This window comes from Moritella dasanensis ArB 0140 (assembly GCF_000276805.1).
In the GTDB taxonomy this organism is placed as follows: Bacteria; Pseudomonadota; Gammaproteobacteria; order Enterobacterales; family Moritellaceae; genus Moritella; species Moritella dasanensis.
The window spans coordinates 1-89306 of sequence record NZ_AKXQ01000018.1; the positions used below are offsets into that span (position 1 = coordinate 1).

67 protein-coding genes, 4 tRNA genes and 1 riboswitch are annotated in these 89306 nt (G+C 41.3%); of the genes, 49 read left to right on the forward strand and 22 right to left on the reverse strand.

All coding sequences use genetic code 11. The features are described 5' to 3' along the window. Positions 1-361 precede the first annotated feature (361 nt). The 4 genes from recC to A923_RS0114830 all read left to right on the forward strand — a co-directional run bounded on the left by recC (position 362) and on the right by A923_RS0114830 (position 10772). Positions 362-3754, forward strand: coding sequence for an exodeoxyribonuclease V subunit gamma (recC, locus tag A923_RS0114815; RefSeq protein ID WP_017222465.1), 3393 nt, complete (start codon positions 362-364; stop codon positions 3752-3754). Further along, the gene (recB, locus tag A923_RS0114820) at positions 3754-7323 is read left to right on the forward strand and encodes an exodeoxyribonuclease V subunit beta (RefSeq protein ID WP_017222466.1); all 3570 of its coding nucleotides are present in this window, start codon (positions 3754-3756) and stop codon (positions 7321-7323) included. Before recC ends, recB begins: the two co-directional genes overlap by 1 nt. Further along, complete coding sequence (gene recD / locus A923_RS0114825; RefSeq protein ID WP_017222467.1) at positions 7323-9350, forward strand: exodeoxyribonuclease V subunit alpha; 2028 nt, start codon at positions 7323-7325, stop codon at positions 9348-9350. Before recB ends, recD begins: the two co-directional genes overlap by 1 nt. A gap of 186 nt (positions 9351-9536) precedes the next feature. Next, entirely contained in the window at positions 9537-10772 is a 1236-nt protein-coding gene (locus tag A923_RS0114830) for a dicarboxylate/amino acid:cation symporter (RefSeq protein ID WP_017222468.1), read from the forward strand. 110 nt (positions 10773-10882) lie between these two features. On the opposite strand, the gene miaA is transcribed toward A923_RS0114830, so the two are convergent. Then, entirely contained in the window at positions 10883-11806 is a 924-nt protein-coding gene (miaA, locus tag A923_RS0114835) for a tRNA (adenosine(37)-N6)-dimethylallyltransferase MiaA (protein ID WP_017222469.1), read from the reverse strand. Between the two features lie 270 nt (positions 11807-12076). On the opposite strand from miaA, the gene asnC reads away from it, so the two are divergent. Both asnC and A923_RS0114845 read left to right on the forward strand, forming a co-directional pair. Beyond that, positions 12077-12538 (forward strand): transcriptional regulator AsnC, encoded by a 462-nt coding sequence (asnC, locus tag A923_RS0114840; RefSeq protein ID WP_017222470.1) that lies wholly within the window; start codon positions 12077-12079, stop codon positions 12536-12538. Positions 12539-12635: 97 nt separating this feature from the next. Continuing rightward, on the forward strand, positions 12636-13871 hold the full coding sequence (locus A923_RS0114845) for a cystathionine gamma-synthase family protein (protein ID WP_017222471.1): 1236 nt from the start codon (positions 12636-12638) through the stop codon (positions 13869-13871). A 91-nt stretch (positions 13872-13962) separates the two neighbouring features. Here the strand turns inward: A923_RS0114845 and A923_RS0114850 are convergent, their stop codons facing one another. Continuing rightward, positions 13963-15648, reverse strand: a complete 1686-nt coding sequence (locus A923_RS0114850) for a DUF342 domain-containing protein (protein WP_017222472.1) — start codon at positions 15646-15648, stop codon at positions 13963-13965. 483 nt (positions 15649-16131) lie between these two features. On the opposite strand from A923_RS0114850, the gene rplY reads away from it, so the two are divergent. Further along, positions 16132-16422: a 50S ribosomal protein L25 gene (rplY, locus tag A923_RS0114855; protein WP_017222473.1), complete on the forward strand. Its 291-nt coding sequence runs from the start codon at positions 16132-16134 to the stop codon at positions 16420-16422. A gap of 53 nt (positions 16423-16475) precedes the next feature. Here rplY and A923_RS0114860 read toward each other — a convergent pair whose 3' ends face one another. Together A923_RS0114860 and A923_RS0114865 are read right to left on the reverse strand one after the other, a co-directional pair. Continuing rightward, entirely contained in the window at positions 16476-16985 is a 510-nt protein-coding gene (locus A923_RS0114860; RefSeq protein WP_017222474.1) for a class I SAM-dependent methyltransferase, read from the reverse strand. Positions 16986-16995: 10 nt separating this feature from the next. Next, positions 16996-17385 (reverse strand): SirB2 family protein, encoded by a 390-nt coding sequence (locus A923_RS0114865; RefSeq protein WP_017222475.1) that lies wholly within the window; start codon positions 17383-17385, stop codon positions 16996-16998. Between the two features lie 219 nt (positions 17386-17604). Between A923_RS0114865 and A923_RS0114870 the strand changes: the two genes are divergently transcribed. After that, entirely contained in the window at positions 17605-19656 is a 2052-nt protein-coding gene (locus A923_RS0114870) for a protein-disulfide reductase DsbD family protein (RefSeq protein WP_017222476.1), read from the forward strand. 203 nt (positions 19657-19859) lie between these two features. Beyond that, positions 19860-20225, forward strand: coding sequence for a nitrous oxide-stimulated promoter family protein (locus A923_RS0114875; protein ID WP_017222477.1), 366 nt, complete (start codon positions 19860-19862; stop codon positions 20223-20225). Here A923_RS0114875 and A923_RS0114880 read toward each other — a convergent pair. Beyond that, on the reverse strand, positions 20206-21036 hold the full coding sequence (locus A923_RS0114880; RefSeq protein ID WP_017222478.1) for an NAD(P)H-binding protein: 831 nt from the start codon (positions 21034-21036) through the stop codon (positions 20206-20208). The genes A923_RS0114875 and A923_RS0114880 overlap by 20 nt on opposite strands. A 96-nt stretch (positions 21037-21132) precedes the next feature. Between A923_RS0114880 and A923_RS0114885 the strand changes: the two genes are divergently transcribed. The 8 genes from A923_RS0114885 to A923_RS0114920 all read left to right on the forward strand — a co-directional run bounded on the left by A923_RS0114885 (position 21133) and on the right by A923_RS0114920 (position 30616). Further along, complete coding sequence (locus A923_RS0114885; RefSeq protein WP_017222479.1) at positions 21133-21603, forward strand: hypothetical protein; 471 nt, start codon at positions 21133-21135, stop codon at positions 21601-21603. A 155-nt stretch (positions 21604-21758) separates the two neighbouring features. Next, the gene (locus A923_RS0114890; RefSeq protein ID WP_017222480.1) at positions 21759-23708 is read left to right on the forward strand and encodes a DNA topoisomerase III; all 1950 of its coding nucleotides are present in this window, start codon (positions 21759-21761) and stop codon (positions 23706-23708) included. A gap of 126 nt (positions 23709-23834) precedes the next feature. Then, positions 23835-24857 carry a protein-methionine-sulfoxide reductase catalytic subunit MsrP gene (msrP, locus tag A923_RS0114895; protein WP_017222481.1) on the forward strand — a complete coding sequence of 341 codons (1023 nt, stop codon included), beginning with the start codon at positions 23835-23837 and terminating at the stop codon, positions 24855-24857. Positions 24858-24859: 2 nt separating this feature from the next. Next, a complete protein-coding gene (msrQ, locus tag A923_RS0114900; RefSeq protein ID WP_017222482.1) occupies positions 24860-25441 on the forward strand; it encodes a protein-methionine-sulfoxide reductase heme-binding subunit MsrQ in 582 nt (193 codons plus the stop codon). Positions 25442-25993: 552 nt separating this feature from the next. Continuing rightward, entirely contained in the window at positions 25994-26158 is a 165-nt protein-coding gene (locus tag A923_RS0114905) for a periplasmic nitrate reductase, NapE protein (protein WP_017222483.1), read from the forward strand. Positions 26159-26197: 39 nt separating this feature from the next. Then, positions 26198-27391, forward strand: coding sequence for a pentaheme c-type cytochrome TorC (torC, locus tag A923_RS0114910; RefSeq protein WP_017222484.1), 1194 nt, complete (start codon positions 26198-26200; stop codon positions 27389-27391). Between the two features lie 13 nt (positions 27392-27404). Then, entirely contained in the window at positions 27405-29918 is a 2514-nt protein-coding gene (gene torA, locus A923_RS0114915) for a trimethylamine-N-oxide reductase TorA (protein ID WP_017222485.1), read from the forward strand. Between the two features lie 161 nt (positions 29919-30079). Further along, positions 30080-30616, forward strand: coding sequence for a YaeQ family protein (locus tag A923_RS0114920; RefSeq protein ID WP_017222486.1), 537 nt, complete (start codon positions 30080-30082; stop codon positions 30614-30616). A gap of 104 nt (positions 30617-30720) precedes the next feature. On the opposite strand, the gene A923_RS0114925 is transcribed toward A923_RS0114920, so the two are convergent. Together A923_RS0114925 and A923_RS0114930 are read right to left on the reverse strand one after the other, a co-directional pair. Next, entirely contained in the window at positions 30721-31632 is a 912-nt protein-coding gene (locus A923_RS0114925) for a DUF808 domain-containing protein (RefSeq protein WP_017222487.1), read from the reverse strand. A gap of 74 nt (positions 31633-31706) precedes the next feature. Then, positions 31707-33089: a DEAD/DEAH box helicase gene (locus A923_RS0114930; protein ID WP_017222488.1), complete on the reverse strand. Its 1383-nt coding sequence runs from the start codon at positions 33087-33089 to the stop codon at positions 31707-31709. Between the two features lie 284 nt (positions 33090-33373). Here A923_RS0114930 and A923_RS0114935 point away from each other — a divergent pair, with 284 nt between their 5' ends. Next, the gene (locus tag A923_RS0114935) at positions 33374-35026 is read left to right on the forward strand and encodes an ATP-binding response regulator (RefSeq protein ID WP_017222489.1); all 1653 of its coding nucleotides are present in this window, start codon (positions 33374-33376) and stop codon (positions 35024-35026) included. 34 nt (positions 35027-35060) lie between these two features. Here the strand turns inward: A923_RS0114935 and A923_RS23120 are convergent, their stop codons facing one another. Next, on the reverse strand, positions 35061-35207 hold the full coding sequence (locus A923_RS23120; protein WP_017222490.1) for a hypothetical protein: 147 nt from the start codon (positions 35205-35207) through the stop codon (positions 35061-35063). A gap of 210 nt (positions 35208-35417) precedes the next feature. On the opposite strand from A923_RS23120, the gene A923_RS0114945 reads away from it, so the two are divergent. The 3 genes from A923_RS0114945 to glpX all read left to right on the forward strand — a co-directional run bounded on the left by A923_RS0114945 (position 35418) and on the right by glpX (position 39165). Beyond that, a complete protein-coding gene (locus A923_RS0114945) occupies positions 35418-36062 on the forward strand; it encodes a lysoplasmalogenase (RefSeq protein ID WP_017222491.1) in 645 nt (214 codons plus the stop codon). A 59-nt stretch (positions 36063-36121) separates the two neighbouring features. Beyond that, complete coding sequence (locus A923_RS0114950; protein WP_017222492.1) at positions 36122-38041, forward strand: hybrid-cluster NAD(P)-dependent oxidoreductase; 1920 nt, start codon at positions 36122-36124, stop codon at positions 38039-38041. Between the two features lie 107 nt (positions 38042-38148). Then, a complete protein-coding gene (glpX, locus tag A923_RS0114955; RefSeq protein WP_017222493.1) occupies positions 38149-39165 on the forward strand; it encodes a class II fructose-bisphosphatase in 1017 nt (338 codons plus the stop codon). A gap of 124 nt (positions 39166-39289) precedes the next feature. On the opposite strand, the gene A923_RS0114960 is transcribed toward glpX, so the two are convergent. Continuing rightward, entirely contained in the window at positions 39290-40351 is a 1062-nt protein-coding gene (locus A923_RS0114960) for a 3-deoxy-7-phosphoheptulonate synthase (protein WP_017222494.1), read from the reverse strand. Positions 40352-40417: 66 nt separating this feature from the next. Next, positions 40418-40861 carry a GNAT family N-acetyltransferase gene (locus A923_RS0114965; RefSeq protein ID WP_017222495.1) on the reverse strand — a complete coding sequence of 148 codons (444 nt, stop codon included), beginning with the start codon at positions 40859-40861 and terminating at the stop codon, positions 40418-40420. Between the two features lie 94 nt (positions 40862-40955). Between A923_RS0114965 and murB the strand changes: the two genes are divergently transcribed. The 20 genes from murB to thiH all read left to right on the forward strand — a co-directional run bounded on the left by murB (position 40956) and on the right by thiH (position 62976). Then, the gene (gene murB / locus A923_RS0114970; protein WP_017222496.1) at positions 40956-41987 is read left to right on the forward strand and encodes a UDP-N-acetylmuramate dehydrogenase; all 1032 of its coding nucleotides are present in this window, start codon (positions 40956-40958) and stop codon (positions 41985-41987) included. A 1-nt stretch (position 41988) separates the two neighbouring features. Continuing rightward, on the forward strand, positions 41989-42948 hold the full coding sequence (gene birA, locus A923_RS0114975; RefSeq protein ID WP_192810694.1) for a bifunctional biotin--[acetyl-CoA-carboxylase] ligase/biotin operon repressor BirA: 960 nt from the start codon (positions 41989-41991) through the stop codon (positions 42946-42948). 150 nt (positions 42949-43098) lie between these two features. Then, positions 43099-43174: transfer RNA gene (locus A923_RS0114980), tRNA-Thr, on the forward strand. A gap of 28 nt (positions 43175-43202) precedes the next feature. Further along, a tRNA-Tyr gene (locus A923_RS0114985) sits at positions 43203-43287 on the forward strand. A 19-nt stretch (positions 43288-43306) separates the two neighbouring features. Further along, positions 43307-43381: transfer RNA gene (locus tag A923_RS0114990), tRNA-Gly, on the forward strand. 5 nt (positions 43382-43386) lie between these two features. Further along, positions 43387-43462, forward strand: a tRNA-Thr gene (locus A923_RS0114995). Between the two features lie 361 nt (positions 43463-43823). Beyond that, positions 43824-44201, forward strand: coding sequence for a preprotein translocase subunit SecE (gene secE / locus A923_RS0115000; protein WP_017222498.1), 378 nt, complete (start codon positions 43824-43826; stop codon positions 44199-44201). Between the two features lie 4 nt (positions 44202-44205). Beyond that, the gene (gene nusG, locus A923_RS0115005) at positions 44206-44748 is read left to right on the forward strand and encodes a transcription termination/antitermination protein NusG (protein ID WP_017222499.1); all 543 of its coding nucleotides are present in this window, start codon (positions 44206-44208) and stop codon (positions 44746-44748) included. Positions 44749-44934: 186 nt separating this feature from the next. Continuing rightward, a complete protein-coding gene (gene rplK / locus A923_RS0115010; RefSeq protein ID WP_017222500.1) occupies positions 44935-45363 on the forward strand; it encodes a 50S ribosomal protein L11 in 429 nt (142 codons plus the stop codon). An 8-nt stretch (positions 45364-45371) separates the two neighbouring features. Next, positions 45372-46070 (forward strand): 50S ribosomal protein L1, encoded by a 699-nt coding sequence (rplA, locus tag A923_RS0115015; protein ID WP_017222501.1) that lies wholly within the window; start codon positions 45372-45374, stop codon positions 46068-46070. A gap of 371 nt (positions 46071-46441) precedes the next feature. Next, positions 46442-46945: a 50S ribosomal protein L10 gene (gene rplJ, locus A923_RS0115020; RefSeq protein WP_017222502.1), complete on the forward strand. Its 504-nt coding sequence runs from the start codon at positions 46442-46444 to the stop codon at positions 46943-46945. Between the two features lie 47 nt (positions 46946-46992). Next, the gene (gene rplL / locus A923_RS0115025) at positions 46993-47358 is read left to right on the forward strand and encodes a 50S ribosomal protein L7/L12 (protein ID WP_017222503.1); all 366 of its coding nucleotides are present in this window, start codon (positions 46993-46995) and stop codon (positions 47356-47358) included. A gap of 233 nt (positions 47359-47591) precedes the next feature. Then, positions 47592-51629: a DNA-directed RNA polymerase subunit beta gene (gene rpoB / locus A923_RS0115030; RefSeq protein ID WP_017222504.1), complete on the forward strand. Its 4038-nt coding sequence runs from the start codon at positions 47592-47594 to the stop codon at positions 51627-51629. Positions 51630-51726: 97 nt separating this feature from the next. Next, complete coding sequence (gene rpoC, locus A923_RS0115035) at positions 51727-56010, forward strand: DNA-directed RNA polymerase subunit beta' (protein ID WP_017222505.1); 4284 nt, start codon at positions 51727-51729, stop codon at positions 56008-56010. 145 nt (positions 56011-56155) lie between these two features. Further along, a riboswitch (TPP riboswitch) is annotated at positions 56156-56257 on the forward strand. Between the two features lie 138 nt (positions 56258-56395). Next, positions 56396-58465, forward strand: a complete 2070-nt coding sequence (thiC, locus tag A923_RS0115040) for a phosphomethylpyrimidine synthase ThiC (protein WP_017222506.1) — start codon at positions 56396-56398, stop codon at positions 58463-58465. Positions 58466-58472: 7 nt separating this feature from the next. Continuing rightward, positions 58473-59993, forward strand: coding sequence for a thiamine phosphate synthase (gene thiE / locus A923_RS0115045; protein WP_017222507.1), 1521 nt, complete (start codon positions 58473-58475; stop codon positions 59991-59993). Between the two features lies 1 nt (position 59994). Then, positions 59995-60768: a HesA/MoeB/ThiF family protein gene (locus A923_RS0115050; RefSeq protein ID WP_017222508.1), complete on the forward strand. Its 774-nt coding sequence runs from the start codon at positions 59995-59997 to the stop codon at positions 60766-60768. 55 nt (positions 60769-60823) lie between these two features. Further along, positions 60824-61021, forward strand: coding sequence for a sulfur carrier protein ThiS (gene thiS, locus A923_RS0115055; RefSeq protein ID WP_017222509.1), 198 nt, complete (start codon positions 60824-60826; stop codon positions 61019-61021). Beyond that, positions 61022-61831 (forward strand): thiazole synthase, encoded by an 810-nt coding sequence (locus tag A923_RS0115060; RefSeq protein WP_017222510.1) that lies wholly within the window; start codon positions 61022-61024, stop codon positions 61829-61831. A 23-nt stretch (positions 61832-61854) separates the two neighbouring features. Next, positions 61855-62976, forward strand: coding sequence for a 2-iminoacetate synthase ThiH (gene thiH, locus A923_RS0115065; RefSeq protein ID WP_017222511.1), 1122 nt, complete (start codon positions 61855-61857; stop codon positions 62974-62976). 124 nt (positions 62977-63100) lie between these two features. On the opposite strand, the gene A923_RS0115070 is transcribed toward thiH, so the two are convergent. Continuing rightward, complete coding sequence (locus A923_RS0115070) at positions 63101-64021, reverse strand: DMT family transporter (RefSeq protein ID WP_017222512.1); 921 nt, start codon at positions 64019-64021, stop codon at positions 63101-63103. 464 nt (positions 64022-64485) lie between these two features. Here A923_RS0115070 and A923_RS0115075 point away from each other — a divergent pair, with 464 nt between their 5' ends. Genes A923_RS0115075 through A923_RS0115085 form a run of 3 tightly spaced genes read left to right on the forward strand, consistent with a single transcriptional unit; the run spans position 64486 to position 67536 of the window. Continuing rightward, the gene (locus A923_RS0115075) at positions 64486-65493 is read left to right on the forward strand and encodes a DctP family TRAP transporter solute-binding subunit (protein ID WP_017222513.1); all 1008 of its coding nucleotides are present in this window, start codon (positions 64486-64488) and stop codon (positions 65491-65493) included. 54 nt (positions 65494-65547) lie between these two features. Further along, the gene (locus A923_RS0115080) at positions 65548-66171 is read left to right on the forward strand and encodes a TRAP transporter small permease (protein WP_017222514.1); all 624 of its coding nucleotides are present in this window, start codon (positions 65548-65550) and stop codon (positions 66169-66171) included. 3 nt (positions 66172-66174) lie between these two features. Then, complete coding sequence (locus A923_RS0115085) at positions 66175-67536, forward strand: TRAP transporter large permease (protein ID WP_017222515.1); 1362 nt, start codon at positions 66175-66177, stop codon at positions 67534-67536. Between the two features lie 123 nt (positions 67537-67659). On the opposite strand, the gene A923_RS0115090 is transcribed toward A923_RS0115085, so the two are convergent. Together A923_RS0115090 and A923_RS0115095 are read right to left on the reverse strand one after the other, a co-directional pair. Then, positions 67660-69012: a sigma-54-dependent transcriptional regulator gene (locus A923_RS0115090; protein WP_017222516.1), complete on the reverse strand. Its 1353-nt coding sequence runs from the start codon at positions 69010-69012 to the stop codon at positions 67660-67662. A 95-nt stretch (positions 69013-69107) separates the two neighbouring features. After that, positions 69108-70883 (reverse strand): sensor histidine kinase, encoded by a 1776-nt coding sequence (locus tag A923_RS0115095; RefSeq protein ID WP_017222517.1) that lies wholly within the window; start codon positions 70881-70883, stop codon positions 69108-69110. A gap of 265 nt (positions 70884-71148) precedes the next feature. Here A923_RS0115095 and A923_RS0115100 point away from each other — a divergent pair, with 265 nt between their 5' ends. Next, entirely contained in the window at positions 71149-71607 is a 459-nt protein-coding gene (locus tag A923_RS0115100; RefSeq protein WP_017222518.1) for an Lrp/AsnC family transcriptional regulator, read from the forward strand. A 13-nt stretch (positions 71608-71620) separates the two neighbouring features. Here the strand turns inward: A923_RS0115100 and A923_RS0115105 are convergent, their stop codons facing one another. The 9 genes from A923_RS0115105 to gorA form a co-directional block, all read right to left on the reverse strand. Next, positions 71621-72271, reverse strand: coding sequence for an SCO family protein (locus tag A923_RS0115105; RefSeq protein ID WP_017222519.1), 651 nt, complete (start codon positions 72269-72271; stop codon positions 71621-71623). Between the two features lie 20 nt (positions 72272-72291). Next, complete coding sequence (locus A923_RS0115110; RefSeq protein WP_017222520.1) at positions 72292-72801, reverse strand: copper chaperone PCu(A)C; 510 nt, start codon at positions 72799-72801, stop codon at positions 72292-72294. 14 nt (positions 72802-72815) lie between these two features. Continuing rightward, positions 72816-73271, reverse strand: a complete 456-nt coding sequence (locus A923_RS0115115) for a hypothetical protein (RefSeq protein WP_017222521.1) — start codon at positions 73269-73271, stop codon at positions 72816-72818. A gap of 212 nt (positions 73272-73483) precedes the next feature. Then, positions 73484-74020, reverse strand: a complete 537-nt coding sequence (locus A923_RS0115120; protein ID WP_017222522.1) for a dihydrofolate reductase family protein — start codon at positions 74018-74020, stop codon at positions 73484-73486. A gap of 26 nt (positions 74021-74046) precedes the next feature. Continuing rightward, entirely contained in the window at positions 74047-74928 is an 882-nt protein-coding gene (locus tag A923_RS0115125; protein ID WP_017222523.1) for a Dyp-type peroxidase, read from the reverse strand. A 60-nt stretch (positions 74929-74988) separates the two neighbouring features. Then, positions 74989-76779 (reverse strand): aminopeptidase P family protein, encoded by a 1791-nt coding sequence (locus A923_RS0115130; RefSeq protein WP_017222524.1) that lies wholly within the window; start codon positions 76777-76779, stop codon positions 74989-74991. 271 nt (positions 76780-77050) lie between these two features. Further along, positions 77051-77956 carry a DMT family transporter gene (locus A923_RS0115135; protein WP_017222525.1) on the reverse strand — a complete coding sequence of 302 codons (906 nt, stop codon included), beginning with the start codon at positions 77954-77956 and terminating at the stop codon, positions 77051-77053. Between the two features lie 177 nt (positions 77957-78133). Then, on the reverse strand, positions 78134-80158 hold the full coding sequence (locus A923_RS0115140) for a methyl-accepting chemotaxis protein (RefSeq protein WP_017222526.1): 2025 nt from the start codon (positions 80156-80158) through the stop codon (positions 78134-78136). Between the two features lie 240 nt (positions 80159-80398). After that, positions 80399-81754: a glutathione-disulfide reductase gene (gene gorA / locus A923_RS0115145; protein ID WP_017222527.1), complete on the reverse strand. Its 1356-nt coding sequence runs from the start codon at positions 81752-81754 to the stop codon at positions 80399-80401. 257 nt (positions 81755-82011) lie between these two features. Between gorA and prlC the strand changes: the two genes are divergently transcribed. From prlC to A923_RS0115165, 4 genes are all read left to right on the forward strand, one after another. Then, positions 82012-84051, forward strand: coding sequence for an oligopeptidase A (gene prlC / locus A923_RS0115150; protein WP_017222528.1), 2040 nt, complete (start codon positions 82012-82014; stop codon positions 84049-84051). A 214-nt stretch (positions 84052-84265) separates the two neighbouring features. Continuing rightward, entirely contained in the window at positions 84266-87250 is a 2985-nt protein-coding gene (locus A923_RS0115155; RefSeq protein WP_017222529.1) for a sensor domain-containing protein, read from the forward strand. Positions 87251-87361: 111 nt separating this feature from the next. Continuing rightward, the gene (locus A923_RS0115160) at positions 87362-88126 is read left to right on the forward strand and encodes a class I SAM-dependent methyltransferase (protein ID WP_017222530.1); all 765 of its coding nucleotides are present in this window, start codon (positions 87362-87364) and stop codon (positions 88124-88126) included. Between the two features lie 143 nt (positions 88127-88269). Continuing rightward, positions 88270-88980 (forward strand): helix-turn-helix transcriptional regulator, encoded by a 711-nt coding sequence (locus tag A923_RS0115165; RefSeq protein WP_017222531.1) that lies wholly within the window; start codon positions 88270-88272, stop codon positions 88978-88980. Positions 88981-89306 lie beyond the last annotated feature (326 nt).

Sequence of the window (89306 nt, forward strand, 5' to 3'; positions counted from 1 at the left end):
AATTAGAATTAGCCGATATCGTGATGATATCGGCTTTTTTGTGTCTGAAATTTAGGAAGCGGTATGATGATGGGCGGTTTAGATGAGAGTTATCATTAAAAATAGAGCGTTAAGTCGTGATTAACGCTCGCGTTACCGACGTGACAGCCAATAAAAAACCAGCCTACGGCTGGTTTTTTGGTATTTGGGGCATGCCTTTTTTCGTTTAAATTATACTGGCCGTTAATATCGACGCTTTTAGTTTCATCTTCGGCATCGGTTTTCATATTTCTGTCGCAAAAACCAACATGTGGTTTTTTCTACATTGCATAGTTAGTTCCTATGCTCCACAATTCCAATAGGTTATTAGTCTGGAGTTACCGTGTTTAATCTTTATCATTCGAATCAGTTAGATATTTTAAAAGAGTTAATGGCTCACTTTATTGCTAAAGATCCACTTGCCGATCCTTTTGTCGAGGAGCAAGTTCTAGTACAAAGTCCAGGTATGGCGCAATGGGTGAAAATGGAATTGGCGAAGTCGATGGGGATATCAGCTAATATAACGTTTCCATTACCTGCTTCTTTTATTTGGAAAATGTTCCAAAAGGTATTACCTAATATTCCAGATCAAAGTGCCTTTAATAAAGAGGCTATGTCTTGGAAGTTAATGTTAATACTGCCTGAGTTATTAGCGCTTCCTGAATTTGAATCATTAAAGCATTATCTAGCGGATGATCAAGATGACTACCGTCTATTTCAACTTTGCCAAAAAATATCAGATACCTTTGATCAATACCTCGTTTATCGACCAAAATGGATTGCAGGATGGGAAAGTGGCGACAATGAATATGCAGATACGCATCCTTGGCAGCCTCTGCTATGGCGTGAGTTAGTCGCTAAAACAGCAGAGCTGGGTCAGTCTCACTATCACCGTGCTAATTTATATAATGAATTTATAACATGCCTTAATAGTCCGAGTTTTGATGCGAAACTGCTACCAGAACGTATCTTTGTATTTGGGGTATCGGCATTACCACCACGTTATTTAGATGCGTTACAAGCTCTGGGTATGCACACCGAAATACACTTTATGTTATCAAACCCTTGTCGATTATATTGGGGTGACCTGATCGACCCTAAATGGTTGTTAAAACAACGTACTATGGTTAACCATAATAATGAAACACTGGGCATGAGTGATAAGGTCAGCGCTAACGATGAGCAAACAGTTCGCGCACTCTTTGATGAAGATGACGCATTTAAAGTCGGTAATCCACTATTAGCGTCTATGGGTAAACTTGGTCGCGATAATTTAGCCCTGTTGACGGGTTTTGGCTGTCAAGAATTGGATGTTTTTATTGAACCGACTGACGATGGTTTACTAGCAAGTATTCAGCGCGATATTTTAGATTTAGCGGATCGTAGTATGGCCGAGTTTAATGTTTCGCAACAAGATATTGATAGCCGCGATAGCAGTTATAAACTCACGATTAACCCTTCTGATTCGTCACTTGAGTTACATAGCTGCCACAGCCCAATGCGGGAAGTGGAAGTACTGCACAATAACTTACTCACTATGTTTTCGGACAATCCAGATCTCAATCCTCGAGATGTGGTTATCATGATGCCTGATGTAAATGGCTATAGTCCTTATATTCAAGCGGTGTTTGGCGCGATGGACCGTTATGATGAACGCTATATTCCATTTTCTATCTCCGATAGTGGTGCCCAGTATGATAATCCAATCTTACTGAGTTTTTTACAATTACTGGCACTGCCTTTATCTCGTTGCAATGTATCTGAGTTGTTGTCTCTACTTGAGGTTCCTGCAGTACTGGCACGTTTTGCTATTACGCCTGATGAGTTTAACCGTTTACGTCAGTGGATTGACGAGTCTGGTATTCGTTGGGGCTTAGATGAAAACGATGCAACCCGTTTTGACTTACCTGGAATGAAACAGAATACCTGGTTATTTGGCTTACATCGTATGTTGTTGGGTTACGCTTATGGCGGTGATGATATTTATCAAGGCATATTACCCTATCAAGAAGTACAGGGGATTGAAGCTGAGTTACTGGGAAAATTAGCCCAGTTTATTGAATCGTTATTAGATAGCCTAGCATCATTGCAAGATCCGAAATTAATTACTGATTGGATAAAGTTAGGTAATACTCTCATTGATAGCTTCTACAAAATCGATGTGGATGATGAACAATCAATAAAAATGATCCGAGATGCTTTTTCGCATTTAGATGAGCAATTGAAAAGTGCCAGTTACGATAAAGTCATTACGCCGTTAGTATTACGTGATTATTTAAATAATGTGCTTTCACAAATTGGTTCTAGTCAAAAATTCCTGGCTGGGCAAGTTAACTTCTGTACCTTAATGCCAATGCGATCAATACCGTTTAAAGTGATTTGTTTACTGGGCATGAATGATGGTGTTTATCCACGTTCAATTCCGCCGATGGGCTTTGATTTAATGGCGAATGATCATAAACAAGGCGATCGTAGCCGCCGTGATGATGACCGTTATTTATTTTTGGAAGCGCTGATTTCAGCTCAAACTAAGCTATATATCAGTTATATAGGCAGTAGCATTCGTGATAAGAGCGAGCGTTTACCATCTGTATTGATCACTGAATTGTTGCAGTATTGCCAACAAAGTTTTTGTCTTACCAATGACGAGGGTTTGTCACCAGATGAATCGGCAGCACGCTTACTCACACATTTAATTCAGCATCATGCATTACAGCCTTTTGATGCTCGCTATTTTAACCCTGAAGCGCCTTGTTCTTTTGCCAGAGAATGGTTGCCTGCGTTAGCGCCTGCTGAAGAGATCAGACAATTTCTTACAGAGCCTTTACCTGCGTTAATTTCCAATGATGATATGCAAGAGATCGAGTTGGCGGAACTGTCACGTTTTTACCGCCACCCGACCAAATATTTCTTTAATCGCCGCTTAAAAGTTTATTTTAATCAGGCAAGTCTTGATGTGCTTGATGACGAACCATTCGATGTTGATAATTTAGAGAAATATCATCTTAAAGCGCAACTATTAGAAACTGAACTTATGGGCGGTGATATTAATCAGGTTACTGACCGTTTGGTTGCCTCTGGTAGTTTACCGCTAGGTCGATTTGGACAGATATCGTTGGACAAAGAAGTCAGTACGGTTAATCAATTAGCCCAAGTCTTAATGCCGTTATTAACCAACAGCAACGAGGATATCGAGGTTGACATACCTTTGGTTTCAGGGCGTTTAGTGGGTTGGTTAAAGCAAATATATAACGGTGGTTTAGTTCGACATAAGCCAAGTGGATTTAATGGTAAAGATTATCTACAAGTTTGGTTAGAGCATTTATGTTTCTGTATTAGCGTTAAACAGCCGATGGCCACAACGCTTGTGCACTTAACGGCGGGTAAACCTGTTGTACAACGACTTAAAGTGATAGAGCAATCTCGTGCGAGAGAATTACTGTTCCAATTACTTGAAGTCTATAACGACGGCTGCTGTCAGCCTTTAGCGTTATTCCCTAAAACAGGTTGGGTTTGGGCAAAAACTAAATGTACAAACGCAGACCCCGATGATTATAAATTAAGAGCTGAAGCATTGTTGAATTTTGAAGGAGGTTATAACCGCATGGGTGAAAATGCCGATGATTATCTGCAGCGCAGCTTTCCACGCTTAAATGATGAGGTATATCAGTTAATGTCTGGATTCTCTGAATCGGTGTTATTTCCAATATTTGAATACCTAGAGGATGTTGAATAATGGCTGACGTAAATATCCTTAATGCGATGACGTTTCCGCTCTATGGAGAACGTCTAATTGAAGCATCTGCTGGTACAGGTAAAACATTTACCATTGCCAGTTTATATTTACGTTTGTTATTAGGGCATGGCGGTGACAATGCTTATCAAAAAGACGAACAAATCCAAGCGTTAAGTGTAGACCAAATATTGGTAGTCACATTTACCGAGGCGGCAACGGCAGAGTTACGCGATCGTATTCGCGCGCGTATTCACCAAGCTCGGATAGCTTTTAGTATTGGTTACAGTGTAGACCCGGTGATCAGCTTATTATTGGCTGATACGAATGAGCGGGATTACGGGCGTTGTGCTAAATCATTATTAGCCGCCGAACGACAGATGGACGAAGCCGCTATTTATACCATTCATGGTTTCTGCCAGCGTATGTTGAAGCAAAATGCATTTGAGTCAGGTACATTATTTGAAAGTGAATTTATTACTGACGAATCGCAATTAAAGTTTAACGCAGTTGCCGATTTCTGGCGTAGCCATTTTTATCGTTATAAAGATGGCATGATCGATATGGTTCATAGCTTTTGGTCGTCGCCACAAGCGTTGTTGCGAGAGATTTCTGGGTACTTATCGAATACTGATATTGAGTTTATTGCCAAAACAGGTTGTGATGATATTGAGGGCAATTACGATAAATTAACCTTATCTATCCAGCAGGTTAAAGACGCCTGGTTTGAAAACGTTAACGACCTGTGTGAATTAATTCAAGCCGGTAATTTAAACGGTAATAGTTATCGTCCGGCGAGTGTATCTAAGTGGTTGAACGAAATGCTGACTTGGTCGCAATCTACAACCAAGCAAAATGATTTACCTGATAGTATCGTCAAATTTGCGCAACATGCTTTAACTGCTAAAACGAAAAAGGGAAAACAATCGCCAGAGCATTCCGTGTTCAGTGATATTGAAGCCTTATTAGAACAGCCATTATCACTTAAAGATGGCTTTATTGTTAAAGCGGTAGAGTACGTTCGTGCCCGTGTGATGAAAACCAAAAATCAATCACAGCTATTATCTTTTGATGATTTGTTATCTGGATTATCAGACGCTTTAGTAGGCGAGCAAGCATTGAATCTAGCTGAGTGTATTCGTAATCAGTACCCCGTTGCTATGATTGATGAATTCCAAGATACCGATCAACAACAATACGATATCTTTAACACTATCTACGGCAAGCAAGATGATGCTGGTTTGTTCATGATCGGCGATCCGAAACAAGCGATTTATAGTTTCCGTGGCGCTGATATTTTTACTTACATGCAAGCCCGTGAAAATGTTGCTGCTCACTATACCTTAGCTAAAAACTGGCGGTCTTCGAATTCGATGGTTAGTGCGGTTAACCGTGTATTTGAACATGCTCATAAACCGTTTATCTATGAAGACAGTATTAGTTTCCAACCTGTTGCATCACAGGGCAAAAGTAAACCTTTGTTATTAAATGGTAATGAACCTGCGGCGCTACAACTGTGGTTACATGAAGAAGAAGATCAAAAGAATATAACCAAAGGTCGATATCAACAAATATATGCGAAGGCGACAGCTAATCAAATTGCGACCCTATTAACAGATGCCCAGCAAGGTAACGCAATGCTATCCGGTCGGCCTGTTAAAGCGGGTGATATTGCTATCTTAGTACGAACGGGTGCAGAAGCTAGATTAGTACGTGATCAACTTGATGCCTTGTCTATACCTAGTGTTTATATGTCCAATCGTGAAAGTGTATTTGCTACCCGTGAAGCCCGCGAGTTGTATCATATTTTCGCCGCCATTTTGAATCCTGAAGACGAAGGGCTATTACGCGCGGCATTAGCGACGTCTATTTTTGAGAAACCTGCGATTGAGTTAGACCAACTGAGTAATGATGAAAAGGTCTGGGAACAAACCGTTGCGGAGTTTAAGCAATACCAAAATACTCTGCAGTGGCAAGGATTCTTACCGGCATTAAGATTATTACTCAATCATCAAAACATTGCCGCTATTATGTTGTCTGGTCAAGGTGGCGATCGACGTTTAACAGATGTGCTGCATCTTGGTGAATTACTACAAGAAGCAAGCTTAGAGTTAGACGGTGAATATAGTTTGTTCCGTTGGTTTGGTGAAAAAATTGAAAATCCCAATAGTGATGCTCAAGAGCAATTGGTGCGTTTAGAAAGTGAAGCGGATTTAGTACAAGTCGTCACTATCCATAAATCAAAAGGGTTGGAATATAACTTAGTCTTCCTACCGTTTATTTGTGCAACAAGGCAAGCCTCTACGCCACTTTATCATCAAGATGGTCATACTTATGTGCATTTGGATTTGGATGATGAAGAAGCGTTAGAGACAGCGAAGGAACAAGCAGACCAAGAGCGCCTTGCCGAAGATTTACGTTTGTTATACGTGGCATTAACGCGCGGTGTTTATGCGACGTGGTTAGGTTTAGGTGCTGTAAAAATGGGTAACTCCCATAACAAAATGCACTTAAATGCGATGGGCTATTTATTGCAGCAACGCGAAGAGTGCAAAGACAGTGACTTTAAAACCTGTGTTGAAAAAATGGCAGCGCTGCAGACATGTGTTGATGTAGTACCTCCCCCGTTACAGGCGGTTGCTGCTTATCAACCGATAGCGACGCCGCCAGTGGTTTATCAAGCTAAGAAGATGATAAACCCCATCAGTAAGAATTGGTGGGTAACGAGTTATTCAGCCTTATCTCGCCATAGCCATGGTAATCGACATTCGAGTTATGATGCCTCGCTTGAACTTCCTGGATTCGATGCCGAAGTAAATACTGAAAAAGACCAAGATCAAGAAATCAGCTGGGATATTTTTAGTTTCCCGCGTGGTGCTGCGGCCGGTACTTTATTACATACTGTTTTTGAGCACATAGATTTTGCTAATGTTGATGAAGCGATGTTAACAGAGCAAATATTACAGCTGCTAGAACGTGAAGGTTATGATTTAGCTTGGTTACCAGTGTTACTTGAATTGGTTAATCAAGTGCTGGATTGTTCACTGCAGGATGGCTTTAGCTTACGTCAATTAACGCCAACCGATAAAAAAGTGGAAATGGAATTCTTCATGCCGATTTCATCGCTTAATTGTGATGATTTAAATGCCTTAATAAAGCAGCATGATAGCCTTTCTCTGGAGGCCGGCGAGCTTGATTTTCAACAAGTCAGTGGCATGCTAAAAGGTTTTATCGATTTGGTATTTGTCTATCAAGGGCGTTATTACGTGCTGGATTATAAATCGAATCATTTGGGTGATAGCCAAGCGGATTATACTGTTGATGCTATTAATCAGGTGATGGTTGAACACCGCTATGAACTGCAATACCAGCTGTATACCTTAGCCTTACACCGGTTCTTACGTTCACGTATTCCAGATTATAGCTACGAGCAACATTTTGGTGGAGTGTACTATTTATTCTTACGTGGAATGCAGGTCGAAACGGCTGAGCAGTACGGTGTATTCTTTACCAAACCATCACTCGATTTTGTAATGCAGCTCGATGACTTATTTTTAGGAGAACTGGCATAATGAGTGTACTTCATTGCCTTAAAGAATTAGCAAACGAAAATCATATTCGTCAGTTGGATTACCAGTTTGCCCGTTTTATCAGTAACTATGAGTCCGATCCTGCGATCATTTTATTAGCTTGTTTAACCAGTTATCAATTGGGTAAAGGCCATGTCTGTATTGATTTAAAAAACATAGACACGAATGCGTTATTTGATTTGAATTTAACTCGCTCACACCTATTATTGGCAGAAGTACCGAGTCGTAGTAATGCTTGGCCGACATTATTAGCCAATTCAGTTGTGGTTGGCGAGTCTGCGCCACTGCAGTTCGTCATCGATGCTAATAAACTCTATTTACAACGCTACTGGGCTTACGAGTTACAAGTGGCGAAGCAATTAAAAGACCTTGCTAAGCAAAGTCAACAACCGGATTTGAGTATCAGTCTTAATCGTTTATTTAAGCGTGATTATGGTTTTCTATTTCCTATTCTTGCTAAAGAGCGTGAAGCGAACTTTAGTGCACAATCATTCGTGGCAAAATATCTCGATGTGGTAAAGAAAGGCCGTATCAGTTGGCAGGATGTGGAACAGGTATTATTAACAGCTAAAAATGCCCAAGAGCTACATGCATTGGATAGTTTGATCCCTGAAGCATATTGCTTAAATTGGCAGAAATTGTCGGTAGCGGTTGCAGCCACTCGCCACTTTTCGGTGATATCAGGTGGGCCGGGCACCGGTAAAACAACTACTGTAACTAAGTTATTAGCGTTATTAATCGAACAAGGATTATTAGCCCAGCAAGCGTTAACGATTAAATTGGTGGCGCCAACAGGTAAAGCGGCAGCACGTCTAACTGAATCGATTGCTGGAGCGAAAGGTAAACTTGATTTACAGGTTAGCGTTGCGGATTTAATCCCAGAGCAAGCTGGGACGATACACAGATTATTAGGGGTGATCCCCAATCGACAAGCATTTCGTCATAACAAAGATAATCCCTTACATCTTGATGTATTGGTGGTTGATGAAGCATCGATGGTCGACTTACCCTTGATGGCAAAATTATTAGCAGCATTACCACCGCACGCCCGCTTGATATTATTGGGTGACAAAGACCAGCTCGCCTCGGTAGAAGCGGGGTCGGTTTTAGCGGATATCTGTGCTTATGCCGACTCGGGTTATTCAACTGGTCAAGCAAATTGGTTATCGAAGATCACTGATTATGAATTGACTCAGTATCAAGCCACAGATGCGAGCGCAATTTATGACAGCTTATGTTTATTACGTAAGAGTTACCGTTTTGATGCAGACTCTGGTATAGGCTGTTTAGCGGGGGCGGTAAATAAAGGCGATTTGAATGAGTTTGATCGGGTTTGGGAAAATAACCATGATGATATTCACTTACACCCTTTATCAACTGAAACTTACGATGCGTTAATTACGATGGCGCAGCAAGGTTATCAGGATTATCTAGCCAAGATTGTGATATCTCCGAGTGAAGAACAAGCTAAATCGATCTTACGTAGCTTTAATGATTTTCAAATTTTAACCGCGATCCGAGAAGGTGACTTTGGTGTACATGGCTTAAATCAACGGATTGAAAAGGCATTGCAATCTGCGCGTAAGATCCGGAAAAATAAATCTGAATGGTATGCGGGCAGACCAATCATGATCACCAATAATGATCATGGCCTTGGTTTATATAATGGTGATATCGGTATTTGTATGCAAGATACAGACGAGCGTATGCGGGTTTATTTTGAAATGGCGGATGGTAATGTGCAATCTTTCCTACCGAGTCGACTGCCTCCACACCAAACTGTCTTTGCGATGACTATCCATAAGTCGCAAGGGTCTGAATTTAGACATACGGTCATGATACTGCCAAATCGTTTTAATCCGGTTCTGACAAGAGAGCTGGTTTATACGGGAATTACCCGTGCAAAAGAGCAGTTAGATATATTTACTAACGTCACCGTGATGAAAAAAGCGATTAAATTGCGTACCGAAAGGGTGAGTGGATTAATGGCGTTACTCAATCAAGATTGATGAATCGGAGATTTAGCCCCTAGATTATCGTTTATCCTAAAAAGGCTGTGCTTTGTTATCGATATTGCAAATATACACTTTAAAAGTTGGAGTTTGATCACATTTATGGCTTAGTTGTTGTGTTATCTTCGCCGCGATTTTCGTTGACATATAATATATCGCTTAAAGCCTTATTTGGAGAGTGTTTTGCTGAAGGATAAAAAAAGTCTAGTTAAAAATATTGGATTTCAAGTTGTAATTGCCATGATCATAGGTGCTGCTGTTGGTGCGTTTATGGGTGAGGGTGCTGCTATTTTTGCGCCTTTAGGTGCCTTGTTCATTAACCTGATCAAAATGTTAGTGATACCGCTGGTTGCTGTATCTATTATTGCTGGCGCAGCGAACCTTGGCGATAGTCCTTCTGCAGGTAAAATTGGTGTTGGTACGTTTGTATTCTTTATGCTGACATCGGCGATCGCTGTGGCGCTTGCCTTAGTAATGGGTAATGTATTTGAACCAGGTGTGGGTGTTGATTTTTCTCAGCAGGCCGCGGGTCTTGCGGTTGTAACTGCAGAGCAGGGGGCATTGCCAGGCGTATTTGATACCATCATCGGCATGATCCCAACGAATGTATTTAGTGCGCTAACGAGTGGCAATATTCTGCAAATTTTAGTATTCAGCATCTTCTTCGGTATTGCGTTAACGAAAGTTGAACGTGAACGTTCAAAACCGATTATGGATGGTTTGAACACCATTATTGACGCATTTGTATGGATGATAAACTGTGTCATGGTTATTGCCCCAATTGGTGTATTTGGTCTGATGGCTGAATCGGTTGGTACTTTTGGTTTTAGTGCTCTGGCTGTGGTAATGAAATTATTCGTTGTTTATATCGCTGCGGTTATTATCTATGGCTTTATATTCTATCCATTAGTAGTGAAGTTCTTCTCTGATACGCCAGTACTGAAATTCATGTCGGCGATGAAGAAACCACAAGCATTAGCATTATCGACAGCGTCATCCATGGCGACATTGCCTGTGACACTCGAAGTATGTGAGCAAGAGTTAAAAGTAGCAAAATCGACGGCTTCTTTTGTATTGCCATTAGGCGCAACAATTAATATGAGCGGTAACGCTATTTATTATGGTCTTGTTGCAGTGTTCTTTGCGCAAATGTTTAACGTTGAATTAGGGATGGCGGCTTACACGGCAATTATCTTTACATCGACATTAGGTGCGATTGGTCAAGCGGGTGTTCCGGGGCCATCATTCCTTGTGGTTGCGGTATTATTAGCGGCAGGTATTCCAATCGAAGGCTTACCACTGTTATTCGCGTTAGACCGTATCTTTGATATGGTACGTACTGCATTGAACATAACGGGTGATGCGGTTTGTGCTGTGGTTATGGACAAATATAACCCTGAACATCAAGTAACTAAATAACTGATATTTGGAGATTAACTTGTTCGACTAATAAAAAAAAGCCACACTCGGTCGAGGTGTGGCTTTTTTTATGCTCTGAGATCATCGTTAGATTTAATATTAAGTGTGATTTAGCAGGTTTTAAATTGACTTAATACCGCTTGCGCTTGTTGGTTGATATCACCGGTTCCGTCTAGCCAGTGGATAGTAGCACCTTGACGTTCCATTCTTCTAAACCAGGTATCTTGACGCTTCGCGTATTTATGAATGGCGATATTAAGTTTATCAAACATGTCCTCATAACTTATTTCACCCGCGACATACTGACTGACAAAGCGATATTCAAGACCAAAATATTCCAGTTTTTCATGTGTCACGCCTTGCGCTAACAAGCCTTCGACTTCTTCTATCATGCCATTTTCTAAACGTTCTTTTAAACGAAGGGTAATGCGTTGACGTAATACACTGCGATCCCATTTGATGCCAAAATAAAGCGGCTTTATATCTGGTAGAATTGTTTTTATCGGCGGTGTCGTCTGTGAGCTTTCATGTTGGGCTATTTCAATGGCACGATACAAACGTGGGCGCACGGTAATGTCAGTTGCGTCATAAGCAGCGTTATCAAGCTCAAGTAGGATTTGTTGTATATCCGCTAACGCCATTTCGGCAAACTGTTCACGCTGGGGAATATTTTTATCTACTTGCACAAATTCATAACCGGCAACGACGGCATCTATGTATAAGCCGGTACCACCGACAAGTAGGGGCAATTTATTCCGCTGGTTAATGTCTGCAAATGCCTTGAAGAAATCGCGCTGAAATTGAAACGCGTTATATTCTTTACCGGGTTCGATAATATCAATCAAATGATAAGGCACATCACCATACTCAGCTAAATCTTTGCCTGAACCAATATCGAGGCCAGTATAGACTTGTCGAGAATCACCCGAGATCACTTCCCCGTTTAATTGTTTGGCTAAATCGACACCTAAGCGTGTTTTCCCCGATGCGGTCGCGCCGAGTACGACGATAAGATTGTATTGTTGTTGAGACATTAAGTTACCTGAATAAATAATTACGCGTTGTGCAGACCGAAATGGTAACTCAAGCGGGCAATGCGACCAATAACCTTTTTAACATTGCGATAAAACTAATTTAAATTTTGATAAATTAAGCTAATAATTAACGATGTAGCGACAAAATCGCAGTTATGCAGTCAAAAAGGTGGTAATTTATCAAGATTATTCAAATTATACGCTAGATGATTATGGTTTTAGCGTTATAATCGACTTCTTGTATTGTTACTTATCATCGGAATCGTTGTAATGTCGCTTAATGCTCATCTTGATGAATTAGATAAAAAAATCCTTAATGCATTGATGGTTAATGCGCGCGTTCCTTATGCTGAACTTGCGAAAAAGTTTAATGTAAGTGCGGGTACTATCCATGTTCGTGTCGAAAAAATGAAATCAACAGGTGTCATCCTTGGCACTAAAGTTGAAGTGTGTCCGAAGAAGCTTGGCTATGACGTATGTTGTTTTATTGGTATTAATCTAAAGAGCGCAAAAGATTACCCTTCTGCGTTAGTGCAATTAAAAGCGCTAGATGAAGTCGTTGAAGCATATTACACCACGGGTAATTACAATATTTTTGTAAAATTGATGACACGCTCGATTGATGAATTACAAAAAGTACTGATTGACAAAATTCAGCAGATTGAAGAAGTACAATCGACAGAAACATTGATCTCGTTACAAAACCCAATTAGCCGTGATGTTCATCCGTAACTTTGACTGCTCATTATAAATGACATAAATGCTATAAGTTAACTTCATCCTGATCAATAATGAGGTTAACGTCAATTTGTTGTATGAAGGGATAACAATGAAAGAGCAGGGATTCACTACTCACTTAGTTCATCATGATCACAATCAAAACTTAGAGTTTGGGGCTATTCACGCGCCAATTTATAACTCTGCTACCTATGGTTATGATGACATTCAAGATCTTATCGATATCTTCCAAGGACGCCAAGCAGGGCAAGCTTATGCTCGTCAAGCAACGCCAACAATTGATATGTTACAGAACATGATTTGTGAAATGGAACAAGGTAAAGCATCACTTTGTTTTAGCTCTGGTATGGCGGCGATTGTCGCGGTATTTTTGACTTTATTAAAAGGTGGCGATCACATCGTTGCCAGCCGTTTTTTATTCGGTAATACCTCAAGTGTGTTTGGCACGTTAAAAAGTTTTGGTATTGAAGTGACGCTCGTGGATGCTACAAATGTTGCCAACGTTGCAGCTGCTTGCCAAGCGAATACAAAAATGGTGTTTGTAGAAACAATCGCGAATCCCGCAACACAAGTTTGTGACTTAGCTGAAATCGGTGAGTTATGCGATGCTAAAGGCTTGTTATATGTTGTCGATAATACGATTACATCAGCTTACTTGTTCCAACCTAAAACGGTGAAATGTCACTTGATCGTGACTTCGCTATCAAAGTATTTTGGTGGTCACGGTAATGTGATTGGTGGTTCTGTTACCGATACCGGTTTATTTGACTGGTCACAGTATCCAAATATCTTTGAAGCCTACCGTAAAGGTGATCCTGCAATGTGGGGTTATGCGCAGATGAAGAAGAAAGGCTTACGTGATATGGGGGCTTGCCTGAGTTCTGAAGCCGCTGGCCAATTAGCGCTAGGTTCAGAAACGATGGCGCTACGTATAAAACAATCATCAAGCTCGGCATTAGCACTGGCATTAATGTTAGAGAATCACCCGAAAGTTGATCGTGTTTATTATCCTGGTCTAGAATCACACCCACAATATGCCCGTGCTAAAATGTTATTTGGTACATCAGGGTCAATGCTGAGTTTAGATCTAAAAGAAGGCTTCGATTGCTGCCAATTTTTGAATGAACTAAAACTGGTTATTGGCGCGACACATTTAGGTGATAACCGCAGTTTAGCACTGCCTGTAGCGCCGACTATTTTTCATGAAATTGGTCTAGCGGCACGTCAAGAATCGGGTATTAGCGAAAACATGATCCGTTGTTCAATTGGTATTGAAGATACCGATGATTTATTAGCTGATTTTACCCAAGCGTTAGCAAGTTTGTAGGTTTATAACGCTATGTATAAAAAGGCCTAAGTCATTAACCTGACTTAGGCCTTTTTATTGGATAACGATAATTTATTTAAGGTCTTTACTATCACTTACCGTGTTCGGCATAGTCAAAATCAATCTGCTTGTCTTTATGGACAACGCGACAAGGGCCGTGTTCACGTTGGGTGATTGTTGATGCCGAGCCAATATTCAAGGCCACATTATCAAAAATGCACTTACCAACGTCGATAAGGTGCATTTGGTAATATTGTTCTAACTCTAACTCTAACTGCTGTAATTCAATTTCATCATCTACACGTTGTTGGTTGAATCTATTTTTGGAATACAGCATTTCTTTTATTTCTGTTACTACACCGTGATCATGTTTCCATTTTTCTTTCGGTGGTAGATTATTAATTTTAATCCACAGTGAGTTATCTTCTTCCACTAATGCTTTAAATTCTACACTGCGGTCTTGAACTTGTTCGCGAATCTCGTCTTCTTGCATCGCACAGAATATTTCTGTTTTAGTGCCTGATGTTGCGCCAATACTGACCACGTCAATGCCATTGTTGGCGTTAACACTGCCACCGACGATATCACCACGGCGGTTAAAGCCATCATTTACCGTGAGCCGACCTTGCGTATGCGTCACGCTGTGGAGTAGTTGTTTGGTGATGGTAATGTCACCAATTGCTGTTAGTTCCGAGTATTGCACAAACTGCGCGCGTATTTGTCCTTGGGCGGTGATCTTCGTTGCAAGTTCTTGGTGATGATCTTTGTTGGTTAGCTGACGGCCTAAAATACCTTTGTTGACGATAACATCGCCTTCGGCGATTAAAGTTGCGGAATCAACGAACCCCATCACCGTTATATCGCCATTGCTTTTTACAATCATCTCGGCGTCGACATCTCCGGTGATCAGGATACTGCCTTTAAATTCAATGTGACCAGTACTGACATCAACATTTTTGATTGTCAGCATATCATCTACTTGTAATACGCCTCTCACCTCAACGACTTGACCTATCATGGTTGCAAGTAGTCTTAATGGGTTATTGGGATCAATACAGGTACCAGGGCCAGCTTGTAGCTTGGTATCTTTACCTGACTTAGGCAACAGTTCCTTACCTAATAAATCAAAGCCTTTTATTCCATCATCTGCGGGTATTTTTTCGATGAGAACATCGTTAACGTCTACCATTTTTATTTCACCGAGATTGCGCATATCTACATTACCGTCAGTTTTAAGCTGTGGCTGTAATAAACGCTCTCGGGCTAATGATACTTGGCGTTTTAATTCGGCGTTTTTACCATGAATAGGTAACAGGCCTTCGGCTGCAATTATATTGATCTTTTCGCCAGGAGATAAGGCCGATAATTGAGTCAATTGTGCCGCTATCTTCTGCTTATCAATACCAAGGTGAATTTTGCTGTTATTAAGCTCAGCTAAAATATCATCAACTGAAACCTGGTGCTCGCCCCAGCCTGCCGTTAAATTGATTTCTGCTTGCATGTTGTCTTTACTGAGCGATATTTCTATTTTGCAGTTATTACGATCCGCGAGGATAAAAACAAACTCTTCGGCGCCAGCGCGTTTGCCTGTGAGTTTATTTATTTGGCTGACGGCCTCTTCAAGGTTTGCAAGAATGGGTGATAATTGATTAAACGGCTCAACATTGAGTAGACTAAGTAAATTAGCCACTGTCAGTGGTGCGTGTTGATTTGGGATCAGGCGGACTTCGGCTTGATTATTGTCTTTACTTAGCCTAATTAATTCTGAGTCCAGCATGCAAGATCCTAAATATTTGCGGGGCGTTAGTGTTTCAATTATAGCAGTATAAACTTAACCTAAAGTAGTATTAACTTATTGAAATACTCCGTTTAGTGATCTTAAACTGACTTTGATATCTAAGCGGTTTATTATATCGCGCAGTGGTTTAACTTGGCGTTTTATATTGATTTATTAGGTTTTAGACCTGACTTATAGTCGTATTGTAATGTATTTCGTGGCCGTCATAGTAGATAATTATTAAAACGCATTATAATTTATTTTATTTTGTGAGTTCGGTTTATTCATCGAATCACTCCCTGCTAATTTCCTTTGTTACTTTTAGTTATGCGCATTTACTTGTTGTACTTGTATTGACATGGTACTATTTCGCCCCGTTAATTATACTGTTGTTGCCCGGTCGCAGGCAGCAGTTAAAAGACGCTTACTGATCTGGATTTCAGTCCAGATCCAATTATTTATACTTATTATTAGGAAAAGATTATGTCTTTCACTTTTGAAGCACAAGTACGTTCTGACCTTGGGAAAGGTGCGAGCCGCCGCCTACGTCACGCTAACAAATTCCCTGCTGTAATCTACGGTAAAGGCGAAGAAGCGATCTCTATTGAACTAGAGCAAAACGCAATCAACAACGCACAAGCTGGCAACGCTGAGTTTTTCTCTTCAGTTATCACTCTTGTTGTTGACGGTAAAGAAATGGCTGTTACTGTTCAAGCTATGCAACGCCACGCGTTCAAGCCAAGAATCCAGCACATTGACTTTATGCGTGCTTAATAACGTATTGTGATAAAAAGCGCCATGTTGATTATTCAACATGGCGCTTTTTTTTACGGTTTTTTACAGACTATCTGCGCAATTGCCCGATCTGGATCTCGTTCAATCCCTTCAAAATAATGCAAACATTCCCAATCACTGAACATCTGTTTTAATTCCCCTAACTGTAATAAAAATGCATCACGATTAGGTCGACCAAACTGCCTATTTTCAACAGTAAACGTTTCATAAATGACAATACCACCAGAGCATACCGCTTGCTTGATATCGTCAATGAGTGGGCGGTGTAAATAGCGAAATACCACAATGCCTTGATAGCTGTTAGCTTGCAGTTGCTGTTGACCATTTTCAAAATCAACTTGCCAACATTGATCGGCACTAATGCCTGGCGTCGCCGCTATACTGGTTAATGCCGCTTGGTTGTTATCGGCGAAAACCGTTGGTATCTGCTGCTGTTGTAAATATAAACCATTGCGACCAGCGCCACAGGCTAAATCTAACACGGGTTTGCCGGTGCTTTGAAATAACGAGCTGTATTGCTGTAATAGTATCGATGCTGTCATGTGTATGCCTTTAAGCGAGTGCTAACCACGACATAACATCATGGCTTTTTGCAACGCCAAGGATATAAGCGAAAATGGCGATGGCGATAACACTTGCCCATAAACGGACAACGGCTGTCTTACCGCGTTTAATGGCAATAGTGCCAACAATAATATAAGCGATAAGTGCGATTAATTTTGCGGTTAACCAAGCATCCACAAACGGATATTGTTGAATCGTCACCATTAAGTGACCAGCGAGTAATATAAGCAAGGTATCAATGATGTGCGGTAATATTTTGATTACTTTATTTTGTAATAATGCCGATTCGGTAACCGACAAAATTGAACGAAAAATAAAAAAGGTGATACTTAGGTAAGCCATGCCCATGTGCATGTGTTTAACAAATGCGTAATCCATTGTAATTGCCTGTTGTAAAGTGGTGTGGTTAATTGATTAAGGAATAAATTTACTTTCCTCCTTAAATACGTGCTCGCGTAGCTTTCGATAAGAAGCATATCTAATTGTTACTGGGTTAGGTAATGAATGCAATGGTTTGGTTATACATAGATTTTTAATTTCATATCTTAGGGGCTTGGCTTAAGATAGGGACAGTATACAAATTGGGAACTTACTAGCATGCGATTTTATCTTTTACTCTGCTTATTATTGTCTTCTTACGCTTGTGCACAGCAAAGTGCGAGTGCCTTTGACCCAGCTGCTAAAGTGGCTACTGCGCAGATTTTATCAACGGCGAACGGCGTTAATGGCGCGAAAGTACTGTCAATGGGCTTAAAAATCACCTTAGAGGATGATTGGAAAACTTATTGGAGTTCTGCTGGATTAGCAGGGGCGCCGCCAAGTATTGATTGGCAAGGATCCGATAATTTAGCCAATGTGGAATGGTTATGGCCTATTCCAACGCGGATGATGGTATATGACGTTGAGACCTATGGTTACAAACATGAAGTTATTTATCCACTGCAAATAACGGTTACAGATCCAAGTAAAGCGTTAGCGCTAAAAGCTAAAACGACAATGTTAGTATGCCGAGAAGTGTGTATACGCGCGCAGGTCAATCTGGCGTTGAATTTACCTGCTACAGATACCAGTATAGATAAAGCATCAAGCGCGCAGCTACAAGCTTATGTCGCCAATGTTCCCGTCGATATCAGCGCTACGCCTGCATCATTGCAACAACTTGGCTGGGACAGTGCGTCATCACAATTGATTATTGAAGTGGCTGGGTTAACAGCTCCAGTTGTTGATGGCTTTGTCGAAGGTGTGGATTTTACCTTGTTTAGTCGACCGACAATCACGCAACAAGGTGGGGTGACGCGCTTAATGATGGCTGTTGAAGACATGGCCGGCACACCCGCAAGACTCGATCCCCAACAAACGCTAAAAGTAACCCTTACCTCTGCGCAAGGTGGTATTAGCTTTACTGATAATATTACCCCGACTGTTATTGAGCAAACCTTACCAAGTTGGATCTACATGTTATTACTGGCGGTTGTTGGTGGTTTCATTCTTAACTTAATGCCCTGTGTACTGCCGGTATTGTCGATTAAATTATTAGGTGTGGTTGAATCAGTCAGTGAATCGAGTACGCAACGACGGATTAATTTTTTATTAAGTGCCGCCGGTATTTTTGTCGCCTTTTGGCTATTAGGGTTGTTGTTTATTGGGCTTAAATATTTTGGTATTGGCTTTGGTTGGGGCGTGCAATTTCAATCGGCGACCTTTTTATTGATTATGATCCCTGTGTTGGTGTTATTTGCCTTAAATCTACTCGATAAATTCGATGTGCAGTTGCCGCAAAGTTTAATGGATAAGTTATCGGGCTCAAACAAAGGTCATTTCTATCAAGGTATCTTTGCGGTGCTATTAGCTACGCCGTGCTCTGCACCTTTCTTAGGCACTGCCGTGGCGTTTGCCTTAGCGGGCTCGAGTTGGCAAATAATGGTGATATTTAGCGGCTTAGCGTTGGGTTTATCACTGCCATATTTATTGATTGCGATGTGGCCGGATAGCGTCAAAATCATGCCCAAACCAGGCATGTGGATGGTACGATTTCGTCAGTTTTTAGCTACGTTATTGTGTGCGACGCTGGTGTGGCTAATTTGGTTATTACAAGCGCATTTGAGCATGATGTTGTGGACCATTTTTAGCATCATCATTTGTGCCATGGTGCTCTTACTGATCATCAAACCGGGACCTCGCGCCCTAGTCGCCACATTCGCGGTGTATTTGTTATTAGCTAATACTATTATTTGGTCTCCAACATCGGTATCTGGTAGTGGAAGGGCAAGTACAGAGTCAAATATAGAGTCAAATTCAGCAATACAATGGCAAGCATTTGAGCCTGAAAAAATTACCGGATATGTTGCCGAAGGGAAAACGGTATTCATCGATATTACCGCCGACTGGTGTATTACTTGTGTGGTCAACGATCGTGCCGTTTTACAACGTAGCGCTATTATCAAACATTTGAATGCCGATAACGTGGTTGCGATGAAAGGTGATTGGACCAAACCAGATAATCAAATTGAAGCCTATCTAAAACGTTATGGCCGTTATGCTATCCCTTTTAATCAGGTTTTTGGGCCGGCATTGCCACAGGGTAAGTTACTGCCCGAGCTGTTAACGAAAGAGGCGGTGACGGTCGGATTAACGCAAGCTGGGCAGTAATTAAGACAGTTTATGGCGTAATAAGTGCTGTAAGACAAAAACGAATGCAAACTACACGCATCAAACGTTTTGTCTTGCAGTTCGATATTTTTGCTGTTCTAATTGCGCTCTTCTGAATTTATACAAGATAAATTTTATTGTTTGGCGATGGATAACGCACCGAAAAGTGCCGCTAGCTCGCTAATAAATAGAATAGATATACGATGAAAACAGTCACTGAAACTTTAGCGCACCCACGTTTAAAACGTGAAATGCGCCTGCAAAATGCAATGATCACTATGTATTGTAAACAACACCATGTTTATCAAGGTAAAGTGTGTCGAGAGTGCGATCGTCTACAACAAATGACGGCACGTAAATTGGCATTTTGTGAGAGTGGTACAGAAAAACCAACCTGCGCAACCTGTACGGCAGTATGCTATACCCTGGTTGTATCGAAGCAAGTAAAGACCATTTATCGTTGGGGACGTGCTCGAGTTTGGCTACGCCACCCTATTCTGATGTCCCTCTATCTCATTGACAGTATCAAGCCAAGTCAAATGCCAAAACCTAAACTACTAAATCTGTAGCTGAGTTATGCTTGAATTGATAGTCTAGCTGCTGCTTTAATTTATCATTGGCGATGATGCAATGTGGTTTGCTGTTATCAACTGTAAATGTCGGTATGGTAATACCAAGTTGTTTCGCGCCCTGTTGGTAAAATGTTTCTCTGCTGGCATGATGATCGCTGCAGGCATTAAATATTTCCCCCCAACATTGCTGCTTGACCACTTGCTGAATCACGCCCATTGCATCGTTTTGATGGATTAAATTTACCGGTGACTTACCGGCATCAAAGACATGTCCGTTAGCACTCTTCTTGGATAAACTGCGCGTTGGATTTCTATCTTGGCTAATCAGCCCTGCAAAACGGATGATGGTGTAATCAATGTTTTGCTGTTGTTGAATTAACTGTTCTGCGGCATAGACAGTACTGGTTGGATTGAGTGGTGATGTTTCAGTTAGGCTATTATCGGTTTTTTGATAGATGCTGGTGGAGCTAACAAAAATAAATTTACCCACGTTATATTGCTTTAACAGGATCAGTAATTGATTTATTTGTTCTGCCAAGGGGGTATCTGCATGATTGCCTCGGCTAGCGGGTAGCAGACAGATCGCGATATCTTTATCGGCTAATAAGCCTTGCCAATCGCCTTGTGGCACACTCGCGAGAGTTGCACTGACAGCAGGGATACCTTGGTTCGCTAAACTGGTCGCTTTTTCTTGATGGCTACAACTCACAGTGAGTGGATAGTTTTGCGAACGTAATTGTTGTGCGAGTGGCTTACCTAACCAACCTGCGCCTATAATTGCAATGCTTGGAAGTATATCTGTGCTCATATCAATCGCCTGTATATCAAGTTAGATACAAGCGTAACTATTTTCGGTTATAATAGCGATTGATAATCTGTCGTCACCTAAACTAAAGAGAAAACCATGAGTAGATTTATAGATAGCTGGGCTATCGTGCATATTGATGATTCTTACAATGCATCAGTATTAGGTAGCAGAGGCACCAAGCTGCACTGGTGTAGTGGCCGTAAAGAAGCTATCGAGTTTATTTATGGCGAGTACTTGGCTATTTTAGCGGATACTGGCGAGATGGATGGTGAATTAGTGCATGCCGCGAAGCAACGCTTTAAGGTATTACAAGCACAAACAAATTCAGATGAAGAATGGATTGAACACGTTAACGAGCTTACTATCGATTTACGCCATATTGTTTGGTTTGGCAGCATTGCCGACATGGCAGAACTGAATAATGACTTCGCCTGTGCGGTACGTGAAGTATATTGGGAAGAATTCGGCGAATATGATGAAGACGACCCAACTGCCTTTGTACCTGAAGATGAATGGCTAAACTTATCTGAAGCTTTAGTTGAATATTTAGGCCGCGCTATCGTCTAATGTAATGACGCTGTTTACCGGCAACAGATTAACGTATCGGTTTTTTCTTAATACGTTAATCTATTCTTACGCCCCTCATTTTTTAAGTCATAGACTTACACATCAAAATTAGCTACATTAACTGTTTATTCATACAGTCTATAATTGCTAACATCATGAAACTTTATATTGCCGAAAAACCTAGCCTTGGTCGTGCTATTGCCGACGTATTACCAAAACCGCACAAGAAACAACAAGGTTATATTGAGGTTGGTAATGGCGATGTAGTGTCTTGGTGTATCGGTCACTTACTCGAACAAGCCGAACCAGATGCCTATGATGATGCGTATAAAAAATGGCGTTTAGAACACCTACCGATCGTGCCTGAAACTTGGCAATTAAAGAAAAAACCCAATACCAGTAAACAGCTGACCGTATTAAGGGGGCTTGTTAAAAAAGCCACCAGTTTGGTGCATGCTGGCGATCCTGATCGAGAAGGTCAGTTGCTGGTGGATGAAGTGATTGAGTTTCTGAAAACCCCAGCGAAAAAGAAAAATACCGCTCAGCGTCTGTTGATTAGCGATATGAACCCTGCGGCGGTAACCAAAGCCTTAAATAATCTACAACCCAATAGTGATTACATTCCGTTGTCGGTATCCGCTTTAGCACGCTCGCGAGCAGATTGGCTATATGGTATGAACATGACCCGTGCTTATACCTTGCAAGGTCAAAAAGTGGGGTATCAAGGAGTATTGTCAGTCGGGCGCGTGCAAACGCCAATCTTAGGTTTAGTCGTTAGGCGTGATATTGAGATCGCCAATTTTGTCAGTAAGCCTTTCTACGAAGTATTGGCGCACCTACAAACCCAACAGCAAGAAACATTCACCGCTAAATGGAAACCGAGTGAAGCTTGTCGTCCGTATATGGATGAGGATGGGCGAGTTCTGGTTAAAAAGTTAGCCGAGAATGTAGTGAGTCGCGTTCAAGGGCAAATGGGCGAAGTGACTAAATTGGAAAAGAAAAATAAACAACAAGCAGCGCCTTTGCCATATAACTTATCGTCACTGCAGATTGACGGGGCCAAGCGTTTTGGCATGAGTGCCCAGCAAGTCTTAGATACCTGCCAAGCGTTATACGAGCGCCATAAACTCATAACGTATCCACGTTCTGACAGTCGCTATTTACCCAAAGAGCATTATGCTCATCGTGGCAGTGTGATTAAGGCGATAGCCAATACCAGTAGCTCATTAAATCAAGCCGCGCTAAATGCCGATCAGAGTTTACGCAGCAAAGCCTGGAACGATGGCAAGGTCGAGGCGCATCACGCCATTATTCCAACCGAAAAAAGTAGCAGTGTCGATCGCCTTAACAGCAGTGAAAAAAATATTTATGAATTAGTCGCAAGGCAATATCTGTGTCAGTTTTATCCGGCTTATGAATATGCTGATACCGTGGCTGAAATCACCATTGCTGGTGGACTGTTTATTGCCAAAGCGAAAATGACGTTAAAGCAGGGTTGGAAAGTGTTGTTCCCTAAATCAGCCGCCAGTAATGCCAAGCAAACGGAAGCCGAAAAAGAATTAGCTGCGCAACTCCCCACCATTAAAAAAGGTGAACAGTTATTATGTCAGCATGCTGAATGTGTTGAAAAGCAGACTCAGCCGCCGAAACATTTCAGTGATGCGACTTTATTAGCAGCGATGACTGGGATCTCGCGTTACGTCAAAGACAGTGAGATCCGTAAGATTTTAAAAGATACCGATGGTCTGGGTACTGAAGCGACACGTGCGGGTATTATTGAACTGTTATTCAGACGTAACTTTTTGGTGCGAACTAACAAGCTAATTTTGTCCACAGACGCAGGAAAAGGATTAATTAATGCCTTGCCTGAAGCGGCTACTTTGCCGGATATGACGGCGCAATGGGAATCGGTGCTTGATGGTATCAGTAAAAAAGAAGCCAGTTATCAGCATTTCATGGGCGGTTTGTTACAACAGTTATCAGGCATGATTGAACAGGCGAAAGCGACATTACCCGATGGCTTACGTGGTCTGTCTAGTGGTAAACCTGCGGGTAGCCGGTTTAAGAAAAAACCCGCGGCAAAAAGGACTTATAAAAAATCGTAAGTGAAAATTGGGGTCTGTTGGCGCTTTTATATCAGATTGTACTGATATTGTGATAATTCTGTGATGAACAATTTGTGTAAATAGACCATGATTACTCTATGGGAAGTTAACCAAGCAGGTAACGGAATGATTATAAAGTCTAAAAGCAAATCTCAAGCAAGTGAAAATGATGTTGTTGCCGAACCGGTTTACCAGCAGCGTCGACAATTCCTCAAGCAATTAGGGCTTGCTGGCGTGGGGTTAGCTGCCGCAAGTCCAGCGCAAGCCAGTATCTTTGATATTTTTTCTGGTGATAAGAGTAAAGCCAATAGCCAGGCATTTTCACAATCGCCCCTGACGCTAACTGGCAGCAAAGATTACGCCAATGGTGAGATCTGGACGCCAGAGAAAAAAGTGCTTTCGCATAATAATTTTTACGAGTTTGGCACGGCTAAAACCGACCCACAAAAAAATGCGCAGGACTTTAAAGTCGAACCGTGGACGTTAACCATCACTGGCGCCGTCGAAAAAGAAATCACTTTAGGTTACGACGATTTATTTAAAGTGGCCGATTTGGAAGAGCGTATTTATCGCATGCGCTGTGTTGAAGCGTGGTCGATGGTGATCCCGTGGACAGGCTTTTCACTGGCTGAAATAATCAAAAAAGCCAATCCGACTTCAAAAGCCAAATATGTCGCGTTTGAAACCTTATACGATCCGAAACAAATGCCTGGTCAAGCGTCGTCATATCTTGGCGGTAGTCTGGATTGGCCATATGTTGAAGGGTTACGCATGGATGAAGCGATGCATCCGTTAACTATGTTATCCGTGGGCACATTTGGTAAAACCCTTGCGCCGCAAAATGGTGCGCCAATCCGTTTGGTTGTGCCATGGAAATATGGCTTCAAAGGTATTAAATCGATTGTTAAAATTCATTTATTAGAAAAAGAGCCGCCAACGACTTGGAATCGCCTTGCATCTCGTGAATACGGTTTTTATGCCAATGTGAATCCAGCGGTAGATCACCCTCGTTGGAGTCAAGCATCAGAACGTCGTATTGGTAATGGCAGTATTTTCTCATCTAAACGTATCAAAACACTGCCTTTCAATGGTTATGCTGAAGAAGTCGCGAGTTTATATCAAGGCATGGATCTGAAGAGGTACATCTAATTATGTCAGTGCTAACCTACAAACGAGTGCCTTATCTTAAGGCCTATATTCATGTGCTGGCTATTATGCCGTTGGTATATTTGGGGTTGGCAATTGATGCTGATGCACTGGGCGGTGACCCTGTGCAAGCCGTGATCCATTTTTTAGGTAAAGGAGCGTTAAATTTATTGGTATTAACGCTCGTGATCTCACCTTTGGCAAAACGTTATAAGGAAGGTTTGTTGATCTCAACACGCCGTCTTATTGGTTTGTATTGCTTCTTTTATGCAAGTTTACATTTAACTGCATTTGCGTGGCTCGATCTGGGTTGGGATATTGGCTTGTTATTCCAAGAGTTGGTCAAAAGGCCGTATATCTGGCTTGGCATGATCGCGTTTGTTATTTTACTCTTACTAGCGTTAACCTCGCCGATGTGGGCGCGTCGTAAAATGCAGCGTAATTGGCAAAAATTACATAACCTGATTTACCTTGCCGCTATCTTAACGCCTCTTCATTACTATCTTTCGGTGAAATCTGGCTGGATAGAACCTATTATATATGCCCTATTAATGGTGTTTTTACTATTGCAAAGAAGGAAGTCGTGATAAAAGTTACAAGCAATATTTACTCCGCGTTATGACTTTATATTTTCTGCTCTGTTGTTATTAACCTACCTACTTACCTACTTACCGACCTTACCGTCCGCTAATCTACTTCGCCAAAAAAAAAGACTTAGTCTGATAAAACATGATTACCACCAGGGGCAGTGTTTTGCATCTATCATATATAGTTATATTTTTAAGCGAAAAAATCTTTCAGTTCATAGATATTTTGGCATTTTTAAACTAATGTAGTGGTATATCACTACATTATGCGAGAGATAAGTGCGGGTTAATTATTATGTGATGAAATCATTAATACCCGCTTGATACAAGTTGACGCAATTTATCACAACCCTTCACAACTCGTCACATCTCCATGCATTTTCTATATAAAATTACATAATGTGACGCATTTAACTGTTGTTTTATAAGGCATTTTTAGAATTGAGTTTTCTTTGATCTATTACACTTTTTTTTAATTGACCTTACTTTACACTGTTATAAACGTTATAATTACCCCTTATTCTATAGGCCATCATTGTTGCAGGAGTTAACATGAACCAACAGACAAGCAGTACAGGAACAGAAAAAAAGGGCGAGTGGAAATTATTCATCTTTCTCACCGTATTTTTATTTCCGATCCTCGCAACCGTTAGTGTATTTGGTTATGGTTTTGTCATTTGGATGAGTCATATCCTTTTTGGCCTACCAACACATTAATCAAATTATCCAACTAATCATTATCTAGGTATTACAATAATGAAAAAATTATTTTCTATGATCGCTCGCTCTTGGGGCGTATTCAGTAAACCAAGTAAGCATATCTCTTTAGGTGTTATTACTTGTGGTGCTTTCCTTGCTGGTATTATTTTTTGGGGTGGTTTCAATACTGCACTCGAAGCAACCAACACTGAAGCATTTTGTATTTCTTGTCATAGTATGGAAGAAAACAACTATAAAGAAATTCAAAGTACGATCCATTGGTCTAATCGAAGTGGTGTTCGCGCTACTTGTCCTGATTGTCACGTACCGCACAAGTGGTCAGACAAAATGGCAGCTAAAGCACGTGCAAGTAAAGACGTATTTGGTTGGTTGTTAGGAACTGTTGATACCAAAGAAAAATTCGAAGCTAAACGTTTGCACCTAGCACAAAACGAATGGGCGCGATTTAAAGCCAACGGTTCATTAGAATGTCGTAACTGTCATGACTATAAGAGCATGGATTTCACCAAAATGTCTGAAAAGGCACAAGTGCAAATGCGTGGCGCTGCTGAACGTGATCAATCTTGTCTAGATTGCCATAAAGGTATTGCTCACCATTTACCTGAGATGGATACGACTGCTATCAGTGAACTAGGCAAAATGGCGAAGAACCTAGAAGGTCATTCGTTTGAAGTTGGTAAAGAGTACTACTCTCTAGTACAAACACCACTTTATAAAGATGAAAAAGAAACTGAGTACCTAGGTGTATTAACACCAGCGACGAAGTTTAAAGTAATTGCAGAGTCTGGTAATCGTTTAGAAGTTGAATTAGTAACTTGGCATAAAGCCAAAGGTTACGGTCGCGTATTGTACTTTGATTTTGCTAAGAATATTGTTCAAGCAACATTGTCAAAAGAAGCATCACAAGATGAATCTCTATTCGTTCGTGGTGATAAAAGAGAAGATGACTTAACTGGTCTACCTTGGGAACAAGTAACGTTCACCTTATGGGTTGATAAAAAAGGTTATGAAGAAAACCTACAAAATATTTGGGATTATGCAAAAGGCGCTTACCAAACAACGTGTAGTGTTTGTCATACCCAACCAGCAGAAGGTCACTTTGATGCAAATACTTGGGTTGGTATGTTTGCCGGCATGCAAGGTTTTGTGAACTTAGATGGTGATACACATGATGTTATCTTGAAGTATCTACAAAACCATTCATCTGATTACAGCAAAGATGCTCACTAATTCAAAGAGAAGTATGACTATGTTTAATAGAGACAAAAAGTCTAAAAATGAAAATGTATCGGTAAGTCGTCGCTCTTTTCTAAAAGGGGTGATGGCGACATCTGCAGTTGCTGTGATTGGTCCTAGCTTGTTAGTACCAAATACAGCAAGCGCGGCTACTATAGCTGAGCGTGCTGAATGGAAACTAACGGGTTCGCACTGGGGTGCGTTCCGTGCCAAAATCCATGGCGGTAAAGTTACTGAAGTGAAAGCGTTTGAATTAGATAAATACCCAACAGACATGCTGAAAGGCATTGAAGGTATTATCTATAGCCCATCACGCGTGCGTTATCCGATGGTACGTTTAGATTGGTATCTAAACCGTGAGAAGAGTGACACTAAACAACGTGGCGATAACCGCTTCATCCGTGTTACTTGGGATCAAGCACTAGACATGTTCTACGAAGAGCTAGAACGTGTTCAGAATACGTATGGCCCATCAGGTCTACATACTGGTGCTAACGGTTGGCGTGCAACAGGGCAGCTACACAGCTGTGGTAGCCACATGGCACGTGCGATCGCAATGCACGGTAGTTCTGTAAAAGATGTAGGTGATTACTCAACGGGTGCAGGTCAAACTATTTTACCTTATGTACTTGGTTCGACAGAAGTATATGCACCAGGCACATCATGGCCGTTAATCCTAGATAACAGTAAAACAATTATCTTATGGGCAACGGATCCAGTGAAAAACCTACAAGTAGGTTGGAACTGTGAAACGCATGATAGTTTTGAATACCTAGAACAGCTAAAAGACAAAGTTGCAGAGAAGAAAATTCGTGTAATTAGTGTTGACCCAGTGAAGAACAAAACGCAAAACTTCTTGGGCAATGAACACCGATATATCAATCCACATACTGATGTACCGTTCATGCTTGCTGTTGCCCACACTATGGTGAAAGAAGATCTGCATGATCAGAAATTCATCGATACTTATGCGCTTGGTTTTGATAAGTTCTTGCAGTATGTGCAAGGTGAAACAGAAGACAAAGTAGAGAAAACGCCAGAATGGGCGAGTGAAATCTGTGGTGTTCCCGCTGATGAAATTCGTGACTTTGCCCGTTTAATTACCAATGGTCGTACCCAACTATTATTTGGTTGGTCAATTCAACGTCAACAACATGGTGAACAACCGTATTGGATGGGTGCTGTATTAGCGACAATGATCGGTCAAATTGGTCTACCTGGTGGTGGTATCAGTTATGGTCATCACTATAGCTCGATTGGTGTGCCAAGTTCAGGTGCCGTTGGCGCGGGTGCATTCCCACGTAACCCTGATTCAGGCAAGCCAATCCGTCACGAAAGTAAAGATTTTAAAGGCGCAAGCAGTACGCTACCAGTAGCACGTTTTGTTGATGCACTGCAAAACCCGGGTAAAGTTATTGATGCCAACGGCTCTAAAATCACTTTCCCAGATATTAAAATGATGGTATTCACGGGTTGTAACCCTTGGCATCGTCATCAAGATCGTAACAAGATGAAAGCGGCATTCCAGAAATTGGAAACTGTGATCGCGATTGATTACAACTGGACTGCAACGTGTCGTTTCTCTGATATCGTCTTGCCCGCTTGTACTCAGTACGAACGTAACGATTTAGATATCTATGGTTCATACCGCGCCAAAGGTTTGTTGGGTATGAAGAAGCTAGTTGACCCACTGTTCCAATCTAAAACTGACTTTCAGATCTTTACTGAGCTAACGAAACGTTGGGGCAAGAGCAAAGATTATACCCAAGGTAAGAGTGAAGTGCAGTGGTTAGAGCAGCTTTATAACGAATCTAAAGACGCCAATGCCGGTAAATGGGAAATGCCAGACTTCCACGAATTTTGGAAAGAAGGTTACTTCCACTTTGGTGACGGTGAAAACTGGACGCGCCATGCTGATTTCCGTGAAGATCCTGAAGTGAATGCCTTGGGCACACCTTCTGGTTTCATTGAAATCTACAGCCGTAAGATTGCCCGTTTTGGTTATGAACACTGTAAAGGCCACCCAATGTGGTTCGAGAAAGAAGAGCGCTCACACGGTGGTCCAAAATCAGATGAATTCCCAGTATGGATGCAGTCTTGTCACCCAGACAAACGTCTGCATTCACAAATGTGTGAATCAGAAGCGTTCCGTGCGACTTATACAGTACAAGGCCGTGAGCCGGTGTTCATGAACTCTGCTGACGCGAAGAAACGTGGTATTAAAGACGGCGACATCGTGCGCGTATTTAATGACCGTGGACAGTTGTTAGCGGGTGCGGTAGTTGATGATAACTACCCTGTGGATGTGATCCGTATTCAAGAGGGCGCTTGGTATGGTCCTGAAGATGAGAGCATTGGTTCACTTTGTACTTATGGCGATCCAAACAACCTAACAATTGACATCGGTTCTTCGGAACTAGCTCAAGCAACATCGGCAAATACTTGTCAGGTAGAGTTTGAGAAATTCAAAGGTAAAGTACCGGCCGTTAATTCATTCGGTGGTCCAAAAGAAGTCGTTTAATGATGTTGTAAAACATTAATTAAAGCGGTTCGATAAAGCCTAATAGTCGGCAGGTTGTGAAAGCAATTTGCGATTATTAGGCTTTTTTTTTGGCTTAAGCTTTCTTGCCTTAAAGACTGGTGTATCATGCCTGCCATATCCCCCCTTTATTAGTGAATCTCATGGCTTTAACGGCAACGATTTTAAAAGCAAAAGTATCTATTGTTGATCTCGACAATCATGTTTATCTTAATGATATCCCACTGACACTTGCACAACACCCTTCCGAGAACGATAACCGTCTAATGCTACGTTTGTTAGCTTGGATGCTAAACGTCGATGCTGAAGCGCGTTTAAGCTTTACTAAAGGCCTAGGTGAAGATGAAGAACCGGATATTTGGTTTAAATCGGATATCGGCGTGATCGAGCAATGGATTGACTTAGGACAGCCATCGGACAAACGTTTAAAGAAAGCCAGTAATCAAGCCGAGAAAGCGATAATTTATACGTACGGCGGTCGTAGTGCAGGATTATGGTTTAAGAAGATTAAATACAGTGCTGATAACTTATCGATTCAATATATTGATGATGAAACTGCCGAGCAAATGGAAAAGCTATATAGCCGTAACATGGAACTACAACTAATGATCCAAGATGGCGACATTCAAGTTATGTCGGGTGATGTGACTATCGCAATCAAACCTGAAGTTTGGTGTTAAGCAGTCGGCTTGATTAGATAGATAGAATGAGTAACGACGCTGTACCATTAAGCTTCGTTACTCATTATTTATTGAGGTAATTATGACCTTAAATATTGCCCTAATCAGGCTCTTATTTTTTGTACGCCACTGACAACCAGTAACACCATAAAGCCTGCCAATAATCCGACTAAGCCATCGATTACAATCGGTGCGAGAGTACTGACGACCACGTTATGTGCTAATGCCTCTGGTAACATAGTCAGTAGCGAGTGAACCACATCGTGAGAGCCCGGAATACTGTGCAATACAATACTGCCACCCACTAAGAACATAGCCACTGTGCCTATTACCGCTAATGAACGCATCAGTTTTGGCGCGAAAGTAAGTAAGCCATTACCTAAATAGTGTTTCAGTGTTTTTGCTTGACTGTTATTCACGAGGTATAAACCGACATCGTCCATCTTTACGATCCCAGCAACCAGGCCATACACGCCAACTGTCATCAGCAAGGCGATTAAGCTCACGACAGTTAACTGCGTTGTTAATGATTGAATTTGCACTGTGCCTAAGGCGATAACAATAATCTCGGCCGATAGAATAAAATCGGTTCTAATCGCACCTTTGACTTTTTGGTTTTCAAATTCTTCAATGGACAACCCCGCTAATGCATCATCGTCGCTATTATCTTCATGAGCGGATGTTGATTTTGCATGATGGAGTTTCTCGGCACCTTCAAAGCATAAGAATAAGCCGCCGATAAGTAAAAGAGGGGTAATTAACCAAGGGGCAATAGCGCTAATAAGGAGTGCGGCAGGGACTAAAATCGCTTTGTTCTTAAAAGAACCTTTAGCGACTTTCCAAACGACGGGGAGTTCACGGTCGGCGCTGACGCCTGACACTTGTTGGGCATTGAGCGCCAGATCATCACCTAACACACCCGCGGTCTTCTTCGCGGCGACTTTTGTCATCAGTGCCACATCATCCAATACAGACGCAATATCATCGAGTAGGGCGATTAAACTTAATCCTGCCATGGTTGTTTTCCTGTAAGCAAAAAAGATACAACCAGTATAAATAAAAAAACCTGCTCGGGAGCAGGTTTTTAGGATTAATCTTCTTCGTGACCATCGTCGACGATTTCAGCTCTTGGCTTTCTCTTCATCGGAGCGAAACCGCTATCCACCGCTTTTGCCATTGAATCGCGCATAGATTGTTTCTTCTCTTGCTTAGGCGCTGTGTTCTGCTTGTGCGTCGGTGCATTTTTATCACCTTTACGCGCAAGTTTAGTCGGACGACCTTTGTTGCTTACTGGTAAGCGTTTTTTAGCTGGTTTTGGTTTAAGACCTTTAAACTTAGCTTCAAAACCTTCTAGCATAGTGCAAGGCAGTTTTACTTTTAAGTAGCTTTCGATCTTACCAAATGAAGTCCAATCTTTCGGGCTTACCAGTGAGATAGCAATACCTGTTGCGCCAGCACGACCAGTACGACCTGTACGGTGAATAAAGTCTTCTGGGTTAATCGGTAAATCAAAGTTGATCACATGGCTTAATGTACGGATATCAAGACCACGGGCGGCAACGTCTGTTGCGACTAATACTTCAACACGACCACGACGGAAATCTTCTAATGTACGTTTACGCTGATTTTGTAACATGTCACCGTGAATTGAAGTAGCATTGATATCGTTATCAACTAATAATTTTGCGAGACGTTCAGTATCAGATTTTGTTGCCGTGAAGATCAACAGTTGGCGATAATCTTCAGTCTTAGCAATGTGTACTAATTGTTCTTCTTTGTGCGTCAAATTGTCAGAGAAGAATAGACGCTGTTCAATTTTTTCGTGTTGATCGTTCGAACGGTTAATCTCGATACGTTCAGGTGCACGTAATACTTGATTACAAATATTAGCTACGTCAATGTGCTCTAATGTTGCAGAGAACAACATCGTTTGACGTTTTACGTTTGGTGCACTGTTTGAAATTGCAGATACGTCATCACGGAAACCCATGTCTAACATACGGTCGGCTTCATCAAGAATTAAGAATTCTACGTGCTCAAGTGAAATTGATTTTTCACGAATATGATCGAGCAGACGACCCGGTGTTGCAATCAATACTTCAGGATTTTTACGCAGTAATTTTTCTTGGTGTTGAAACGACTCTCGACCAATAATTAATTGGATTTGATAATCTAGGCTCATGCCCAAATGTTTCATGTTTGCATGTACTTGGATCGCAAGCTCACGCGTTGGCGCTAAAATCACAGCACGTACCGCACGATGTTCAAAACGACGTTGCTTTAACATACGTTGTAATAAAGGCAGGCCGTAAGCAATGGTTTTACCACTACCCGTTTGCGATGTAGCCATGATGTCACAGCCACCTAATATAAGTGGTATAGCTGCTTCCTGCACCTCTGTAGCTTGTTCAAATCCTAAATGTTTGATTGAACTCATTAAACGTGGATCGATACCGAAATCTTGAAAGCGCAAAGAAGCTACCTCTTAAATAGAATTAAATAAATATAATTAAAATAATTGCTAGAAAGCATTTATGGGGGAGGAACTATATAGGAGCATAGCCCAAATTCCAACCCTATTTTCTAGACGATGCTTACTATTGTACAGCATAAACAGAGCAGGCTAGCAGAAATAAACCATTATCCTCTTTTAAAAACCTCATCTGAATTTTGTAGTAGTGAAAAAACAACAAATATTCAAGCAATTTTAGCAATATTAGCTAAATTTATTAGATAAGAAATAAAAGGATATCTGATATGCGTGCGATCAAGGTCGATTCCAATAAAGTTATTTTACAATCTTCGTTATTCAACAAAATACGAACGCTATTATTAATCGTATTAGGGTCAGTAATTGCAGGCATATTCCTTACTATTGAAGTATTGAGTCAACAGGTGGCGCCGCTGCAGGCAGAAATATTAACCACGCTTAAACTCAATTTATTGCTGGTGACACTCCCGTTATTACTCGCTACGCTGATTATCTCTAAGGTCGTATTGAAGAAGTTAATTTCGCAGCCTTTAGCGACGTTACAGCAACAATGCCAAGCTGCAACAACCGGTAAGGGCAATGAGCATGAATCATTTAGCTCGCCTTATATTGAATTAGATGGGGTGGTTGATTTACTCAATTCACAGTTGCAAAGCAAGGCTGAACCTCAGGTCAATAAATTACTGTTAGCGCAATCCAAACAGCAGTTTGTCGAAAGCTTAACCAATGATATTCGCACCCCAATGAATAGTATTCTGGGCACTGCAGAATTATTGTGTCAAATGCCGCAAGATATGAAATCTGCGGAATATTTGAAATTAATGAAACACTCCGCTACCCATATGCAAATGGTGCTTAACGATGTGGTGGATTATTCAAAAATAGAGTCGGGTAATTTAGAACTCGCGAAAGTGCGTTTTGATTTATTAGCTATACTTGATCAGGTTTATACTTCGCTGCGCCCGTTAATGAATCATAATTTGCGGGTGCGCTTTAGTTTGAATTATGACGAAGATTTGCATCGTTTCTATATTGGTGATCCGATTCGCCTGCAACAAGTGTTAATTAACTTGGTGGCCAATGCGCTGAAATTTACCGATAGAGGGTTTGTCGAACTTAAAGTCAATTGTAGTAAGGTCGATGATAGTCATGAGGACGGTGAAATGGCAGATCTTGTTTTTACTATCAGTGATTCGGGAATTGGTATCCCCGTGACTAAGTTGGCACATCTATTTGATAACGAACAGCTGCCTTATAATCATAAATCAAATGATTTACCCAATGGTGGTTTAAGCTTAGCCGTTTGTTCGCGTTTAATTAACCTGATGCAAGGCCATCTACAGGTAGATAGTACGTTAGGCGAAGGGGCGCAGTTTACAATCAACTTAAGATTGCTTCGTGCTTATCAATTACGCACTCAGCATATTGTCGGCAGTAATGATCTCGCAGTCGATAAATTAGCGGGACTCAAGGTTTTACTGATTGAAGAAAATAAAATAAATCAGCTGGTATCTCAGCAAATGATGACACAGTTGCAGATGCAGGTAGTAACGGCAAATACCGGTTTAGAAGCGCTAGAGTTGATGCCAAAATATAACTTTGATGTTATTTATATGCAGATACCCGGGGCAGATGGTATTGCGACCATTAACGCATTACGTGCTGCTTCCTGTGATAATATTGGTCGTAGTAATAATGAGTCTAGTAATAATAGTATCCCCACTATCGCGTTAGTTGAGGAACCCTTAAAATTTGATTTGCAGAGTTGTCAGCATGCTCAGATGCAAGGCAGTATTAATAAACCGTTATCCAGACAAGACTTAATTGATGAGACTGTGCGGGTGCTCGGTTTTGAATTACCCGTCTCTGATGTGGTATTACCGATCAATCAAAAAATAAAATTCGGCTCAGAAGAATAACTTCAATCGTATACTCTTCGCCGTTGAGGCTTGGTTAAGCCACCATCATGCTTTTTAGTGCCAGCTGGTCCGTTATATCAAGGTTCAGTTCGTCACAAGCTTCTTCAAATGTTTTACCTAAATGGCAAATGTACATTTCAATCGCGATACGGTGATTTTGTAATGCTTGTTGCTGTTCCATGATGATAATCTCCATCTGTGTTTATGAGACGTTTAATGAGTGAATAAATTAGACTAGTTTGCTAATTTCTGTCTACCATTTCGTTAATATTACAGGTTGTTATGATTGTAATTGTTAACTCGCGCACATATATCGCACTTTAATGCTTGTGTACTATGATGAAAATGGCTCAAAATCGAGTATTTATTCGATGCGATGGAAGAGTCAAAAATGGAATTTACAATAACGTTAATAATAAGCACATTCATTATATCTGTGTGTGCATTACTGCATCTATATGGTGCTTATAAAGATCAAAAATGGTTGTTCTATATATTCAAACCTGTCACGACGCTGGCTATTGCATCGCTGTGTTGGTATCTCGCGCCAGAACTCAGTGATTATGTTTGGCTTATCTTATTGGGTCTATTACTCTCAACCTTGGGTGATATCTTCCTGATGTTACCCAAAGACAGATTCATCCCCGGTTTATTGAGTTTCTTAGTCGCTCATGTCGCTTACATCATTGCTTTTTCTATGCAGCTGGAACTGACTTATACCTGGGCTCTCATCACGCCTTTAATCCTTGTTGCAGCGCTTTATTTAACCCTACTTTGGTCATCACTCGCAGAAATGAAAGCACCTGTCTTTGTGTACATGAGTATTATTGTGATCATGGCGTGGGTCAGTGGTGAACGTTACTTCGGTTTAGATAGTTCAGCCAGCCTTTATGCCTTTATCGGCGCTATAGTATTCTTATTTTCAGACGCTACACTGGCATTCGACAGATTTAAAAAACAGTTCCATAGTGCTTATGGCGTTATTATTGTAAGCTATTATCTTGCTCAGTATTTTATTGCGCTTTCAGTTATATAAGCAGTTATATAAACAGCTATCTGAAGGTGTCAACGTCGTTACAGTAAGGGAATTAATTCGTGGCTAAAATAAATTTATCTGGACTGGCTATTTATCCATTAAAGTCTGCAAAAGCAATTAACTTAACCCAATCACAGGTCAGTGAAATGGGCTTAGACCATGACCGCCGCTTTATGATTAGTGACATGGACGGAGAATTTATCACGGGTCGAACGCAACCAAAAATATCGACCATCAAAATTGAAGTTGCTGCACAAGGCATTATGTTGTCAGCACCGAAGATGCCGCCGATTGCGTTCACGTTTAAAGAGTTGCAACAGGATTATACCGATGTCACCGTCTGGGGAACCTTGATTCAAGGGCAGCGCTGTAGTGATGATATTAATCGCTGGTTAATAAAGTTCTTAGGTGTTGATTGTCAGTTACTTTATTTTGGCGAAAAATCGTCACGTCAAGTCGCTAATGTGGATAAACAGGTTGGCTTTGCTGATGGTTTTCCACTCTTATTGATCTCACAAGCTTCTCTCGATGAACTAAACCGTAGTACCTCACGACCAATCGATATGCGTCAATTTCGGACCAACTTGGTGGTGACTGGTTGCGCACCTTTTGCCGAAGATACTTGGAAGCGGATCAAGGTCGGTGATGCTGAATTTGAATTAGTTAAAGCTTGTGAACGCTGTATTTTCACGACTTTAAGTCCTGGCGAGATCCGTTTTGCTGACGATCAAGAGCCGCTTAAAACATTAAACCTATTCCGTAAAGATAACGATGGCAGGATTGATTTTGGCCAAAACTTAATTAGCCATAACGATGCTATCATTAAGCTAGGCGATAGCATTGAAGTATTGGAGTATCACCAGTCTAAATTTTATGCCGATAATCGCCCTAAACAGAAAACGGTGCTATCAACACCAAAGGTGGTAGTGAAACATCCTGATCAGCAACAAGCTAAGACTTTATGGGGCAAAGGCGAAACCCGACAGTTATGCTGTGTCGCGGTTATAGATGAAACGCCTGATACTAAAACGTTCCGTTTTCGTGTTGAACCCGCTGCGCTATTGAATTATAAACCTGGTCAATTTATTACCCTTAATTTAAAAATTGGTCAGGATCTGGTGATGCGCAACTATACTTTGTCGTCATCACCAAGCCGCCCTGACTTATTAGCCATTACGGTTAAGCGTGTGCCTGAAGGTAAAGCATCAAATTGGTTGAATGATAATTTAACGGTTGGCGGTCGCTTAGGTGCATCATCACCGCGTGGCCCTTTCCATGCTTTTACCGCAACCACGCAGAAATTATTATTACTGTCCGCTGGTAGTGGTATTACCCCTATGCTGTCGATGGCGCGATATTATGCGGATACTGAATGTGATAAAGACATCATCTTCTTTTACAGTGCAAAAACCGCTGCAGACTTGATTGCCCTTGATGAGTTGCAGTTACTGACTCGCCAACATGTCAATATGCGTTTGGTATATACCCTGACAGCAGAAATAACCCAAAGCGATTGGACTGGGTTGAGAGGGCGTATTGATCAGCAAATGCTCGCAGATGTGGTGCGTGATATAAGTGAACGTTCTGCTTATGTTTGTGGTCCAGAAGCGTTTATGACGACAATGACCACGGCGTTAACTGCATTAAATGTACCTGCCGAACAACAATTTACCGAAAGCTTTGGTGATCATAAACATTCTGAAACGCCTGGTAAACCGTTGAATATTTTATTGGATAGTTGGGATGTCAGTTTTGTTGGTGATAATAAAACTACCTTATTAGAGCAAGCCGAAAAACAGGGGGTAAATATCCCTTATAACTGCCGAGCCGGTTACTGTGGTGTTTGCCGCGTGACGTTAGAATCGGGTGAAGTACGTGTACTTGCTGATCATGCTTTGACCGACGATGGTAAAAAAGCCAAGCAAGTATTAGCGTGTAGCTGCATACCGCAAACGGATGTCGTGATTAGCGCAAAATAATGATGCTGTTGTATTGGGCGCGGTTAGTTTTAAATACTAATACGCTCAAATTGTAATTAAGTAAGTAGTGCTTTAAAATATACCTACTTATGTATAGGAGTTAACAAATGAAACGTACACTTGCCATTGAATTCGCCCGCGTCGTTGAAGCCGCTGCACTTGCTGGTTATAAATGGCTAGGCCGTGGTGATAAGAATATTGCTGATGGTGCTGCTGTTGAAGCCATGCGAGTGATGCTAAATAAGATCGACATTGACGGTGAAATTGTTATTGGTGAAGGTGAAATTGATGAAGCGCCTATGCTTTATATCGGTGAGAAAGTCGGCACGAAAATAGCTGGCGCTGATGCAGTTGATATTGCTGTCGATCCGATTGAAGGTACGCGCATGACGGCGATGGGGCAATCGAATGCGGTTGCAGTATTGGCTGTCGGTGAGAAAGGCGCATTTCTAAAAGCGCCAGACATGTATATGGAAAAGTTGGTCGTAGGCCCAGACGCTAAAAACGCTATCGACTTAAACTTATCGCTTGAAGACAATGTTCGTAATGTCGCAAAAGCGTTAAATAAAGACATTAGTGAACTAACTGTTGTTACTTTAGCTAAGCCGCGCCATGACGATAAAATCAAAGCATTGCATGCTATGGGTGTGCGTGTATTCGCATTACCTGATGGTGATGTGGCTGCGTCGATTTTATGCTGCATGCCAGAGAGTGAAGTTGACATGATGTATTGTGTTGGTGGAGCGCCTGAAGGTGTCATATCTGCAGCGGCAATACGCGCGATGGACGGTAATATGCAAGCGCGATTATTAGCGCGCCATGATGTGAAAGGTGATACGCCTGAAAACCGCGCTGCTGGTGAGATTGAAATCGCACGATGTGAAGCACTTGGTTTAGTTGTGGGTGAAATTTTACCGTTAGATAGATTAGCTAAAAACGATAATGTAATTTTTGCTGCGACGGGTATTACCAAGGGTGACTTGGTTGAAGGTGTACAACGTAAAGGCAACCAAGTGACAACTGAAACCTTAGTTATCCGTGGTAAGTCCGGCACTATTCGTCGTATTCAGTCTACGCATATGCTTAATCGTTTCGATGCCGATCTACAAGGCATCATCAGTTAAGTTATTCGACATACAGTTGCGAAGTAGTGAAGTAAATTGAAGATAATAAAAAGCCGCGCTAATTCAGTAATGAAGTAACGCGGCTTTTTAGTATTCATTATGCAATAACGTTGTCGTTATTTCGTTATTTCGTTATTTCGATACGCTCACTTGCTGCTTGAGCAAGGTCAGCCAATAGCTGCTCGGTATCTTGCCAATGGATACAAGCATCAGTAATACTTTTACCGTAAACGAGTGGTTCGCCTGGTACGACTGCTTGATTACCTTCTTCGATAAAGCTTTCTGCCATAATACCTGAAATCTGCATGCTGCCCGTGCGCATTTGCGCCATTACATCGGCAGCTACACTTAATTGATTTGTATGTACTTTCTGGCTGTTACCATGACTGAAATCGATAATCATTGATGGTGTTAAACCTGCTTCTGCTAATGATTTAGCTGCAGCTTCTACATGTGGTTGCTCGTAGTTAGGCGTTAAACCACCACGTAAAATCACATGGCCAAATGGATTACCATGAGTTTGGTATACCGTCATTAAGCCGTCTTTATCTGGCGAATAGAAGATGTGCGATGCTTGTGCTGCACGTACTGCGTCTATCGCAATTTTAGTATTACCATTGGTACCATTTTTGAAACCAACAGGGCAAGATAGTGCTGACGCCATTTCACGGTGGATCTGACTTTCAGTTGTTCTTGCGCCAATTGCACCCCAGCTGATTAGGTCGGCAATGTATTGACCGTTAACCATGTCTAAGAATTCAGTAGCAATGGGTAAACCAATCTCGGTGATATCAACCAGTAATTTACGTGCTAAGCGTAAACCTTTATTTGCTTGATATTTACCATTCAAATCAGGGTCGCTGATCAAGCCTTTCCAGCCCACAATGGTACGCGGCTTTTCAAAGTACACGCGCATTGCAATCACTAAGCTGTCTTTATATTGCTCTTGCAATGGTTTTAGACGGCGTGCGTAATCTAAAGCGGCGCTAGTATCATGAATTGAGCAAGGACCAATGATAACCAGCAGGCGTTTATCTTTACCTTCAATAATCGCTTCGATTTCACGGCGTTTATTAACAAGTTGCTGTGCGGCGTTATCAGATAATGGAAACTCTTTAATCAGTTGACTCGGAGTGATCACCTGATCGATATAGGTTGTTCTAAGTTCGTCTGTTTTAATTGTCATGATGTCTATTAGTCTAATTATGGGCTGTGATCAGCTTAACGTAATTTCATATTATTATAAAGATAATCAGATGTCAGCTTGATTAGAATCATTAAAGCCTAATAACAGCAGGGACTTTCCTTGCTGCTGATAAGCCAAAAAACGTTGTTGGATATCGTTTGGTGCTTGCTCTGTCTGAACAAAACCATGCTGCTGATAAAAATCGGCAAGGTGGGGCAGAGCAAAGGTAAAGGTTTTGCCGGAGGTGAAGTGAGAACGCATATCGCGTAATAACCGATGACCTAACTGCTGTCCACGGTAATCGGGTGAGACTAACATCCCCGTCAATAACGTCAGTTCACCGATAGGGCGCAGTCGCGCACAGGCTACAATGCCATTATTATCTTTGCTATTATTGTCTTTTAACACGGCAATATGTTCGGCTTTGTTGGGTCGAGAGTAGGGCAGATATTGCTTATAAAAAGGCTTAACTAACGGATTCTCTATTTTCTTTAACCACTGAAACTGCATCTCGTACCCTTTTATTATTCGGTTTTGCATACAGATACGGTACTATAACGGTACTATCTGCATGGGATCATGCTTTACGAGTGCTAATTATTTCATGCAAATACTAAAAAATCATAATTTAAAACCTTACACCAGTTTTGGTGTTGATGCTTATGCCGCGCAATTTGTCATCGTGACAACGCTAACTGAGCTTAAATCAGCATTGAAGATCCCCGCGCCCCAACGACTTATTCTTGGTGGCGGCAGTAATTTATTATTTTGTGATGATTTTGCTGGTTTGGTTATCCGTATTTGTTTAACGGGTATCACAGTAAATGAATCAGCCGATGATGTGGTGAGCTTACATGTCGCTGCAGGTGAAAATTGGCATGAGTTTGTCCAGTGGACCTTGGCGCAAGGTTACGATGGTTTAGAAAATCTAGCCCTCATCCCCGGCGTTGTTGGCGCTGCGCCAGTACAAAACATCGGTGCTTACGGCGTCGAACTGAAAGATTTTTGTGATTATGTCGATGTACTTGATACTGAAACCTTAACGATACGACGTTATACCCCAGCAGAATGTCAATTTGATTACCGTGATAGTATTTTCAAAGGTGAACTTAAAGATATCGCGGTGATCACGGCGGTCGGGTTTAAATTATCTAAACCTTGGATTGCGAAAATCAATTATGGTCCATTAGCCAATCTAGGCAATGATGCGTCTGCATTGACGATCTTTAAACAGGTTTGTTTGACTCGCCAACAAAAACTCCCCGATCCGAATAAGCTGGGTAACGCGGGTAGTTTCTTTAAGAACCCGATCATCAATAAAGCCCAATTTGACGTTATTGCAGATAAACATCCAACCATGCCACATTACCCCGCGGGAGATAAGATTAAATTAGCGGCGGGTTGGTTGATTGATCAATGTAATTTAAAAGGTTATCAGCAAGGTGGCGCGCAAGTGCACACCGAACAAGCGTTAGTGATCGTCAATACCGGTACTGCGACGGCACATGACATCATCATGCTCGCTCAACATATCCACACGACGGTGTTAACGCGTTTTGCTGTGGCACTACAGCATGAAGTGCGTTTTATCGGACGTGATGGTGAAACAGACTTGGCGGAGGTGTGCCGTGGTTAATATGACAGCCTCAAGACAGCAACTCATTCGCTTACTTGCTGATGGTGAGTTTCATTCTGGTCAAGCGTTAGGTGAAATTCTAGGTGTAAGCCGTATGGCCGTGAGCAAACAGGTCAAGGTATTAGAAACCATTGGCATAGATGTGTTTAAGGTCACCGGTAAAGGTTATAAGCTTTCTTCGCCTTTGCAGTTAATCGATGCACAACAGATTGCAGTAGGCAGTGGTGTTACGGTTGAAAGTCATCAAGTACTTGGCTCGACCAATCAACATTTATTGGATAAAGCCGCGTTATTAGATAAAGGCCACAGTTGTTTTGCTGAGTATCAGACCGCTGGACGTGGACGCCGTGGTAAAAAATGGGTATCGCCTTATGGCTCCCATCTTTATACCAGTACTTACTGGAACCTTGATGCTGGCATTCAAGCCGCCTCAGGTTTAAGTTTAGTGATCGGTATTGCCGTAGAACGTACGCTCACCGACTTGGGCATTGCCAATACCCAATTGAAATGGCCGAATGATGTTTATGTAGATGGTAAAAAAATCGCTGGTGTACTGGTCGAAATTATTGCGACTGCAGGCGGTGAATGCCATTTAGTCATCGGTTTAGGGCTTAACGTCAATATGCCGTTACAGGCAGGGTTAGAGATCGATCAGGCTTGGACCGATATTAGTCAACAACTGCAACTGCCTATCGACCGGAATCTGCTCGCAACGCGTTATTTAACGCACTTAGTTAAGATATTAACTGATTTCGAAGAATTTGGTTTCTCTCATTTCGTCGATGAATGGAATCGTTGTGATGCATTTAAAGATTGTCCTGTGATTTTAACCTTGGGGACGAAACAAAAACACGGCATCGCGAAAGGCATTGATCATACTGGCGCGTTATTATTAGAAATTGACGGTATTATCTGCCCACATGTCGGCGGGGAAGTATCATTGCGACGCGCTGAAATCTAATCAAAAGCTGTTGTTATTGTGTGTTTTGACTCGAAGCTTAGTCGAAGTGGCTAATTATTCACCATGTGAATAAAAAAAAACTGGTTTTTATCGATTAAGGTTGCAAGAGGTAGGGGGTTACTCTAATATCCCTCCTCGTTAAGTGACGCCGCCGACTTAGCTCAGTAGGTAGAGCAACTGACTTGTAATCAGTAGGTCGCCAGTTCGACTCCGGCAGTCGGCACCATTTAACTCGTTACTGAAGTACAATATGTGGAGGGGTTCCCGAGTGGCCAAAGGGATCAGACTGTAAATCTGACGGCTCAGCCTTCGAAGGTTCGAATCCTTCTCCCTCCACCACTTTGTATTTAGGACGCATGCGGGCGTCGTATAATGGCTATTACTCCAGCCTTCCAAGCTGATAATGCGGGTTCGATTCCCGCCGCCCGCTCCAAATTCGCTGATATGGCTCAGTCGGTAGAGCGCATCCTTGGTAAGGATGAGGTCCCCAGTTCGATTCTGGGTATCAGCACCATTTTTTAGGTCAATTATTTCTTCTTCTCTTTATTCTTCATAACCAAATAATGACACCTTTGAAATAACCACGCTTTAAAATAATCAAAAACAATCCCAAAACAATCCCGAAACAATCAAAAATAATTTAATCAGAAGCTATTTAAGCTATTTGTAATTCAAATATTATTCATAATTATTTACGAATAACTTGCATGAAAAATGAAAGCCCCTATAATTAGGTGCTCCGTTTGTAGGGGTAGTTCCAATTGGTAGAAAGGCGGTCTCTAAACTGATGTTTGTGAGTTCGATTATCTCCCTCCTGCCACTGTCATCACCGTGTAACAGCGGATTTTTTTGTCTTTAAGGTACAGGTTAGTAGTATGACTTCAAATACTGAAAACCAAGGAAAAGCACTAGAAACTGTAAAATGGGTACTAGTTGCTATAATTCTAATTGGCACAGTTATTGGTAACAATATTTTTAGTGAAGAATCAGTGTTAATCCGCGCAGTTGCTGTAATTATTGCCGCTGTTATTGCTGGTGGCATTGCATTACAGACAAGTAAAGGGCGCAATGCGCTTGAATTTGCATCTGAATCAAGAACAGAAGTACGTAAAGTAGTTTGGCCTACGCGCCAAGAGGCAATCCAAACTACACTTATCGTATTAGTTGTTACCGCTATTATGGCGTTAGTGCTATGGGGTCTAGATGGTATTCTAGTTCGCATAGTTGCATTTATCACAGATGTAAAGGTATAAGTTCATGTCTGAACAGAAAATGAGATGGTACGTAGTTCAAGCCTTTTCCGGTTTTGAAGGTCGTGTTCAAAAAACATTAACAGAACACATTAGAATTCACAACATGGAAGAATACTTCGGTGAAGTACTTGTTCCAACGGAAGAAGTTGTTGAAATGCGCGCTGGTCAACGCCGCAAGAGTGAACGTAAGTTCTTCCCTGGCTACGTTTTAGTTCAAATGGTAATGAACGATGAATCATGGCATTTGGTAAGTAGTTTACCACGTGTACTTGGTTTCATTGGCGGTACGAAAGAGCGTCCAGCTCCAATTACTACCAAAGAAGCTGACCGTATTCTTAATCGCCTTCAGGATGCAATTGATAAACCGCGTCCTAAGACGTTATTTGAAGTGGGTGAAGTGGTTCGTGTATCTGACGGACCATTCGCAGACTTCAACGGTGTTGTTGAAGAAGTTGACTACGAAAAGAGTCGCTTAAAAGTTTCTGTATTGATCTTCGGTCGTTCTACTCCGGTAGAATTAGATTTCGGTCAAGTAGAAAAAGGCTAATACCATTAACCTGTTAGGTTAGAGGTAAGGTCGAATACAATTATATTTGCATTTTATTGAATGAATTTTCAACAAAATGCTTGGCAAGGGCAGCAATTATATCTATAATTCGCTGCCCTTGTTTTTCGGGAAGCTGGTATCTATGTTGGATACAGCGTTCGCACCCATATTTAAGGTAAATTAAAAATGGCTAAAAAAGTTACTGCATATATTAAGCTGCAAGTTTCAGCTGGTATGGCGAATCCTAGTCCACCGGTTGGTCCTGCATTAGGTCAACACGGTGTTAACATCATGGAATTCTGTAAAGCGTTTAACGCAAAAACAGATTCTGTAGAGAAGGGTTCTCCTACTCCTGTTGTTATCACAGTTTATTCTGATCGTTCGTTCACGTTCGTAACGAAGACTTCTCCAGCATCTTTCTTACTTAAGAAAGCGGCAGGCATCAAGTCTGGTTCTGGTCGTCCTAACACTGATAAAGTGGGTACTGTTACTCGCGCTCAGCTGGAAGAGATCTCTAACATCAAACAACCAGACCTTACGGGCGCTGATGTAGAAGCAATGGTTCGTACTATTGCTGGCACAGCTCGCTCGATGGGCTTGAACGTAGAAGGATAATTCAGAAAATGGCTAAACTTTCTAAACGTATGCGTACGATCCGCGAAAAAGTGGAATCTACAAAAGCTTACGAAATCAACGAAGCAGTTGAACTTCTTAAAGAATTAGCATCAGCTAAATTCAAAGAAAGCATCGACGTTTCTATAAACCTAGGTATTGATTCACGTAAATCTGACCAAAACGTTCGTGGCGCTACTGTGCTACCACACGGTACTGGTCGTGAAGTACGTGTTGCAGTATTTACACAAGGTGCTAACGCTGAAGCTGCTAAAGCTGCTGGCGCTGACATCGTAGGTATGGACGATCTAGCTGCACAAGTTAAAGCCGGTGAGCTTAACTTTGATGTTGTTATCGCATCTCCAGACGCTATGCGTGTTGTTGGTCAACTAGGTCAAATCCTAGGTCCACGCGGTTTAATGCCAAACCCTAAAGTTGGTACTGTAACACCTGACGTTGCGACTGCAGTTAAAAATGCTAAGTCTGGTCAAGTTCGTTACCGTAACGACAAAGCTGGCATCATCCACACTACTATCGGTAAAGTGGATTTTGAAGCTGTACACATCAAGGAAAACCTTGAGTCTCTACTTAAAGCACTAAGCAAGTCAAAACCTGCTTCTGCTAAAGGTCAATTCATCAAGAAAATCAGCCTATCTACTACGATGGGTGCTGGTCTTTCTGTTGATGTTGCGTCGCTAGAGACTAAATAATTTACAGGGAGCAATTTATCTAGTATAATTTGTTCCCTAAAAATTAGTAAACGCGTTGAGGCTAATTTATTGGCTTTAACGCTTTTACACAAATGTGGGTTGAAGTAAGGATATTGAGTTTTATGCTTGATATCTCTTACTTCCGTCCAAGACCGTAGGAGATATTCTTACATTGTAAGTAATGTCTTAATAATGATCGGCTATTTTAATTAATACTTGAGCTTTCCTACGTAGATGGTGCAGGGCCCCTGAAGAATTTATTTCTTCTGGAATCCGAGCCGTAATGGTTCGTTTAATCTCTAAGTTTACTTGGAATTATTCGGAAATTTTTAATACCGATTTTTAATCGGTTTTATCCAGGAGTATAGACCATGGCATTAGGTCTCGACGACAAAAAAGCAATTGTTGCTGAAGTCAACGAAGCTGCCAAGGCTGCGCTTTCTGCAGTAGTTGCTGATTCACGTGGCGTTACTGTAGGTGCAATGACTGGTCTTCGCAAGCTAGCTCGTGAGAATAACGTATACATTCGTGTAGTACGTAATACTCTTATGAAGCGTGCTGTTGAAGGTACTGATTTTCAGTGCCTGAACGAAGTATTTACCGGTCCAACTCTGATCGCATTCTCTAATGAGCACCCAGGTGCTGCAGCTCGTCTATTAAAAGACTTCGCTGCACAAGAAGAATCTTTCACAGTTAAAGCGTTAGCATTTGAAGGCGAATTTATCGGTGCAGAAAACATTGATAAACTAGCAACATTACCAACATACGATGAAGCAATTGCTCAGTTAATGATGACTATGAAAGAAGCATCAGCTGGCAAACTTGTACGTACATTGGCTGCTTTACGCGATCAAAAAGAGCAAGAAGCTGCTTAATTTAGCCGCTTTGTCTAAAATAAATTTTACAATACTAGGAATGACACATGTCTATTACTAAAGACCAAATCATCGACGCAATTGCTGAACTTTCTGTTATGGAAGTTGTTGAATTAATCGAAGCAATGGAAGAAAAATTCGGCGTATCAGCTGCTGCTGCAGTTGTTGCTGGCGGCGCTACTGCTGCTGCAGAAGAAGAGCAAACAGAATTCGACGTAATTCTTACTTCTTTTGGCGAAAACAAAGTTAAAGCTATTAAAGCTGTTCGTGCTGCTACAGGTCTTGGCCTTAAAGAAGCAAAAGGCGTTGTTGAATCAGCTCCTGCACCGATCAAAGAAGGCGTTGACAAAGCTGAAGCAGAAGCACTTAAAGCTACTCTTGAAGAAGCTGGCTGTACTGTTGAGCTTAAATAATCTATTCTTGAATAGATTATTGCCTTCATAAGGCATTGGCTGGCGATTTTTTAATCGCCGGCCTTTTTGCGCTATAGGATGTTTGGATATTTCACATCATTTCAACCAAAATTCTGCGCACTGTTTAGCCCAATTCATTTGGTCGAGACAGTATAAAAAACATATAATGATGTTGTTAGAGCTGTCCTTTTTCAGGGCAGAGTGGGTCACTTATCAGCGAGCTGAGGAACCAAATGGTTTACTCTAATACCGAAAAAAAACGTATCCGTAAAGACTTTGGTAAAAGTGCACCAGTTGTGGCTAAACCGCAAATGTTGGCCATCCAAACTAGCTCTTTTAAAAAGTTTTTAGAAATGGATCACACAGGTGAATACGGCCTGGAAGCAGCATTCCGTAGCGTGTTCCCTATTAAAAGTTACTCTGGAACTTCAGAACTTCAATATGTATCGTACCGTCTAGGTGAACCTGTTTTTGATGTTAAAGAATGTCAAATCCGTGGTGTTACTTATTCTGCACCGCTACGTGTAAAATTACGTCTTGTATTATACGATCGTGATGCACCAGCAGGTACTATTAAAGATATCAAAGAACAAGAAGTCTATATGGGCGAAATCCCATTAATGACTGAAACTGGTACTTTTGTTATCAATGGTACTGAACGTGTTATCGTATCTCAGTTACACCGTAGTCCTGGTGTATTCTTCGATCACGACAAAGGTAAAACTCATTCATCAGGTAAAGTATTATATAACGCACGCGTTATTCCTTACCGTGGTTCATGGTTAGACTTTGAGTTCGATCCGAAAGATAGCTTATTCGTTCGTATTGACCGTCGTCGTAAATTACCATCATCAATTATTCTTCGTGCACTTGAGTTCACGACGGAAGAAATCCTAGCAATCTTCTTCGATACTACACGTTTTGAAGTTAAAGATGGCAAGTTATTGATGGAACTAATGCCAGACCGTCTACGTGGCGAAACTGCTGTATTTGACATTACCGCTAATGGCGAAGTATATGTTGAAAGTGGTCGTCGTATTACTGCTCGTCATATCAAGAAATTTGAAAAAGACGGCATTGATGAGATCGAAGTACCGTTAGAGTATATCGCTGGTAAAGTAGCTTCTAAAGATTACATCAACGAAGACACAGGCGAAGTGATTGTTGCAGCGAATGCTGAACTAACACTAGAATCTGTTGCTGAATTGTCTCAAGCTGGTATCAAGGTAATTGATGTTCTTTATACGAACGACCTTGATGTAGGTAGTTACATGTCTGACACTTTACGTGTTGACTCAACTACTAACAAACTTGAAGCGTTAGTTGAAATCTACCGTATGATGCGTCCTGGTGAACCACCAACGCGTGAAGCGGCAGAAGGTCTATTCCAAAATCTTTTCTTCGCAGAAGAACGCTATGACTTATCTACTGTAGGTCGTATGAAGTTCAACCGTCGTGTTGGCCGTGAAGAAGATACTGGTGCAGGCATACTGAACAAAGCAGATATTGTTGAAGTAATGAAAACTTTGATTAATATCCGTAACGGTAAAGGCGAGGTTGATGATATCGATCACCTTGGTAACCGTCGTATTCGTTCAGTTGGCGAAATGGCAGAAAACCAATTCCGTGTTGGTTTAGTTCGTGTAGAACGTGCTGTTCGTGAACGTCTAAGTCTTGGTGATCTTGATGCAGTAATGCCACAAGATTTAATCAATGCTAAGCCGATTTCAGCTGCGATTAAAGAGTTCTTTGGTTCATCACAACTGTCTCAGTTTATGGATCAAAATAACCCGTTGTCAGAAGTGACGCACAAACGTCGTATTTCTGCATTAGGGCCTGGTGGTCTAACACGTGAACGTGCTGGTTTTGAGGTACGTGACGTACATCCAACTCATTACGGTCGTTTATGTCCGATTGAGACTCCAGAGGGACCAAACATTGGTCTAATTAACTCACTAGCTGTATTTGCCCGTACTAACGATTATGGTTTCTTAGAAACACCATTCCGTAAAGTAGTTAACGGTCAAGTTACTAATGACGTTCAATACCTTTCTGCTATCGAAGAAGGTCTGTATGCAGTAGCACAGGCTAACGCGACTGTAGATACTAATGGTGTGTTACAAGATGAATTTATCCCATGTCGTCACAAAGGTGAAACTACCTTTATGTCTGCGGATAACATTCAGTATATGGACGTGTCTCCACAGCAGATTATTTCTGTGGCAGCATCACTAATTCCATTCCTTGAACACGATGATGCTAACCGTGCATTGATGGGTGCGAATATGCAACGTCAAGCAGTACCAACACTAAATGCTGATAAGCCATTAGTAGGTACTGGTATTGAACGTGCGGTAGCAATCGATTCTGGTGTAACTGTTGTTGCGCTACGTGGCGGTTCAATCGACTATGCTGATGCAAGTCGTATCATCGTTAAAGTTAACGAAGATGAACTAGTACCAGGTGAAGCGGGTATTGATATCTACACGCTAACTAAGTACACACGTTCGAATCAAAACACATGTATTAACCAACGCCCAACAGTATTAACTGGTGAAGCAGTGGTTAAAGGCGACGTGCTTGCTGATGGTCCTTCAACGGATCTTGGTGAATTAGCACTTGGCCAAAACATGCGTATTGCATTCATGCCTTGGAATGGTTACAACTTCGAGGATTCAATCCTTGTATCAGAACGCGTTGTAAAAGAAGATCGTCTAACGACTATCCACATTCAAGAATTGTCATCGATTGCGCGTGATACTAAACTTGGTAGTGAAGAGATTACAGCTGACATCCCTAACGTGGGTGAAAGTGCATTATCTAAACTAGATGAGTCTGGTATCGTTTACGTTGGTGCTGAAGTTAAGCCGGGTGATATCCTGGTAGGTAAAGTAACCCCTAAAGGTGAAACACAATTAACGCCTGAAGAGAAGCTTCTACGAGCTATCTTCGGTGAAAAAGCATCTGATGTGAAAGACAGTTCATTACGTGTACCTAACTCTGTTTACGGTACTGTAATTGACGTGCAAGTATTTACCCGTGATGGCGTAGATAAAGACAAACGTGCACAAGACATCGAGCAGATGCAACTGCGTGAAGCGAAAAAAGACTTAACTGAAGAATTATCTATCTTCGAAGAAAGCTTATTCGGTCGCGTTAAATCTCTATTACTTTCTGCTGGCAAAACGGAAGAGCAACTTAATGCTATTTCTCGCTCGCAGTGGTTAGAGATCGTGCTTTCTGATGAAGCACAACAGACTCAATTAGAAGGCCTAGCTAAGCAACATGATGAGCTACGTGCTGAATTTGATTCTAAGTTTGACATCAAACGCCGTAAAATTACCCAAGGTGATGACCTAGCACCAGGTGTACTTAAGATTGTTAAAGTATACCTAGCTGTTAAACGTCGTATCCAACCGGGTGATAAAATGGCCGGTCGTCATGGTAACAAAGGTGTGATTTCAACAATCGTTCCTATTGAAGACATGCCGCACGATAAGTTTGGTGAGCCAGTTGATATCGTACTGAACCCGCTGGGTGTACCATCGCGTATGAACATCGGTCAGGTACTTGAAGTTCACTTGGGTCTTGCTGCTCGTGGTATCGGTAGTAAAATCGATAACATGATTAAAGAACAACAAGATCTTGCTAAAATTCGTGAGTTTATTCAAAAAGCTTACGATATAGGCGACACTCATCAGAATGTTGATTTATCAACTTATTCAGATGAACAAGTTCGTGTTCTTGCTCAAAACTTACGTAAAGGTCTGCCAATGGCAACACCTGCGTTTGATGGTGCTGCTGAAGCTGAAATCAAAGAAATGCTTAAATTAGCTGATTTACCAGAATCAGGTCAATTAGAGCTATTTGATGGTCGCACAGGTAACATCTTTGAACGTCCAGTTACTGTTGGTTACATGTACATGCTGAAACTGAATCACTTGGTTGATGACAAGATGCATGCACGTTCTACCGGTTCTTACAGCCTAGTTACTCAGCAGCCGCTGGGTGGTAAAGCTCAGTTCGGTGGTCAGCGTTTCGGTGAGATGGAAGTATGGGCTCTGGAAGCATACGGTGCAGCATATACTCTACAAGAGATGCTAACTGTTAAGTCTGATGACGTGAACGGTCGTACTAAGATGTATAAAAACATCGTAGACGGCGATCATCGTATGGACCCAGGTATGCCTGAATCATTCAACGTATTGTTGAAAGAGATCCGCTCATTGGGTATCAATATCGAACTAGATGAAAACAAAAACAAGAAATAACTCTGATTAGAGTTAATTCTGATTTTTGATTAGCATTGCGCCTCGACTCATTTTTTGAGTTGAGGCTGCTTAGTTTTCACTCCCAGTGGAGAAAAACGTGAAAGACTTATTAAAGTTTCTAAAACAACAAGGTAAATCGGAAGAATTCGATGGTATCAAGATTGGTCTAGCTTCTCCGGAACAGATCCGTTCTTGGTCTTTTGGTGAAGTTAAAAAGCCAGAAACCATCAACTACCGTACCTTTAAACCAGAACGTGACGGTTTATTCTGCGCACGTATTTTCGGCCCAGTAAAAGATTACGAATGTCTTTGCGGAAAATATAAGCGTCTGAAGCACCGTGGTGTTATCTGTGAAAAATGTGGCGTAGAAGTAACGCAAACTAAAGTTCGTCGTGACCGCATGGGCCACATCGAATTAGCGTCTCCTGTTGCACACATTTGGTTCTTGAAATCATTACCATCTCGCATCGGTCTTTTATTAGACATGACGCTACGTGATATCGAACGTATTCTTTACTTCGAATCATATGTTGTTATCGAACCTGGTATGACTTCGCTAGAACGTGGCATGATGCTGACTGAAGAGCAGTATCTTGACAACCTAGAAGAATGGGGTGATGAATTTGACGCGAAGATGGGTGCAGAAGCTGTACTTTCTTTGTTACAAGATCTTAACCTAACACAAGACATTGAAGAAATGCGTGAAGAATTAGAGACTACAAACTCTGAAACTAAACGTAAGAAGATCACTAAACGTCTTAAATTAATGGAAGCATTCGCTATTTCTGGTAACAAACCAGAATGGATGATCATGAATGTACTGCCGGTATTACCGCCAGATCTTCGTCCATTAGTACCACTAGATGGTGGCCGTTTTGCGACTTCTGATCTAAATGACCTTTACCGTCGTGTGATCAACCGTAACAACCGTCTAAAACGTCTATTAGACTTAGCTGCTCCAGATATCATCGTACGTAACGAAAAACGTATGTTACAAGAATCTGTTGATGCGCTATTAGATAATGGTCGTCGTGGTCGTGCGATTACTGGTTCTAACAAACGTCCTCTTAAATCTCTTGCTGATATGATCAAGGGTAAACAAGGTCGTTTCCGTCAGAATCTACTTGGTAAACGTGTGGATTACTCTGGTCGTTCTGTAATTACAGTTGGACCAACGTTACGCTTACACCAATGTGGTCTACCTAAGAAAATGGCACTTGAGCTATTCAAGCCATTCATCTACGGTAAATTAGAATCACGTGGTTTTGCTACAACGATTAAAGCAGCTAAGAAAATGGTTGAACGCGAAGGCGCTGAAGTTTGGGATATCCTAGACGACGTGATCCGCGAACATCCAGTAATGCTTAACCGAGCACCAACTCTGCATAGACTTGGTATTCAAGCATTCGAACCTGTTCTAATTGAAGGTAAAGCAATTCAGCTACACCCTCTAGTATGTTCTGCATACAACGCCGATTTCGATGGCGATCAGATGGCTGTACACGTACCGTTAACAATTGAAGCTCAATTGGAAGCGCGTACACTGATGATGTCTACGAATAACATCCTTTCACCTGCAAATGGTGAACCGGTTATCGTACCTTCTCAAGATGTTGTATTAGGTCTTTACTACATGACTCGTTCTGGCATTGCTGCCAAGGGTGAAGGCATGGTATTAGGCAGCCCTGAAGAAGCTGAAAAGCTATATCGCAGTGGCCATGCTGAACTACATGCACGTGTTAAAGTTCGTATTACAGAACATCTGAAAGATGAAGAAACTGGTGAAGTTACAGTTCGCACTGAACTGAAGAACACAACAGTAGGTCGTGCGATTCTTTATTTAGTAGCCCCTACAGGTCTGCCATATGAACTAATCGATCCGGCTAAAACTTTATCTGCTGATGAAGAAGCTAAACTTGCAGCGAACCCAGCTAACTGGATCCTGAAAGTATCTAACGAAGCGTTAGGTAAAAAGCAGATTTCTAAGCTACTAAATGACTGTTACCGTCTATTAGGCTTGAAAGATACGGTTGTTTTCGCTGATCAACTAATGTACACCGGTTTCCATTATGCTGCCCTTTCTGGTGCATCTGTTGGTATCGATGACATGGTTATTCCGGACGAAAAGAAAACCTTAATCGCAGAAGCTGAAGTTGAAGTAACTCAAATCCAAGAGCAATTCCAATCAGGTCTTGTTACTGCCGGTGAGCGTTACAATAAAGTTATTGATATTTGGGCTCGTGCGAATGAGCACATCTCAAAAGCAATGATGGATAACTTGTCTTCAGAAACTAAACTTAACTCGTTAGGTGACTCTGAGACACAGAAATCATTCAACAGCATCTTTATGATGGCCGATTCTGGTGCACGTGGTAGTGCGGCACAGATTCGTCAGCTAGCTGGTATGCGTGGTCTGATGGCGAAACCGGATGGTTCAATTATTGAAACACCGATTACCGCTAACTTCCGTGAAGGTCTAAACGTACTTCAGTACTTCATCTCAACGCATGGTGCACGTAAAGGTCTAGCCGATACAGCACTTAAAACAGCAAACTCGGGTTACCTAACTCGTCGTCTTGTTGACGTTGCACAAGATCTTGTAATTAACGAGATTGATTGTGGTACTGAAAACGGTCTAATCATTACTCCTCATATTGAAGGTGGTGATGTTGTTGAAGCCCTACGTGATCGTGTTCTTGGTCGTGTTGTTGCTGAAGACGTATTAAAACCTGGTACAGACGAAGTTCTATTACCACGTAATACATTACTTGATGAAAAACTTTGTGACTTCTTAGAAGAACACTCAGTTGATCAAATGAAAGTACGTTCTGTAATCACTTGTGATAATGACTTCGGTGTTTGTGCCGCTTGTTATGGTCGTGATTTAGCACGTGGTGTTATCGTTGGTCAAGGTGAAGCCGTTGGTGTTGTTGCAGCACAATCAATTGGTGAACCTGGTACACAGTTAACGATGCGTACATTCCACATTGGTGGTGCGGCATCGAGAGCATCTGCAGAAAATAATATCCAAGTGAAAAACACGGGTACTATTAAGTTCCACAACGAGAAATTCGTTGAGAACGCAGACGGCAAACTGGTTATTACTTCTCGTTCATCAGAAATTACGATTATTGATGAAAACGGTCGTACTAAAGAAAGTCATAAACTGCCTTATGGTGCGATTGTTGAGTTCAAAGACAACGCTGCTATTGAAGCTGGTAGCATCATCGCTAACTGGGACCCGCATACTCACCCAATCATCACTGAGGTGGCTGGACAAATTAAGTTTGTTGACTTGATTGAGAGCATTACGGTTACTAGACAAACTGATGATCTAACTGGTCTATCTAGCACAGTTATTCTTGACCCGTCAGCACGTGTTACTGCAGGTAAAGATTTACGACCTATGGTTAAACTTGTTGATGCAGCAGGTAATGATTTATTCATTCCTGGTACAGAAGTTGTTGCACAATACTTCTTACCGTCTAATGCAATCGTTAACTTAGAAGATGGCGCATTAGTAACTGTTGGTGAAGCGTTAGCGCGTATCCCTCAAGAAAGCTCGAAAACACGTGATATTACGGGTGGTCTACCACGCGTAGCGGATCTGTTTGAAGCGCGTCAGCCAAAAGATGCTGCTATCTTAGCGGAAATCTCAGGTACCATTAGTTTCGGTAAAGAAACTAAAGGTAAACGTCGTCTAGTTATCACACCTACTGATGGTGCTGAAGCTTACGAAGAGATGATCCCTAAATGGCGTCACTTGAACGTGTTTGAAGGTGAGAAAGTTGCAATTGGTGAAGTTATCGCCGATGGCCCTGAATCAGCTCACGATATTCTACGTCTACGTGGCATTAGCCATGTTGCGAACTATATCGCAAACGAAGTTCAAGAAGTATACCGTTTACAAGGCGTTAAGATTAACGATAAGCACATTGAAACTATCGTTCGTCAAATGCTACGTAAAGCGAATGTAATCTCTGCTGGTGATAGTCATTTCTTACCAGGTGAGCAAGCTGAAGTATCACGTCTGAAAATTGCTAACCGTCAGCTAGTTGCTGAAGGCAAACAACCAGCCGTGTACCAACACATGCTTATGGGTATTACTAAAGCGTCTCTTGCAACTGAGTCATTTATCTCAGCTGCATCTTTCCAAGAAACAACACGTGTTCTAACAGACGCCGCTGTTCATGGTAAGATTGATGACCTTCGTGGTCTGAAAGAAAACGTTATCGTTGGTCGTCTGATCCCTGCTGGTACTGGTTTCACTTATCATCAAGAACGTGCTCGTAAACGTGCTGGTAAAGTAGAAGCAGTAATGACAGAAGTTACAACTGACGAAGCTGAACAGAACTTAGCTAACCTATTAAATAACCTTTAATTGATTTGCTGAATGCAATTAAAGTTGTTTGCAGGTAATGACAGACCCACTGATTTACTTGCTTACTATTATTAAATAGTGAAGGCACCCTTTATAGGGTGCCTTTTTTTTGCTTGTTTTTTAACGCCATAGCAGTCTATACTCTTGCCTCTTGTCGGAGTGCTTTAGGGCTGAGACCATTTAAATATGGGATCCGTGGAACCTGATCAGGGTAATACCTGCGTAAGGAAACAAGAGTGATTAATACAATAATGTGAGTGTAATGCTAGGTTTGCCCGAGGGAATGTAAGGCGGCTTTGTATAACATAAACAATCAATATATCTGTATCACTACTCTCCACATACTCAACGACAAGCAATCATCTTATTAAAAGGAATGAATGCTATGTCTACTACCAATGTTAACCAAACCAGTAATACCAATATCAACCAAACCAACAATACCAAAAAAACTACACGTCGTGAAAACCGTGAAAACGCGCAAGCGTTTATTAATAACCTCAGTTGCGAACCCTTTCCAAATTCAGAAAAAATCCATCTAACAGGCAGTCGTGCCGATATCCAAGTGGCGATGCGCAAGATTAATCTTGATGACACGCTTGTGGCTGGCAGTAAAGACGAACCGGTTTATGAACAAAACGAATCGATCCCAATCTACGATACATCAGGTGCCTATACTGACCCTGCGATTGATATTGATGTGCACCAAGGTTTACCAAAATTAAGACAGGGGTGGATCGCAGCACGTAATGATATTGAAGAACTTGAAATCGTGACGTCGCACTTTGCTCAGCAACGTCTTGCTGATGATGGTATTGATCACATCCGCTTTGAGCATTTACCAAAACCATTAAAAGCCATTACTGGCGAAAACGTTACCCAGATGCATTATGCCCGTAAAGGCATCATTACTTCTGAAATGGAATACATCGCGATCCGTGAAAATATGGGGCGAGATCTGATCCGTAATGAGTTGTTATTAAAGCAGCATGCCGGTAATGATTTTGGCGCCAGTATTCCGGATCTTATCACCCCTGAATTTGTGCGAGAAGAAGTGGCGCGTGGTCGTGCGATCATCCCTGCTAACATTAATCACCCCGAATCTGAGCCGATGATCATCGGTCGTAACTTTTTAGTGAAAGTGAATGCCAATATTGGTAATTCGTCAGTGACATCGTCGATTGAAGAAGAAGTAGAGAAGCTAGTGTGGGCTACACGCTGGGGTGCGGACACTGTGATGGACTTATCCACAGGCCGTAATATTCATGAAACTCGTGAGTGGATCCTGCGTAATTCACCTGTTCCGATCGGTACCGTGCCGATCTATCAAGCTTTAGAGAAGGTAAATGGGATCGCCGAGGATCTTACTTGGGAAGTATTCCGCGATACCTTGATCGAACAAGCAGAGCAAGGGGTTGATTACTTCACGATCCATGCTGGCGTATTACTGCGTTATGTTCCGATGACCGCAAAACGTCTTACCGGGATCGTTTCTCGAGGTGGTTCGATCATGGCGAAATGGTGTTTGACTCACCATAAAGAAAATTTCGCTTACGATCATTTCGAAGAAATTTGTGCAATCTGTAAAGCCTACGATGTATCACTGTCGTTAGGTGATGGTATGCGTCCAGGTTCTGCTGCAGATGCCAATGATGAAGCGCAATTTGCTGAATTACAAACCTTAGGTGAATTAACCAAAGTCGCGTGGGAACAAGACGTACAAGTTATTATTGAAGGTCCAGGTCATATTCCAATGCACATGATTAAAGAGAATGTTGAAAAGCAGCTCGATATTTGTCATGAAGCACCTTTTTATACCTTAGGTCCACTGACGACCGATATCGCTCCAGGTTATGATCATTTCACCTCAGGGATTGGTGCAGCGCAAATTGGTTGGTACGGTTGTGCCATGTTGTGTTACGTGACCCCCAAAGAACATTTAGGCTTGCCGAATAAAGAAGACGTTAAGCAAGGCATGATCACTTATAAAATTTCGGCGCACGCGGCTGATTTAGCCAAGGGTTTCCCTGGTGCTCAAATCCGTGACAATGCCATGTCGAAAGCGCGTTTTGAATTCCGTTGGAATGATCAATTTAACCTGGCATTAGATCCTGAAACTGCGCGTGCTTATCACGATGAAAATATCCCCCAAGAGTCAGGCAAGGTAGCGCATTTCTGTTCGATGTGTGGTCCTAAGTTCTGTTCAATGAAAATATCTCAAGATGTACGTGATTATACTTTTCAGCAAGAAAAAATGGCTAATCAAGAAAAGATAAAAATTCAATTACTTGATGAAGTCGTCCTCATCGATGAGGTCGCTTTTATTGATGCTGAAGCGGGCATGAAGCAGATGTCTGAAGAGTTTAAAAAGCACGGCGCAGAATTATACTTACCTCCTACACACGATGCAGTAAATGGTCGTGTACCAGAATCTACAACCGAAAACGTGGAATAATAATTTAATGACTCAAGCCATTATTTGGACTATCGCGAGCTTTACTGCTCGTGATAATGCGACGAATCAAACCGATATTAAAACGATTAATGCATTAGGTGGGCGTGGTTATCATGTTTCTACAACATGCTTATCTGATGAAGAGTTTTCTGCGGAGTTAGCCGTGCTGAATACAGCGGCTATGTCATCAACTATGTCATCAACTATGCCATCAGCTATTAAAATTGGCGTACTAGAGACTGCATCGCACATTGCTATTTTAGTCCGTTTTTTACAAGATTATAAACAGCGCTATCCAGCATTGAGCGTTATCTATGAGCCGTTAACCATCACGTTAACAGAGATGGTTAAGGCTGATAATATATTAACTACAGCTATTCAAACAGGCTTATTAACACTCGTTGATGTATTGATATTAACGCAAGATGAAACGGGCATTGATGCGGCCGATTTATTTAGCTCGACTAAACAATCGATCAATTCACTACTGAACTCAGGTGTAAAAGGTGTTTGTACAAAAGTTATTTTTACAAACGATGCAGTAGTTAACAATAGCAATAACGAACACGATGAGCAGCTGCAGTCAGTCATGTTAGATGTGTATATCGATGCTCAACGTGAAATCTTATTAACGTCACCGGTTTCGAGACTTGATTCATTAAGTAGCGCTGAACACTCTGGTGTTTTTTCTGCAGCCTTAGCAACCGTTATAGGTCAAGATTACCCGGTTGATGATGCACTTGTGGTCGCCAGAGCATATTTAAATCAAGCCGCAGAGGTTTGGCCAACCGATCGCGAGCATTTTCCCCAGGTAGTGTTACCCAATACAGTACTAGGCGATAAGCTTGGCTTAGCGCAACAAATGCAGTTAGCTTATGATTTTGCACCTTGCGATACCAACCGCCTTGGATTATATCCAGTCGTCGATACAGTTGCATGGCTAGAGAAGGTATTACAGCAGGGAGTTAAAACCCTGCAATTACGTATTAAGGATAAGACACCTGCGGAAGTCGTTGAAGATGTGAAAGCCGCAGTGGCTTTAGGTCGTCAGTATCAAGCCCGTTTATTTATCAATGATTACTGGCAACTAGCTATTGAACACGGGGCTTACGGTGTTCATCTTGGTCAAGAAGATATGTTGATTGCCGATTTTGTCGCAATCAAACAGGCTGGCTTAAAACTAGGCCTGAGTACGCACGGTTATTACGAAATATTACGCGCCCATCAAATTAAACCCAGCTATATCGCTCTTGGTCATATCTATCCGACAGTGACCAAAGACATGCCATCGAAACCACAGGGATTACAGCGTCTACAGCGCTACGCAGATTTGATGCAAGACTATCCGTTAGTCGCCATCGGCGGTATTAGCATCGCCCGTGCACCACAAGTGGCAGCGACTGGTGTCGGTAGTGTCGCAGTTGTGACGGCAATTACCCGTGCTGTGGATTATAAGCAAGTAATCGCTGATTTATTAGTGATTGTGGAGTCGGCACCTGTATCAGCTTTAGCTTGTGGGCATAATTAAAATGACTGGATTAACTGATCAAGAATACATGCGTTATAGCGCGCACTTACTGCTTGAAGATGTGGGTGAGAAAGGGCAATTAGCACTGCGTAATGCCAAGGTTGTTATAGTTGGTGTTGGCGGTCTTGGCGCACCGGTCGCCTTGTATTTAGCGGCTGCTGGTGTTGGTCATTTGTATTTAGTCGATGATGATCATGTTGAATTAAGTAATCTGCAACGACAAATTATTTTTACCCAACATCAGATCAAGCAGACTAAGGTGGATTCTGCGAAAGCGTCGCTAACACAACTCAATCCACATGTTGAAGTAACGACATTCGCACAGCGATTAACACTTGAAAAAGCAGATAATGAATTAGCTAATATGCTTACTCAAGTCGACTTAGTCATTGATTGCACAGATAACATGCCGACCCGACAAGTGATAAACAAGATCTGTGTTACGCAGAAAATACCGTTAATCGTCGGTGCGGGGATACGCATGGAAGGGCAGTTGATCTCGTTTAACGCCAAACAAGCTGATTCTGCCTGTTACCACTGTTTATATCCTTTTGATGAAACTGCGGAAGTACATAATTGCAGTACCTCAGGCGTACTCGGTCCGCTTGTTGGCGTAATTGGATCATTACAGGCACTGGAAGCGATAAAGCATTTAACTGGTATGCCTGTATCTTCATTCAACCGTTTAATGCGCTTTGATGGCAAGACCTTGCAGTGGCAACATTTATCGGTAGCTAAAGACCCCCAGTGTTCGGTGTGCTCATCTAACGTATAAACAATAAATAACCTTAACGACAACATTTACAGTGTGGTGAGGACAGGAGTAGAAGATGAAGTTAATCATTAATGATGAAATTAACAACCTAACAGTGACGACGATTACGTCATTGTTGAGCGTATTAGAACAGCCGGGCAAAGGCATTGCAGTGGCGGTAAATCAAGCCATTATTACGCGTCAAAAGTGGGATGATTTTCAGTTGTCCGAAAATGATCAAGTTACTTTATTCCAAGCTATTGCAGGAGGCTAAATGTCAGTATTACCTTTAAATTCAGTATTATCATTACCAAGCGATGAACTTATCATTGCCGATAAAATATTCTCATCTCGGTTATTCACCGGTACCGGTAAATTTAGCGATCAAAAAATAATGGCTGAAGCCTTAATCGCATCGCAATCTCAGCTTGTTACAATGGCATTAAAGCGTATTGATTTAGCCAATCAAGATGATGATATTTTGAAGCCTCTTATCGCTGCAGGCATGAATTTATTACCCAATACATCTGGCGCGCGTAATGCAAAAGAAGCGGTATATGCTGCGCACTTAGCCCGTGAAGCGCTGCAAACTAATTGGATTAAATTAGAAATACACCCTGATCCGAAATATTTACTGCCAGATCCGATTGAAACTTTAATTGCTACGGAGCAGCTGGCGCGTGATGGTTTCCATGTGTTGCCATATATTCATGCTGATCCAGTATTATGTAAACGCCTAGAAGCCGTTGGTACTGCTGCTGTTATGCCATTGGGCGCTCCGATTGGTTCAAACAAAGGTATTCGCACAGCTGAATTCTTAGAGATTATTATAGAGCAGTCAACTGTGCCAGTGATTGTCGATGCAGGACTTGGCGCGCCATCGCATGCTGCGTTAGCAATGGAAATGGGCGCGGATGCGGTATTGGTTAATACTGCGATTGCAGTGGCGAAAGATCCGGTCGCGATGAGCCGCGCGTTTGCCTTAGCGGTACAAGCTGGTCGTCAAGCTTACTTAGCTGGCTTAGGCGCTCAGGCGAGAACGGCCGTGGCATCGAGTCCGTTGACTGCATTTTTAGATCTATAATCACGCCAATTTAAGGGTTAGACATGAGCTTTTATGAGCAATTACAGCAATTAGATTGGGATGATATCCGTTTATCTATTTATGCTAAAACAGCGGCAGATGTTGAACGAGCGTTGGCTAAATCGAGACTTGATTTAAATGATTTTCAAGCTTTGATTTCACCGGCTGCGGAACCATTTTTAGAGCAGATGGCGCAGCGTAGTGTCGAATTAACCCGCCAACGTTTTGGTAATACGGTTCAATTCTATGTACCGCTGTATCTTTCTAATATGTGCTCTAACATTTGTACTTATTGTGGCTTTTCGATGCATAACAAGATCCGCCGAACCACGCTGGACATGAAACAGTTAAACAGTGAAGCGAAAGCGATTAAGAAGATGGGTTTTGATCACTTATTATTAGTGGCTGGTGAATCTGAACGTAAGGTCGGGATGCCGTATTTTCGTCAGGTATTTAATGAATTAAAATCACAGTTCTCGCATCTATCATTGGAAGTGCAACCGTTAGAACAAGCTGACTATGAAGAATTAAAACAACTCGGTCTTGATTCGGTACTAGTCTACCAAGAAACCTATAACCCCCGTACCTATGCAGAGCATCATATTAAGGGCAAGAAGTCTGATTTTAAATATCGGATAGATACACCCGATCGTTTAGGTAAAGCGGGTATTCATAAAATGGGACTGGGTGCGTTAATTGGTTTGGATGAATGGCGCACTGATTGTTTTCATGTTGCCGCGCATTTAGATTACTTGCAGAAACGTTATTGGCAAACCAAGTATTCAATTTCTTTTCCACGTTTAAGACCGTGTGAAGGCGCATTTCAGCCTAAATCGATTATGAATGATCGCCAGCTGGTACAGCTTATTTGTGCTTATCGATTATTTAATCCGGATGTTGAGTTATCTTTATCTACCCGAGAATCAGCACATTTTCGTGACAATGTTATTCCATTAGGTATCACCAGTATTAGTGCTGGGTCGAAAACGCAACCCGGTGGTTATTCTGATGATACTGAGAAAGCGTTAGAGCAGTTTGAAATTGATGATGACCGTTCACCAGGTGAAATGGCTGATTTAGTTAAAACGATGGGCTTAGAAGTCGTTTGGAAAGACTGGGATAGGTCGCTAACAGCACTGAAATAAAGTGCGATAGGCTGCGTTCACTGATGTGGACACAGCCTATTTTATAAGAGCACTATCTTATAAGAACTCTATGTTACAAGAGCTCTATAGTATTGAGCTAATAGCACTTATTATTGAATCATTATTATTTTTCTACGTTTATCGCTGTTCTAGCGAAACGTTTAGTGAACAATTCAAGCGGTAATTTACACAGTAAAACACCAGCCGTTAGCATGATCATCATGATCAATGATTCGTGACTAATCGTTCTGCCGTTAACCACACTGTCTAAGCCAAGTGCAATCACAGGGAATACTAAGAAACAGATAGATGCTTGGAATGGGCTTGCTACTTTATTTAATTGGAAGTAAGCCATGATGCCGCCAATACCTGCAATCGCACCAAGGTAAATAACCGATAACCAAGACGTTAATGTGAAAGTGCTAAAGTCAGGTTGTTCTACAAATGCGCCGACAACCAGTAACAGTACGGCAGCAACAAGACAAGGTAGTGCGTTATACGTTAATACATGAATACCCTGGCAGCGAGTTTGTACGCTGGTATAGATAGTTGCGTGCATGAATACCGCTAATACCAATGCACCAACACCGATAAGGCTACCGTTTGCGCTTACACCCATTTCATTACTAATAATGGTAATCAAACTAAACAGGGCGATAGCAAGACCGGCGATTTGGTGGATGTGTACTTTTTGGCGATGCACTAATATTGCAAAACCTAACACCACTACTGGCATAGTGGCAAAAATAATAGAAGCCAAACCTGATGAGATATATTGCTCACCAAAAATCATGAGGGTAAAAGGCGCAGCAAAATAAAACACACTGATTAAGGCGAATTCAAGTTTCTTGCCTTTCGGGAACATCAGCGGGATCTTAAGCCAGCGCGCGGCTAAAATTAATAACGGTGCAGCCAGTGCAAAACGTAAACCCGTTGCAGTAATAGGTGGTATTGAATGAACGGCAATTTCCATCGCCATCCAGGTTGTACCCCAGATCAAACATACAGAGGTAAATAATAATGTGGCGATGAGTTTTTTGTTCATAAGGCAATCTCTATATAAGTACTGGGATATTCAATACGATAATTCTATGCCTTTTGTTGAGGTATATGGTTTCCTATTTGTTGCTAAAACCAGGTTAATCAGATAATAAATTCTCTACATATGAGTATTTGTAGAAAATTTCAGTCTGCTACCTCTTTATTTCACACTGTTTATTTTTCAATATTGCTTTTTTGACAATAAAAAATTCTTAGGATAGTTCAACTTAGCCATTTTTATACTCAGCTGAAATTATGGCGGGATCCACCCCAACGGCTTTATTTAAATGGGTCATATTCCACCCATTATTATAGGCTCTACTATTAATGGTTAAGTGTAACTAACTGTTATTTAGCTATTTTGTATCAAGTGTAAATTGTGGCTCAATGGTTGCTATATAGTTATCACACTGTTAATCAAAAGGCGTTTATCTTGATTAGCAACGTTATAATTATATGGAGATTATTATGTTTAAATACGCAACGGCAATATCGATAGTACTGGCGAGCATTACCTCGTTTACGGCTCAAGCAGCTTCAGGTGCATGTGATCCGGGTGAGATCGTGATTAAATTTAGTCATGTGACCAATACCAGTAAACACCCGAAAGGTATTGCGGCTTCATTACTTGAAGAGCGAGTAAATAAAGAGATGAATGGTAAAGCTTGTATGCAGGTTTTCCCTAACTCAACGCTTTATGATGATAATAAAGTGCTTGAGGCATTGCTTAATGGTGATGTGCAATTAGCGGCGCCTTCTTTATCTAAATTTGAAAAAGTCACCAAGAAATTCCGCATATTTGATCTACCTTTCCTGTTTGATGATGTTGCTGCTGTGGATCGTTTTCAAAATTCAGAATCCGGTGAAAAATTGAAAAACTCAATGCGCCGCCGTGGTTTACAGGGCTTGGCATTTTGGCATAACGGCATGAAACAAATGTCTGCTAACCGTCCGCTTATTTACCCAGAAGATGCCCAAGGTTTGAAATTCCGCGTACAAGCATCCGATGTGCTGGTTGCGCAGTTTGAGCAACTCGGCGCAAACCCACAAAAAATGTCGTTTAAAGAAGTATACGGCGGCCTACAAACCAAAGTGATTGATGGCCAAGAAAATACTTGGTCGAATACCTACGGTAAAAAATTCTTCGAAGTACAAGACGGTGTAACGGAAACTAATCACGGTATTCTTGATTATTTATTGGTTACGTCGAACCGCTGGTGGGCGAAATTACCGAATGACGTGAAGGTGCAACTACGTCAAATTATTGTTGAGGTTACTGCGACACGTAATGCCGAATCAGCACGTATTAATAATGAAAATAAAAATAACATTATCGCGGCTGGTGGTGTAGTACGTACGTTAACACCAGAGCAACGCCAAGCTTGGGTAACTAAACTACAACCGGTTTGGTCTAAGTTCGAGAAAGATATTGGTAGTGACTTGATCCAGAAAGCATTAGCGTCGAATAAATCATAATACCAAGCGGCATAAGTCACTTATGCCGCGTTAAGCGAATTGAAGGGAACCAGTATGAATGATGGATTATGGGCGCGGTTAGGGCGTATAACCGATAGTGTCGAAGAACTAAATATTGCCATGACTTTAGGTGTGATGACATTACTCACCTTTGCCAATGTGGTGTTTCGGTATTTGTTTAATGGCAATATTTTATGGGCGTTAGAGTTAACGGTATTTCTGTTTGCTTGGCTAGTGTTAGTCGGTGCGTCGTACGGGGTAAAAAAACATTCGCATATCGGTGTTGATATTCTGATTAATATGGCGTCAGTCAAACTACGTAAGATTTATGCTGTTATAGCAGTAAGTGCGTGTTTACTTTTTTCCGTGTTGCTGTTGATCGGTTCATGGAATTATTGGTATCCGTTTATTACCGAACAAGCCTGGTATGAAACCGATGATATTCCCATGCCAGAGTTTTTACAGTTTCTTGCTGATTGGCTGAATGAGGGGGAGCGCTATGAAAAACTACCGCGTTTTATTCCTTACTTTTCCTTACCGTTAGGTACGGCATTGCTGACATTTAGATTTGCACAGTTGTTATGGCAAGTACTTACTAACAAAATAGACCGTGTGATTGCAAGTCACGAAGCTGAAGAAGCGTTAGCGGTATTAGATCAAGAAGATAACAAGGATTAAGTTATGGTTTTAGGTATATTGTTATTGATGATCATCGGGTTCATGATGTTCGGCGTGCCAATCGCGGTATCACTTGGTTTATCCAGTATTTTGTTTTTACTGGCTAGTTCAGATGCCAGTTTAGCCTCTGTTGCGCAAACGTTATTTAATGCGTTTGCTGGGCATTACACCTTATTGGCGATCCCATTTTTCATTTTGGCCTCGACCTTTATGTCCACCGGTGGTGTTGCTCAGCGCATCATTCGTTTCGCCGTTGCTATCGTGGGTTGGTTCCCTGGCGGTTTAGCGATTGCTTCTGTGGTGGCCTGTATGATGTTCGCAGCACTGTCCGGTTCATCACCTGCTACGGTTGTCGCTATCGGTAGTTTAGTGATTGCTGGTATGGTTAAGAATGGCTACAGCAAGGAGTTTGCTGCTGGGGTTATTTGTAATGCGGGTACCTTGGGTATCTTAATCCCGCCTTCTATCGTCATGGTCGTCTATGCGGCAGCAACGGATGTCTCTGTCGGGCGTATGTTCTTGGCAGGTGTTGTGCCTGGCACATTAGCGGGACTGATGCTGATTATTGCTATTTTAATTACCGCTAAAGTGAAAAAGTTGCCTGCCCAACCGTTTGTAGGTTGGAGTGAAGTTTTCCGTTCTGCCCGGGATGCATCATGGGGACTAATGCTCATTGTCATTATCCTTGGTGGTATTTATGGCGGTATCTTTACGCCGACGGAAGCGGCGGCAGTCGCGGCAGTGTACGCGTTTATTATTGCTAACTTTGTCTATAAAGACATGGGGCCTTTTGCTGACAAGAAAAGCACGCAATCGGTGATCACTAAATCACTCCATGTGTTATGTCATCCAGACACCAAGAAAAGCTTATTTGATGCCGGTAAAATGACCATTATGTTGCTGTTCATTGTTGCCAATGCCTTAATTTTAAAGCATGTGTTAACCGAAGAACGTATTCCACAGATGATCACTGAAGCCATGTTAAGTGCCGGGCTTGGACCTATCGCTTTCTTGATTGTGGTGAATGTCTTGTTGTTGATTGGTGGCCAGTTTATGGAACCATCAGGGCTGTTGATTATTGTCGCGCCGTTGGTATTTCCAATTGCCTTAGAACTCGGTATTGATCCGATCCACCTTGGTATCATCATGGTGGTGAATATGGAGATTGGCATGATCACCCCGCCAGTAGGGCTGAACTTGTTTGTCACCTCGGGCGTGGCACACATGTCGATGTTACAAGTGGTGAAAGCCGTGATGCCGTGGGTTGCGTTGATGTTAGTGTTCTTGATGGTTGTGACGTATGTACCTTGGGTATCAACTTGGTTACCTACTTTGATGATGGGACCAGAACTGATTATTCATTAAGCGTAAGTCAGTACTAACGTAGTAATAAAATGGCCAGCATATGCTGGCCATTTTTAGTTGTGCTATTGCTCATCGATTATGACTTATAGATTGCTGCTTAACAGATCCTTATTCAACGGACTGTTATTTACTCGGTTGTTCTTTAAATGCCTGCTTATCTATCTGATGCTTCTGCATTTTATCATATAAGGTTTTACGCGCTAAATTAAGCTGATGCATGGTGTCTTTAATACTGCCATTACAGCTCGTCAGTGCTTGCTCAATGAGAATTTTCTCGAAGGCTTCAACTTGCTCTGATAAGTTTTGCGTTAGTGTTGCTGGTGATTCGTTGACTGAACTAAGGCCGGTGAGTTTACCCAATAAAATATAACGCTCAGCGGCATTTCTTAACTCACGTACATTACCTGGCCAGTCATGTGCAAGCAGTGTTTGTACATCTTGTGGCGGTAACGCAGGGGCTGCTTTACTGTATCGTGCTGCAGACACCAGTAAGAAATGATGGAACAGACTTTGAATATCATCGAAACGTTGACGTAGCGGCGGTAAATTTAAAGTGACGATATTCAGGCGATAATACAGATCTTGACGAAATGTACCGGTATTGGCTGCTTGAGTTAGATCGACTTTGGTAGCAGCGATAATACGAATATCTAACGGTATTTCTTTATTTGAACCAACACGCTCGAGGGTGCGCTCTTGCAAAATACGTAATAACTTTATCTGCGCCTGCATGGGCATTGATTCTATTTCATCGAGAAATAAAGTACCGCCTTGGGCATATTCAAATTTACCAATACGGCGGTCTGACGCACCAGAAAATGCGCCTTTCTCATGGCCAAATAATTCACTTTCAATTAAGTTTTCGGGTACCGCGCCGCAATTTATCGCGACAAAATTATGGGTGCGACGACTACTCTTTTCATGCAATGATCGGGCAACGAGTTCTTTACCTGTACCGGTTTCACCAAATAATAGGATATCGGCGGGAGTATCGGCAATATGACCAATCATTTCACGTAATTCAACAATCTCTTTGGTTGTGCCTATGATCCGTGGACCCAGTGTTTCTTTGGCTTGTAAGGCTTTTTTTAAGGTTTTATTTTCTTCGGTTAACATGCGTTTTTCGATAGCGCGCTTTACCGATTCAGTCAGTCTTACTGAGGCAAATGGCTTTTCAATAAAATCATAAGCACCATCCTGCATTGCTTGTACTGCAAGGGAAATATCGCCGTGACCAGTAATCAAAATAACCGGTAGGCTAGGGTCTTGTTGCATCAGTTTTAACAATAGTTGATGGCCAGATAAACCGGGTAAACGGATATCGGTGATCACAACTAAAGGCGTTTCTATCGCGAGTTGAGAAAGTGCTGATTCTGCATCGGCAAAACAAGTGACACTAATACCCGCAAGCTCTAAGGTTTGCTGATTGGCGAACCGTAAATCTTCTTCGTCATCAATAAAAAAAACCTGACTCATTATATATCCTATATTGTCTGGTAATGGCTCTGTATTATTAAGCGTTATGTGCTGATACTGGAGCTGTTTTAATCGTGTTTAGTACTGATATTGTTTTATGCTAGATCTGTAGCTATCGGTAGGGTAAGACTAAATCGTGCGCCATAATGTGGGCGGTTCTCAGCTTTAATATTACCGTGCATATTACGCATTATTTTATGAGAAATGGATAACCCCAGACCTAACCCAGTTTCTTTGGTGGTAAAGAAGGGATCGAAAAGTTGCGGTAAATTTGTTGCGTTTATCCCAGTGCCTGAGTCATCTACCTGTACAATCACTTGCTCTTGCTCTCGACACAAACTGATATGAATATGTTTGTCACTGGCGTCTTCGACAGCTTGCATGGCATTGGATAATAAATTCACCAGCACTTGTTCTAGTTGTACTTGGTCGACATTAACTTGCACATCCATGTTGCCATTATCAAGCGTAATACTGACCTGATTACTTTTTAATTGCGGTTTGACTAACTCTACCGCCATGTTGATTACATTAAGTAGTGGTACTGGGTGTAATTCACCGCTGGATTTACGGGCGAAAAATTTTAGTTGTGAACTTATTTTTGCCATGCGCTCAGTTAAATGAATGATCCGCTGGAGGTTATCTTGGGTCGATTGGTATTGCTCGCGTTGTAAGAATACTAAGGCATTATCGGCATAACTGCGGATCGCGGCGAGTGGATTATTTAATTCATGACTAATGCTTGCAGACAGCTGGCCTAATACCGCTAATTTGGCTGTTTGAATCAGCTCTTTTTGGGTATCTCGTAGGGTTTGTTCCATTTTTTGACGTTCTATAATTTCACTGTTTAGATCTGCAGTGCGGCGTTTCACTTCTTGCTTTAGTTTATGTTTGGTTTTGATCCGCAGCAATTCTTTGTCTTTGGCGCGCTGGCGTTTATGCATAGATAATTTCAAACGCAAATTGAGTAACCAAAATATTAATGACAATACTACAACACCAATGGCCATATCGATGAAAATAGCCGTTAAGGGGGCGAATACTCTCACTGTCCAACCTGCTGTTGGCATATATTTATTCATCGACAGGTAATTAGTCGCAAACGATTGACTTGTCGTTAGCTGTAGTAAGGCGGGATTATCTTCGAGCGGACCCGAAAAGTTGAGTGCGGCGATGGCCTTATCACCATAACGGCGACTACGGTCTATTTTTTGTAATTGCTCGGTACTCAGTGGCGTTAAGCTATGCAGCAACCATGATTGGGTATTAGAGATAAAAATAACATTATCATCATCGGTCACCATGAAGTGAGCTTGTTTTCCTGTCCATTCTTTTTCTATTTTCGATAGGTCCATTTTAACCACGACAACACCAATAATTTTATCTGCGTTGATCACGGGAGAAGAAAAGTAATAACCTCTTTGTCCTGATGTGGTACCTAATGCAAAGTAACGACCTTGTTGTCCGTTAATGGCTTGTTGAAAGTAAGGGCGAAATGCAAAGTTTTTACCAATAAAGGTTTGTTCATCACGCCAGTTATTCGCGGCAATAGTAGTGCCATTTAGATCGATAAGGTAAGTATCTGACGCACCAATGGTATTGTTAACATGTTTTAAATAACGATTGGTTTTCTGTTGCTGCAGTCTATTGTCGGGATCTTGTAAACTCGCCACGACCCATTTTTGATCGAAAAGTAATTTAGGGATAGCATTAAAGCGTTGTAATTGGCTTTGTAGGTGGGCAGCAAAAATATCTAATTGTTGATTGCTTTGGCTGACTAATTTAGCGTAACCCGATCGCCAAATCCAGCTTGATAGAATAATCAAACTGATAAGATAAAAGCCGATTAAAAATTTCCGTGTCGTTAACATTATTATCACCCCTCGGCATACAATAAAGTAACATGAGATATTTACCATGCAATGGCGGTTAGAGTGCGACCTAGGTAGTAGTCATAGTGTTATTTTATCTATTTATTAAGCTATTTACTCCATAATGTCCGTCACTATACCAATAGCTATGCCAACAGCAATATCCACAACTATCTCTTAAACTATGCTTTAAACGTTTCCCAAGCACTATCGTTGAGATTAGAATGTTGGTTATTGGATTCTTTAAGAAAGGAATTACTGCACTATGTTAGATTCGAAGGATAAATTGATTTTAGATCTGTTGCAGCGTGATGCATCTCTGTCAATTGCTGATCTTGCCGATAAAGTCAGCTTAACAGTCTCACCTTGCTGGAAGCGATTAAAACGTTTAGAAGATAATGGTTATATTTTACGTCGTGTGGCGTTATTGAATGAGCAAAAACTCGGACTTGCACTGACGGCTTTTGTTAATATCAAAACCCAAAATCACAGTGATATCTGGTTTAAGAAATTTGTTGTTAGCGTCAATGATTTTGCTGAAGTGATCGAATTTTATCGTATGGCCGGTGAGTACGATTACATGATGAAGGTTATCGTCAAAGACATGGCTGCCTTTGATGTATTTTATAAACGTTTGGTTAATTGCGTCGATGGTTTAACCGATGTTACCTCTTCCTTTGCGATGGAAGGGTTAAAAAATACCACGCAATTACCAATCACTTAATTTAGCTCTTAACTTATAGTAGCAGCAGGTCTTTCGCTATTTTTTTAGCGCTATGAGGCGGTGCAAATGCCGCCACATATTGGCCTTGTGGATTAACCAAGTAAAGTCGAGACGAGTGATTGATAAGGTAACTTGTACGCTGGTCTTCCGGTATTGGCGCTGTGTAAGGTACAGAAACATATTTACCGTTATTGGCTAAAAATGTTTTTTGATAAATAACCCCAAAGCTTGCGACTAACTTATCTATCTCACTACTTGCGCCTGTCATGCCGATAAAATCATCGTTATAAAAGTGCGTGTAAGTTGTCAGCATCTCATTGCTATCACGTTGTGGGTCAACCGAAATAAACACCACTTGTGGCATGACTTTACCCGCATCAGCCATAATTCCCGCTACATTATTGAGATTGTATAGTTCTGTCGGACAAACATCTGGGCAGCTGGCATAGCCAAAGAATACTAATGACCATTTATCTTTAAACAGTGCATTGGTAAATTCTTGTTTATCACCGAGTTCGAACTCTGGCAGGGTGACTTGTTGCGGTTGCGCGTATGCGGTGGTAAATGTCGGTAGACTTGGCTGCTGCATAGTATTGGCAACGATAGCACCGAGTGCACTAAGGCCGATAATACCCGCAGCGATTATAGCCTTAGATTTTTTCATTTGTAGATCCTTTATTGAAACTAGTTATGTTTCATATCAGAATGGTCCATATTACCGTGGTTCATGTTGCTATGATCCATTTTATTTTTACTGTTATCACGTTTCACAGGCATTTCAGCACTGATTTTTTCACCGTTCAATAGCGTAAATGAAACATTAACAAGCTCGCCAGGTGCTGCAATCTTGTTTGGTTCTAATAACATGACATGGTAACTGCCCGGTTTGAATTGAAAAATGGTACTGGCAGGGATGGTTACTTGTTGCTGTTTTTGCATTGTCATCATGCCGTCTTTCTTAGCTGATAAATGCAGCTCACTACGACCAAAACCTTGTGCTTCAACGTCAGTGATCACAATAGGTTTATTGCTGTGATTCATCACGGTGAAGAACGCGGCTTGCACTTTTGCTGATGGTGGCGCTGCACGTACCCAAGCATCCATGATCATCATGTTGGTCTTTTCTGCGGCAAAGCTCGGTGCTGCTGAGAAAATAGCAGTGGCGATAAGCGTGGTGATTAGTGATTTTTGCATTTGTTCATCCTGAATTAATGAGTCTTAGTGGTAAATTGAAAAGGGACTAAATAAGGCTGGCCAGCAACTGTGATGCTCAAGTCTGCTTGCCACAGCATTTCACCCATGATGCAGATCGCCAGTGCAGTATCTGCTTGGTATTTATCTTTGTCGATCGCATTTAGCACGGTAGGGAAACCGGGCATCGTCATATTCACCCCGTTAATCGTGACGTTGGCACTGTCAATTTTAGCGCCGTTTAGATTAACGGATAATGGCGTCATCGGTTTGGCATTAAATGGGGTGATAGATAGCGTGATGGTGTGTTCTGCTGTGAGCAGAACTTGGCATGCTTGTTGGTTCACTTGGCAGTCTTGTTGCAGTGGTAATTGCACACTATTGAGATCAAGCTGTGGTTGATAGAAAAAATTGAAATAACCGACGGCGACGGCAGAGATAATACTCACACCAGCTGTTAACCATTTAGACATGGGTAAAGACTCTTATACTTGGCATTGGATCATGAAAAGAATACTCGTTCTATAATAAAACGATTAATAACATAATATTACTTTAATTTTAGCAGCAGATAAACGGGCAATGTAAGAAAACTATGGATAGCGCGTATTTCGTAGGGGGTTAGCTGTTGACGTAAAAAAATTGATGCCGTTGATATCACATTGTCGGCATCAATCGATATTGGCTAATTCGAGTTGTTTTTGATTATTTTGTAGTGTGTCTGTACCAACCCTGATGGGTAACATTGTGATGATAAGACAGTGACATCAAGGGCTGGTTGTGGCGCGTTAAATAAACGAATACCATTACCGAGTAGGATTGGAATGGTGGATATAATTAATTCATCAATAAGATCTAAGCGTAATAATGAGTCGGCTAAATTAGCCCCACCGAGTAACCAAATGTTACCTTCGTTTGTGGCTTTTAATTGCTTGATCGTATTGGCTGGGTCGGTAATAAAAGTAACATTATCATTGGGGATAATATCCGGTGAATGTGAGGCGACGAAGCATTGTTTATTACCATAAGGCCAATCGCCAAAATCTTTAATTACTTGAAAGGAAGTATTTCCCATCATCACGGCGCTAACGCCTGCTAAGAACGCTTGATAACCGTAATCTTCACCTTTTACATCTACATGTGAGAGCCATGATATGTCATGGTCTGCTTTAGCTATGTAACCATCTAAACTTGTCGCTATATATAAGATCACGTTCGACATAATCATCGCTCCCAATTGAATGCAAATTAATTCATTAATGTATCTAGTGCTGTTTGAGAAGGGGCAAACCAGTATGATCCGGTTACCGCATCTGAATAATCAATTAATCTATCAGTGACGCCGTCTGGAATTCCGTACATGCGTTGTAACTGAGTGGTAAAGCGTAATTGTTCACATGCGAATGCTAAAAAGTATAGTCCGTGTTCGGTTGCGTTACCATAAGGGGAGCTGCGACGGTATATTTTCATTCCCGATACATCGGTGCGGCTCACATGTGAATTAGCGGGCATAGCATCGCCTGATAATTCAATATCGTCTTCTTTAGTACGACCAACAACGGCTTCTTGTTCTGGTACTGGCATCGCATTAAAACTGCCTAAGTCATGTACCCATTTTTGTGATAATACAAAGCTACCACCTGCACCGGATTGTCCTTCTGGGATCAATGATGCTAATTGACGTGCGTCTTCTTTTGGATTGCCTGTACCGTCGACAAAACCAATCAAGTCTCGATTTTTATGATATTGGAAACCAGAAATATCTAACTGGGTATCAGCAATCTTAGTCAGTGCTGATTGGATGTGAAATGCTTGCTCTAAGGTATGGCTAGCATTATCACTGTGTATCCAAAACATCACATCGCCTTGCATCGCGAGTGCTTTTTTACCGTGCGGGCTGGCGATTTCGGTAAAGTTGTCAAATGCGCTCAATTGTAAGTCAGGTAATAGTGTATTCGTGGCACTACGACCAAAAGCTACAACAATATGAATACCATCCGTTTGTTTTTGTAATGCGCTTTGCAGTGCTTGCTGAATATTGGCTAAGTAAACATCGTCTTTAAATTTGTACTCTAAATGATGGTAGCTTTGGCTTTGTTCGTTAAAAATAGCAATTTGTGGTTGGAACATGCCAACTCCTTTCAATGCCTGACCAATCTAAGCGTTTAGGTTGGTCAGGTAATATATTAATTAAATAGCGTGGGTAGCTTGAGATAACCACTGTAAATCAGAACCAGTTAACAATGGTGATAATGCGTCACGTACTTGAGCGTGATAGGCATTGATCCAGTTTACTTCGTCTTGTGATAGTAGTTGTTGATCTATCAAGTGCAAATCGAAAGGAACCAAGGTTAATGTTTCAAATTCATAGAATGTCTTACCATCATGGCCATGATCTTTTGCCACAACATAAATCAGGTTCTCACAACGAATACCGTATGCATCTTGTTTGTAATAGCCGGGTTCGTTAGAAACCACCATGCCAGGTTCGAGTGCGACACCGTTAGAATTTTTACCTATACGGTGTGGACCTTCGTGTACGTTTAGGAAACAACCGACACCATGGCCAGTTCCGTGATCATAATCATAACCTTGTTGCCACAAGAATTGACGCGCTAATGAATCCAATTGGCCACCGTTAGTACCAGCTGGAAATTTCATATTAGCAAGAGCGATATGACCTTTTAATACCAAGGTGAACATTTTTTTATGTTCTGCGCTTGGAGTACCAATCGCCACTGTACGGGTAATATCAGTGGTGCCATCAAGGTACTGTGCCCCCGAATCAAACAGGTAAATACTGTCCATTGGCAGTTGTGCTGGCACGCCATTATTATGATTGTAATGACACATCGCCGCATTACCACCCGCTGCCGAAATAGTATCAAAACTTAATTCTACATAAAGTTCGTTCGATGCCCGGAAAGTGGTTAGTTTGTCAGAAAGGAAACCTTCGTCATGCAAATTACCCGCTGCCACTTCTTGTTCTAACCAGTTCAGAAAACGTACTTCTGAAGCGCCGTCACGAATATGTGATGCGCGCATACCGGCCAGTTCTACGGCATTTTTACAGGCTTTTGGTAAGGCGACTGGATCATTGCCCGCGATTAAGGTTGCGCCTGCTTGCTGTGCAGTTAGCTGACTAAAGGCGTTTGACGCTTCCGGATCAGCTAATACCTGTAATTGTTGTTCGCCCAAAGCTTGGTAAGTGGCTGTTGCTTGCGCTTCTTCAATAATCTCAACACCTGCGCCCACGTGTTCATGGAAACCTGCAGGGATCTTGACTGGATTAGTAAAGAAGATCATTGAACCATCTTTACGTAATACGGCACTGCCTAAGATAACGCAGAAACAATGAATGTCTTTTCCGCGTAGGTTCAATAACCAAGCGATAGAATCTAATGCGCTAATAATAACGGCATCGGCACCCTGTGCTGCGATATCGGCACCGATCTGTTGGCGTTTTTCTAAACTTGATTGACCTGTGTATTTTGCATCTAACAGTAAACCTAAATTTTCTGTTGGTGCAGGTCTATCTGACCAGCTTAAATCAACGGGGTTGGCATCGACTGCGACTAAGTTTATGTGTTTATCTGCTAAGGTTTTTTTACTGGCGTTATGCCAATTTAAATTATGAACTTTAGCGTCATAACCAACATTTGCATTGGCCGGTAATTGTTCACTTAACCAAGCGACATGCGGTACTTCATTTAAGTGATAAAACTCAAAGCAATCACCGTTAACTTGCTGCTTTACTTGGATGGTATAGCGACCATCGGTAAAAATAGCGGCGCGATCTTTTAAAATGATCACTGTTCCTGCAGAACCGGTAAAGTTACTGCACCATAATAAACGTTCGTTATGTGCTGGTACATATTCGCCAAGGTACTCATCTGCACGGGGAATAATAAATGCATCTAAATTTGCGGTATGCATATGCGCGCGTATTGCTGCTAATTTCTGTGCTATTGCTTGAGGCATCTTGCTGTCCAATTTGTCATGTTACCTGACGCCATGTTCTGCGTTTTATAGGATCATGTTGTGGTTATAGAAAGAGAGAGTACTGAAACATTAACCTGTTAGGCTTTAGTTATGCAAGAGGAGGTAATGGGGATTGTGATATTTTCAGTAATTATATAGTGATCCAGTCATTATTTACGGCTTTATTTATCTTTGCTGGTGGCTGATTTTAGTTTAGCTTGGTGATCAGCCACCCATTTCGAAAGTAAAGAGTAGAAGGTTAAGAGTGTTATTATTTGGCTGTCGCGATACGACGCTTGTTACGCCAGTTGATTTGTTGGATCACAAGCCCGACGATAATCGTTACTAAACCGACAAAGGTGGAAGGATGGATCTCTTCACCGACGATCGCGCTGAGTAGAAATAGTGAAATAAACGGCGAAATGAAAATAAGGTTACTGACCTGTGCGGTATTAGTGGCTAATTTAATCGCCATTAACCACAAAACAAACGAAATACCCATTTCAAATAAACCGATATACACCGCCCCTAAAACACCTTCTACAGAACTAAAATCAAAATCAGCCAACACCGCGGTTGCGACTAAAGTAAACGGTAAACTTAATAAAAATCCCAGTAATAAGCTAATAATTGGGTCATTGTTGTTCTTGGCATTGATGATCCAGTAACTGGCCCAAATAATGGTACTCAACAGTGCCAACATAACCCCAAGTGGGCTCTCAAAGTTAAGTCCGAGTAGATCACCCTTAGTGGCAATGATTAGCGCCCCCGTATAGCTGAATAAAATAGCTATCCAGTCTTTTTTACGGATCTTGTGTCCTAAAAATGGCACGGATAATAGTGTTAAGGTGATCGCCCATGTGTAGTTTAATGCCTGTGCTTGTGAGGCCGGCAATAAGTCATAAGCTTTAAATAATACCAGGTAATACAGAAACGGATTAATTACGCCTAGCGTTAAATAAAATAGCGGCTGTTTAACAAAGTATTGTTTAAGTAGGTGTAATTTTTTTTGTTGAAAGGCTATACCGGTAAGTAACACAATACTGGTGAGTGAGGCAATCAAGACCATTTGAATCGGTTCGAAATGACTAAGCGTAATTTTAAATGCAGAGGCCACGGTGGACCAGAGTAAGACGGTTATCAAACCGAACAGCATGGCTTTCTTTTGATTTTTCATGGGTACCAATTGTGAGGGGGAAGGTAAATACGTGTTAGCAGTGTAATCGGCAAATTTATTCAGATCTAGTGTTTCATGCGGGATAACTGATATTCAAATAATGAAGCAGTGGCTTAAAGCGATAACATACGTTTAAGTCACTACTTCGTTTACTGTAATAATGTTAAAATACCGAGGTTAGAAAGCGTATTCCTCGGCAACTTCGGTTAATTTATCTGCCACGGTTAATAAGTTATGGGCTGATTGTGTAGCCCCTGTAGCGACAGTGCGTGCAGAGTCTGCTCCCGCTGATACATTACTGACATTACGTTCAATTTCTGCTGCAGCAAGGCTTTGTTCTTCAATTGCGCTCGCAATCTGGTCGTTGATCGCCACTATTTTATCGACGGACAAGGTGATTGCTTCAAACGTATTCGAGGCTTCCTTCGCTTGCATGACGCCCATGTTGGCTTGTTCTCTGCCGACGGCCATTACTTTTACAGATTCTTTAGCGCCAGCCTGAACTCGTTCAATCATCACTTGGATCTCATTCGTTGATTGTTGAGTTCGGCTTGCCAGCGTTCTGACTTCATCGGCGACGACAGCAAAACCTCGGCCTTGCTCTCCGGCTCTGGCTGCTTCAATCGCGGCATTGAGTGCTAACAAGTTGGTTTGATCGGCAATACTTCTAATCACTTCGACAACACCACCAATATCGGCGCAATGATTTTCCAGTTTTTGAATGGTCGCGCTCGATGTTTCAACTTCAGACGCAATGGCATTAATGGCGATAATAGTCTGATCAACCACTTGTTTACCCTCTAATACCGCTCGCTCTGCATCATGGGTCGCACCTGTCGCATCATTGGCGTTAGCGGCCATATCTGTTGATGTTGCGGCCATGAGTTTAATCGCAGCTGCAATCTGGTGGGTTTCTGTTTGTTGTGCGGTGATGGTTGTCTCCGCTGAATTGGTCTTATCTTTAATGTCTTGCACCGAACTATGCACATCAACTGCACTGCTGTTGAGTTGTTTGACTAACGTACGCATGCCATCAATGGTGCTATTGAAGTGCTGGGCAATAATAGCCAGTTCGTCACTACTCACGATTTTCACGTTTTCGGATAGGTCACCGTTAGAGACATTTTGTGCCACACGGCTAATACTACGAATTGTTTCTGTCAGTGAGATATAAATACTTAATAAGATCACCACACAAACTACGAATAAGATAATGAGAATGGTATAGAAAATATTAAGTTCGTTATTTTTTTCACTCAATCTAACCGTTATTTCATTACCTAGAGTATTAAAGGCAACTTGATACAAAGTGTCGATTTTCAGTTGTAACTCGTCACCCAAACGATAAAGCGTATTAGGGTCAATTTTGATCTCGGCGGATACGGTGTTAATTAACTGACGGTCAAGTAAATCTTCGAGCGTCGCCATGGTTTTTTTGATCTGATTTAGTGGGGTAATTAAAATAGCATTATAACTTGGGTTGATGGCGACGAGTGCTTGTACATCATTATCCGTAGCTGAAAAAATAATGCTAAGTTGATCGATTCGGCGACTTAAATCATCAAAACTAGTGGCTGTGAAAACTGCAAATGCAGCTGTTTCAGCGGCTTTGTCTGTCACTTGATAAGTAGAATCGAGCAGTCTTGGCAGTTGGCTTTGCGTTAAATTAACGAGGTAATAACTACTGAGGTGCGAATCAAATAATAATTTACTTTCACTGTTGATCTCACGGGTACCCATACGCAGGTTTTCTAACATTAAATCGATAGCGTAAAAGATTTCTTCTGGTAATAAAAAATCACTGTCAGCTTTTAATTGTAGCCAATCGGCGGTTATTTTATCAAATGCAGATAGTTGTAGCCCTGTCGCAGCAGTGTAATTGCGGTAATACTGATTAAAGGTATTCTCTGCAAGTGATTGCGCTTGTTCTATCTTGTCATCTCCAGGCTCAAGTTCTGCGACTTCTAGACTTAATAAATGACGATATTCAATTAGCTTATTAGCGACTTCAGGCAGGGCTTGTAATAATTGATAACCTTGTAGTTCAGATTCTGCGAAGGCGATATCTTTTTGTGTTTGCGAGATAATTGTAAATGAAAAAAATACAATCGGTGTAGCCAGTAATAAGATCAATAAGCCAAACTTTTTTTGAAATGATAGTCGGCTAATCAGGTAGGTGATCGGCTGCAATAATGTGCCCATAAAAATATCCTTATCAATATGGTGAGGTGTTGTTAGCCTGCGAAGTATGGTTGATTGGCTAATGCCAAAGCATGGACAATATAGCTAGTTGTTGAATGAATGTTAAGTATTTTGTGTGCGGATTTAACAAGAGATAAGTCGTTTCGTGATCTATACAGCCAGATCGAGAGGGATTATTGAAATTAAAGAGGGAAATTGATGTGCACATGATTGCTGTGCACATCAGAATAGACGCTCGGTTTAGCGCATAGTAACAAACTCTTCCGAACCTGTTGGATGGATAGCGACAACACTATCGAAATCAGCTTTTGTTGCGCCCATTTTCATCGCGACACCAAAACCTTGGATCATTTCGTCAACTGCAAAACCAATACCGTGTAGACCTACAACCGTTTCATTTTCACCAGCGCAAACCAGTTTCATTTTACAAGGTTGGCGGTTTGAAGTGATTGCAGTGTACATAGCGGTAAAACCTGATTGGTATACTTTTACGTTTTCTTCGCCGTATTGCGCAATTGCTTCGGGTTCAGTTAACCCGATAGTACCAATTGGCGGGTGGCTAAATACCACTGTTGGGATTAGTGTGTAATCCATTTTAGCCGTTGTTTTACCGTTAAACAGACGTTCAGATAATTGACGACCCGCTTTAACTGCAACAGGTGTTAGTTCAACGCCGCCTTCCATGATGTCACCAACACAGTAAATGCCATCAACATTGGTATTTTGGTATTCGTCGACTTTGATGTAACCACGATCATTGGTTTCAACGCCAGTCGCTGCAAGATTAATCTTGTCGGTAGAAGGGTGACGACCAATAGCCCAGATTAGCGTATCAACATTTTTTGATTCGCCATTCTCAAGGTGTAGCGTAATCGAACCATCCGCTTCTTTGACGACTTCTTTTGGTACCGAATTAGTATGTAATGTTGGACCTTCGGTATTCATTACATCAACAAGCGTATCAATAACCATAGGGTCAAAACTACGTAGTGGAGATTCTTTACGAACAAATAGGTGTGTTTCAGACCCTAGGCCGTGTAATACACCCGCGAGTTCTACTGCAATGTAACCGGCACCGATAACGGCAACACGTTTTGGTTGTGTTGTTAATTCAAAGAAGCCATTAGAATCGATACCGTGTTCAGCACCAGGTACATTCGGAATTGTTGGTGCGCCGCCAGTCGCGATTAGGATATGATCGGCCGTGTACGTTTCGCCATTAACACTGACTGTATTTTTGTCGACGAAAGTGGCAAAGCCTTTGATCACTGTAACCTTGTTATTGCCAAGTACATTGTCATAAGAAGTATGAATACGGCTAATATAGGCTTCACGCGCTGCGACTAATTTACCCCAATCAAGGCCTTTGTTTTCTACATCAAAGCCATAGTCTTTTGCATAAAGGTGCATTGCTTCTGCGATTTGAGCGCCGTGCCACATTACTTTTTTCGGTACGCAACCAACATTAACACAAGTACCACCTAACGCATTCGCTTCGATGATGGCAACTTTTTTACCGTACATTGACGCTCTGTTTGCAGATGCAATACCGCCGCTACCACCACCAATGGCAATATAATCAAAATGCTGTGACATATTTATAGTCCTTAATTGAGAAGATGAACTTATTATATGACTAAGTTCATGGTCTTGTTTTGTAATAAAGTTAATTACACAGTTTAAACTGAATTGAGAGATATTATTAGTAGGTAAAGCCATTCACGACCATTACTTTTACCTATCAATACTAAATCTAATACGCTAGGCGCGTGTCGATATTTACTCGCTATACTTGAAATTATCATTTTATAGCCGCATTAACTAATTAATATCATTATAAATAGGATGACTCTATGACTAACCCACTTTTGACTATGACAGGCTTACCCCCGTTCGCGAGTATTAAACCCGAGCATATCGTGCCAGCAGTAACACAAGCTATTGCTGACTGTGAAGCGGTTATTGTTAACGTATTAGCCAATGACGATGTTGTCACTTGGGCTAACTTAGTTGCGCCTTTAGAAGAAAGTGATGATCGGTTAGGTCGTGTTTGGTCGCCTGTCGGCCACTTGAATGCGGTTGTGAGCAGTGACGAGCTGCGAGAAGCGCATGATGCTTGCTTACCATTATTGTCTGAATATTCAACTAAAGTTGGGCAGAATCAAGCGCTATTCTTAGCTTACCAACAATTACATGACAGCAGTGAATTTGCCACCTTATCGACCGCGCAACAAAAAGTGATCACCAATGCACTGCGTGACTTTAGATTGTCCGGTATTGATTTGGTCAATGAAGATAAACAGCGTTATGGTGAAATATCGAAACGCATGTCAAAGCTGACATCAACATTTAGTAACAATGTCATGGATGCAACGTTAGGTTGGCAGAAAGAGATCACCGACGAAGCATTACTTATCGGTTTACCTGAGTCTGCAAAAGCTGCCGCGAAAGCGACCGCAGAAAGTAAATCATTAACAGGTTACTTATTTACCTTAGACTTCCCAAGTTACTTACCTGTAATGATGTATTCTGAGAATAGAGAATTACGTCGTGAAGTTTATGAAGCATTCTGTACCCGTGCGTCTGATGTAGGCCCGAATGCTGGAAAGTGGGATAACTCAGCGGTAATGGATGAGATTATCGCATTGCGTCATGAACTTGCTGAATTACTTGGCTTTGCCCATTTTGCAGAAAAGTCATTAGCGACGAAAATGGCAGAGACGCCAGAGCAAGTGATTGAATTTTTAACCGACCTTGCGGATAAATCAGTATCGCAAGCAGGTGTTGAACTCGCTGAAATTCAAGCATTCGCCAAAGATAACTTTATGGCGAAACAATTAGAAGCGTGGGATTTAACATTTTACGCTGAAAAATTGAAACAAGCGAAGTATACAATTTCGGATGAAGAGTTACGCCCATATTTCCCTGAAGATCGTGTCGTTAAAGGCATGTTTGAAGTAGTTAAGCGTTTATTTGGCCTTAATATTATTGAAGAACTCGGTGCTGAGTCTTGGCATAAAGACGTACGCTTTTTTGAGATCTTCGATGAAGCAGGCGAGTTACGTGGTAGTTTTTATCTAGACCTGTATGCGCGTGAACATAAACGTGGCGGTGCTTGGATGAATGATTGTCTAACGCACCGCATTAAAGCGGATGGCGAACTGCAAAAACCAGTGGCTTATTTAACGTGTAATTTCAATAAACCGGTTGGCGATAAACCTGCGCTGTTTACCCATAATGAAGTGACGACCTTGTTCCATGAATTTGGTCATGGCTTACACCACATGTTAACTAAAGTGATCCCTGCTGCGGTATCTGGTATTAACGGTGTGCCTTGGGATGCTGTTGAACTACCAAGTCAGTTTATGGAAAACTGGTGTTGGCAAGAAGAGGCATTGGCGTTTATTTCTGGCCATTATGAAACAGATGAACCATTAACGAAAGTGATGTTAGATAAGTTATTAGCGGCTAAGAACTTTAACTCAGCAATGGGCATGTTACGTCAAATTGAATTTAGTTTATTCGATTTCCGTATGCACATGGAATATAACCCTGCACAAGGTTCAAATATTCAATCAGTACTCAATTCGGTACGTGAGAAAGTGTCGGTATTACAGGCGCCAGCGTTTAATCGCTTCCAAAATGGCTTTTCACATATCTTTGCTGGTGGTTATGCGGCGGGTTATTATAGCTATAAATGGGCCGAAGTACTTTCAGCCGATGCATTCTCTCGTTTTGAAGAAGAGGGAATCTTTAATGCAGAAACAGGTCGTGACTTTATGAGTTGTGTACTTGAACGCGGTGGCAGTGATACACCAATGTCATTATTTGTGAAGTTCCGCGGGCGCAAACCAAGTACATACGCATTATTAAATCATTCAGGCATTAGCTAACACAATCGATAACTTGCTAGAACTGATAGGTTGTAGCGGTTATCGTTCGGTTTTGATTTTAAAATAGTGGTAAATTGTGTATTATCTTGGCGTGATATTTACCACTGTATTTTTAGTGCTAAAGTATTACTATAGTTCTAAATGAGCTGTAGTAATAATTGAAAGGATATCAATATTCTGTAGCTAAACTAATCGAATTCGTGGACAAGGATGTATGGTTAATACTCTTACGCTTAGTGATATAAACATTGATACGACACAATTGTTAGACGCTCACTCTCTCGATCTATTTTTAACTAATCTAGCCAGTTTGCTACGTATTGATACCATTTATGTTGCGACTGTTTGCCCTCAAACTTTTGACTTATCTATTTTATCTTGCTTACAACAAGGTGTTTTTGACGCTGATGTCGTTATCGATTTTAAATCCATGCCTTGCTTTGCTGCTTATCATCACGGTTATGCGGAATATGAACAAGATCTAGCCTCTCGATTTCCTCAACAAGCGCAATTACAAACATGGCAAGCTGAAGCTTATTTAGGTATTCGTCTCAATGATTCATGCGGAAAACCAATTGGTATATTATCTGCATTTTTCCCTCGTAAACTGTCTCAACATAAACTTGAATTAAACTTAATTCGTTTGGTTGCAGGCTTTTTAGAAAAAGAGATCCAACCTAAACAAGCGACTACCTTATCTATTGCTACTATAACGCCGGATATACCTGCAGGGTTGAGTGCGTATACAATGTGGTTGGAAGATAATATAGCTAAAGGTCGACTAAGTAGTTGGAGCTATTTTTTAGATCAAGATAGATTAGAATGTTCAGACTCAGCGGCGAGTATTATTGAAACCACGAACGTCAAAGAAATTAATCAACTTGATGCCTTGTTAGCCCTCGTTGATAAAACCGATAAGCATAAGGTATTACGTGATTTCCAATCTGCAATTGTATCTAATTCCACAGCGTCGGTTCGTAGTGTCTTTAATATTACGACGTTAGAAGGTAATGAAAAACGCATTCAAAGTGATATTTATCCTATCGTTGATGAAACTGGTAAAGTATATCGTCTAGATTGCATCAGTAAGGATATGACAGCAGAAGAATTAACGAGAAAAAGAGCATCCGCACAAGAGCGTATTCTTGAAACTGTTTTAGCTACCACCCCTGTCGGATTAGTGAAATTGAATGCTAATCGCGAAATTAAATGGGTAAATAAACAAGCATGTAAGATGTTTGGTTATGAATTGGACGATTTTCATCGCTTACGTGAGCAAGGCACATTAGATACTAGCAGCCTCAACTTATACTTTGATGAAGATAAAGAGCAGTTTGAAGAATACTATCAAGAAATATATGCCAATAAGCGTAATAACTTTACCCTTAACGCACGCTATCGTCATCGTGATGGCAGTATTTTATGGACTAAATTAACAGTTACCGCGGTTAGAGATGATGTTAATAAGATTCAGTATTTCATTAATACCATTCAAGACCTCACGGAAGAACAAGATAATAAACAACGTTTATCGATTATAGAAAGTGTCTACCGACATAGCGCCGAGGGCATCATGCTATGTGATGCCAATGAAAAAATCATTGATGTAAATCCGGCGTTTGAAGCGATCACTGGTTATAGTGCAGAAGATGCCATAGGGCGCACTCACGATCTATTACGTTCTGGCGTGCATGATGAACAATTTTATAATGCCATTTCTGAATCCTTGTTAAAAGATAATGAATGGAAGGGAATTATTTGGAGTCGTGATCGTGCTGGCGATATATTTGCTCAGCAAGTCACGCTGTCGAGTATTAAAGAGCGCGGTAAACTTAAATATTTCTTTGCGGTCTTCAGTGATGTGACAGAAGAAAAGAAGACAGAACAACAAATTATCACTCAGTCTAATTTTGATCGTTTAACGGGTTTACCTAATCGCCAATACTTTAGTGCTGAAGTGCGCCAAGTTATCGACAAGTCAGCGACGAATGGTCAGAAGTTTGCGATTCTCTACATTGATATTGATGATTTTAAATCGGTAAATAACTCCGAAGACTTTATGGCGGGAGATCGTCTGTTAATCGAAACGACGGAACGTTTAAAATACCGTAGTCGAGATAATGACTTTTTGGCTAGAATTGATGGTGATGAATTCGCATTTATCATTCCTGAAGTGGTCAATAAGCGGCAAGCAGAAGTATACGCAAAACAGTTACAAGGTGTGTTTGCACAAGCTTATAAACTGTCGAATCAACAGCGCTATGTCACAGCATCAGTGGGTATTACTATGTATCCTGAAGATGGGGTATCTGTTGAAGCGTTAATGCAAAGTGCAGAACAAGCTATATTTGAAGCTAAACGTAAAGGTCGTAATCAATGCGTTACGTTTACACAAGACTTAAGTGATGCTGCCATTCTAAAACATCAAACTGTTGTTGAATTAGCAGAAGCAATAAAACGCGGTAGCTTAGATGTGTACTATCAACCTATCGTTGATAATATCACGGGTAAAGTGGACAAATTAGAAGCGCTAGTTCGTTGGCATCATCAGGAACGAGGTTTTATTTCACCGGCCGAATTTATCCCGCTAGCAGAAGAAGGTGGACTGATTCAAGGTCTGGGTGAGTATGTATTAGATCAAGCATGCTGTGACCTGAAAATATTACATGAAGCTGGTTTCCCTTATATAGAAATGAGTATTAATCGTTCCAGCCTAGAGTTTAAGACCGTTGATATGCAAGCATCAGAATGGTTAAAAGTGATCTCTTCGCATAACCTGCCTTATGGCTCGATAACGATGGAGATAACGGAGAGCTTACTGATGGATATGGACGGCCAGTATATGCAACGTATTAATGCGCTTAAGCAAGCTGGTGTTAAAATTGCGATTGATGATTTTGGGACGGGTTATTCATCCTTAAACTATTTACGTAGTTTACCTGCCGATATTGTTAAAATTGACCGTAGCTTTATTATTAATATTCCTGAGAACCAACAGGATAACTTACTGTTGGATGGTATTATTACGATCGTCCATAACTTGGGGATGAAAGTTGTCACCGAAGGTGTTGAAACGCAGGCTCAATTGAGCTATTTACAAGAGAAAAAGTGCGATTATACACAAGGTTTCTTATTATGCCGTCCTATACCACTGCATGCGCTATTAGAGTTTATCACTCAAAATGAAAGCGTTTTTTAAATAACATCGCTATCTTCATTTAATCATCAACTGAATTTAGGTGGTATTCGTATTTTTTGCTAATATAGGCACTCTAACTCGAATAATTAAACCTAACCTTATCAGGCTTACATGAACAGCATACAAATAATCACAACAGACTCACTTTTTTCTGACCACATTGCGACACTTGCTAAACAGTGGGGATTCTCTCTTGAGCCTGTGGCTGATGCTCAATTTCAATTGCTATACTCTGATAAGGGACTTGAGCTATTTAAGCTTGATGAACCAAAATTAGGTGCTGTATATGTTGATTTTGCTGGTGGAGCTGTAAACCATCGCCGTAAATTCGGGGGAGGTAAAGGACAAGCGATTGCTAAAGCAGTAGGCTTAAAGTCTGGTGTTACACCGTCAGTACTTGATGGTACCGCTGGTTTAGGCCGAGATGCATTTGTGTTGGCATCTTTAGGTTGTAATGTGACAATGTTGGAACGTTCACCTATTGTTGCGGCATTATTGGAAGACGGTCTAAAACGAGCCGAACAAGATGAAGAGATAGGTAGCTGGATTGCAACACGATTAAAATTAGTATTTGCATCGAGCCTATCAGAGCTAGAAGTGTTAGGTATATCACCAGATGTGGTGTATCTCGACCCTATGTATCCACACAAGAAGAAATCGGCGCTCGTGAAGAAAGAAATGCGGGTATTCCAATCATTAGTTGGCGCAGATCTGGATGCTGATGGTTTGTTTGAACCGGCAATGCGGGTAGCGACGAAGCGTGTCGTCGTTAAACGTCCTGATTATGCTGAATATATTGCCAATGCGGAACCTAGTATGGCAATTGAAACCAAGAAAAACCGTTTTGATGTTTATGTAAAACAGGCAATGAAGTAACTAATTCGGTCTGTAGGATAGTCATTAATATCGAGTAGATATTTTATTTTAATATAATATCTGGAATCAGGCTCAAGGTTTTTAATATTTAACTGTGTTAATTTTGCGACCCACATGGGCCGAGCTATAGACGAGGGATAGTTGTGCTACTTGAACTAGATAATATTGAGAATGAATTGACGAGTTCATATGCGTTTACAGACGAAGATCACCGACTTTTAAGATCTTATGATGGTGTTATCGAAGGTATTGCTACTTTATTCGGTAAGCAATGTGAAGTGATTTTACACTCATTAGAAAGTATAGACCGTTCCGTCATTAAGATTGAAAATGGTTTTAATACGGGTCGTGTTGAAGGATCACCAATTACCGATTTAGCACTTAAGATGCTACAAGATATATCGGCACAGAATAAACAAAGTTCTAAAGCGTATTTTACGCAGACTAAAGATGGACAGATGATGCGTTCGATGACGATCGCAATCAAGAACCGTTCAGAAAGAACAATTGGTTTAATTTGTATTAATATTAATATCGGTGCGTCATTCATTGATTTTGTACAGGAGCTTTTACCGACTCCCGAAGCAAGAGAAACTGAATTATCTTCTGAGAACTTTGCAACCACAGTTGAAGAGTTAGTAGACCGTTCTGTAGAAGAAACAATTACTGATATTAACAACCGTACTGATATTGCCAATAATGCTAAAAATAAGCACATTGTTATATCATTACACCAACAAGGTATTTTTGATATTAAAGACGCGATCAATATGGTGGCTGATAAACTGAATATTTCAAAACATACTGTGTACTTATATATACGCCAAATTAAATCTGATGAAGCAGAGCTGTAATAAGCTGTTTGTATCAATAATATTAAAGCGCTAAGTATAATAAGGTGATTATTGTATGAATAATCACCTTTCCTTCCAGTTCAATTTAGTTTTTCTACACTTAACGTGCTTTATCTGCATGGTTATCATACAGACTGGCTGCTTTGGATAAATGTGTAACATAAAACTTGCCAAGTAAGTCAATATCTCTATAATGCGACCTCACTGACACGGCAACAGCCGCTAAGTAAAGGTGTTTATCAGTATCGAAAGTTACTTTTTAAACCTCCTGAAATAAAGTGAAAATATGTGCTTGACTTCAAAATTGGTTTGCGTAGAATACGCAG

Bases quoted from the DNA above. Each gene is read 5' to 3' on its own strand.
- rplY (WP_017222473.1), top strand. From the start codon at position 16,132: ATGTCTTTCACTTTTGAAGCACAAGTACGTTCTGACCTTGGGAAAGGT.
- A923_RS0114920 (WP_017222486.1), top strand. From the start codon at position 30,080: ATGGCTTTAACGGCAACGATTTTAAAAGCAAAAGTATCTATTGTTGAT.
- rplA (WP_017222501.1), top strand. From the start codon at position 45,372: ATGGCTAAACTTTCTAAACGTATGCGTACGATCCGCGAAAAAGTGGAA.
- A923_RS0114935 (WP_017222489.1), top strand. From the start codon at position 33,374: ATGCGTGCGATCAAGGTCGATTCCAATAAAGTTATTTTACAATCTTCG.
- A923_RS0114875 (WP_017222477.1), top strand. From the start codon at position 19,860: ATGAAAACAGTCACTGAAACTTTAGCGCACCCACGTTTAAAACGTGAA.
- A923_RS0115105 (WP_017222519.1), bottom strand. From the start codon at position 72,271: ATGAAAAAATCTAAGGCTATAATCGCTGCGGGTATTATCGGCCTTAGT.
- A923_RS0114845 (WP_017222471.1), top strand. From the start codon at position 12,636: ATGAAAGAGCAGGGATTCACTACTCACTTAGTTCATCATGATCACAAT.
- thiC (WP_017222506.1), top strand. From the start codon at position 56,396: ATGTCTACTACCAATGTTAACCAAACCAGTAATACCAATATCAACCAA.
- asnC (WP_017222470.1), top strand. From the start codon at position 12,077: ATGTCGCTTAATGCTCATCTTGATGAATTAGATAAAAAAATCCTTAAT.
- A923_RS0115125 (WP_017222523.1), bottom strand. From the start codon at position 74,928: ATGTTCCAACCACAAATTGCTATTTTTAACGAACAAAGCCAAAGCTAC.
- A923_RS0115060 (WP_017222510.1), top strand. From the start codon at position 61,022: ATGTCAGTATTACCTTTAAATTCAGTATTATCATTACCAAGCGATGAA.
- torA (WP_017222485.1), top strand. From the start codon at position 27,405: ATGACTATGTTTAATAGAGACAAAAAGTCTAAAAATGAAAATGTATCG.
- A923_RS0115110 (WP_017222520.1), bottom strand. From the start codon at position 72,801: ATGCAAAAATCACTAATCACCACGCTTATCGCCACTGCTATTTTCTCA.
- torC (WP_017222484.1), top strand. From the start codon at position 26,198: ATGAAAAAATTATTTTCTATGATCGCTCGCTCTTGGGGCGTATTCAGT.
- A923_RS0114945 (WP_017222491.1), top strand. From the start codon at position 35,418: ATGGAATTTACAATAACGTTAATAATAAGCACATTCATTATATCTGTG.
- A923_RS0115095 (WP_017222517.1), bottom strand. From the start codon at position 70,883: ATGTTAACGACACGGAAATTTTTAATCGGCTTTTATCTTATCAGTTTG.
- A923_RS0115140 (WP_017222526.1), bottom strand. From the start codon at position 80,158: ATGGGCACATTATTGCAGCCGATCACCTACCTGATTAGCCGACTATCA.
- rplL (WP_017222503.1), top strand. From the start codon at position 46,993: ATGTCTATTACTAAAGACCAAATCATCGACGCAATTGCTGAACTTTCT.
- rplK (WP_017222500.1), top strand. From the start codon at position 44,935: ATGGCTAAAAAAGTTACTGCATATATTAAGCTGCAAGTTTCAGCTGGT.
- A923_RS0115085 (WP_017222515.1), top strand. From the start codon at position 66,175: ATGGTTTTAGGTATATTGTTATTGATGATCATCGGGTTCATGATGTTC.
- A923_RS0115100 (WP_017222518.1), top strand. From the start codon at position 71,149: ATGTTAGATTCGAAGGATAAATTGATTTTAGATCTGTTGCAGCGTGAT.
- msrP (WP_017222481.1), top strand. From the start codon at position 23,835: ATGATTATAAAGTCTAAAAGCAAATCTCAAGCAAGTGAAAATGATGTT.
- A923_RS0114860 (WP_017222474.1), bottom strand. From the start codon at position 16,985: ATGACAGCATCGATACTATTACAGCAATACAGCTCGTTATTTCAAAGC.
- nusG (WP_017222499.1), top strand. From the start codon at position 44,206: ATGTCTGAACAGAAAATGAGATGGTACGTAGTTCAAGCCTTTTCCGGT.
- thiS (WP_017222509.1), top strand. From the start codon at position 60,824: ATGAAGTTAATCATTAATGATGAAATTAACAACCTAACAGTGACGACG.
- thiE (WP_017222507.1), top strand. From the start codon at position 58,473: ATGACTCAAGCCATTATTTGGACTATCGCGAGCTTTACTGCTCGTGAT.
- A923_RS0115135 (WP_017222525.1), bottom strand. From the start codon at position 77,956: ATGAAAAATCAAAAGAAAGCCATGCTGTTCGGTTTGATAACCGTCTTA.
- thiH (WP_017222511.1), top strand. From the start codon at position 61,855: ATGAGCTTTTATGAGCAATTACAGCAATTAGATTGGGATGATATCCGT.
- A923_RS0115155 (WP_017222529.1), top strand. From the start codon at position 84,266: ATGGTTAATACTCTTACGCTTAGTGATATAAACATTGATACGACACAA.
- A923_RS0114925 (WP_017222487.1), bottom strand. From the start codon at position 31,632: ATGGCAGGATTAAGTTTAATCGCCCTACTCGATGATATTGCGTCTGTA.
- A923_RS0114905 (WP_017222483.1), top strand. From the start codon at position 25,994: ATGAACCAACAGACAAGCAGTACAGGAACAGAAAAAAAGGGCGAGTGG.
- A923_RS0114965 (WP_017222495.1), bottom strand. From the start codon at position 40,861: ATGCAGTTTCAGTGGTTAAAGAAAATAGAGAATCCGTTAGTTAAGCCT.
- recD (WP_017222467.1), top strand. From the start codon at position 7,323: ATGAGTGTACTTCATTGCCTTAAAGAATTAGCAAACGAAAATCATATT.
- birA (WP_192810694.1), top strand. From the start codon at position 41,989: ATGACAGCCTCAAGACAGCAACTCATTCGCTTACTTGCTGATGGTGAG.
- A923_RS0115070 (WP_017222512.1), bottom strand. From the start codon at position 64,021: ATGAACAAAAAACTCATCGCCACATTATTATTTACCTCTGTATGTTTG.
- A923_RS23120 (WP_017222490.1), bottom strand. From the start codon at position 35,207: ATGGAACAGCAACAAGCATTACAAAATCACCGTATCGCGATTGAAATG.
- A923_RS0114880 (WP_017222478.1), bottom strand. From the start codon at position 21,036: ATGAGCACAGATATACTTCCAAGCATTGCAATTATAGGCGCAGGTTGG.
- A923_RS0115075 (WP_017222513.1), top strand. From the start codon at position 64,486: ATGTTTAAATACGCAACGGCAATATCGATAGTACTGGCGAGCATTACC.
- secE (WP_017222498.1), top strand. From the start codon at position 43,824: ATGACTTCAAATACTGAAAACCAAGGAAAAGCACTAGAAACTGTAAAA.
- rpoB (WP_017222504.1), top strand. From the start codon at position 47,592: ATGGTTTACTCTAATACCGAAAAAAAACGTATCCGTAAAGACTTTGGT.
- A923_RS0115115 (WP_017222521.1), bottom strand. From the start codon at position 73,271: ATGTCTAAATGGTTAACAGCTGGTGTGAGTATTATCTCTGCCGTCGCC.
- A923_RS0115120 (WP_017222522.1), bottom strand. From the start codon at position 74,020: ATGTCGAACGTGATCTTATATATAGCGACAAGTTTAGATGGTTACATA.
- prlC (WP_017222528.1), top strand. From the start codon at position 82,012: ATGACTAACCCACTTTTGACTATGACAGGCTTACCCCCGTTCGCGAGT.
- msrQ (WP_017222482.1), top strand. From the start codon at position 24,860: ATGTCAGTGCTAACCTACAAACGAGTGCCTTATCTTAAGGCCTATATT.
- recB (WP_017222466.1), top strand. From the start codon at position 3,754: ATGGCTGACGTAAATATCCTTAATGCGATGACGTTTCCGCTCTATGGA.
- A923_RS0114850 (WP_017222472.1), bottom strand. From the start codon at position 15,648: ATGCTGGACTCAGAATTAATTAGGCTAAGTAAAGACAATAATCAAGCC.
- miaA (WP_017222469.1), bottom strand. From the start codon at position 11,806: ATGTCTCAACAACAATACAATCTTATCGTCGTACTCGGCGCGACCGCA.
- A923_RS0115080 (WP_017222514.1), top strand. From the start codon at position 65,548: ATGAATGATGGATTATGGGCGCGGTTAGGGCGTATAACCGATAGTGTC.
- gorA (WP_017222527.1), bottom strand. From the start codon at position 81,754: ATGTCACAGCATTTTGATTATATTGCCATTGGTGGTGGTAGCGGCGGT.
- A923_RS0114885 (WP_017222479.1), top strand. From the start codon at position 21,133: ATGAGTAGATTTATAGATAGCTGGGCTATCGTGCATATTGATGATTCT.
- A923_RS0114870 (WP_017222476.1), top strand. From the start codon at position 17,605: ATGCGATTTTATCTTTTACTCTGCTTATTATTGTCTTCTTACGCTTGT.
- A923_RS0115160 (WP_017222530.1), top strand. From the start codon at position 87,362: ATGAACAGCATACAAATAATCACAACAGACTCACTTTTTTCTGACCAC.
- rplJ (WP_017222502.1), top strand. From the start codon at position 46,442: ATGGCATTAGGTCTCGACGACAAAAAAGCAATTGTTGCTGAAGTCAAC.
- murB (WP_017222496.1), top strand. From the start codon at position 40,956: ATGCAAATACTAAAAAATCATAATTTAAAACCTTACACCAGTTTTGGT.
- A923_RS0114890 (WP_017222480.1), top strand. From the start codon at position 21,759: ATGAAACTTTATATTGCCGAAAAACCTAGCCTTGGTCGTGCTATTGCC.
- A923_RS0115050 (WP_017222508.1), top strand. From the start codon at position 59,995: ATGACTGGATTAACTGATCAAGAATACATGCGTTATAGCGCGCACTTA.
- A923_RS0114865 (WP_017222475.1), bottom strand. From the start codon at position 17,385: ATGGATTACGCATTTGTTAAACACATGCACATGGGCATGGCTTACCTA.
- A923_RS0115090 (WP_017222516.1), bottom strand. From the start codon at position 69,012: ATGAGTCAGGTTTTTTTTATTGATGACGAAGAAGATTTACGGTTCGCC.
- A923_RS0115130 (WP_017222524.1), bottom strand. From the start codon at position 76,779: ATGCCTCAAGCAATAGCACAGAAATTAGCAGCAATACGCGCGCATATG.
- glpX (WP_017222493.1), top strand. From the start codon at position 38,149: ATGAAACGTACACTTGCCATTGAATTCGCCCGCGTCGTTGAAGCCGCT.
- A923_RS0114960 (WP_017222494.1), bottom strand. From the start codon at position 40,351: ATGACAATTAAAACAGACGAACTTAGAACAACCTATATCGATCAGGTG.